Origin of the sequence: Rothia sp. P100 (genome assembly GCF_023712425.1) — a bacterium.
GTDB classification, from domain to species: Bacteria; Actinomycetota; Actinomycetes; order Actinomycetales; family Micrococcaceae; genus Rothia; species Rothia endophytica.
The window spans coordinates 1-115,343 of record NZ_JAMAYG010000002.1; the positions used below are offsets into that span (position 1 = coordinate 1).

A 115,343-nucleotide genomic window follows, 5' to 3' on the forward strand; every position below is an offset into this window, starting at 1 on the left:
TTTCCTAGCGTTTTTTGAACGTGTGAGGATCCCTATAGATGATGGGGTTGATAGGCCAGGTATGGACGCGGGGAATTCCCGTGGAGTTGACTGGTACTAATAGTCCGAAGGCTTACATATTTTTTTTCAGGGTTTGTTGGCTGGTTTGTTTGTGTTTGCGTCCACTGTATGGTTTTGAGATAACAATCTCGCAGGTTTGCGGTGATTATAGCGAGAGGGAGACACCCGGTTCCATTCCGAACCCGGAAGTTAAGGCTCTTTGCGCCGATGGTACTGCACTGGTGACGGTGTGGGAGAGTAGGTCGTTGCCGCAATTATTTTTTCGAGGTAGCTCTTGTCCTTTGTGGGCAGGGGCTATTTTGTTTTAAGGGGGGTGTGTGTTTTTTGGGTGGTTTTTTCTTGGTGGGAACCCCCCTTTTTTTGTATTTAAAGGGGAAACTAAGTAATGAGCGTGTGCCTGAAAACGCATCAACACTAGGTGACCCCACCTCCTTACGAGCACAGACGCCCGATACACTAGGAATCAGTGCATAATAAGAGGTTCTTTAGAAAGAGCCTTACCGCAAAAAGTTTAAAGGAGCATACTTGGCTGACTACTCACGTAACCACTCAGATAACAATCGCGATGGATACAAGAAAAATAACGATCGCCACTCATCTGGTGGAAACCGTTCCCACGGTAATAGCCGTAACGATCGTTCAGATCGTCGTGATGACCGTGGTGGTTTCGGAGGGCGCCGCAACGATCGTGAGCGCTCCTACGGAGGCCGTGATGAACGTGGTGGCTTTGGTAACCGTCGTTCTGATGGTGAGCGTACCTTCCGTGATGACCGCGGCGGTCGCAGCTATGATCGTAATGATCGTGGCGGTTACGGCCAGCGCCGTGAGGATCGCGTAGACGACAGAGACTTCCAGGGCGGTTTCGGTAGACGTCGCAGTTCAAACGACGGAACCCAGCGCAATGACCGTGATAACCGTGGCGGTTTCGGAGGGCGCCGCAACGATGGTGAGCGCTCCTACGGCAGCCGCGATAACCGTGGTGGTTTTGGCGATCGTCGTAATGATCGTTCTGACCGTCGTGATGACCGCGGTGGTTTTGGCGATCGTCGTAATGATCGTTCTGACCGTCGTGATGACCGCGGTGGTTTCGGTAACCGTCGTTCTGATGGTGAGCGCACCTTCCGTGATGACCGCGGCGGTCGCAGCTATGATCGCAATGATCGTGGCGGTTACGGCCAGCGCCGAGATGAGCGAAATGATAACCGCGGTGGTTTTGGCGATCGTCGTAATGATCGTTCTGACCGTCGTGATGACCGCGGCCCTAAGCGTTTTGATGATCGGGGGGACCGCAATAATCACGGCTTTGATAAGCGCCGCAATGACGGTGAACGTTCTTACGGCAACCGTGATGACCGCGGTGGTTTCGGTCCTCGCCGTTCTGACGGTGATCGCCCTCGTGAGGACCGCGGTAACAGGAATTTTGACCGTAATGATCGCGGCGGCAACCGCTCCTACGACAATAACCGTAATGACCGCGGGCCCAAGCGTTTTGACGACCGCGGAGGCCGGGACTCAAACCGTCGTGATGACCGCAGTTTCGACAAGGGCCCTCGCAAAGAATTTAAGCGGGATGACGCCGCGCAGGCACCTGTAGCAGATTACCGCCGCAACTCACCTGAAATTGACACCGATGTAACGGGTCAGGAGCTAGAAAACTGGACCCTGCGTGCGTTGCGCCAGCTCGAAGCTCAAAATGCTGAAGGTGTAGCCAAGCACCTGGTGATGGTAGGGCGCTACATTGATATTGATCCTGAGTTCGCTCTGGAGCACGCTGTTGCAGCTTCAAAGCGAGCTGGTCGTATCGGGCTGGTACGTGAGGTTGTAGGCGTTGCCGCCTACGCTGCTGACGACTACGAGCTGTGCTTACGCGAACTGCGTACTCACCGTCGAATCTCCGGGTCCAATGATCACCTGGCACTGATGGTGGACTGTGAGCGTGCACTGGGCCGTATGGAGAAAGCACTTACCCTGGCCGAAGAGGCTAAGGATGAGGAAGTACCAGCTGCTGTGCGCGCAGAGGTTGCTATCGTGGTTTCCGGTATACACCATGATGCCGGCGAGCTGAAGAAAGCAATTAGCGCCCTAGAGATTCCCGAACTGGATCCTAAGCGCGGCTTTGACTACTCACCCCGCCTGTTTGAGGCCTACGCCGATCTTCTGGAAGAGGACGGCCGTGTTGCTGAAGCACGCCGTTGGGCACGCCTAGCCGTAGTCACCGAGGCTGCCCTGGGCCAGGGAGAATTCGCTGAACCTGAAATCTTCGATATCTTCACTGAGGACGATCTGTTCGAACCCGAAGAAGTGGCCATTGACCTGGAAGACGAAGACCAGGCTGATGACGTGGTGACTGAAGAGCCCAGTGTCGAAGAAGAAATAGCTGAACTGTTGGGCGAAGTAACTGAACCCATTGATGGCGTTGAAGATGATGAAGAGCAGCTAGATGCCGCACTTGCGCAGTCTGCTGTTGAGCAGACCGTGACCGAAGAACAAGCAACTGAAGACTCCCTCTTTGCCGTTGAAGCGGACGATAGCCGTGACTAAGAGCTTGCTTGATGCGCACGATGCAATTCTTTCTGACCTTGACGGCGTAGTCTACGCTGGTCCCTTAGCGATTGAGGGGGCTCCTGATGCGCTCAACCGTGCTCAGGACGCCGGAGTGCAGGTTGCTTTTGTTACCAACAACGCTTCACGGAGCGTTGATGCGGTTGCTGCGCACCTGGTAGAGCTGGGCGTCACGACTGACGCTGAACACGTTATCAGCTCTGCTCAGGCAGCTGCTGAGCTTCTGGCTGCACAGCTACCCGCAGGCGCTAAGGTGCTAATTACAGGGGCCCAGGCGTTAGCGGACTGCGTTCAAGCTGCCGGTCTTACCCCGGTTCGATCGCAGCACGATGAGCCGGTCGCTGTAGCTCAGGGCTTTAACCCCAAGATGGTGTGGGAAGACCTCGCTGAGGCTGCCTACACCTTAGCCGATAAATCTGTGCTCTGGGTTGCCTCCAATACGGATTTCACTATCCCCAAGGAGCGCGGTATCGCTCCGGGGAATGGGACCCTCGTCGGTGCTGTTGCCACAGCTACTGGGCGTCAACCCCAGGTGGCAGGTAAGCCCGAGTCACCGATCTTTACCACCGCTGCGCAGAAGCTGGGCTCTACCAGTCCGGTGGTTGTGGGTGACCGTCTGGATACCGATATTCAAGGTGGAAATAGGGCACAGATAGCAACCGCTATGGTGATGACCGGCGTTGATACCTACCAGTCGGTGCTGGCTGCCATTACCATCGAGCGTCCGACTTACATTATTGAAACCCTGGAGGGCTTTTTTGAGCCCTATCCGCAAATCGATGTGGAGGTTACCCCTACTGGAGCAAGAGCAGAAGCCGCTGGCTTTGTTGCTGAGGTGAAGGGGAACGAACTGACTCTGAACGGAGCCGGTGCAGAGGTCGATAGCTGGCGAGTTGCCTGCGCAGCCTGGTGGGTAGCTCACCCAGACGTGCACGAGGCTCCCAAAGCTCCTGAGGTATTCAACCGTGGCTAAAGAAGAGCCTAGCGTAGAGCTAGACCCTGAATTTGAAGCCGCTTTAGAAGCTGCCCTGGCACTGGACCCCAGCGAACGAATCGACCGTTACGCCAGGTTAGCTGAAGAGCTGCAGGAAAGCCTCAACTAGCTGCTGAGGCTAATACACTACATAAGGAAACGGGCAATATGAGACTTGACCACTACATGGTGCAGGCGGGTATTGCCCGTTCTCGTACCCTGGCTATTAAGATGATTGACGCTGACCTGGTGAATGTCAACGGTCAGCCTGCCACCAAGGCTGGCCAGAAAGTGCGGGAGGGTGATACCGTCAGCATCACCCGCAGCGAGCTGACCGAGTACGTCAGTCGTGCCGGACATAAACTGGCCGGTGCTCTCGATACCTTTACGGGCATTACCGTAGAGGGCAAACGCTGCCTGGACGCTGGTGCATCAACCGGCGGTTTCACCGACGTCCTGCTGCGGCGGGGTGCCACCCTGGTGGCAGCGGTGGACGTTGGGCACAGTCAACTGGTACCTGAGCTGAGGGAACACCCCAAAGTTGATGTGTATGAGGGCATGAACGTGCGCCACATGGACTCAGAAGATATTGGTGGCCAGGTGGACCTGACGGTCACTGACCTATCTTTCATCTCTCTGACCAAGGTGCTTGAACCTCTAGCAGAAGTGACCCGGGCAGGTGGAGATCTCGTGCTGATGGTAAAGCCACAATTCGAGGTCGGAAGTGCTCGTGTAGGCAGGGGCGGCGTGGTCACAGACCCCCAAGCACGCCAGGATGCTGTTAACTCGGTGCGGGCCTGTGCCGAAGAGTACGGATTAGTTATCAGGGGGCAGGAAGAGAGCTCGCTCCCCGGTCAGGACGGTAATGTCGAATTTTTCCTCTGGTGCCACAAACCGGAGTAACCCACCAAAACACCGAATTTTCGAATAAATGTTCGAAAACTTCGGTGTTTTGTGTTTCTAGTGAGGAAAAAAGAGCTACTTTCAGCTAGCCTAAAACTGTGAATGAAACTAGCGCCCCCGTGTTCATAGACGGTAACGATACTCGCAAGATTTTAGTTTTTGCCCACACCGGGCGAAGCGAAGCCCGAGACGCTGCCCGGGCGGCCTGTGCCCAGCTGCATGCGGCGGGTTTGGTGCCGGTGATGAACCGAGCGGACCTTGAAGCGCTGACCCAGAGATGGCAGAACCCTGTGCCCGTGGCGGTCGCACACGAAAGTGTTGCTCTCAACGAGATTGAACTGGGCGTGGTGCTGGGTGGGGATGGTTCTATTCTGCGCGCAGCCGAGATGATCCGGCACACCCAAATCCCCTTGGTGGGCGTCAACTTGGGTCACGTGGGCTTCCTTGCAGAAGCGGAAGAGTTTGACCTTGCTGAAACAGTAGACCGCATTGTCTCCGGCGACTATACCGTTGAAGAGCGCATGGCCATTGACGTTAAGGTCTGGAAAGGCGGGGAAAAAATCCTCGATACCTGGGCGCTGAACGAGGCCAGCGTTGAAAAAGGTAACCGCCAGAAAATGATTGAAGTAGTCATTGAGGTCGATCGCCGCCCGCTCTCAGGCTTTGGCTGTGACGGGGTGGTGCTGGCAACGCCCACCGGCTCAACAGCCTATGCCTTCTCTGGGGGAGGGCCCATTATCTGGCCCAGCGTTGAAGCCATGCTCATGGTTCCCTTATCTGCCCACGCGCTCTTTGCTCGGCCACTGGTGACTGCCCCGACCTCGATGATGGCGGTCGAGCTGCTACCCACCAACGGTGCTGAAGGTGTACTCTGGTGCGACGGGCGCCGAACCCGCGATTTACCGCCCGGGGCCCGTATCGAGGTGACGCGATCGTCCAAACCGGTGCGCCTAGCCCGTATGCACCCGGCTCCCTTCTCTGAGCGTCTGGTCCGAAAGTTTGAGCTACCTACTACCGGTTGGCGAGGCCCCAGTACGGCTAGCCCTGCCACATCGGCCTTGCCCATTAGCCGCCCCAGCCCAGGAGTATAGCCCGTGATTGAAGAGATTCATCTGCGCGATTTAGGGGTCATCACCGATGCCCGCCTTCCCCTAGAACCGGGCTTCTCTGTGCTGACCGGTGAGACTGGTGCTGGTAAGACCATGGTGGTTACCGCGCTGGGGATGCTACTGGGCGCACGTTCTGATGCCTCCAGCGTGCGCAATGGGGCTTCTAGCGCTTTGGCTGAGGCCGTCATTAAACTGCCAGCGGGGCACAGAGCCATTGGGCTAGCCGATGACGCCGGGGGATCAACTGAGGAACTGGAAGATGGTTCTTGTGAACTACTGTTGGCGAGAACCGTTAATGCTTCGGGGCGCTCTCGTGCCCATGTGGGCGGGGTTTCAGCCCCTATTGGGACGCTAGCTGATATCGGGCATACGCTGGTGGCAGTGCACGGTCAGTCAGATCAGTTGCGCCTCAAGTCTTCTGCCGAGCAGCGTCATGCCCTAGATTCTTGTGCCGGTAAAAAACTTGGAAGCCTACTCGCTCAATACGAGAAGAACTACGAACGCTTCAAGCAGGCTGCTGGTGAGCTACGGGATGTGCGAGAAAATACTCGCGCCCGCGCCTTGGAAGCACAGACTTTGCAGGGCGCTCTAGCAGAAATTGACAGCGTCAACCCTCTTGAAGGTGAGGATCAGGCTCTCTACGCAGAGAGCCAAAAACTCACCAATGTTGAGTCTCTACGTCTGGCCGCCACCACTGCCTCAGCTGCTCTGGCCGGTACCGAATACGGGGATGCTGATGCCCCTAACGTGCTGGGGTTGCTGGATTCAGCCCGTACTGCGCTAGCCTCTGAATCGGATGCCGATGAAGACCTTAAAACTCTTTCTGATCGACTTAATGAGGCTTTGATTCACATCACCGATATCGCCGAAGAGGTATCAGCCTACACCTCCGGTCTAGATTCTGAAGGCCCTGAACGCCTGGCAGAAGTAGAACACCGACGCGCCCAACTCAAAGGTCTCACCCGCAAGTACGGGGCGGATATCGCAGAGGTTCTGGCCTGGGCTGAAGAATCACGTGCCCGCCTTGATACTCTCGGTGATGACCCGGCCCGCCAGGAAACCCTGGAAGCTGAATTGCGTGAACTTCGTGAGACTCTAGGGGAGCAGGCACGGGCTCTCATGGAACTACGCCGTACAGCTGCCTCAAAGCTAGCTGCTGCCGTCAGCGAAGAACTAACTGCCCTTGCCATGCCCAATGCTTCACTGGTGGTTAAGGTCGAAGAGACCGAGAAATTCAACCGCTTCGGTAAAGATGCCGTGACTTTTATGCTGGCACCCCATCGCCAGGCCGTTCCGCGGCCCCTGGGCAAAGGCGCATCAGGGGGTGAATTATCCCGCGTCATGTTGGCTCTTGAAGTTGTGCTTTCTGAGGTGGACCCGGTGCCCACCTTTATCTTTGACGAGGTGGACTCCGGCGTCGGCGGTAAAGCAGCCATCGAAATCGGCCGCCGCCTGGCCATGTTGGCCAAGAACGTGCAGGTGCTGGTCGTCACCCACCTGCCGCAGGTGGCAGCTTTCGCTGACCAGCACATCCTGGTGCTTAAGAATGATGATGCTTCACTGTCCAAGGTGAATGTGCTCTCTACCGAAGAACGCGTGGTTGAGCTGGCCCGCATGCTCTCGGGGCACGATCAGTCAGCATCTGCACAAGAACACGCCCGTGAGCTGCTGGAAGCAGCCGGGCAGCTCTAAAGTCTTGGGCTAAAGATATGCCCATCAGACCAGTCGACGTTTGAGAAGGAGAAGCTATGAAGCAGCAGGTAAGCCGTAAGGACGGCACAGCGCCGCGTATTGACGCCCGTCAGGAGGCAGTCGACCAGCAGATGCTAGCCGATGTGGTGAACCCACGTTTCGTGCAGAAATCTGAGACCAAGTTCGAGGGCTTCATCTGGGACGTGGTGCGCGATGACTTCTCCCTTACCGAGGATGGAGAGTCGATGGGGCGGGACTACATCACCCACCCCGGCGCGGTGGCTATCGTGGTGCTCAACGAGAAGAACCAGGTGCTTTTGATTAACCAGTACCGCCAGCCAGTGGGCATGAACCTGTGGGAAATTCCTGCCGGCATGCTCGATATCGCCGGCGAGGAGCCCCTGACCGCAGCTCGGCGTGAGCTAGCTGAGGAAACCTTCCTGCAAGCCGAGCGCTGGGACACTCTCATGGAATACCATAACTCACCGGGTTGCTCGACCGAAGCAAACAGGGTTTTCCTGGCCCGAGGTATTAGCGAAATCCCCCATGAGGAGAAGCAGGAGCGCGAGGGGGAGGAAGCTGAAATTGTGGCCCGCTGGTTCGATATGGACGAGGTCGTAGCCGCGATCCTGGCGGCGAGGTTACATTCGCCCAGCACGATTATGGGTGTGTTGGCAGCCCACGCTGCATCCTTGAGCAACTTTAAAACTCTAACTCCGGCGGATGCACCCTGGCCTGCTCACCCCTACCTGCGAGACCCCGATACCCGCGGTTCGTTGGGGAGCCTGCGCTAGTGCCCCAACCCCGCCCCACGGAACTTGAACGCTCCATCGAAAGCTACCTCCAGTACCTGGGGCTAGAACGAGGACTAGCTAAGAACACCCTCGCCGCCTACGGGCGGGATTTAAACCGTTACCGGGACTACCTGGCAAGTGTAGGTGTAATTGCCCCGCGGTTTATCACTAAAAAACACGTGCGGGACTTTGCTGTAGCCTGTGCTGAGACCCCCTCAGCATCAGGAAAACCGCTGAGCCAGCGCTCTATCGCCCGCATCATCGTGGGGGTGAGAGGCGCCCATAAATTCTGGTTGCGAGAGAACGTTACAACGATTGACCCTGCCGCCGGGGTACAGCCACCGACGCCGGGGGCGCGCCTGCCCAAAGCAGTCCCTGTAGAGCAAGTAACTCGCCTGCTCGAAGCACCTGATATCACCACTGAGGTTGGGCTGAGGGATCGTGCCATTCTAGAGTTTCTCTATTCCACCGGTGCACGTATTTCTGAAGTAATCAATGTTGACTTAGATGACGTGGTTTTTGACAGGGAGAGCGAGAACACCGGTACAGAGAGCACAGCCAGTGTTCCCGCTGTTGCCCGCCTTTTTGGCAAAGGGAACAAAGAGCGGGTAGTCCCCGTTGGATCCTACGCAGCCAGGGCGATTGAGGACTATCGAGTGCGCTCGCGGCCCTCACTAGCTTCCAAAGGTAAGGGCACCCCGGCTCTCTTCCTGAATGCTCGAGGGGGCAGGCTGACCCGTCAGGGAGCCTATCTCATTCTCAAAAAACACGCTGAACGTGCCAAGCTACCGGGTGAGATTTCACCCCACACCCTGCGTCATTCCTTCGCCACTCACCTGCTTGAAGGTGGAGCCGATATTCGCGTGGTCCAGGAACTTTTGGGGCATGCCTCGGTCACCACCACCCAGGTCTACACCAAGGTTACCGCTGATACCCTGCGCGAAGTTTTTGCTGCTCACCACCCCCGGGCACAATAAAACCGCGGTGCCCCATGAACTTTCATATCATGGAGCACCGCGGTTTGAGACTAGAACATCACGCTAGGGCAGCTGCCGCTCTTCCACACCGTTATAGGCAGAAAGCGGGCGAATCAGCGAGTTGTTAGCGCGCTGTTCCAGTATGTGCGCCGTCCAACCGGTGATGCGGGAACAGACGAAGATAGGAGTGAAGGTGGGGGTATCGAAGCCCATCAGATGGTAGGTGGGGCCGGCAGGGTAGTCCAGGTTGGGCTTGATTCCCTTGGCTTCGTCCATTGACTCTGCCAGACCTTTATAGAGACCGATGAGATCGTGGCGGCCATAGTGCTCCACCATATCGAAGAAGGACTTCTGCATGGTAGGAACACGGGAGTCACCCTTCTTGTAGACGCGGTGCCCAAAGCCCATGACCTTCTTTTTTTCAGCTAGTGCGGCGTCCATCCAAGCCTTTGCCCGCGCCTTGGCATCAGCTTCGCTCTCACCCTCATTCACACCGATTTCATCAAAGGTGTGCTGGACTGCTTCATTCGCGCCGCCGTGCAGGGGGCCCTTGAGGGCACCGATGGCACCGGTGACTGCGGAATGAAGGTCAGACAGGGAAGAAGTGATGACGCGGGCGGTGAAGGTCGAGGCGTTGAAGGAATGCTCTGCGTACAAGACCATGGAAACATTGAAAGCGGTCTTGACCTCAGCTACGGGTACCTCACCGAAGGCCATGTAGAGGAAGTTGTCACAGTAGTCCAGCTCCTCGCGAGGCTCGATAACATCCTGGCCCCGGCGGCGGCGTTGGTCGTAGCAGACCACGGCCGGCATGGTGGCAAAAAGTTCCCATGCCTTGCGTAGCTCATTTTCGGGGGAGAGGTCTTCGCTCTGGGGATCGGTAGCACCCAGGAAGGAGGTTGCGGTGCGGCAGACATCCATGGGGTGGCAGTCGGTGGGCAAAGCATCAATCACAGCTTTGAGACCGGGGGAGAGCGCACGGTGGCTACGCTCGAAAGCGGTAAATTCTTCTAGTTGTTCAGCGGTGGGAAGCTCACCGTTCCAGAGTAGGAGGGCTACCTTTTCAAAAGGGACCTCAGCGAGCTGCTGCACCGGGTAGCCGCGGTAGAGCAGGGAATTGGTCTCAGCGTTGACCTTGGAAACAGCGGTGTAGTCGGCAACGACGCCGGCTAGTCCGCGTTTGACGTCCAACTGTTCTGACATGGGTTTCTCCTTTGAATCTGTCAGTGCTCGAAAGTGGAGGCGTCCGCCCGGCCGAGCGTTAATACCGGGCGGACGCTGGGGCGCGGGAACCGCTAGGATGTGAACCGGTCAGGGACCTCAAAGTTGAAGATGCCGGTATCGAACTGATTGTAGGCCTCGTAATCAACGAGGTCGTAGAGACGGGCGCGGGTCAGCATCTTATCGACGTATCCCTCCTGGGTTCCCGTTGAGGCGATGGTGTCCAGGACACCTTCCATTGCTCCCAGGGAGGAGCGCAGCAGGGTGACGGGGTAGATGATCATGTTGATACCTACGGCCGCTAGCTGCTCCTTGGTGAAGAGCTCACTTTTACCAAACTCCGTCATGTTGGCTAGGACCGGCACATCCACCGCGTTGCAGACAGCCTCAAACTCGCTGAGATCTTTCATCGCTTCGGGGAAGATTGCATCGGCCCCAGCGTCCACGAGAGCCTTGATACGGTCGATGGTCTCTTCAAGCGATGAGATACCGCGCAAGTCGGTGCGTGCCATAATGAGGAAGTTGGGATCCCTGCGGGCTTCTGCCGCCGCTCTAATACGCTTCGTAGCGGTTTCAAGATCAACCATGTTCTTGTTGTCAAGGTGGCCGCAGCGCTTGGGGTTGAACTGGTCCTCAATGTGGCAGCCAGCCAGCCCATACTCTTCAAATTCTTGAATAGTGCGGGCAACGTTCATGGGTTCGCCGAAGCCGGTGTCAGCGTCCACAATGGCAGGTAGGTTGGTGACGCGGGCAATCTGCCCGGCGCGCTGGGCAACCTCAGAGAGGGTAGTTAGCCCGACGTCGGGGAAACCCAGCTCGTTAGCCAGTACAGCACCCGAGATGTAGACTCCGTCAAACTTCTTCTCTTCAATCAGGCGAGCAGAGAGGGGGGTGTAAGCACCCGGGAACTGTTTAATGTCACCCGATGCCAGCATTTTGCGGAGCTCTAGGCGCTTCTGAGCAGGGGTTTTCTGAGCGTACAGCATTAGAAGATGCCTCCCTTACCGGTTTCCAGCTCGATGCTGGCGGTGATGTTCAGAGCGTCCAGCTCACCGTCCTTGAGGTGAGCCAGGTTCTCAGCAGCCTCCAGGAAGCGGTTCTGCTCAGCTTCAGAAACCTTACCCTCAGCCAGCTTGCGGAACTTACCGATGTAGTCCTTGCGGGCGAAGGGGCGGGCCCCCAGTGGGTGGGCGTCAGCAACAGCGATTTCTTCGCTGAAAGTCTCGCCATTGGTGAGTTTGATTTCTACGCGGCCACCGAAGGCCTTTTCTGCAACGTCGGTGGAGTGGTAGCGACGGGTCCACTCGGCGTCCTCAGCGGTGGTGACCTTGTGCCAGAGAGCTACAGTGTCCGCCCGTTGAGCCCGCTCGGGGGCGTAGGAGCCAACGTGGTCCCACTCGCCGTCCTGCAGCATGACGGTGAAGATGTAGGGGATGGAATGATCCAGGGTCTCGCGGGTAGCAGTGGGATCGTACTTCTGAGGGTCATTTGCGCCCGAGCCAATGACGTAGTGGGTGTGGTGGCTGGTGTGTAGCACGATGGATTCGATGTTCTCGGGGTGAGCAAACTCGGGGTGTTCGCGGTTAAGCTTACGTGCGAGGTCGATCCAAGCCTGTGCCTGGTACTCCGCCGAGTGTTCCTTGGTGTAGGTGTCTAGGATCGCGCGCTTGGCTTCGCCTGCCTCTGGCAGAGGCACCTCGTAGAGGGCGTCGGGGCCATCCAGCATCCAAGCGATGACGCCGTCCTCACCTTCGTAGATGGGAACGGGGGAAGTCTGGCCGCGCATTGCACGGTCAACAGCTTCAACCGCCATCTTGCCGGCGAAGGCGGGGGCATGTGCCTTCCAGGTTGAAATTTCGCCCTTACGAGACTGGCGGGTAGCGGTGGTGGTATGCAGGCCCTGGCCAATGGCCTGGAAGATGGTCTCCGTGTCCAGACCCAGCAGGGTGCCGATACCGGCTGAAGCTGAGGGACCAATGTGGGCCACATGGTCAATTTTGTGCTTGTGCAGGCAGATCGCCTTAACCAGGTCTACCTGAATCTCGTAACCGGTAGCGATACCGCGGATGAGGTCGCGGCCGTTGCTCCCCACGTGCTGAGCAACTGCCAGAATGGGGGGAATATTATCGCCAGGGTGAGAGTACTCAGCTGCCAGGAAAGTGTCGTGGTAGTCCAGTTCGCGGACCGCAACACCGTTAGCCCAGGCTGCCCATTCGGGAGAGACCTTCTTGCTGGCAGCGTCCACACCGAAAATTCCTGCGCCGCTACCACCGGGGCCAGCCGCGTGGGCCAGTGCCTGGTCGCGAGCAGAAATGATAGGCCCGCGGTTAAGGGAGGCGATAGCAACCGAAGCGTTATCGATGACACGGTTAATCACCATCTCTTCAACTTCGGGGAGCACCTCTACCGGATCGGTAGCAACCAGAGCCATTTTGTAGGCAAGCTGCTCTTCGCGGGGGAGGTTTTCTTCTGAGCGGTAAACACGAACCTTGTGGTTGACTGTCATAGGGTTATCTCTCTTTCATCATGTCGTTTTGTAGAGGTGGACGCCGGTAGCAGCTCCGCTACCAGCGGTAGATTTAGGGGTGGGCAGCTACTTCAAAGAGACCGTGCTGCTCTTGGGAGGCGGCTGCCTCTTCGATAGCGAAGAGTGCGTTGGCCAGGTGCAGCCGTGTAGCGGCTTCAGCCAGTTGCGCGTCCTGAGAGGCAATGCAACGAGCTATCTGGGCATGTTCATCAGCGGCCTGGGCTAACCTGACGGGGTTGGTCTTTGACAGCTTCCTAATGCGGGTTAGCTGGGTACGTAAGGTTAATTGAACCTGGTAGAGATAGCGGTTAGCTGCCGCCGCATCAATGGCAGTATCTAACTCATCGACCAGAGCATAGTACTCAGCAATATTCCCTTGACCCGCAGCTAGAATAGCTGCCGCTTGCTTAAACCGCTCCGCAAGACGCATAAAGCGGGTGGCATCCCCACGGCCGGCAGCTAGAGCGGCGGCGGTGCAATCTAATGAAACCCTTAACTCAAAGAGCGAGTAGACATTTTCAAGAGAAATAGGGGCAACGATGACGCCGCGCCCCGGTGCTGGCTCCGCAAGGCCGTCCGAGAGTAACCGCGAGATTGCTTCGCGGATAGGTGTACGTGAAACTCCCAGTCGTTCAGACTGCTCTACTTCTACAATCACAGAACCAGGTGAGAGCGTTCCCTCCATGATGTCGCTGCGCAGGCTCTGGTAGGCAAGATCGCTAGCTCTCATCAGCTCATCCTCTCGGTGTGATACGGCACATGGTGTTGTGCTGACACCACCATAAAACGCAAACACCCCTTTTGTATACATTGAGCGCCAATATTTCTTCTGGATGGCAGATTTTTACGGAAAAAATGAAAAACCCTGAAATTTTGTATACAAATTATTGCTTATTGTGATGACTAGCACTAAATTTATCTCAACCCCTCCCGCCACACACCACCCAACGCCCCTCAGGAGTAATCCGATGACCACCTACCAAGAAACCTACCGGGCAAGTATTGAGACCCCAGAAAAATTCTGGCTTGAGCAAGCCGAGAACATCACCTGGGTCACCAAACCTCAGACCATCATCGACGATAGCGCTGCACCCATCTACCGCTGGTTCCCAGACGGTGAACTTAATACCTGCTACAACGCAGTAGACCGGCACATTGAGGCAGGGCGAGGCAATCAGACCGCAATTATTTACGATTCAGCCATGCTGGGCACCCGCCAAGAAATCAGCTACGCCGAACTCAAGAAAGATGTTGAGCTTTTCGCCGGCGCGCTCGCCAACGCCGGTGTAGGCAAGGGCGATCGTGTGCTGATTTATATGCCCATGATTCCCCAGGCTCACGTCGCCATGCTGGCAACAGCCCGCCTGGGCGCCGTCCACTCGGTGGTTTTCGGCGGCTTCGCACCTGCTGAACTAGCCTCCCGTATTAATGACTGCTCGCCCACCGTGATTGTGACCGCTTCAGGCGGTGTTGAACCTCGCCGTCGCATTGAGTACATTCCCGCGGTAGAAAAGGCGATGGATCTATCGGCGAGCAAACCCAGTGCAGTGCTGGTGTTCGAGCGGGAAGGCTTCGAGCATACGGTAGAAGAAGCTGAGCAGAAGGCTAAAGACACTGGCGGTGCGGTTACCTGGCAGTCTGCAGGTGATGCCATGGCAGCAGCGCAGCCCCATGAGCCGGTGACCGTCAAGGCAACCGACCCTCTCTACATCCTCTATACCTCGGGTACCACTGGCGCACCAAAAGGCGTCGTGCGAGATAACGGCGGGCACGCAGTCGCCCTCGCCTGGACCATGAAGAACATCTACGATGTTGGCCCCGGTGAGGTGCTCTGGTGTGCCTCGGACGTCGGATGGGTGGTTGGGCATTCTTACATCGTGTACGGCCCCCTCATCGCTGGCGCAACCAGTGTGCTCTATGAAGGCAAGCCGGTAGGCACCCCCGATGCCGGCGCCTTCTGGCGCGTTATTCAGGACTCGAACGCAAAGTCTCTCTTTACCGCCCCCACCGCCCTGCGCGCTATCCGTAAAGCTGACCCTGAGGCTTCACTGCTGGCAGACTATGATACATCTTCACTGAAACTGCTCTTTGTTGCCGGGGAACGCCTAGACCCCGAGACCTACCACTGGGCCACCGAGAAGCTGGGTGTACCTGTAATCGATAACTGGTGGCAGACCGAAACCGGGTGGGCTATCGCAGCTAACCCCCGCGGGCTTGAAGCTCTACCCCTCAAACCTGGCTCACCCTCAGTGCCTAGTCCGGGCTATAATTTGCAGGTGTTAGACCCCTTCGGTGAACCAGTCGGCCCGGGAGAGGAAGGCAACCTTGCCATTAAACTCCCCATGCCTCCGGGTAACCTGCCTACGCTCTGGGGGAACGATGACCGCTTTATCTCCTCCTACCTTGAAGCGTTTGAAGGCTACTACGCCACCGGCGACAGCGGCTACATTGATGAGGACGGCTACGTCTTCGTGATGGGACGCACAGACGACGTCATCAACGTTTCAGGCCACCGCCTTTCAACCGGTGCCATGGAGCAGGTGCTGGCAGCGCACCCGGCAGTTGCTGAGTGCGCGGTCATCGGTCTCGCTGACCAGCTCAAGGGCCAACGTCCCGCTGGTTACGTGGTGCTCAAAACAGGGGCTGACATCAGTGAAGAGCAGTTGGCTAGCGAGCTCATTGCCAGCGTCCGCAATGATATTGGTGCGGTTGCTGACTTCAAGGACGTCAAAATCGTTGAGGGGCTACCCAAAACCCGATCAGGCAAGATTCTGCGCAAAACCATGCGGCAGATTGCTGATGGAGAGGACTACAAGGTGCCTTCAACCATCGAGGATATGGCGGTGCTGGACGATATTGCCAAGGTACTTAAGTCCCAATAGGACCACCACATCAGTGAAGAGATGACCGTGCTTGTTGCGGTCGAGTGTCCAGCTTTCAGCTCCACGCTCGACCGTAACAAACACGGTCATTTTACGTACTGAAGGGATGAGGGTAGAGGGTGCTATATTGGCCTTCAAAAACCGCTGAGGCTCTGATAAATACCCTCGGTTTGCCGCACCCAGTAGACTGATGGGTAAAAGTGTTTAAATAAAACTAAAGGTGAGTACCAGTGACTGAAACCGGAGCAGAGCAGCTCGGCCCCACCGGCCGCCCCCTGCGCGTCTACCCCGACCCCGCACCGCTTGACACCCACGGCCCGGCCCGCATCATTTCGATGGTGAACCAAAAGGGTGGCGTCGGCAAAACAACCTCGACCATCAACCTGGGCGCTGCACTGGCTGAAGTCGGACGTCGCGTTCTCCTGGTGGACTTTGACCCCCAGGGTGCGCTCTCGGCAGGTTTCGGAGCCAACCCCCACGAACTTGAGCTGACTGTCTACAACGTCATGATGGACCGCAAGGTCAATGTGCGTGACGTCATTCTAGAAACGGGCGTGCCCAACGTCGACCTGTTGCCCGCCAACATTGACCTTTCGGCAGCAGAAGTGCAGCTGGTCAACGAGGTCGCCCGTGAGCAGGTTCTTGCTTCTGCCCTGCGCGCCGTTGAAAACGACTACGACGTCATTTTGATCGACTGCCAGCCCTCACTGGGGCTACTGACCGTCAACGCACTGACCGCCAGCCACGGCGTTATCATCCCGCTCATCTGCGAATTCTTTGCCTTGCGTGCCGTTGCCCTGCTGGTGGACTCCATCGAAAAGGTGCAGGACCGCCTCAACCCCAAGCTGGAAATTGACGGCGTGCTGGCCACCATGTTTGATTCCCGCACCCTGCACTCCAAAGAGGTGCTAGCCCGCATTGTTGATGCCTTCGGAGACAAGGTCTTTGACACGGTCATCAAACGAACCGTCAAATTCCCCGACGCCTCGGTGTCCGCAGAGCCCATCCTCTCTTACGCATCGAATCACCCCGGCGCGGATGCCTACCGCCAGCTGGCCCGCGAACTCATTTCACGGGGCGGAGCGCCCTAACATCAGGGCAACCTACCACCACTTGCTTTCAAGACCAGGACGCCTCAGCGGGCGTCCTGGTGTATCTTTAGGGGGTTGCTGTGGGCGAGCTATCGCTCACTAAGCCTTGAAAGCCACTGAGTCGGTTGGCACAATAGAGAAAGATACGTTTCAACCGGTCTCACCCTGAGCCGACTGACACAGAAAGATTCGCTGCCGTGATGGTACCGACACCAGTACAAGAGCTCAACGCACCCCCGCAGACACCGGCGTCCGCCCCCTTTGCCCTTCACCTGAGCAACTTTGAAGGGCCCTTTGACCTGTTGCTCCACCTCATTACCCGCAAGAAACTGGATATCACCGATATCGCACTTGCTGAGGTAACCGATGGATTTCTCAGCTACATCAGCGGTGTCTTTGATGCAGACACCGACCGAGGCCTTAACACCGCCAGCGAATTTCTGGTCACTGCAGCCACCCTGCTGGATCTCAAGGCCGCTCGCCTTTTACCCCGAGGTGCTGCGCACATCACAGCTAATACCGACCTGCTTGAGGCACGCGACCTGCTCTTTGCTCGGCTCTTGCAGTACCGTGCCTACCGCGAAGTGACCGCTGTTCTAGAAGAACGGTACGTTGCCGAAGCCCACCGGTTCCCCCGTACCGTTGCCTTGGACCCCCGCTTTAGCAAGGTGCTGCCGGAGCTTGTTTTTGACCTAAGCCCAGAAGAGTTTGCACGTATTGCGGCTGCAGCGCTTAACCCTGCACGTGATAAAGAAGGCTCCTCGAGGCCAAGCTCCGAAGTTGAGACCGACCACCTACATATACCCCTAACGACTATCGCAGCCGAAGAAGCTCATATCATGGCGCAACTAGAAGAGCGGGGCAAAGTGACCTTTACCGAGATCATCACCGATGCTTCTGCGGTAGAGGTGGCGATCGTGCGATTTTTAGCGGTGCTTGAACTCTTCAAGGAGGGAGCGCTGCTCGTGGACCAACCGCAGACACTGGGTCCAATCACCGTCAGCGCGCCGCCCACTGCTGAACACGAGGAAAGGGAGGGCGCATGAACGAGAATAAGGCGCAGAACCCCGACTACACTGACAATGACCTCGATATTCTCAACAGTGGATCGTGGGGCTTTGACAGTGAGGATGAGAGCTCAGACTCTGCTAGTGAAGCTTCACCAGCCTCGGTAAGGGAACACAACCCCTGGGATAAAGAAGCCTCAGAACCTACGGCAGAACAAGAGGTTCAAGCAGAGAACCAGCTATCCCGGGTAGAACTTCAACCCGGCGGGATCAAGGCCGCCATTGAAGCGATTCTAGCTGTGGCGGACGTCCCTGTTTCAGCACGGGAATTTTCGGCAGCTCTGATTGTCTCAGAACATGCTATTGAGACAGCCCTAGATCAGCTCTACCGTGAATACAACGGCTATGACGACGGTGAGACCGTGCATGAACCTCGAGGGTTCGAACTGCGCCGCATCGCCGGAGGCTGGCGACTCTACGCTCGGCAGGGCTTTTCACCCTGGGTGGGACGATTCGTGGTAGGCGCTCAGAGCTCCAAGCTCAGCAGGGCAGCATTAGAAACCCTTGCCGTAATTGCCTACCAGCAACCTGCCACCCGCAGCTACGTGGCGCAGGTGCGCGGAGTGAATGTGGACGCGGCAATCCGCAACCTCAAAGCCCGCGGACTGATTACCGAGACAGTGCCCGATGAAAAGGGCATCACCCAGTACATCACCACTGACACCCTGTTAGAGAAACTCGGGCTAGAATCCCTTGACCAATTACCGGCGCTCGCCCCCTACCTGCCTGATGTGGACCAGGTAGCAAGCGATCCAGAACTCACCACCACCTAAAGATGTACCGGCCAGCCCGGTTAGACAACGAAACGGGCGCACAAAGCGCCCACCCACGAATGAAAGAGGTCATCACAATGGCATATGGAAACAATTCAGGACGAAGCGGTAACACTGGACGTGGCGGCGCAGGACGCGGCTACGGAAAGAGCAACGAATACCGCGGACGTGGCCGCTCTGGCGGTGCCGGTCGCGGAGGTTCCTCGCGCGGTGGATCTTCACGCGGTGGGTCTTCACGCGGTGGGTCTTCACGCGGTGGTTCAGAGCGCGGCTACGGTTCCTTCGGTGAAGGTGGCCGCGACGGTTCATCGGGTGGCGGCTTCAAGAGCAACCGCGGCGCCAAGCCCGGCACTCCCGGCGGACCCCGCAAGGCCGGTAGCGGTAAAGGCCCCAAGTTCCGTTCGGGTCAGCCCTTCGCCGGTGAGATGGGCGAATTCCGCCCTAACAACCGCGCTACCAAAAACTTTGGTCCCCACCGCCCCCGCCGTCCTAAGAACGCACCGGTAGACCACTACGAGTTCTACGACCACGAGGGCGTCCGCCTGCAGAAGCTCATGGCATCAGCCGGCGTTGCCTCGCGCCGCGTCTGCGAGGAAATGATTGAGGAAGGCCGCGTGACCGTCAATGACCAGCTGGTCACCGAACTGGGTGTGCGCGTTGACCCCACCAAGGTCAGCATCCAGGTGGACGGCATGACCATCCAGACCAACGACAAGCTGGTCTACATGGTCTTCAACAAGCCCAAGGGCGTTGTCTCATCTATGGAAGACCCCGATGGCCGCCCCTGCATTAGCAACTTCCTGCGCTCCTCCATGACCGAGCGTGTCTTCCACGTAGGTCGCCTAGACGTCGAAACCGAGGGTCTGCTTCTGCTGACCAACGACGGCGAGCTGGCTAACCGCCTGACCCACCCCTCCTACGAGGTGCCCAAGACCTACCTGGTGCAGGTACCCGGCCCCATGGAGCCCGGTATCGGCGCTGCCATGAAGAAGGGTCTGCGCCTTGAAGACGGCGTAACCCGCGTGGACGAGTTCAAGCTGGTTGACTCTACCCCCGGCCACGTGCTGGTTGAAGTGACCATCCACTCCGGCAAGAACCGCATTATCCGCCGTATGTTTGAGCAGGTAGGCTACCCCGTCGAGAAGCTGGTCCGTGTAGAGATGGGCCCGCTGCACATCGGCTCACAGAAGCAGGGCACCGTGCGTAATCTCTCTAAGGTAGAAATCGGCAAGTTGCTGGCATCGGTGGATATGTAATGAGCGCTTTCTCAGCTACACTGACCGGCCCCGTGCTGGTGATTGGCGCGGGGCTCCTGGGAGCATCTGCCGGGCTGGGGCTGCGCAACCTGGGCTACACGGTTTATATCAGCGATATCTCGCCTACGGTTGAGGCTGTCGCTGAGGATATTGGGGCCGGTACCTCCCTGCGAGCTGTTGCAGAAGAGTGGGGCGCAGAAGCCGGCTTCGTTTTAGAACCGCAACTGGTAGTGGTGGCAGCCCCACCGGATGTCACCGCTGAACTGGTCGTTAAGGCTCTGGGCGAATACCCGCAGGCTTTCGTCATTGATTTGGCATCGGTGAAGTCCGCCATCTTGGCTGATGTGCTGGCTTCCGGTGCTGATGCTACCCGCTACCTGGGCACCCACCCCATGGCCGGCCGCGAGAAATCTGGGCCGGTAGCTGCCCGCGGCGAACTCTTCGCAGCCCGCCCCTGGGTTCTTTGCGAGCACCCACTGGTGCGCCGGGAACTGGTCAAACTAGCCCAGCAGGTAGCCGTTGAGCTGGGCTCAACTGTAACCTTCTTGGACGCCAGCGAGCACGACCGCACCGTGGCACTGATTTCTCACGTGCCCCAGGTGATGTCCTCCCTGCTAGCTTCCCGCTTGCAGGACACTCCGCTCTACGCACTCGGGCTGGCAGGGCAGGGGCTGCGCGATACCACCCGCATCGCGGCGTCCGACCCCAACCTCTGGGTGCAGATTTTGGCGGCCAACGCGCAGCCTGTCGTTCAAACTCTCTACGGGGTACGCGAAGACCTAGAGCGTCTTATTTCAACGCTTGAGGCTCCTACAGACTCAGGATCCCGGCTCGATATTGCCCAGCTGATGAGTGAAGGCAACCACGGTGTAGCCCGCATTCCGGGTAAGCACGGCGGGGCACCACGCGCCTTTGCCCAGCTCACCGTGCTGGTGGATGACACCCCCGGCACGCTATCTCGGCTACTACACGAGATTGGCGAGCTGGGCGTGAACCTCGAAGATCTACGGTTGGAACACTCGCCGGGTGCCCCCGTGGGTATGGCAGAAATTTCTGTTAACCCTAGTGAACACGAAAAACTAGTTGATGACCTCACCAGCCGCGGCTGGAAGGTTGTCACGTAAGGTAAAACTATGACTGACACACTTGTTATTGCAATCGACGGCCCCTCCGGCTCGGGTAAAAGCTCGGTTTCTAAGGCAGTTGCACGCCACTTCAACCTGGAATACCTCGACACGGGTGCTATGTACCGTGCCCTGACCTGGTACTGCCTGAACGAAAAAGTAGACGTAGAGGACGCCACAGCGCTGGTTACTGCCGCTCGCACTTTCCCTTACGTGCAGGGCACCAGCCCCGATGAAGAGGTCATTGAGGTGGGGGGAGTGGACGTACGAGAAGCGATCCGCGAGCCCCGTATCTCTGAAGCCGTCTCATCGGTTGCTTCCAACCTGGAAGTACGTCAGATTTTGATTGACTTGCAACGCCGCTTTATTGCTGAGGCACAGAATGGCATGGTAGCCGAAGGGCGCGATATCACCACCGTGGTAGCCCCCGATGCGGATGCTCGTGTGTTGCTCACCGCTCGTGAAGAGGTGCGTCTGGCTCGCCGCGGCCTTCAGCTGGGGGGTACCCAGAACAAGGATCAGCTGGTTCATCAGGTATCAGAGCGTGATAAGAAGGATTCAAAGACCACTAGCTTCACCGAAGCAGCGCCAGGTGTCACCCTGGTGGATTCCAGCGACCTAAACTTTGAAGAAACCATCGATGCAGTGATTGCGGCAGTTAATACTGCTTTGGGCCGCTAACGGCGAGCCCGTACGCACCATCGATTAGACTACACAAGAACGAAGAATCTGCTGCGGCACGTGCCGCGGCAGGGATAGAAGGAGAGGCACATGGCAGAAGAACAAGCACCCCATGATGACTACGAAGTAAAATTTCTGGGCGGCGGTGAGGATGACGTCTCAGAACGCCTAGCTGAGATTGATGATGAAACTGCTGACCAGCGCGCTGAAGCCCTGCTAGCAGGCCTGCAGGATTACGACCTTAACGAAGAAGACCGCGCCATGCTGAGCGCCTGGGGCTTCGACGTGGATGAGGACGATGACCAAGAAGCTGACCCCGTGGTGGCGATTGTTGGTCGCCCCAACGTCGGTAAATCCACCATCATCAACCGTATTCTGGGCCGACGCGAAGCAGTAGTTGAAGATAAACCTGGCGTTACCCGTGACCGCGTTTCTTACAAAGCCGAATGGTCTGGCAAAGATTTCACCCTGGTCGATACCGGTGGTTGGGAAGCCGATGCTAAGGGTATTGATGCTCAGGTCGCTGCACAGGCAGAAATTGCTGTGGCACACGCCGATGTTGTGCTGCTGGTGGTTGACGCCCTGGTCGGCATTTCGGCAACTGATGAGTCCATTGTGCGCATGCTACGCCGCGTGGATAAGCCCATCTTGCTGATTGCCAACAAGATCGATGACACCCACCAGGAGCCCGACGTGCACGCTCTCTGGGCACTAGGTATGGGCCAGCCCTACCCGGTGTCTGGTCTGCACGGTCGCGGTCTGGCTGACCTGCTGGACGCCGTGCTGGAGGTTATGCCCGAGCACTCCCAGTACGCTGAGCCCGAAGCTCTAGGTGGCCCCCGCCGCGTCGCCCTGATCGGTCGCCCCAACGTTGGTAAGTCCTCACTGCTCAACAAGCTGGCAAGCGAAGAGCGCGCTGTGGTGAACGAACTTGCGGGCACCACGCGCGACCCGGTGGACGAGATCGTGGAGCTGGGCGGACGTCCCTGGCGTTTCGTGGACACCGCCGGTATCCGCCGCCGCGTTCACATGGCCAAGGGCGCAGACTTCTACGCCTCGTTGCGCACCCAGACTGCCATCGAGCGCGCTGAGGTAGCCGTGGTACTGCTGGATGTTTCAGAGCCGATCTCTGAGCAGGACGTTCGCATCATCCAGATGGGTATCGATTCTGGCCGTGCCATGGTGCTGGCCTTCAACAAGTGGGACACCCTCGATGAAGACCGCCGTGAGCTGCTAGAGCGCGAAATTGACCGCGATTTGGCCCATATCAAGTGGGCACCTCGCGTCAATATTTCGGCAAAAACTGGCTGGCACAAGGACAAGCTGGTCCCCGCTCTGGAACACTCACTGGATAGCTGGGATTCCCGCATCCCCACCGGTCGCCTCAATGCCTTCCTGGGTGAAATCGTTGCTGCCCACCCGCACCCCCTGCGTGGCGGTAAGCAGCCCCGCATCCTCTTTGGCACCCAGGTTTCATCCCGCCCGCCTAAGTTCGTTCTCTTCACCACCGGCTTCCTGGACCCCGGCTACCGCCGCTTCATCCAGCGCCGTCTGCGTGAGACCTTCGACTTCACCGGCACTCCCATTGAAATCACTATGCGCGTGCGCGAGCGCCGCACTCTCGGTGAGCGTCAGGCTGGCAAGAGTTCTAAGGGTGGACGCCGCTAGGGCAGAAGACTGTAACCTGTAGTGATTGTCCGGGGGAGGGCTCGCCATGAGCTCTACCCCGGCTTTCCTTTCTGCAGAATATTTCACTGTTCAAGGCAGGTTGATGTGTGATGGAGAACGCGTTGTAAAACTCCTAAAAAGGGCCTTGCAGAATTTGGCACAGTCAGAAAAAACTGTGTATAGTAATACGAGTGCTCAGGGAAGCCGCAAGGCTAAACAGAGACAATCGGGTTGTGGCGCAGCTTGGTAGCGCACTTGACTGGGGGTCAAGGGGTCGCAGGTTCAAATCCTGTCAACCCGACACAATAAAACTAGCTTTGACTAGGTGAAACAATAAAATCCCACTTCGTTATGAGGTGGGATTTTTGTTTAAGGACACAGGACGAGACACAAAGCGCCGAGAGGCAGGATGCTCTCACCGAGCGCCGGGAGCTCATTGAGCAACGTGCTAACGAGATACTCGACCGCGCTGTCAGCGAGAAGCAGGACTGGGCGCTTGGACTCGGAGAGTCACCTGCCGAACAGCGAGCAACGGCGACGTGGCGCCGCGAAGCGCGCACGGTAGCGGCGTACCGCGATCGTTACGGGATCACTGCGAAATCGCCACTAGGTCGAGCCCCGGATAGTGATGCTCAGAAGATCGGTCTCGCACGGGCAGCTGTTGCGCTGACACGGCTTCGCGACATTGCCGCGCAGGCGTCAGCGGCAAACACGCACCGGACACAGGGGCGTGACCGGCTCGGACTCATGCGTTGAACTTAATCGGCCTGACTCTCGTTCCAATCGTGACGGAGAAAGAGTCAGGCCGATTCAAGTCGCGGCGATCGTCTTTGCGATCACACAGGTCGTAAAGGCTTCCGTACCCTCCGAAGACGTCTCCGCATACCAGCTAGAGGGGCGACAGGAAATGGGCATCTAGGGCCCCGGGGCCACCGAGTTCGCCTGAGGTAGCTCGCCGCTGGTGTCCAAGCCGACCGCGATGCAGAGCGCGAGCTGGAAGGCGCACTCCGCGGGCTCTGACCGAAAGCGGTGCGAGGCGCGTCCAGCTCTACTAACGCCACCGACCCCTTCGACATGTTCTCGAACATACCCCGCATGTCGGGATTTCCGACCGGGTACAGATGCGGCTCAGCTAACAAAGTTCGACTCCGCAGTCGCGTTGATCCGCGTAGAAGGCAGCCGCGAGGCGAGGTGGGCCGTTACCAACAAGCTCGGCGGCGATTGTGTGTCCATTTGGGATAGGTGGATGGCGAGTAGTCGATTAACTGGGCTCATGCGACGCTGCGCCGCGGGGCTGATCGCGATCTGCTGCCCAGGAATGGCAGGCTGGGAGTGACACGTTCCTGGAACTCGTCAAACGCTTAGTTTGACCAGGTACCCGCCTGGCAGGCGAGGCTGTTTTTCAGTCGAGTGAATGGGAAGGCGTGCAGGTAGTCCTTCTCAATCGATCTGAGATCCTACTGCGGTCGACATTTCGGCGATTGCTCGCCCTTCGCAGATATGGATTGCGGGCGGGGAGAGACGATACACGGCATCGTTCCCTGTGTTCGGAGGCTCTCACGAATCCGGAGCTGCCTCTGTGCTATCAGGAAAGGTTGACGCAGAGTCAGATCGAACGTCTATGCGGTGTGTCGCGCCCACTCCGATCCGCTGGCGAGGATTGGACCCGAATTGGGTCGCGTCCCGCACGCCATCCCATGGCTCCGCCGGTTGCGGGCCTCGCAGGCGCAGCTGGCCAGTGACAGGTGCGGTGAACGCGAGCCCGCGCCAGGTTTCCACTCCGCCGGATCATTGCCTCTGGACGAGGCCGCCGTCGACGTGAACGACGAGGCTGTCGTCGTTCACGCGTCCGCCTCGCTCTCGCTCTCGGTGTCGGCGGGGATACGGACGAGCATCTTGCCGGTGTTGGCGCCGCGCATCATGTCCAGGAACGCGTCGACGGTGTGGTCGATGCCATCGACGATGGTCTCGTCGTAGGCGATCTTCCCTGCGGCGAACCACGGGTTGATCTTCTCCTGGAACTCCGCACCCAGGTGCAGGTACGCGGCCAGGGTGAAGCCCTTCAGGGTGAGGGCGCGGGTGATGATGTTGGCGAGGTTGTCCGGTCCGGGGGCGCGTTCGGTGGTGTTGTATCCGGCGATCGCCCCACAGAGGGCTGCTCGTCCGCCGTCGTTGAAGGCGTCGAGGGCGGCTTCGAGGTGGTCGCCGCCGACGTTATCGAAGAACACGTCGATGCCCTCGGGCGTGGCCTGCGCGAGTTGGCCGCGCACGTCACCGTTCTTGTAGTTAAACGCCGCGTCGTAGCCGTACTTCTCGGTCAGCAGAGCGACCTTCTCGTCGCTGCCGGCGGAACCGATGACCCGGCCCGCGCCGAGGAGCTTCGCGATCTGCCCGACCGCGGTGCCCACCGCACCGGCCGCACCGGAGACGAACACCGTCTCACCCGGGTGGAGGTTCGCGATCGCGGTCAACCCGACATACGCGGTTAGCCCCGTCATCCCGAGGATGTGCAGGCGCAGCGAGGAGGGCACGCCGGGCAGATCCGGCACGGCACGGAACGTCGCGGCGGTATCCTGCACGACGTCGCTCCACCCGTGCTGGTGTAGCACGAGGGTGCCCACCGGCAGCTCCGACGCCTCCGAGGCGATGACGCGGCCGATCGCACCGCCAGTGATCGTCTCACCGAGCTGATACGGGGCGACATAGCTGCGGACATCGTTCATTCGGCCCCGCATGTATGGGTCGACCGACACGAACTCGTTGCGCACCCGCACCTGCCCGGCCTCAAGCTGCCCCAACGGCACCGTCACGGTGCGGAAATCGTCGTGGGTAGGCCAGCCCTCCGGGCGGGCAGCGAGCTGTATCTGGGTACTGATAGTCGTGGACATGTGCGGTGTACTCCTGCGTGTTTGTGACGTGTAGATGGATACGTTGGGGGATCGAACCGTGATCCCGAACGGAGCGTGAGGATCAGAAAACAAGCCCGATAATCAAGGCGATGACACCGAGCAGCGGCAGGACACCCTGCTTGAGGGCCGCGCCCCGCTTGTCAGGGCTGGAGGCAAAAAGTACGAGTGCTGCGGCAGCCATCGACCCGGCACCGGTGAGCACAAGGGTTGTGCCGACCGCGGTCGCGCCTGAGGCGAAGAAGGTGATGCCGACGGCGACGGCGATTGCGAGGAACAGGTTATAGAAGCCCTGGTTGAACGCGAGGCTCTTGGTCGCCTCGGCCTCCTCTATCGTGGTGCCGAACGTAGCGCGTGCCTTCGCGCCCGTCCAGGCGATGGACTCCATGTAGAAGATATAGACGTGGATCAGCACCGCCAACCCGGCAAGCACGAGACCTGCGATGACCATGATGCGTTTCCCCTCACTGGGCTCCCGCCCGTTCTGTAATGACTCTTCCAGTATATACTGGACTGACCGTTACGGAAAGAGTGAGGTAGACCATGGCCCGAACGCAGACCTTCGACCGCGACACCGTTGTGCGCGCCGCCCGCGCCGTCTTCTGGGAACACGGTTATGACGGCGCCTCTATCCCTGACCTCGAGGATGCCACCGGTATCCGCCGCTCCAGCCTGTACAACACCTTCGGCTCCAAACGCGGACTCTTTGATGCGGCCGTTCAGTCGTACCTCGACGAGGTCATCCGCCCCCGCCTGCGCCCCCTCCAAGACGACCCGGTCGCACCCGATGCCCTCACGGGCTACCTGACCGGGCTGCGGGACGCGTTCGAGAGTCTCGACTCCATGTCCGCCACCAACGGATGCCTTCTGGTGAACACCGCGCGAGAGTCGATCGCTCGCGACCCTGCCGTGGTTCGGGTCGTCGCCGATTATCGGGCCGAGCTCGCCTCGGCGATCGGGCGGGGCGTGCGCGCCCAGCGCCCCGCATCGTCACCCGCGCAGACGGATGATCTGAGGGAGAACATCGTCGCGCTCGTCATCGCAGCATTCGCGCTCGCCCGTGTTGACGGGGCTCAAGCGCGCCACAACCTGACCCTGGCGATCCGACTCGCCCAGGACTGAGTGGAGCTGCGCTGGGGCGATCGATTAATGGCTTCCCGCAAGCGATGGTGGTGGCGGCAACGTCGTGCCAAAACGGGTCATCGAGTGGTATTTACGCGTGGGGTTTATTCGGGGGTGCTCACGGATCGCCACGGCGCCCCGGGCGTCGTCGCTGGCGTCGCCGTCCGCGGCTGCCACGGACTGATGGGTGAGAAGTGGTTCGGCTGCGAGGGTAGCTGGTTGCTTCGAGGGGTTACGCATATACCCCTACGGGGTATCATTGTAGATGTGTCTCGAGTCATCGATCATTGGTGCTCGACCAATCCTCTGGAGGTATACGTGATGCGGAGTCCTGATGTGCAAGACCTGGGGTGGAGCGCTGCGGGAGGGGGGTGTGCATGCCGCGCCACCACTTTGTCTGCACAGGAAGCTGCCGTGTCAACGCCTGCTGCTGGGGCTGTTGTCGCTGAGTATCTGGTATCGGGCATGACCTGCGCTCATTGTGTGAACGGCGTCAGCGAGAAACTGTCTGCTTTGCCTGGCGTGGCGAGCGTTGTAGTCAATTTGGATTTAGGGCAGAGCTCGAAGGTGAACGTTCGCAGCGTGGCCCCGCTTAATCTCTCGCAGGTCGCTGAAGCTATGGATGCAGCGGGATATCAACTCGTTGGGAAGAGCTGACATGCGCCCGGAGCGCGAAGAGAATCGTCGTCTCCAGGGCACTGACCCAATGAGAGGGATTCTCCATTGAGTAAAGAACATCAAGGACATCACGCACACGAACCAGAGCCCGCGTCTGGCGATGCGCATCACCACAATGGGCAGGCCTCCGAGAATAGTCCTCTCCCATCAAGCGCTGAACATGGCAACCATGTGTCACATGACCGCGATGGGGTGACGTCACACGTCGTTGCCGGAGCTGATTCCGTGCAGCATGACACTCATCATGGGCACGGGGCCAGCCACGATCGGGCGCATGGTGCTCGAGGCGAGCATTCCGAGCATGGTGATGCGCTAGCGGCCCCCGCCAGCCATGCCGGTCGCGCGGGTCATGTGGCGAAGTTTCGCCGCTTGTTCTGGATCATGCTGGTTCTCGCTGTTCCGGCGGTGGGCTTCAATGAGATGTTCGCCCATGTCATTGGCTACCACCTAACGGAAGCGGGCTGGGTGCCCTGGGTATCGACCGTGCTGGGTGCAGTAATCTACTTCTGGGGCGGGTGGCCGTTCCTGACCGGTGCAGTCAGTGAGATCCGTTCCCGTAAGCCCGGGATGATGCTGCTGATCGGGCTTGCGATCACTGTGGCGTTCGTCGACTCCTGGGGGGCGAGCACGGGGCTGCTGAGTCACGAGCTGAACTTCTGGTGGGAATTGGCGCTGCTGGTCGTGATCATGCTGGTCGGGCACTGGATCGAAATGCGTTCCCTTGCGCAGACCACCTCGGCGTTGGATTCGCTGGCGGCGCTGCTGCTGGATGAGGCGGAGAAGGTCGTCGGGGATGAGATCGTGAAGGTCGCCCCCGCTGATCTGGTCGTGGGTGATGTGGTGATCGTGCGTCCGGGTGCGTCGGTGCCTGCGGATGGGCGGATCGTGGACGGGGCCGCGTCGATGGACGAGGCGATGATCACGGGCGAGTCCAAGCCGGTGCGCCGCGAGACCGGGGACACGGTCGTCGCGGGCACGATCGCGACCTCACCTTCAGTCCCGAAGTCCGTGTCCACACTGTGGGTGGTCGCCGACGGCGGGAGCCAAGCGCTGATTGTAAAGGCGCATCATGCCGCAACGAGACCATGAATCCGATCACAGTAGATTTCTTGGAGTAGACGTTCGGAAGAGCAAGCTGACAACAATCAGAACGACGTGTTGATGCGGTGGGAGCTTCGCTAATGCTCCCAACTGCATACAGATATGACCGATGTGTGTAGTCCTAGGAGGTTTATTTAACCTCCAGCTCATCGCTCGCTGTCGCGTCCTGTGAGCAACTCAGCTTAAGCTTCAGTTCGCTGGTATCAACCAGCTCAAGTGAACCTTTCGCAAGGAGGTCTTCGTCCTGAGAGCAATGGACCACTGAAAGGCAGATCGATGCTGTTCCTTGAATAGTGGGGAGCCGATTGCGAAGTCATCCCTCTTGTGAGGGGATGCGCTGCCAGCCCGGTAATACGGAGTTCAGTTTCTGCCCTGGGGTCCACGCTCGTACTTGGGAGCCAACAAGCGCTCCTGGGTAGGATCCGCTCCAACCCATCTCTTTGTAGACATCCTTTCCTGTGTTTTCAACCCAGATTAGTGACTTCCGTTCGGTAGTGAGCCAGGCCTGGAGGAACTCGGTCTCGATCAGGAGCTCGTTCTGGCCAACGTTGACGGAGTGGCGTAGAACGGCGATGAGTCGGCCGCTCGTATCGGTCCATTCGTTGCGACCGTTCCATCGCAGGATGTCTGGTGCGCGACCAAAGAACTCAGGTGCAGGAGCGTCGAAAGAGATTGTTTCGAGGTTGCCTGGCGCGTACTTGTTTTCGCCGAGGAGCTCCCACACAGCTGATCGCGTTGGAACGCTGAGTGGATCCATCCATTCGAAGTCCACTGAGCTTAGGGTCTCGCCGTGGTGATGCCTGAAGGGATATTCGCCAACGTACCCGTGGTAACTCGTGGGGGCCGGGACATCCCAAGGCCGTTGATCAGGTCCTGTCCCTCTAGTTCACTCAAGGCAACGGGAAGATCGTCGGTGCTCTCCATATGGGTACAGAGGTTGGTCCAGACTTGGTGGGTGCGCTTCGCGATCGTGTGCCGCTTCGAGAATGCAGCGGGTGGCATCGCGAACGAGACGATCAGTAGCACTTGTCGTCCATAGCAGCGCTGTAGACCACAAGCGTGTTGTCTCCGCGCCGACTTGGTCGATCGGTCTTTTACTTCCCCAGCGGATTAAGCGGTCGACCGCGTCGCTGGTGCCGTGACTAGTGTGCAGCCACCCGGTGAGAAATTGATCTCGGGTCGCCATGGTGAGTCCGCTGAGGAATTCGTGGAGGAGGTCGGGGTTGAGTGGGTGGCCGGGGCGGGCTGCGAGCCTGAACAGCATCTTGAGGCTTCTGTCGAAGGTGTCACGCTGATGCAAAGCGTTGGTGATGATGCTACCAGTGTCGGAGGTGATGGTAGAGACAGTATCTCTCGAGGGATAAAGTCCGGGTGGATCGTTGCACGATACAGTAATTATTAAGCGCTAGAAGCCGCATTGGAAGGGCAGAGTTCCGTGGGCAGTTCATTGGGATGTTTGGCGCTGTCGATGCGGTTGCACGACATGATCGATCGGCGGAGTCACCCAGTCTCTGACTACCGTCTGGCGTGGATTGAGTGCTGCGGGAGCCGATGGTGCACACCAGCCAGCAATCCGACTTCATTGAAGAGAAGAGCACTATCCGTCGTCACCCATTCGCTCTGCTTCTGCGTCGTTACGGCGTGCTTCATGCTGATAGCTGTCTACAATTCCCTGAAGGGTCCGAGCCGACATCGGGTCTTCACTGCGCAGACACGGATCATCTGGTCGCGCCTCTGCAGACGCTCGTCGAGACAGGTAATACTGTCGTCGCGGCAGAGCAGCACGATATGCGTGTCATCGCAGTGTCCAACCATATGATCAATCTAGGGCCCGGTGCGGGCAACGCTAGCGGGACCGTGGTTGCAGCTGGCACGCGCGAGCACGTCGCGGACAAAGGTGTTGGTGCTTTTCGCGGGCTACTTCGTTTCCGCAATGCAAGCAGCCACCAACGTGACCCCATCGTGACGAGTGTGTCGCTGTGCGATTTGAACATCACACAGCGACACACTCGACGAATTCGTGGTCTTAGGCGGGGAGCTTAGAGGCCAGGACGTCTAACTTCTCGATCTTGGGCTCGCTGAACAGTTTGCCGGTTTGCTCTCCGAGAGCGGTTGCTAATGCGCCCGACAGGTGCGCGTCGCGACCTTGGAAACGATCGTATCACAGAACACAGTAAGGTGCGTCACTGCATACTGCGGACACTGCCACGCTGAACGGGGCTGGAGAAGTGGCGATAAGCTCCAATAAGATCCGAAATGCGTTAGGCAACTCCACCGCTTTGAGGCATCGTTTAGACGCGCCCGATGGCCCTCAGCTGCGCGCTGAAGAGTTCATCCAACGGTGGTGCGAGTATCGCGCGGAGATGAGGGTCGTCGTTTTCGTCCATTACGACCTCGATGCGTTCGAAGAGTATGTGGTTGAATCAGCGGCGGTGAAGGCTCGTTGCAGCGCCCGCCGGCGATAGAACGCCGGCGGGCGCTGGCTGGGTGGTTTAGGCCAGTGCGGAGAGGAGTCCGTCTTTGAGGCTGGTGGTGGGTCGCCCGATGAGCGTAGAAAGCTCGCCAGTCGTGCCCGCGAGGAGACCATCGGCGATGTTCGCATCCAGGGCCGCCATGAACTGCGCGACCTCCTCGGGCATCCCAGTCCCGACGAGCATCTCGACAAGCGTCGGCCCATCCACGCGCTGATAAGTAACAGGTTTCCCGATAATCTGCCCGATTGTGGCCGCAAGCTCATCGTAATCCCACGCCTGGTCTCCGGAGAACTCGTACACCTTGCCACTATGACCCTCACCGACCAGCACGGCGGCGGCACCATCGGCATAGTCGCGACGGGAGGCGCTCGCAACGCGGCCGTCGCCGACCGCCGCGACAACGGCTCCGGTCTGGCGGGCGGTTGCCACCTGCGGCAGATAGTTCTCGGTGTACCAGCCGTTGCGCAGGATCGTGTAGTCCAGTCCTGACGCGGTCAGGTATTCCTCGGTGGCCTTGTGCTCGGGCGCGAGCACGAGATCGCTCGTGGTCGCCTTAGATGCGCTGGTGTAGACGACGCGACCCACTCCCGCGGTCTGAGCGGCGTCGATGACGTTGACGTGCTGCGGTACCCGTTGGTCGACCTCGCTGCCCGAGACCAACAGCAGCGTCTCCACGCCGGTCAGTGCTGACTCCAGGGCGGCGCGGTCTACGTACGAGGCGACGCGCACCTGCACACCCTTCTCTGCTAGGGGCTGCGCTTTCGCCGGGTCACGCACGATCGCGACTAGGCTTGCCGCCGGTCGGGACTCGAGCAGTTTGTCGACGACGAGGCCGCCGAGGTGACCGGTGGCGCCGGTGACGGCGATTAATGAATCCGACATGGGAATCTCCTTAGTTGCTGATGACTTAATAGGTGAGGACGATGAACCCGAGCGCTGCGCTGGCAACGGCCAGCACGCCGAGAATAGTGGGGAACAGCGGGGGCTCCTCGCGACGAATTTGGGTCACGATGGCGCCCAGGACCTCGAGCGCGCCGATGACCGTGCCGGTTCCATTCTGCGAGTGGAAGCGTCGGGACCCTCCCATGACGGGAGTAGGGCCGCCGATTCAGAAGAATACTTGTAGCGTCAAGTATAACACTGGATACTTGTTGCAACAAGCAAAGTTGGTTAGACTGCTCGCATGGATTGCCAGATGCCAAGTATGGACGAGCTCGAGTCCCGGGCATGGCGTGGACTCATCCGAGTGATCGAGTTGCTGCCACCGGCTCTCGACGCTCAGATGCAACGCGACTCGAATCTCACCCACTTCGAGTTCATGGTGCTATCGATGCTACGTTTCGCCCCGGACTCGACGTTGCGGATGACCGCTCTCGCCCAGGGCACCAATGCCTCCCTCGCGCGCCTATCCCATGTCTGTTCGCGCCTAGAAGGACGCGGCCTGGTGGAGCGGTTCGACTGCCCGGCTGATCGGCGTGCCACCAACGTTCGGCTCACGGCCGCGGGAAACGAGTGGGTCATCGCCGCGGCTCCGGGGCACTTCGCGACCGCCCGCGCCCTGGTCATCGACCACCTCACCCCCGAGCAGCTGGCTTCGCTCGCCGAGATTACTGAAGCCCTCGGCCTCCGACTCGACCCCGAGAACCGCACCTTGCCAGCCGTGGAGTCAGGCACACCCACGGAATAGGGAACGAGCGCTACGCATACACGATGAGGCCGGGATGGTCTTGGAGGAGTACGGCGTCATCTGGATGCGGCAGTTGATCGTAGGCAGTGATGGTGTGAGAGGCCGGTATGGCGCCGATAGTGGTGGCCACGGCGGGCAGGGAGCTCGGGTCGTTGATGAGAAGGTGAGCGTCGTCCGACAAGGTGTCCGCACCTGTGGTTCAAGTGCTGGCGCGAGAATCCCTGATCCGGCGCAGGTTCTCAGTTTCTACCCCTGTTGGATATTTACTGGAACAGAGGTCAATAAGGGCGACAGACAAAGCCTCTCTCACTAGATAAACTAGTGAGAGCGCCTTTTTTTTGCGCCTCATTGGTCAAGAAACGGTTTAGCCAAAATTATATGGGCTGGGTTCGCCATTCTCGATACCCGACCAACTTTTCAGGGGGACTCCAATGAAATCTTCAGTACTCGCATTGAAACCCGTGTACGTTGACACTTTCCGCAACGGAATCAACAACAATGTGTGGAATGTCTGGGGGGCGAAGCATGATGATTACGTCAAGTACGATCGAGGCGTAATCCGCGGCACCCAGGTCTCCGTCCGCAATAATGAGCTAGTAGTTGCCATGAGCAAGCGGTCTAGCCCTCGTACCTTTAGCGGTGACCCTGTCACGCAACGCTGGTGGGATACCGGTTGGATTTCAACCAAACCGGCCTACGGTATTACCTATGGAGCCTATGAGGTGGAGGCAATGCTGCCTACAGCTCCTCACATTAGTGCCGGTGTATGGAGCGGCATCTGGTCTCGCCCCTTCGCAGCTGGCATCGGCGGTGAGATCGACCCTGCAGAGGCTTTTGGTCACGAGGGCGCCGAGACCCGCCATTCAAGGGCTGAGGGGTTCACTTCAACGGTTCACTTTACTCAGAACCGCACGCTATCTAGAACTGCTGACTACCGTCACTCCAGCAAACTTAGCCCGGACACTGAAAAGCCCTTGAGCACCACTTTTCACACCTATGGGATGTTCAAGAGCGATCAGGAAATCATCATTTATCTGGATCGTAAAGAAATCCACCGTATCACTCGTGCTGATAGGCCTAAAGCCTGGGGTGCTGCCTACCCAGCTCGTACCCCCTTTGATCTGCGTATCTGTCTGCAGGCAGGAGGCAACTGGGGAGGCTACCCCACGTCTCGCACTGCATTACGGAGCGAGATCAGGGTGCGCAAGGTGACCCTGTGGAACTTTCAAACCACTCCGCTGACTGGAGTAGCCTATCGTGGCTAAACTTCGTACCGTGCTATAACCCAGATGGTGAAGAAGAACTGTTGATAACTCGCTTGGGCTAGTCATCAAGCCATCTTCTTTTCACCAGTCGGCTGGCAACATCAGTACACTCACTGGTAGGGGCAGCATCGCGTAATCCACAGGATAGCGATGCAGCCCCTGTCTTCGCTGAGACTGGCTAATCTTCTGTCATGACTAAGCTCAAAGATATTTCAGACAATATTCTTGATTACACAGACCTTCTCGAGGAGCTGGGTGGTAGGTATTCCTTTGAATCCAGACTGGGGCGGGGCGTTTATCAACGCTTGACGCGGGGCAAATACATGCGTACTCGTTATTGGTCTCAGCTCACCGAAGAAGAGCAGTATCTGGCGCGTATCATCGGGCTAGCCGACACACTTCCGGGAGCAATTTTTTCCCACCAAACAGCTGCTCTTATCCACGGTTTGCCCACGAAAAGCGTCCCTGAGCACGTGCACCTTTATATTGCACACAGAGTGCGGTCCCAGGGGCTAAAAGTTCATCACGGGAGGCTTCATATGCCTACTGATACCACCGTCTTTCTACCCGGCATTAGAGTCACCAGCCTAAAGCGCACACTTGAAGATTTGGCTTCAGCTCATGATAATAAGCCCGGCATGTGGGTCAAACTATGACCTTAATTTTGTTGACCAGGCAAAACTAAGGGGGCAGACCCCAATAGGTCTACCCCCTTAGCACCAAGTTAATTTACGCTAGTCTTTCTTCTCTACCTCGTGTGAGTAGCGGTAGATAAAGGCCGCGGTTGCTTCACGACTGACTGAGGTGTAGGGGCGGTAAGTCTTTGAGCCGTCAGCTTCAACCCATCCATTGGTGATACCTGTTGAGTGGAGCCATGTAATTTCTTTGTAGAAGTAGTGGGAGGGGCTAATATCGGAAAACCCAGAATGAGCTGGAACCTGGTAGTCAGGACTACCTGCGTACCGATAGAAGAATGCCGCGGTTGCTTCACGGGTGATTTCTGATGAGGGGCGGAAGGTTCCATCAGACCAACCGTTAGCGAGACCTTCTGTCTTCATCCACTCGATTTCTTTGTAGAAGGGGTGGGTGGTGGGAACATCGGAGAAAGAAGGCTGCGACGGCAACTGGACATCGGGTGAACCAGCAAGACGGTAGAAGTAGGCTGCCATAGCATCTCGCTGTATACCCTCCTTGGGGCGGAAGGTATGGGTGCCATCTTTTTCAATCCAGCCTGTGGTAATGCCCTGCTGAGCCATCCACTCAATTTCTTGATAGAAAGGATCGCCCTCAGATACGTCGGTGAACATTATGGCATCATGCGGGTAAATGTTCATCTCTACGAGGAGGGGATCGTGGTCCGAGGAGCGGAACTCGTTCTCTTCATAGAGATTGGTGATGTTGTAGTTGTAGCGGCTGTATTCGTGGGCGATTGGCTCCACCGAGTTGATGTTCCACACCTGTGCTGATTCAACCTTCTCGGTGAGCTCTGGTGAAGCCAGGATATGGTCTATGGAGCCTACTCTGCCGTCGAATAGGTAAGTGTTACCAGCATTAAACTTCTTACCCAGGTTGGTGTAACCCGCCTCGTAAAGAACCTGCATAGGATCTTCCTCGGTATAGGAGTTGAAGTCTCCCAGAAGCATTACGTTGTCGGTAGCCACGGCTTCGCGTTGGCCGTGTGCGAAGTCAACCAGCGCAGCAGCCTGAGCCATACGTGAAGCGTTGGAGGCGCCTTGGCCGTCATTCTGATCAGCGTTCTCACCGCTACCTGAGCCTTTTGATTTGAAGTGGTTGACGATAGCTACAAACACCTCGGAGCCGTGGTCCTCTTGAGAATCGACGGGAGCGAAAGCCTGAGCCAGGGGCTGGCGGGCATTGCTGAAGGCGGGATCATCATAAATCACTGATTCACCGACGGTCCTGACCTGAGCTGGCTGGTAGATAAAGGCTGTGCGGATGACGTCCTCTGAAGCTGGGAGCTGGGAGGGGGAGGGCACAGCGGCCCATTTTTCGTAACCCGCATCTTCGTTGAGAGCCGTGACCAGGGCGTTGAGGGCGGCGTCCCTATCGGTGCCGCCGGTGGCTAGACTATTCTCAATCTCTTCCAGGGAGAGCACCGAGGTGTTAATCTTGTTGATTGCCTTAACGATCTTGGATTCTTGCCGTTCAAAGCTGGCAAGAGTGGCAGCGCCGCGCACCGCGCAGCTACCACTCACCGTAATCGGGTTATTCTCTCGGTCCGTATAGAACTTGCAACCAGCTACAGTGTCACCCACGGTGGTGAAGTAGTTCAACACGTTGAAGCTGGATGCTGTTTGACGGCTCCCCAGGATCGGTGCCTCGTAGCGGGTATTGGACCAGGACGCCGGTAGCGATGCCGGGTCAGTATCACCGGTAACGCGGCTGGTGGGCTGAAGGCGCCACATCTGGTGTGAGTAGGAGAGCACAACAGGGTTATTGAAGGTCACCTGCGCACCGACTCGCAAAGGGTCACTGGTGTTGAGGTAGGGCAGGGGGGTGTCCTTATTACTGCGTGTGTAGTCTGTGGTGGCTCCGTCATCTAAAACGAATGCCTTAGCAGCATTCTCGGCTTCATAGGCCAGAGCAGCTTCGCCCGGGGCTACAACATCGGTAGCGGTACGCAGGGGCTGGGTGCCGTTGACCAAGCCAATTTCACCGTAGCGGTTGGTGTTGTAGTTATCGGTGACAGTAATGGGTCCGTTGGGCTGCAAGAGCATACCTTCAAGTGCTTCACGCTGTGTTTCGTCCTCAGGCAGCGGGATAGCCAGCGGAGTAACCGGTGAGAAAGGTTCTGCTAGAACGAGCAACTGAGCTGGGCTGTTTACAGTAATTTGAGTTTGACCAAAATACTCTGAGACGGTGCCGGTGACCTCCACGAACTGGCCGTGGCTGACCTGAGCTACGGTGTTGGGTGAGTAGATGAAAATCGCATCTGAAGCACCTTCCGTGGTGCCTGTCGCTCCGGTACCCTGCGTCTGAATAAAGTAACCTCTCAGGTCACCCTGGTTGTAGACAGCGGTTACTACACCGCGGGTGGTGACAGTTTGGTTGACCAATGGGCTGGCAACCCCGGTACCCTGGATGGCAGCGATACTGGTGGTCTCCGCAGCGAAAGCGGGTATAGCCATCATTGGACTGATGATAAGGGAGGCAGATGCGGCCAGCGCTGGTGCCTTCCAAAGGTGTTTCTTAGAGGGAGAGATCATCAGAGTTTCCTTGATATGTGAGTGAGGTGAGCCCGTGAGGAGGTAGGCTCTAGTAAACGGAAGGATATAAAACTGAGTTTACTGCTTTGGCTGGTCAAGACACGCTTGTATAGCTGAAGCTTAGATGGATATTAGGTTAGAGAAGAATAGCGCGGATATGGTTTTGTGTTGCTTTTGGTCTTCATTACCGACTACCTGAATCTGCTCCTGGAAATGAGACGAAGAACATTGACTTAGGGTGCAAGAGCTCCAAAAGGTGGTCATATTGGTGCGCGCTATCCCTAAAATATGGCTTTGACTTGTGTTAATGAACAATCGTTGGAGTGTCAGTTCAATGGGGGTGGAGGGGGTGCCGAATCTTCATAATTTAAAGCAGTTATCGCAGGACTGTATGTGTTGTTTTATTCGTATTTTATGTTGGAATAAGTGGTAATTTAGGAGATGAAGGTGTCCCAGGCACACACGCTATTACCCAAGAACGACACGTTGCTCCTAGAAAAGGAAACCTACCCACATGTGGCAGCAGGTCTATGACCCACTGAATAATCAGGCTCTCTCAGCTCTCGTAGCCTCCATTCCCATCCTTATTTTCTTGCTCGGTCTTACCGTGCTCAAGATGAAAGGCCTCCACGCAGCATTAGTGTCGCTAGCATCAGCAGTGCTTCTAGCCATTTTCGTTTTTGGCATGCCCGCGGCGTCTTCCCTTTCTGCTATCGGTTACGGATTCCTCTCGGGTATGTGGCCCATTGGATGGATCGTACTCATGGCTGTTTGGCTCTACCGCATCACCGTACGCGCCGGTAACTTTGAGGTTATCCGTAGCTCGGTCTCAGCGATTTCAGCTGATCAGCGTATTCAGGTGCTCCTTATTGCCTTCTGCTTCGGCGGTTTTCTCGAAGGGGCGGCTGGCTTTGGTATCCCCATCGCGATTTGCGCCGCCCTGCTGGTAACTCTAGGCTTTGAGCCAGTCAAGGCTTGCCTGGTCGCTCTGGTCTCTAACGTAGCTTCCGGCGCCTATGGTGCTATCGGTATCCCTGTGCTGACCGGCTCAACCGTTTCAGGGGTGCCCCAGGCCGACCTTAACGGCATGATGGTGTGGGTTTTGCAGATTATTTCTGCCTTTATCCCCGTCCTTTTGGTCATGATGCTGGACGGTTTGCGTGGCCTGAAGCAGACCGGTCTTCTTGCTCTGGGGCTGGGCGTGGTTGTTTCGGCTGTTCAGTCTGGCGTCCTGGTAGCTCTGGGGCCTGAGCTGGCTGATATTATTCCCTACCTCTTGGGCTTGGTCCTTCTTGCTCTCATTATGATGAAGTGGCAGCCTGCCTATATTTACCGTGAGCCCGGCGCCCCCAGCCTCGAAGAGCTGGGGAGTAACCCTGCCGGGTTTAGCTTAACTGGAATCTTCAAGGCCTGGAGCCCCTTCATTATCCTTTCTGCCATGATTCTGCTGTGGAGCACACCCACCATCAAGACTCTCGTACGCCCCGCCACCGATACCACCGCTGCGGGTCTGTTGAACTGGACAACCGTTCCCGTTCAGATGCCCAACCTGCACGGTGCTATCTCCCAGGTCGCCCCAATTGTTGCTCAAGAAACCCCCATGAAGGCTGTCTGGAACTGGAACAGCTTTGCGGCATCGGGTACAGCTATTCTCTTCGCGGCACTGATAACTATTCTGATCTCTAACATCAGCTGGAAGGCCGCCTTCGAAGAACTCGGTGGTGCCTGGAAGCAGCTCTGGAAGCCGATTCTCATGATCTGCCTGGTGATGGCGGTTGCTAATGTCATGAACTTCGGCGGCATGTCCTCTGCTCTGGCGCTAGCGCTGGCAGCTGTTGGTTCCGTTTTCCCGCTGCTCTCACCTGTCATCGGTTGGATTGGTGTGTTTGTGACCGGATCAGTGGTCAATAACAACACTCTTTTTGCAGGTCTTCAGGCGACCACTGCCTCCCAGATTGGCGCCAGCCCCTCGCTGCTGGTGGCTGCTAATACGGCCGGTGGGGTGATGGCGAAGATTGTTTCGCCGCAGTCTATTGCCATTGCGGCAGCTTCAGTGAACATGGCTGGGCAGGAATCAAAGATTACTAACGCAGCTATCAAAGTCTCCTTAGTTCTCCTTGTAATTCTCTGCCTCTGGGTTTTCGTGCTCTCGATGATCATGCCAGCCTAGTACTTCTAAAGAAGAACATGTGAGGACGCCGGTGCCGGCTTCGCTTGGGCGGGGCAGGCGACTGGCGTCCTCTTTTGTATGCCTACTGCGAATTATTCTCAATAGTGGGATGAGCGGGGGTGGCGCGGGATAAGCTAGAACCCGATAGTAAACCCCAGAAAGGAAACCTCGTGCTCGATGTAGACCCCCATGAAAACCCTCTAGAATTTTGGAACGGGCTGTACTCGTCCAAAGAGCAAGTCTGGTCCGGGAAAGTCAATCAGACGCTGGCTGCTGTTGTTTCAGAGCTACCACCTGGCCGGTCTCTTGATCTGGGATGTGGTGAAGGTGGGGATGTCCTCTGGATGGCAGAGCAGGGATGGCAGGCCACCGGGTTTGAAATCTCTAATATAGCGGTTGAGCGCGCCCGGGCAGAAGCTCAAGCTAGGGGACTGGTAGAAAGGGCTCACTTTAGGGCGCACAACGCGCAAGACTGGCAGCCTGCTGAGGAAGAAACCTTTCATCTGGTTACCGCGAGTTTCTTTCAATCCCCGGTCTTTTTGGCTCGGGATGAAATTGTTAAAAAGGCTGCCGGTCAATTAGTGCCCGGCGGTCACCTAGTGCTTATTTCCCACGCGTCGCCACCTAGCTGGTACAAAGGTGAAATCCCCGGTCACTTTATTACCCCAGAGGACGAACGACGCAACCTAGGTTTGGACGCTGAGGGCTGGGAGGTGGTGCGCGCTGAACTCATCACCCGTGACATTTTTAGCGCAGATGGTGCCCCCGCAACCATCGATGACTGTTTAATTGTTGCTCTTCGCACTTCATAAAAAATTGAAGATTAAATTGAACGGCAAAGACAAATTACTCACAAGTAACACGAAGGTGAGGGTGCGCTCTAAACCTACAAAAGAAAGTAGACTTTTTGTATGAGCATCACCATTAAGCAAAACCCCCTCAAAGACCAGCTTCTTACCTTTTTCAAGGACGGCTATCTCTTTGCTTCCCGTCAGCGCAGCAAGGCAGGTCTGCCAGCTGATTCGCACTGCCCAGTTACCATCAATGCCCTGGGCGGCAAGGCAACCATCATTCGCGGTGAGGACGCCGTGGATTTCTTCTATGATGAGAGCATCATTAAACGCGATGGTGCTATGCCCTCCTTAGTGCAGGGCCCTCTCTTTGGTGAAGGCGCCGTGCACACCCTGGATGGCGAAGCCCACAAGGTGCGCAAGGCAGCCATGGTAGCCATGGCCTACGAGGACACCCGAGTAGATGCCTTCCGCGAGTACGTAGAAGAAGAAATGAAGGCCGTCATCGAGCGCTGGAAGACTAAGCCAGGGAACGTCTACGATGATGTTGCCGTAGCCTACGGCCGTGCAGCCTTCCGCTGGGCCGGCGTACCGGCATCCGATGAAGAACTGAATAAGCGCGCCACCCAGATGAGCCACCTGCTAGATACTTTCGGTGAGGTTAAGCAGAACGTTCTGGCCTGGATTGACCGCAAGAAACTGGATAAGTGGGCTGAAGCGCTCATTGAGGGTGTGCGCTCAGGTGCCACCACCGTTGACGCCGACTCCGTTGTGCAACACATGGCTGATTTGCGCGATGAAAACGGCGAGCTGGTTTCCGCTAAGTTAGCCGGTATCGAGCTGCAAAACCTGACCCGCCCCACCGTGGCTGTCTCTCGCTTCGCTGCATTTGCTGCCGTGGCTCTGGTACAGAACCCAGAGTGGGCGCAGAAGGTGAAGGCTGAGGTTGAAGAAAACGGCGGCCGCCTCATCAACCTGCCGATTGCCACTGCCTTTGCCCAGGAAACCCGACGAGTCTACCCCTTCGTGCCCATGCTACCTGGCTTTGTCACTAAGGACGCCGAGGTCTCGGGCTGCCCCGTTCAGAAGGGGCAGCGCGTACTCATGGACATCCTGGGAACCCACACTTCACCCAAGGTCTGGGAGAACCCCAGCGAGTTCAACCCCCAGCGTTTTTTGGATATTGAGGACTACGAGCAGGTCAAGGGCTTTTTACCCCAGGGTGGCGGCAGCGTACAGGACGGACACCGTTGCCCCGGCGAGAAAATCGCCGTGGCGGCTCTGTCCTCTACCATCGCAGCGCTCTCAGCAGACAACGTGATCATCGCCCAGGAAGCCGATGACACCACCTTCAGCATGACCCAGCTACTGACCCGTCCCAGCACCGGCGTGCGCGTCAGCGTCGCGTAGGGGAGTAAACCCTCGGGGAGATAAACCCTTGAACACAGCGGTACCGCCGAGCGTCGTCAATGACCGGGTGCCTAGCAACCCGCTAGGCACCTGGCTTTTTCTCTGCCGGTGCAGCGTCTCGTTCCAGTAGTTTTTGTAAGCTCAGTGGCACACCGGTTTTTGTTGCTTGCTGCATCAGGAGTTTTTGAGGGAACTTAGGTGGGGCGGCTAGCCAGGCCGGTATAGCCCGGCCCTCTTTAATTTGCTGCCTTTCAGCCTTCTTCTGTTCCTTCCACAGCTGCACATAGTCATCCGCTAACCGGCTCACCAGTTCAGCGGTCTCCGGCTCAAGCTCCGCGGTCTTGGCCCGCATGAGCTGGATGAAGGGGAGCACCTTAATCCCAATATCGAGCAGGCTGCCATAGCCTTCACCCATGGCAAGATCGAAACACACATCCACCACCTTTTCGATATCCTCCGGTGCATGTCGGGTGAGCCACTCACCGGTCACCTTCGCCACGCGCTCGCTGGCACTGGTAGTGGCGTCCTTATGTTTGAAGGTGCCCGTCTCATCGACCTGCCAGAAAAAGACGGAATGTTGCATGAGCCCGATGCCGCCGCTTGCTACCACCTCTTGCTGGGTTTTGCGGAACATGAGCCGGCCCACGATGCTGTCCTCGGGTATAAAGTCCCTGATTTTGGGGAGCAGGCGCAGATACCCCGGGTTTTTCAGAAAAGCTTCGGTGAAGCCGGGGGCATCAAAGGCGAGGACGCTTTCCACCCGTCTTTCTAGCTCCTGCGGCTGGGCAGCAGTAGCGAACACGGCAAGATGCCCGCCCTTAGAATGGCCGGTCACATAGATGGGGGTGGAGGCAGCCTGCTTGAGGTTATCTTCCAAATAATTGACCGCTAACAGCTGGGAGGGGATTTCCTTCTGCGCTGCCAGATGGAAGTCCTCTTTCCACCCGACCAGGGAATCATCGGTTCCTCGAAACACGACCTGCCTGAAGACTCCCGGAACAACCAGGGTGAGCGCCGCAAACTGAACCTGTTCTGTGGCGTCTAAATGTGCCCGGTAATGGAAGAAACGTAGGGCAGCAAAACGGGGTGAAGTGGCTACCATCTTGAGCAGTTGCAGACGCTGGTTGGTAGCAAGAAACCAGTTGGTCCGTAGCGTGCTGTCGGTGACGAACTCCTGATAAATCTGGGCTGCTGAGATGCCCCGGGCAAAGCCGCGATGGTCCTCTGCGATATCGTCCAAGGGGAGGTAGGCTAACTCGTTGAGCAGACAAAGATCGGCTTCGGTCAAGGGCAGCTCGTCTAGGGGGATAGCGAAGGTTTTCTGCGCATACTGCAGCAGGTGCATTCTTAGCCTTTCAGTGTTTACACCAGTCTAACGTGCTTGCCCGCCCGGTTCCCACAGCTCTGACGAGCCGCGTCTATGGGAGGTCAGCAGGTGGGTATCGACCAGGCCGATGGCTTCCATGAGGGCAAAAGCACTGGTAGGGCCAATGAATGAGAACCCTTGCTGTTTGAGGATCTTTGCCAGTTGAGTCGAAGTGTTGCTGTGTGTAGGTATGTCAGAAACAGCGTGGGGCTTATACGTGCTGGAGGGCTGAAAAGACCAGATGAGGGCGGGCAAACCTGGCGCTACCTGCAGGCCGTTAGCCAGCACACTGGTCTGTAAGGAAATACTGCTGCCATCCGGTTTTTGAAGAGAAGTTAGGTCGCGTAACCTGAGCGTGGCTCTCGCATTGGATCTAGCTGCCCGAATCTTACCCCGGTGGCGAATGATTCTGGAGTCGCTAGCTAACCGTTCTACGTCCTCATCAGTGAGAGCTGCTACCTGCTCGGGCTCAAAACCGGAAAAAAGTTCCCTGAAGGCATCTCTTTTCGTAAGAATCGTGCGCCAGGAGAGCCCTGCCTGGAAACCCTCTAAACAGAGCCGCTCAAAGACACCGCGCTCATCGGTGACCGGCATGCCCCACTCGGTATCGTAGTAGAGCCGCATCAGCTCATCGGCTTCAGCCCAGTTTGGCCGAACCAGCCCATCGTTACCCGGTGTGCTCATATTTCATTCTCCTTCTGCCCTTTGAAAACTCTAAGCTTGTTTCTCCGATACGTGCAGGCCAGTAACGCGCAGCGTGATGTTGATGCGCCCCTCCGGTAGCAAGCAGCCGGATGGGGTAGTGCCCTCCAGAAGTTTTGGTACCCCGTGATACATGAAACGGCTGGGCCCGCCAAAGACCAGAAGGTCACCGGAAGCAAGCAGAATATCTTGGTAGGGCCTCGTTTTTGTTTCGGTATTGCCCGCTCTGAACAGCGCCGTCTGGCCAATGGAAAGCGAGACGACCGGGGCGCTGGAACGCTCCTCTTTGTCCTGGTGCATGCCCATGGACGTTCCCGGTGCGTAGTAATTGATAAGTGCCATATCTGGGCTGTAGGTACCAGCCCACGTTGCTAATTCAGGCTCGGAAAGCTGGGGCCACGAGCTGGCGTGGGAGCTACTATAGGCGTCCTGTAGTGCCTTTCTGCCAACTCCCACTAGCCAATCTGGCACCGGGGCTGGTGCGCGTCCGCCAAATTCTGGTGCTAACCGGCTGTAGCTGTAGTTGCTCCAGTGCCAGCCGAGGGAGGTGAGCTTAACCGACATTTTCTTGCCGTAAATTTCGGGGTGGTGGGGCGGTATGCTGCCAGCACCCCAGCGGTGGAACTGAGCAACCAGAAAATCCTGCTGCTCAACAGTGAGCCAGCCGGGCAGGTGAATGACGCCGGGTGCCAGCTCCTGCGGCTGGCGGGGCAAGAGGCTGTCGGTGAAGAGAGCATCGACCACTAGAAGAGCTGACCCTTTTCTTCCGCTGAAGGGGATTCTAAATTCAGCAGAAATTCTTTGCGGTCCAGCCCACCGGCGTAACCGGTCAACTTACCATCAGCTGATAGAACGCGGTGGCAGGGTATGAAGATGGAGCACTTATTGCGGCCCACTGCCTGGCCAACCGCCTGCGCAGGTGCATGCGGGCCCACCACCTTGCTAATAGCTCCGTAGGTGGTGGTGTAACCGTAAGCGGTGCCCTTGAGATGTTCCCACACCGCTAGCTGAAAGTCGGTGCCTTCAGGGTGCAAAGTGACCTCAAAGGCGGTGCGGGTGCAAGCGAAGTATTCTGCGAGTTCTCGGGCTGCCTGCTCCAAGACCGGGTGGTCGGTGAGGTCTTTGCGTTTGCCTAAATCACGAGCCATGGGAAAGTGCGCCTGACCTTCAAAGTAAGCACCAGTGATTGCTTCGTTTTCAGCAACCAGATACATGCCTCCAAGAGGTGACTCAAAGATACCGTAGATGCGCCGGGCTAGGTCAGTTTCACTCATAACTCTATTGTGACACGTGACATGGCAGGGCTGGTGACGGCGAAGCCGTTGTTAACGTGATAGTAGGAGCCGCTGAAAACATCAGCGACTTCAAGGATATGGGCTTGAACGTCATCGTTGACTACGCTGACTTCACCCCCATTCACGCGGCCAGTGAGGTTCTTGCTTCACTGGAGCTTTTGAGGCAGGGCGGTCCTGCCTTTTGAGCCAGCAGATTATTCCAGGTCAGGGAGAACCTGGACGGACTGAGTCGATTCGGTGGGCTCCCGCCCTGCTACCCAACCGCGTAGACTAGCCCCTATGGCACATACTCACCCCACCGTACTTTTTGTTTGCAACACCAACGGCGGCAAGTCTCAGATGGCTGCCGCGCTGGCAACCCTGGACGTGCCCCACGTCTTTACCGCTATCTCAGCAGGCCTTACCCCCGCTGATACCGTGAACGGGCAGGCGGCTGCCTCCCTGGCGAAGATTGGAGCGGACATGGCCTCCAAAACACCCACCCAGTTGACCGACGACATGCAGCGTTCAGCTGATGTGGTGGTCACGGTGGGGGACGCGGCTACCCCTGAACTCGAAGGCGTCAAATATGTGCGCTGGAACATCATCGACCCTTCAGTCTTTGGGGCCAAGGGCGATGCCCGCATGGACAAGCTGCGCGATGACCTGCGCGAGCGCGTCAATGACCTGGCGGGGGAATTTGGCACCTGCTGTAGCTAAGCGAAGTATCGATATGGTGAAGAACCTCATAGACGCAGCCGATGAACGCGCTGAAGCTCTGGACCGCCTGATTCTGAGGGAGGCTGACCAGCAGCTCACCGGCGTGGATGCTGGGGATATCGTAGTACTAGAAGACAGTAGCGCGGCACTGACCCTACAAGTCCTGGCAAGGGTTCTCGATGAATCTGGCACTGCACCCAGAGTGCTGGTGCGCTGTCGCTCCTACCAGCAGGCCCACGCTTTGCGCGCCCTGGCTCACCGGTTACTCGAAGGTCAGGGGAAAGATGCCGCAGCTCGGCTGGTGGTTGCCGGCCTGGACACCGAAGCTCTGGACCTTGAAACAGCTCTAGCGGAGTGCTCGCTGAAGCCCACCCTGGCCCTGGGGCGCCTCCCCAAAACCTTGGCAGCCCTAGATGATTGGGGCCGTGCTCTAGCCCGCCACAGCGCGCAGACTACTACCGATTTTTCGCTCTGCTTGGGTGGCAACACCAAGCACATGACCCGCACCATGAACACGGTGCTAGAGCAAAGCTTTAGCGAGGTCTGGGCTGGACGCGGCCAGGGAAAGTTCCGTGCCTTACTAGCAAGGGCACCCCGCCAGAGCGTCCTGGCCCACACTGCCGAAGAGACCCAGATACCGGTGGGCACTCTGCGGGGTCTGGGCGGTGTTTTCTCGGGTGGACGTGAAGACCGTGGGGGTTCTTATCTGGCAGATATTGCCTGCGACCTCCTATCTACTTTAGACCGTCCGGCTGATGGTGCAGCGCTACGCGTCCTCGACCTTGGTTGTGGTAACGGCTCGGTATCTCTGCGACTCCTGCACCGAGCGCAAGAACGTGGCCTGCCTTTGGTGCTCACCGCGACCGATCTGGATGCGGACGCCGTGCGTTCGGCTACGCAGACCCTTGCTCCCTACCGAACAGGGGAGCAGACCGCCACCGTCACCTGGGACGATGCTGCAGCTGGTTCAGCGCCGGGTAGCTTTGACCTGCTGCTACTCAACCCGCCCTTCCACGAGGGCACCCGGCTGGATGCCACCATGGTGCGTCCCCTGCTGGACGCCGCCACCCGGCTCCTTGCCCCGGGCGGGCGGTTGCTTCTGGTGCACAATTCGCACCTGCGCTACCGCGCCCAGCTAGAAGACCGTTTTGAGGAGGTGAAGCAGCTGGGCCGCAATGGCACCTTCACGGTGCTGAGCGCCTGCGGCGCCCTTTAGCCTTCCGACCTGAATAAAAATACCCGCTGTCTGTGCAGACAGCGGGTACTTTTATGGGGATTTCAGCTGGAGACTAGTCCTGCTCAACGTCCTCGTCGACCCATTCGAGGGTGCGGGCTACAGCCTTCTTCCAGAGGCGGTACTGGCGTTCGACTTCGTCCTGGTCCATTGCAGGTTCCCAGCGCTTGTCTTCTGCCCAGTTGTCGATGACGTCCTGTTCGCCGTCCCAGAAACCAACGGCGATACCGGCTGCGTAGGCTGCACCGAGAGCGGTGGTCTCGATGACCTTGGGGCGGATGACGGGTACACCAAGGAGGTCTGCCTGGAACTGCATGAGGAACTCGTTGGCTGTCATGCCGCCGTCCACGCGCACCTCTCCGAGGGAAACCTTGGTGCCAGCTGCCTCTGCGTCAGCGTTCATAGCATCCAGCACCTCGCGAGTCTGGAAGGCAGTTGCCTCCAAGGCTGCGCGGACGATGTGGGCCCGGTTGACGTAGCGGGTGAGGCCAACGATGACACCGCGAGCATCCGAGCGCCAGTGGGGTGCGAAGAGACCAGAGAAGGCAGGAACGACGTAGGCGCCGCCCGTGTTCTCTACGCTGGTTGCCAGTTCTTCTGACTCTGCAGCGTTGTCGATCATGTGGAGGTTATCGCGTAGCCACTGAATCAGGGAGCCGGAGACTGCAACTGAACCCTCGAGGGCGTAGACCGGGTCAGCGTCGCCCAGCTTGTAGGCAACGGTGGTGAGCAGACCGTTTTCTGAAATCACGGGTTCGGTGCCGGTGTTCATGAGCATGAAGTTACCGGTGCCGTAGGTGTTTTTCGCCATGCCCTTTTCGAAGCAGGCCTGACCGAAGGTCGCTGCCTGCTGGTCGCCTAGGATGCCGGCGATGGGCGTGCCATTGAGTAGGCCCTTCTTGCGGCCGTAGCCGTACACCTCTGAGGAGGACTTAATCTCGGGCAGCATGCTCATGGGGATGCTCATGTCAGCAGCGATGGACTCGTCCCACTCCAGAGTCTTGATATTCATGAGCAGGGTGCGGGAGGCGTTGGTCACGTCGGTGACGTGCACGCCGCCATTTACACCGCCGGTGATGTTCCAGAGCACCCAAGTATCGGTGTTGCCGAAGAGTAGGTCGCCGGCTTCTGCCTTTTCGCGGGCGCCCTCCACGTTATCCAGAATCCACTTGATTTTGGGGCCTGAGAAGTAGGTGGCGAGGTTCAGACCTACGATGTCGTGGTATTTACCTGCGCCCTCTTCGCCGCCCAGCTCGTCACAGATTTTCTGGGTGCGGGTGTCCTGCCAGACGATGGCGTTGTAGATGGGTTTGCCGGTGGTCTTGTCCCAGACCACGGCGGTTTCGCGCTGGTTGGTGATACCGACGGCAGCGATTTCGTGGTGGTTGACCTCAGCTTTGGTCAAGCACTCACCGACAGCCTGGCGCACGTTCTTCCAGATTTCGAGGGGGTCATGCTCAACCCAGCCTGCCTTAGGAAAGATCTGTTCGTGCTCTAGCTGGCCCACTGATTTGATTTCGCCCGCCTTGGTGAAGAGGATGGCGCGTGAGCTGGTGGTGCCCTGGTCAATGGAAAGAATGTACTTCTTACGCTCGGGCAGTTCGGTCTTAGTCATGGTGACACTTCCTTGTGAATGGGTAGGTGGGGCAGGACGCCGGGTAGGTAGCTACCGGTGGTGGGGTGAGCCGCGGCGTCCTGCCGCTCTATATATGGGGAGAGGTTATGCGCCTGCGATGGCAAGAACCGCGGGAACGATAAGGGCAGCAGCAGTTGCGCCCAGGAGGGGGCCGACGACGGGTACCCAAGAGTAGGACCAGTCTGAAGCTGACTTGTTCTTGATGGGCATCAGTGCGTGGGCAATACGCGGACCAAGGTCACGGGCAGGGTTGATGGCATAGCCGGTGGGGGTACCCAGGGAGAGACCGATAGCCACAACGATAATGGCAACAGCCAGCGGGCCAAGGCCTGAGGGGGTCTGGCCGGAAGCAACGACGAAACCTACCAGCACGAAGGTACCAATAGCTTCGGTGAGGATGTTCCAACCGTAGGAGCGAATGGCGGGTGCGGTGCAGAAGACGCCGCGGGAGACACCGGGTTCAACAATATCGAAGTGCTTTTTGAAGGCTAGGTAGGCGCCCCAGGCTCCCAAGAAGGCACCGAGGAACTGGCCGGCAAAGTAGACCAGCATGGCGGTGAAACTTGGTGCAATACCGGGTGCAAAATCATTCCCGGCAACCATCTGGCCCACCGTGACGGCGGGGTTGAGGTGAGCACCGGAGGGACCTGAAACGTAGACTGCAGCAAAAACAGCGAAGCCCCAGCCGAAAGCGATGTTGATCCAGTCAGCGCCCTTAGCACCAGACTTGGGTAAACTCACTGCTGCCACAACGCCTGCACCCAGAAGAACCAGGATGAATGTGCCCAGGGTTTCTGATGCGAATGCACCTAGGAGGGTGGCGGTGCCGTCAGCATTGACGAGGGCACTTGCCTGCACGCTGGCTTCAGTGCCAGTTGCTAATAGTGAGCTCATAGAGACCTCTTTCACATCGGTGTGAACAAAACGTCCGGTGGACGTTCCACAAGTTATGGGTGGATTTTTGGTGGGTTGAAGGCGCCAGCGTTGCTGGTTAGCCTACGATCGTGGGGACGTTGATCAGATGATTGGTTGCCCGTTCATCTGACGTTTCAGTTGAAGCTGCCGCAATAGCCTCGACGCGCTTGCGGTAGGTGGCTAGCTCGCGTTGCTGAGTTGCCTCGTCCCAGCCCAGTTCTGGTGCCATGATTGAGATAATCTCTTCGGCAGCAGCCAGGCCACGGTCCTTAGCTTCAAGGTCTAGGCGGACGCGGCGGATGAGCACGTCTTCCAGGTGCAGGGCACCTTCTGCGCGCACAGCCTGCAGGACGTCAGCACGTAGGAACTGGGGTGCGGCAGCCAGAGGAACACCCAGTGAGGGGTCCTTTTCAATCTGAGCGATGATGTCGGTCAGTTCAGCGCCGTAGCGTTCGAGCAGGTGCTCGGTGCGGGCAGTATCCCAACCGTTTTCTGCAGCCAGGGCCTCAGCACGGGATGCAAGAACTTCGTAGCCTTCTGCACCGACCAGCTTGATTCTCTCGGTGACCGAAGGCAGGGTCTTAGCGCGCTCACCTAGGGCGAAGTCCACGGCGTCTTCTGCCATGACACGGTAGGTGGTGAGTTTACCGCCGGCAATGGCGCTCATGCCGGGAGCGATCTGGGTGACGGTGTGCTCGCGGGAGACCTTGGTAGAGGACTTGTCTGAACCGTCCTTGAGCACCGGCTGCAGCAGCGGGCGTAGACCAGCGAAGGTACTGATAACGTCGTCATGGGTTAGCTCATCGGCAATGAGCTTGTTGGCCTGCATGAGCACGTAATCGATGTCCGCGCGGGTTGCCACGGGGTTGAGGCGATCCTGCTGGGTGTAGGGGGTGTCGGTGGTGCCGATGATCCAGTAGCGCTGCCAGGGGATGATGAAGAGAACGGACTTTTCGGTCTTTGTGAAGATGCCGCTGGTTGCTTTAATACGGTCGCGGGGCACGGTGATGTGCACGCCCTTGGAGGCAAGTACCTTGAGCCCGGCGTCCTGGTTGGCTAGAGCTTCGGTTTCTTCGGTCCATACGCCGGTTGCGTTAATGATGTGCTTGGCTTTGACGGTCTTTTCGGTGCCGGTCTCAAGATCTAGAATTTTAGCGCCGATGACCCTACCGCTAGCGTCCTTTTCGACGCCGGTGACCTTGGTGCGAGTGGCTGCCAGTGCGCCGTAGCCGGCGGCGGTGCGGACCAGGTCAATTACCAGGCGGGCGTCGTCCACGCGGGCATCGTAGAACTGGATGGCGCCAGAGAAAGCGGAATCCTTGATGCCGGGGAAGACCTTTTTGGTGCCGGACTTGGTGAAGTGCTGCTGGGTGGGCACAGTCTTGCGGCCGCCTGCACCAGCGAAAGCTAGGGTGTCGTACATGCCGATGCCTACTGCTGAGTAGGCACGCTCAATGAGGGGTAGCTTGAGGGGCCAGAGGAAGGGCTGCGCCTTGACGAGGTGGGGAGCGGTGCGCTCGAGCAGCAGGCCACGTTCTTTAAGCGCCTCAGAAACGAGCTTGAAATCTAGGTTGTAGAGGTAACGCAGACCGCCGTGCACTAGTTTAGATGACCAGGCGGAGGTGCCCATAGCCCAGTCACCAGCATCAACGATAGCGGTGCGCAGGCCACGGGTGGCGGCGTCCAGGGCGATACCTGCACCGGTGACACCCCCGCCGATGACGAGAATGTCGACTCCAGCATCGTCGGTCATGGCCTCAAGGGCGGCGGTGCGGGAGGCGGCGGTGAGATGGGATTTAGCGGTGAATGTTGCGCTCATAATGGCTCTCCAGAAAAAATACGATGGATGTGAAGTCTGTTACCATTTGAACTGCCGAGTGCAAAAAACTGCAAAATGTTTGAGCAAAATTTCACTTAGAATGGGAAAGTGATGAGCAAAAGTAAAAATTTGATGTTTGACGCGGCGCACCTCTACTACGTTGAACACCTAACCATGGCAGCAATCTCTGCCAGGTTGGGGGTTTCCCGGCCTACTGTGTCCAGGCTTCTGCAGAATGCGCGTGAAAGCGGTGTGGTGACTATTCAGCTCAATGAGGAGCTACGACCTAAGGAGCCTTTGGCGAACCGGCTAGCCGACCTGTACCGGGTTCGCGTCCACGTGGCTCAGGTGCCAGCGGGAGCCAGCGAGACGGTGCGCATGCGCAGCGTAGCGGCAGCAGGCGCTAAGCTCTTGGATTCACTGGTGCACCATGGCACCGTGCTGGGCGTTGCCTGGGGCTCTACCGTGACGGAGGTGGCACACTTTTTGCCCAAACGTCCGCTGAACGATGTCACCGTGGTGCAGCTCAACGGGGCGGGCAATGCCCACCACACCGGCATCCCGTATTCGGGGGCAATTTTGGGTCAGGTGGCTTCTGCCTATAACGCCCGCATGGTGCACTTCCCCGTGCCGGCTTTCTTTGACTTTGCCGAGACCAAGGCGGCGATGTGGCGAGAGCGCAGTGTGCGCGGTGTGCTGGCGGTGCAACGGTCTGCTGATGTGGCGCTCTTTGGGGTGGGTGCCTTTGGTGGCTCTATTCCCTCCCACGTCTATGTCGGTGGCTACTTTGATGGGGAGCAACTGGCGTCCATGCGATCGGAGGGTATCGCTGGTGATATTTGCACGGTCATGATTAGGGAAAATGGCACCTGGGCTGACTTGGACGTTAATCGCCGCGCGACCGGTCCAACCCCGGCTGAGCTGGTGAAGGTGGGCAGGCGGGTCTGCGTAGCGGCGGGCACTCACCGCGCCGCTGCCCTGCGCGGGGCACTAAAAACCGGTGTCATCACCGACTTGGTGGTGGGCAGCGACCTGGCTGAGTTGTTGCTCTAGCGCTTAGGTGGGCTGTAAATGGCTTACTTGACAGTAGTACGTAATTAGATCCTCGTACTGCGCAAAAGCTCCAGAAATAACCTCAAGCCAGACTAGAAAGAGCGTTGCTACACCAGCGCACCACCGGGCAAAAAGCCAAGCAATTCACCACGCTACTTACAACCCCATCGGATATAAAGGCGGTCAACACGTTCATCCATTAACGCAGGGCGATAATCGAACGAATGATTGCACAGGGTAAGACGTGGCGTGTTGTGCCCACGGGTTTCCGGCTGCTGCTGGGCCCGTATGCGCGGGTGTTTGGTGTGGTGTGGTGCGGTGGTTGGTGTTTTATGCAGCTGGTGGAACTTTTGAATAAGTCTCCTTGAAATGCAAGTTAGCTCTGGCTCTTCTGAACTGCCATCCCCAGTGGGGGAGCCCTCTGCCAATCGTGAAGGTGTGCATCAGCTAAAAACCGCAGTAAACCAACCCTTGCACCGCTAAAAGGCTAGAGTAGTAACTTACCCCTTGAATCCTGCGTCTAAATAAGCCGCATACGAAAGGACCTTCGTGCCTTTAGCCCCCCAGTTCACCGCAACTCAGCGCGCTGCCGCCTGGTTCGTCCACGCCTTCACCCTCTCAGGGCTAGCCTGGGCAACCCTGGCAACCCTCGCTCTCATTGAAGGTGACTACACCGCCATGTGGCTCTGGCTCGGCGTTGCCCTGGTCGTGGACTCCGTCGATGGAACCATGGCACGAAAAGCCCGCGTCAAAGAAGTGTTGCCCTGGTTCGACGGGGGAATTGTTGACATCGCCGTTGACTATCTGACCTGGACCTTCATCCCAGCCCTCTTCATGTACCTAGCGCTACCTCTGGGGCCAAAGCCTCTGGCCTTAGCGCTGGTCATTCTGATCCTGGTGTCCTCCATGTTCTGCTACGCTAACCAACACTGGAAGTCCAGCGACTACTACTTCGTGGGTTTCCCCGCTGCCTGGAATATTGTGGCGGTCTTCATGTACGTGATGGGTACCGGTACCATCTTCAATGTCATCGCTGTGCTGGTACTCGCGGTGCTTACTCTGACTCCTACCTACTACACCCACCCCTTTAGGGTGAAGAGGTTCATGGCGGTCAATATCGCTGCAATTACCCTCTGGCTTGCTGCCACCGCCTACTTGGTCGCCCTAGCACCCGAGCGTCCGCTCTGGGCTCTGATTGCGTTCTGGGTAACGGGTGGCTGGTTCGCCCTCACCTGCGCTTGGCGCACCATTGCCGGCACTGACCAGCACCAGTAATACCCGAAGGGCATAACCGCTGACGTTGAAGAGATGGTGCTGCTGAAGGGCTAACCACAAGCCTCAGATTTTGTGGTTAGCGGGGAGCGCTATTCACCGCGTGCCGCAAAGCCTCTTTAACTGCTTTAATGGCAGGTTGCTCTGCGCTCTCTGACCGCACGGTCACAAAAATCTTGCGTTTGGGCTCCCCGGGCAGGGGGAGCACTTTCACAGAATCTGCCTCAGCACTTCGAGCCAGGTTCGCCAGGGCAAAGCCCGGCAGGACGGCGGCAGCCCCCGCCGCTGCCAGCTGCAGGTGGGTGCCCAGATCGTCAATCACGTAGCGAACCTGAGGCTCAAACCCTGCTGCCCTACACTGGTCGATGGCCCACACCCGGGAGGTGTTGTGCTCACCTTCAAAAACCCAAGGCAGGTGAGCGGCACCAGCTAGGTCTTCCACCCCAGAATCAGCCGCAACCACCAAATGAAGGGTGTCATGGGTCAGCAGCTCAGAAGTGAGCTCCGCATGCTCGGGGATGAAGCGGTGGGGGTAGGACTCTGAAATCACCATGTCGAACTCGCGGCTACGCGTCAGAATGAGGCCGGTCTCAGGGTTAATCTGCACCGCGTGAAGTTCCACCTGGGGCGCGTCTTCTGCCAGGTAGTTTAGCGCCCCGGGGAGCAGAGCCTGCGCTGCAGACTGAAAGATCGCTAGGCGCACCTGCCCGGCAGGGATGCCCTCCAAAAGGGAAATACGGGTGCGAGCGGCGTCCAACTCTGAGAGCACATTGCGGGTGCTTTCCGCCAAAATCAGCGCCTCAGTGGTCAGCTCAACGTGCCTGCCCACCTTGCGCAGCAGGGGAGCGCCCACCTCTTTTTCAAGAGTGGAGAGCTGTTGCGAGACTGCTGATGAGGTGAGGTGCAGTGCCTTGGCGGCTGCGGCCAGTGTCCCACGCTCGTGAATTTCAAGCAGCATGGCGAGGCGGCGCAAATCATACATGGGAACCCCTCCTTGTAGTGTCATTACAATTTAGCAAATCTAAACCAAATACATCAAGAAGATTCACTTTTTCTAATAGTGTTTTACTGACCTAAACATGGTGAAATGGGTAACAAGTGCCAAGTTGTGCGCACACCGCGCATCCTAGAGGAGGTCCTACCATGGCCCAGCCGTTCGCCGATGAACGCCACCAGAAACTAGCCATCCAAGCAACCGAACTCGTTGCCCAGTGGGTCAAAGAAGCCCAGAATATTCCTGCAGACCCCGCCGCAGAGAAACTGGCTGGCGTCCTCAAAGACCCCAACGGTCTCGACTTCACAGTAGGCTTCGTAGACGGTGTTGTGCGCCCCGAAGACCAGAGCGTTGCCGGTAAGAACCTAGAACGCATTGCCCCGATCGTTCCCTCCTTCCTTCCCGGCTATATGAAGGCAGCCGTAGGCGTCGGCGGCAAGCTAGCTGGTAAGGTCTCTTGGCCTACCGTACCCATCGCCCGCACCGTGCTGCGCCAGATGGTTGGCCACCTGATTGTGGACGCTCGAGATGAGAAGCTCGGCCCCGCCATCAAGCACCTGACCGCCAGCGGCAATAAGCTCAACATCAACCTGCTCGGTGAAGCAGTACTGGGTGACCGCGAAGCAGAACGCCGTCTGAGTGAAACCAAGCGCCTGCTGGCCCGCGATGACGTTGACTACGTATCCATCAAGGTTTCCTCTGTGTCTGGCCCCCACTCTCACTGGGCGTTTGATGAGGTCGTTGAACAAGCCGTCATCCGCCTGACCCCGCTCTATGAGCTGGCGGCTAACTCTGCCCAGAAGAAGTTCATCAACCTGGATATGGAGGAGTACAAGGATCTGGACATGACCATCGCGGTCTTCACCAAGATTCTTGACCAGCCTCAGCTCAAGCATCTTGAAGCCGGTATCGTTCTTCAGGCCTACCTACCCGATACCCTGGCCGCCATGCAGCACCTGCAAGAATGGGCTGCCCAGCGCGTAGCCACCGGTGGAGCCCGCATCAAGGTTCGCCTGGTGAAAGGTGCCAACCTCTCCATGGAAAAGGTGGAGGCAGCGGTTCACGGCTGGCCCCTGACCACCTGCAACTCCAAGCAGGAATCAGACACCAACTACAAGCGCATCCTCGACTATGCTCTCAAGCCTGAGCACACTAAGAACGTTCGCCTGGGCGTCGCTGGCCACAACCTCTTTGATGTTGCCTTCGCCCTGCTCCTGGCAGAAGACCGCGGTGTGGCCCGAGACGTCGAGTTCGAAATGCTGATCGGTATGGCCTCCCAGCAAGCTGAGGTCATTCGCCAGCGCGTCGGTCACCTGCTGCTCTACACCCCCGTGGTGCGCCCCGAAGAATTCGATGTTGCTATCTCCTACCTGGTGCGCCGCCTCGAAGAGAACGCCTCCAGCGAGAACTTCATGAGTGCTGTCTTCGACCTGGACTCATCCCCAGCTCTCTTCGAGCGTGAGAAGCAGCGCTTCTTGGCTTCACTGGCAGACGTCACCGATGAGGTTCAGCCCCCACAACGCACCCAGAACCGCCTGACCGAAACCGAAGACACCGTCTTTAAGCCCGCCGGCGACTTCGAAAACACCCCGGATACCGACTCCGCACTTGCGGCTAACCGCGAGTGGGGCCGGGCTATTCTGGCACGCTCAGCGACCACCCGCATCGGCATCGACACCCTGGCTGATAATGAGCTAGGCTCGGCGGAACAGGCTGATGCTCTAGTCGCAGATACCCTTGCCGCCGGTGCCGAATGGGGCGCCCGTCCCGCTAGCGAACGCGCCGCGATCCTGCGCAAGGTCGCAGTCGGTTTGGCAGTTCGCCGCGGTGACTTTATGGAAATCATGGCGCACGAAGCCGGCAAGACGCTGGACCAGGGCGATGTTGAGGTTTCTGAGGCCGTTGACTTTGCTTACTACTACGCCATGCTGGCAGAACGACTAGATGAGATGGACGGTGCGCGCCCCGTGCCCGCCAAGCTCACCCTAGTGATTCCCCCCTGGAACTTCCCCACAGCTATCCCCGTGGGCGGTGTGATCGCCTCCTTGGCAGCCGGTTCCGGTGTCATCTTCAAGCCCGCCTCTAACACCGCCCGCATCGGCGCTCTCATCGCTGAGGTGCTGTGGGAAGCTGGCGTGCCCCGCGACGTACTGCGCCTGGTCAAGGTCACCGACCGCGATGCTGGCTCCACAATGATTGCAGACCCCCGCGTCGACCGCCTGATTCTGACCGGCGGCTACGAAACCGCTGAGATGTTCCGTTCCTGGCGCAAGGACCTGCCGCTCTTCGGCGAGACCTCGGGCAAGAACTCCATCATCGTTACCCCCAACGCAGACCTCGATTTGGCGGTCAAGGACGTCGTTGCCTCCGCCTTCGGCCACGCAGGCCAGAAGTGTTCAGCCGCCTCCACCGTCATCCTGGTCGGTAGCGTAGGGGAGTCCAAGCGTTTCTACAACCAGCTAGTCGACGCCGTGAAGTCACTGCACGTGGCGCACCCGCAGGACATCGCCTCAGAAATGGGCCCGGTCATCGAGGTGCCCGAGGGCAAGCTCAAGCGCGGCCTCACCACCTTAGGCGACGGTGAAACCTGGATCATCAAGCCCCAGCAGCTCGATGAAACCGGCCGACTCTGGTCACCCGGCGTCCGCGCAGGCGTGAAGCCCGGCAGTGAATACCACCTGACCGAATATTTCGGCCCCATCCTGGGCGTCATGAAGGCAAAGACCCTCGAAGAAGCTATTGAGTTGCAGAACGCCACCGATTACGGCCTGACCGCCGGCCTGCACTCACTGGATTCCAAGGAACTTGCCCTCTGGCTCTCTAAGGTTCAGGCAGGTAACACCTACGTCAACCGCGGCATTACCGGTGCTATCGTTCAGCGTCAGCCTTTCGGCGGCTGGAAGAAGTCAACTGTCGGTTCAGGCACCAAGGCTGGCGGCCCCAACTACCTGGTAGCACTAACTGACTGGGTCAGCGAGCCCTCAACCGCTACCACTTCCCCCCATAAGGCAGAAGTACGCGAGATCCTGGCAGCCCTGCGTGAACCTACCGCCACCAACGATGGCGGCATCGAGTTCCTCACCCGCTCAGCCAGCTCGGACGCCGCAGCATGGGCCACTGAATTCGGTGTAGGGCATGATCCCAGCAACCTGGGCGTTGAGCGTAACATCCTGCGTTACCTGCCCACTGTCGTTCAGGTGCGCCTGGACTCCACGGGCAGTATGGATCACGCCATCCGTGTGCTGCTGGCGGGCGTAGCGGCCGGGGCGAAGATTGAGTTCAGCACCGCTCTTGCTCTGCCCGTGGCAGTGCGTGGTGCCGTAACCTCAGCTGGGATCACAATCATCGAGCAGAGCGATGCAGACTACCGCGCTTCCCTGCAGCGCATCGCTAAGGCAACTACTCAGGATCTGGAAGGTACCTCCTTAGAAGGTGCCCGTATCCGCTACATCGGTGATGATTCCACCTCAATCTACGAGGCTCTGGACGGGCGCCCCGACATTGCGGTTTACTTCCAGCCCGTGACCGAGGCAGGTCGTATCGAGATGCTGCCCTTCCTGCGTGAGCAGGCAGTATCTATCACCGCCCACCGCTTTGGTAACCCCGACAAGTTCTCAGAGAAAGTCATCTAGGGTCCAGGCTGCATAAGGTAAATGCCGCCTTTCGCGCCGCTGCTCAACCAGCAGGGGAGTGAGAGGCGGCTTCTTTATTCTCTTTTCTGGCGGGCAGTAGGCAACACGGTGTCTTGCGTTACGTTCACCTATCGGCTGTGTCATAGAATAAGAGGTAAGAAGCCCTTGTTCCCTCGCGATGGTTTCAACCTTAAACTTTCGAGTTTCACGCGCCTCGATCGGCATCTTTCACAACAGAAAAGGAAATCTCCGATGAGCAACATTCCTGCAGAACTCAAGTACACCAAAGAACACGAGTGGGTGAGCGCACTCACCGCTGATGGTACCGTGCGTATCGGTGTCACCGATCATGCTCAGGACGCCCTGGGCGACGTTGTCTACGTTGACTTACCCGAGGTGGGCGGAACCCTAGAGGCCGACGCTACCTTTGGCGAGATCGAATCCACCAAGAGTGTTTCTGATCTGTTCGCTCCTATTAACGGTGAAGTCGTTGCTGTTAACGAGGAGCTTGAAGCGGCACCCGAGACTGTGAACTCAGACCCCTATGGCGCGGGTTGGCTCATTGAGGTTCGCCCTGCTGACGCAGCCGATCTCGAAAACCTGATGTCTGCAGCTGATTACGAGGCTGAGACCGCCTAGTCAAGGGATATTTCTTCCCCGAGCCACCGCCAAAGGCGGTGGCTCTTTTCTTATCCAGGCGCTAATGGGTTTCCGTTTGTAAAAAACCTGCCCAGAAAGCGGTGTGAATGGGGCAATAATCAGGGGTTCTGGCTAAGATTAAACAAACGGTTCACTGTTTACCATTTTGTGACCTTTGAACCAGCCTGAAACCCCCTCGCTTCGCGTATGTTCCCATACCGAACAGAGATCTACTACATCAAGGACCCCAGCATGTCCCACCACGAAGCGCATCCTGCCACCACCACTATCCCGCTGTCCATTTCTGATATTGCCAGTTCACACAACCCCACTGATGAAGAGCTGTCGGTTATCGCTACTCTGCCCGGCGGTTCAGCCGTACTCATCGGCATTGACGGTCAGTTCAAAGGCGCACGTTTCTTGCTGACCGCCGATTCTGATGAAAGTGGCGCGGTAGAGCCCATTATTGCTGGCCGTAGCCCCGAATCTGATATTTACCTGGACGACGTTACGGTTTCACGCCGCCACGCTCTGTTTATTCCCAACGCAGGTAGCTTCATCCTGACTGACGCTGACTCACTGAACGGCACCTACGTCAACGGTGACCGAGTCGATGAGGCCTACCTTAAGAACGGCGATGAAGTGCACATCGGCAAGTTCCACTTTGCTTTCTACTTGGGCACGGGGCAGTAATGGCCGGCGAATCAGTTCAAACTGAGCCAGCTGATGGGCAGGTCAAGAATAAGACAATTGGCCAGGTTCTCGCTGCTCTTGAACCTGACTTTCCCGGTATCAGCGCCTCAAAAATCCGCTTCCTGGAAGACAAAGGCTTGGTCAGTCCCCAGCGCACCAATACCGGCTACCGCAAGTATTCGGCCCAGGACATCGAGCGACTACGCTACGTTCTAGAGCTGCAGCGCGATCAGTACCTCCCTCTCAAGGTGATTAGGGAGCGCTTGGCTGATCTGGACGCTGGCAAGGTGCAGTTTACTGACCCCGAGGTTGAAGTTGCAGAAGCTCAAACTACTGAGGCCGCTGCGCCTTCCCGAACTTTCACCCTGCGTGAGTTGGGGCAGGAGGCAGAGGTTGATATGCCGTTGCTTCGTGAGCTCATGAAGTATGGCCTACTCTTAGAGAATAAAGATGTCTACGATGAGTATGACCTGGCGGTTACTAAGGTCTGTAATCAGCTGACCGCTCACGGTCTGCACCCTCGCCACCTGCGGGCTTTTAGGGCTGCTGCTGATCGTGAGGTTGATCTGGTGGAAACCGCGGTGGGGCCGCTTGCCCTGCGTAAGGATGAGACCTCCCGTGCTCGAGCAGCTGAACTAGCGGGGGATATCGCTCAGCTTTTACTGCGCCTGCATATGGGTTTGGTTGCTGGCTCAATGCCTACGTACGAGTAGGTTGCTGCCACTGAAGGAAGACTCCTTGGTCGCCTCTCTTGGGGGTGCCGTGGGCACAGTCTTGCTTGATGACGAGAACCACGTTAAAACGCCGTGCTGAGCTAGGGTGCTTTAAACCGGAAAATGCGTGTGCGCCGGGTAGGATAGGTACAGTTCAAATCGTTGTAGAGGAAGGAATCACTGTTATCGTGAAGCATCATGACCCAACAGTAGAGCATAGCGCGCTGCGAGGCGTACCTTCTTCTATGGACCAACCGCTGCTAGGGTTCGATGATGTGCTCCACCGCGCTTCTCCCGTAGGCCAGCAGGGTGTTCTCTTTGATGACCCCGTCTCATTGGTGGATGAAAACCTGGGTTACCGCGGGCCCACTGCTTGCAAGGCTGCTGGTATCACCTATCGTCAGTTGGACTACTGGGCACGCACCCAGCTGGTGGAACCTACCGTCCGGTCGGCTAAGGGCTCGGGCTCTCAGCGTCTTTATTCTTTTCGCGATGTTTTGGTGCTCAAGATTGTTAAGCGCCTACTAGACACCGGTGTTTCCCTTCAGCAGATTCGCACCTCGGTAGAGCACCTGCGGACTCGCGGGGTAGAGGATCTTGCCGGCATTACTCTGATGTCAGACGGTGCCAGCGTTTATGAGTGCACTTCAGCCTCGGAAGTTATCGACCTAGTCCAGGCAGGGCAGGGCGTTTTCGGTATTGCTATTGGCCGGGTCTGGCGTGAGCTTGAAATATCGCTTAGCGAGCTACCGGGTGAGAACACTGCCGTTGAAGAGGCCAGCACCGAGATTCATGATGAACTTTCCGCGCGGCGAGCCCGCAAGGCTGGCACATAAACTTTTCTCAGCTTAACAAGGTCGAGGGCCCCTCTATAAAAAGAGGGGCCCTCGGTGTTGGGTGGGCGCTGAGCCTATTCTGCCGTTATGCTTCATGCTTGCTGAGGGAAGAGCCCCTGCAGAAGGTGTGTAAAAGCGGACGCGAGTGGCTGGGCTTCTGCTTCAGGCCAGTAGTGCACCGGGTAGGCCGCCCCCTGAATTCTTTGCAGTATGGGGGCATCGGGCAGGGTGGTTGAAGCAACCAGGTCCCCAAAGAGGGTTCGCATTTCTTCGGTGCGATAATCGTGCTCGGGGTCTGAGTCGCGCACCTTGTTGACCACAATAGAAGCTGAGTTCACTGCGTATTCGGTGTTGGCTTCAAACCTGGCAATCGCTCGAAGGGTGCGCTCTGAACCGGCAACGGAAAAGAGCGAGGGTTCAGCTACTGAAATAACTCTATCGCTGGCAGCCCATGCCATTTCGGTGAGCCGACCTAGGGTGGGTGGGCAGTCGATGAGGATCAGGTCAAAGCTATCGCTGACGCCCCCTAGCAGGTTGCTGAGCAGGGGAAGCGTTACCTGAGAATCGAGGGATTCCAGTGCTGTTGAGCGGGCGGAACCGCGAATAACCCACACTCCGGCGTCCAAACCAGTGCTCGAGGCGTTACCCAGACTGCCCAGTGAAACCCAGCTAGAGGCTACCAGCTCATCATCGATCCCGGTCTCTCTGGGCTCCAGCAGTAACGAAGCGATATCGCGGCCCTGCTGGCTGCTCACGCCAAGGCCGGTAGAGGCATCACCGTGGGGATCAAGATCAATCACCAGCACCCTAAAACCAGAAGCCTGAGCTGCAGATGCTAGCCCCAGGGTGACGGATGTTTTACCCACCCCGCCCTTGAGGCTACTGATACTGACTATGCTTGCCAAATTGGTGTCTGCCTCTCACAAATGGTTATTAGGTCTTAGCTCTATGCTACCTAATAACCGCATCCTGCCTGAGGACAAGAGCAAAGCTGATGGTCAGACCACAGATGTGTTCTATATTTAATCATGTTATCAGTTTCACAATAAACAGTTTCATTACGCCCAACATGACCAAAAATGAGACAAAACTCGGGTAGAGCTTGCTCTGAGCTATATATTTGAGGTGTTCACACACACAGTCGTGGCTAAAGTTCCGCTGGGACCCCAGGCAACGGAACGGAACGGAAAAATATGTTTTCAAAAGTTTTGGTCGCAAACCGCGGCGAAATCGCAATCCGCGCCTACCGTGCGGCTTACGAGCTCGGCGCTAAGACCGTTGGCGTCTTCCCCTACGAAGACCGCCACTCCATTCACCGCCAGCAGGCAGATGAAGCCTACCCCATTGGCGAAGAAGGGCATCCCGTTCGGGCTTACCTGGATATTGATGAGATTATTCGTGTTGCCAAAGATGCCGGCGCGGATGCTATCTACCCCGGTTACGGTTTTCTCTCGGAGAACCCGGATTTAGCTCGTGCCGCTGCCGCTAACGGCATTACCTTTATCGGCCCGCCCCCGGAGGTGCTGGAACTTGCCGGTAATAAGGTTGAAGCACTCAGGGCTGCTCGCCGCGCCGGCATCCCGGTCCTGAAGTCAACCGAGCCCAGCGCTGATGTTGAAAAGCTGCTAGTTGAAGCTGAAGAAATTGGCTTCCCCATCTTCGTCAAGGCTGTCGCTGGTGGTGGTGGCCGCGGTATGCGCCGCGTAGAAAAGCGTGAAGACTTGCGGGCTTCCATGGAAGCCGCTATGCGCGAGGCTGAAACTGCCTTCGGTGACCCCACCGTCTTCCTTGAGCAGGCTGTGTTGCGCCCTCGCCATATTGAGGTTCAGATCCTGGCTGATGGCGAAGGCAATATCGTGCACCTCTTCGAGCGTGACTGCTCCCTGCAGCGCCGCCACCAGAAGGTCGTTGAGATTGCACCTGCGCCTAACCTGGACGATGAGATCCGACAGGCCCTCTTCCGCGACGCGGTAAAATTTGCTAAGGAGCTGGGCTATGTCAACGCTGGCACCGTGGAGTTCCTGGTGGACACCGCCGGTGAGCGCGCTGGACAGCACGTCTTTATCGAGATGAACCCCCGTATTCAGGTGGAGCACACCGTGACCGAAGAGGTTACCGATGTTGACCTGGTGCAGTCCCAGATGCGTATCGCAGCGGGAGAAACCCTCGAAGATTTGAACATCCACCAGGATGAGCTACGCGTCCGCGGCTTTGCACTACAGTCTCGCATCACCACCGAGGACCCCGCCAACGGCTTCCGCCCGGACGTGGGCAAGGTAACCTACTACCGCTCAGCAGGTGGCTCCGGCATCCGTCTAGACGGCGGTACCATCTACACCGGTGCTGAAATCTCACCCCACTTCGACTCTATGCTGGTGAAGCTCACCTGTCGCGGGCGTACCTTTGAGGCAGCCGTCCAGCGAGCCTCCCGTGCACTGGCAGAGTTCCGTATTCGCGGTATCTCCACCAACATTCCCTTCATCCAGGCAGTGTTGCAGGACCCCACCTTCCGTGCCGGCGATGTCTCGACCCCCTTCATCGATGAGCACCCTGAGCTGTTGACCAAGAAGCCCTCGGCTGACCGCGGCACCAAGGCTCTACAGTACCTAGCCAACATCACCGTCAATAAGCCCCACGGTGAGCGTATTGAGGGTATCGACCCCCGTAAAAAGCTGCCCCGTTTCCCCGGCGATAAGGTTGAAGAGCCCTTCCGCTCACCCTTTGACGCCTCTGATCACCAGCCCCCTGCAGGCTGGCGACAGAAGCTTCTAGAGCTAGGCCCTGAAGGCTTTGCTAAGGCTGTTCGTGACACCCAGGAAGTACTGGTGACCGATACCACCTTCCGTGATGCCCACCAGTCCCTGCTGGCAACCCGTGTGCGTACCCGCGACCTGCTGGCAGCGGCACCCGCGGTAGCCCACACCATCCCGCAACTCTTCTCGGTTGAAGCCTGGGGCGGTGCAACCTATGACGTTGCTCTGCGCTTCCTCTCAGAGGATCCCTGGGAGCGCCTGGCTCACCTGCGTGAGGCTATGCCCAACCTTCCCATCCAGATGTTACTGCGCGGTCGCAATACCGTGGGTTACACCCCGTACCCCACCGAGGTCACCGACGCTTTCGTCAAGGAAGCAGCAGAAACAGGCGTCGATATCTTCCGCATCTTTGACTCGCTCAATGATGTCTCACAGATGACCCCTGCGATTAAGGCTGTGCGTGCTACCGGCACCGCGGTGGCTGAAGTAGCTATCTGCTACACCGGTGATATGCTCTCACCCGATGAGAAGACCTACACCCTGGATTACTACCTCGACCTTGCTGACCAGGTAGTTGAAGCGGGTGCCCACATCCTTGCTATCAAGGACATGGCCGGTCTTCTGCGTCCTGAAGCAGCCCGCCGCCTGGTGACCGCCCTGCGTGAGCGTTTTGACCTGCCGGTTCACCTGCACACCCATGACACCGCCGGTGGCCAGGTGGGCACCCTACTCGCAGCGGTTGAGGCCGGCGTGGACGTCGTGGACGTGGCAAGTGCCTCCATGGCTGGTACCACCTCCCAGCCCTCTTTCTCAGCTCTTGTTGGTGCACTTCAGTACACCGACCGTGACACCGGTATTTCGCTGGAAGCAACCTGCGCTCTGGAACCCTACTGGGAAGCCTTGCGCGCTATCTACAAGCCCTTCGAGATGGGTCTGAGCTCACCAACCGGACGTGTTTACACCCATGAGATTCCCGGCGGGCAGCTCTCTAACTTGCGTGCCCAGGCAACTGCACTGGGGCTGGGGGAGCGCTTCGAAGATATCGAAGATATGTACGCTGCCGCTGACCGCATGCTGGGTCATATCGTCAAGGTAACCCCCTCATCCAAGGTAGTGGGCGACCTTGCCCTGCAGCTGGTAGGTATGGGCGTCTCACCCGAGGACTTTGAGAAGGATCCACAGAAGTTCGATGTGCCTGACTCGGTCATCGGCTTCTTGAACGGCGAGCTGGGCACTCCGCCCGCAGGCTGGCCTGAGCCCTTCCGTACCCGCGCCCTGGAGGGTCGCAAGCTGTCCAAGCCTTCGGTCAACGAGCTTTCAGCTGAAGACCTGGCAGCTCTTGAGGGTGACTCTGAGAGCCGCCGGTCAACCCTTAACCGTCTGCTCTTCCCCGCTCCCACCCGCGAGTTTGAGAAGAGCCGTGAGGAGTTCGGCGATGTGTCTATTCTGCACACCCGCGACTTCCTGTACGGCATGATGCTCAAGCGTGAGCACGTGATTTCGCTGGGCAAGGGCGTTCGTCTGATTGCTACCCTGCAAGCGATTTCTGAGGCTGACGAAAAGGGGATGCGCGAGGTGATGTGCACCCTCAACGGCCAGCAGCGGACCGTCAAGGTGCGTGATACCTCGATTGAGTCTAACGTTAAGGAAGCCGAGAAGGCGGATGCGTCAAACTCCGGCCATATCGCAGCACCCTTCGCCGGTGGCGTCACCATCACCGCTAAGCCAGGGGATGAGATTGCTGTGGGCGACCAGGTCGCAACCATTGAGGCGATGAAGATGGAAGCGTCCATCACCTCACCGGTAGCTGGCACCGTTGAGCGCGTTGTCTACAACGATGTAGCCCAGGTAGCTGGCGGTGACCTGTTGATCGTGGTCAACGTTAAGTAACACCGGCCCTTTGCCAAAGCCCTGCTCCTACCTTCTGATGAAGGTAGGAGCAGGGCTTTTGCTTTAGGTTCCCGTGTTACCAAGACCCACGCCAGGAAGCTGAGATTACCGTGAGGCGGGGGAGGGAAAGGTAGGGTAGTGGCTATGAATCCTACACATTTGATGATCATTGGTTTTGGCGCCCTGCTAATTATTGTGGCAGCCGTATTGCCGCAAGCCGGCTGGAACATCTACGTCATTGGCCTGGGTGTACTGCACGTACTGGTCGGCAACATATTGGTCTTCCGGCAGATGAAGCGTAACTTTGACCAGAACATGGCTGATGCTGACGCCCGCCTAGCAGAACGCAAAGAACAGCTCTAGCCTGCAGCTGACGAAGCTACCATGGTAGAGGGAGCCGGGAATGAAAGCTGCCTCCTGCGCGTTATCTGATACGAACGTCCAGACGCAGGTAAAGCCACTGAAAGGGCACTATGACAGCGGTAAAAGAATACGATCTCATTATTATTGGCTCGGGCTCAGGTAATTCGCTGATCAACGAGGACTGGGACGGCAAAAAGGTCGCCATGATTGACGGCGGGCGCTTTGGTGGAACCTGCCTTAACTTTGGCTGCATCCCCACCAAGATGTATGTTTACCCTGCCTCAGTGATTGCCCGAGCGAAGGACGCCACCAAACTCGGTATCGAGGTTGAGCACAAGAACACTGCCTGGCGGCAAATACGCGACCGTATCTTCTCCCGCATTGACGCTATCAGCGAGGGCGGTTTGGACTGGCGCAAGCGTCAACCCTCCGTCGATGTCTACGAGGAGTACGCCCGCTTTACCGATTCCCACACCCTGATGACCGATAGCGGCGTGCTGCTGACCGCTCCCCAGATTGTAGTCGCCACCGGCTCACGGGTGACCCTGCCCCAGGTGCCAGGTATTAATCTGCCCCAGGTTCATACGTCCGACACCGTGATGCGCATTGATGAGCTACCGGACCGTGTCGTGGTGATTGGCGGCGGGTTTATCGCAGCCGAGTTCGCTCACGTCTTTAGCGGTCTGGGTGCTCAAGTAACTCAGGCTGTACGTTCGGACCGTGTGCTGCGCGCCCATGATGACACCATTGCAGAACGGTTTGCACAGGAGGCCCCCAACCACTGGGACCTGCGACTGAACCACGGCTTACAAAGCATCGAGGAGACCGGGAACGGCGCGGTGACGGTTACCTTTGACCGCCGAGGGCAGCGTGTCGAAGTGGAAGCTGACCTGGTTCTGGTGGCCACCGGCCGCACCCCCAACTCTGATACCGTCAATGCGGCCCCTTTCTTTGATATGGATGACCGCGGCCTGATTACCGTAGACCAGCACCAACGGGTGCTCTCGGGCGGCAGCCCCGTCAAGGGTGTCTGGGCGCTGGGCGATGTAGCGTCACCCTACCAGCTCAAGCACGTGGCGAATGCCGAGATGCGTACGGTCCAGCACAACCTGTTAAACCCAGATCACTTGAAATCTACCGACCACCGCTACGTCCCGTCGGCCGTTTTCACCCACCCCCAGATCGCCACCGTAGGGCTAACCGAAACCCAGGCTCGACAGCAGGCTGACTCTGAAGGGTTCGAGATCACCGTCAAGGCGCAGAACATGGGAGATGTCGCCTACGGCTGGGCGATGGATGACGCTGTGGGGCTCTGCAAGATCATCGCCCGCAAGGACACCGGCGATATCTTGGGCGCTCACCTAATCGGTGAGGATTCCGCGAACCTGATTCAGCCCCTGATTCAGGCCATGAGTTTTGGGCTAAGCGCCCAGGACATGGCGCGCGGTCAATACTGGATTCACCCTGCACTTACTGAGGTCGTTGAAAACGCCCTCCTCGGTTTGGAACTCGACTAAAATCGATCACACCTAACACGGCCCCACTAGCCCACATCCGTTGAGGCTAGTGGGGCCGTGTTTAATGTTCTATAACCTTCTGTTAACTATGGTGCTTCCTCAGCGTCACCTTGCTTTGACATAGTCAGTGAGACTGTTACCACCAGCCACATCCCACACACTGTTTGAAGGAAGAACGTTTTGTCTGAAAAAACTTTGCTGCCCAACCCCACCCGCCGTTTCTTACCCATGTGGAATCATGTCAAGGGCAAACGTTCAGCTGTTACCTGTGCCCTCAAATGCAACAATGCCTGCCTTGAGCCGGATGCCAACTGCTCAAGTAACAGCTACTTCAAAGACATTCTTGAGAGCACCATCTCGCGCCGAGCCGCCCTAGGCGTCACCGCTGGAGCCGCTATCGTCATCGGCACGGAGGGTCTATCTCCCCAGTCTGCTGAAGCCGCTTCGCAGAACCCCAACTCCTGGGGGCGCGGTACCTCCGGTGCCCATTTCAACTTCAAGCCCATCGCCCCCGTCTCCTCAGACGTCGATGAGTTCACCGTGCCCAAGGGTTTCAAGTGGGAACCCGTTATTCGCTGGGGTGACCCACTTTTCTCTCACGCACCCGCTTTTGACCCCTACCACCAAACCGAAGAGGCCCAAGCCTTACAGTTTGGCTACAACAACGACTATCTGGCCATTATCCCTGATGCTCACAACCCCCTTCATGGTGTTCTGGTCTGCAACCACGAGTACATCAACGAACAAGCTATGTACCCGGCTGATCTTTTCTCGGTTGATCCTTACGCCATCGCCCGCATTTCCATGATGGCGCAGGGTCTGTCTGTGGTTGAATTGACCCGCAAGAAGGTAGGCTCACCCTGGACCTACGTGGTGGACGGCGCTCGCAACCGCCGCATCACCACCGACACCCCCTTCACCCTGGTTGGTCCCGCTGCCGGTTCTGACCTGCTCAAAACGGTGGATGACCCCACCGGTACCGTTGTCTTGGGCACCAACAATAACTGCTCCGGCGGCTACACCCCCTGGGGTACCGTACTGTCAGGTGAAGAGAATTTCGATAGCTACTTCGTGGGCCAGAACACCGAGCGTTTCAAGCGCTACACCATCAAGAACCAGCGCTCATCTCACGGTTGGGAAGAGGTTGACCCCCGCTTCAATACCAACAATCCCGGTTACGAAAATGAAGCTCACCGCTTTGGTTACATCGTTGAGCTAGACCCGCAGGATCCCACGGCGGCTCCCCGCAAGCACACTGCCCTGGGCCGCTTCAAGCACGAGGGCGCCAACATCCACGTTGACCCCGTCACCGGCCGCGTCGCCGCCTACATGGGTGATGACGCTCGGTTTGAGTATATCTACAAGTTCGTCTCCCGCGACCGCTACATCGAGGGCAATAAGGCGCACAACATGACCCTGCTAGAAAACGGTTCACTCTATGTGGCTGTTTTCACCGGTAATTCAGAAGCAGAGATTGACGGTAACGGCACGGTTCCCGCTGATGGTAACTATGACGGGGCAGGGCGCTGGGTGCAGCTTACCGACGGTAACCGCTCACTGGTGCCCGGCATGAGTATCGAAGAGGTTCTGGTCTTCACCCGCCAGGCAGCTGACCTCATGGGCGCCACCAAGATGGACCGCCCCGAGGACGTGGAGCCTTCTCCCATCACCGGTAAAATCTATGCAGCTCTCACTAACAACAACCAGCGCGGGGTATCTGGCTCGGCAGCAGCTGACGAAGCTAACCCCCGCAACAATAACCGTTCAGGCCACGTCATTGAAATGATTGAAGACGGCAACGATGTGGAAGCCACCAGCTTCACCTGGAACCTCTTGCTCCTCTGCGGTGACCCCCAGGGCGATGAGCCGGTCTACTTCTCGGGCTTTGACCCCGCTAAGGTTTCTCCGATTTCCTGCCCCGATAACGTTGCCTTTGATTCCAAGGGCAACCTCTGGATTTCAACCGATGGGGCACCTGACAAAATCCAGAAGAACGACGGCCTTTTCCGCGTCGGTCTGGACGGCACCAACCGCGGTAACGTGGAGCAGTTTCTATCAGTGCCAATTGAGGCTGAAACCTGCGGTCCTGTTATCGCTGACCACGAAAATATGGTCTACGTGGCGGTTCAGCACCCCGGTGAGGACGGCAGCTTTGATCAGCCGCACTCCTACTTCCCGGACTACGTGCCCAGCGGCAACCGAGGCAAGAAGAGCACCGTGGCTCGTCACCACGGCACGGTAGCTTTGCCCCGACCCTCCATTGTTCAGGTCTACAAGCACGGCTAAGTCGACGAGTTCCACATAGCGAAGAACTCTCTCTAGCTCAGCAGTAGCTAGGCAGCCCTGAAACCTTCCTGGAGCCACCGATGGGCCCCACTCACGAGAGTGGGGCCCATCGGTAGTTTGGGTCAGTTAAGGTTGCTCTAAAGGACGCTACTGGGAGGTTTCCCCGTCGCTCCCCGGCTTTAGTTCGTTATCTGGAGCCTCCGCTGGGTTCTGGGGATCCAGAGCATTTTCATCGGTCTTCGGGCCACGGGCTTGCTGCAGTTTATCGGCCAGCTCGTGTAGCTTCTGCCCCTGGGACTCGGTGAACTCCTGGATCTTCTGCCCCTGGTCTGCCTTGAACTCATCCCATTTCTCGCTCTGCTCAGCACGCAACTCCTGCATGCGTTCAGCGGTCTGTGAGGCGGTTTCGGTGACAGTGCTCTTGGTGCGGTTATAGATGTCCTCCACATAGGAGCTGAAATCAGCCAAAATCTGCTTGCGGCGTACCTTCATGGAAGGTGTCAGATGACCTTCTGCTTCGGTGAAGTCCTTGTCGATAATGCGGAATTCACGGATCGATTCAGCCTTAGAAACCAAAGCGTTGGCTTCATCAATGAACTTTTGGATGGACTCGCGAACGCGGGGGTGGATGGATGCTTCTTTTGGGGTCAGCGTTCGCGGCAGACCAATACGTTCTAGCTCATCGGGCAGCACATCAGGGTCAAGAGTGATAAGAGCCGCGATGAAGGGTTTTTCGTCGCCGACCAGCATGGCCTGTGATACGAAAGGTGCCAGCCTTAGCCTGTCCTCGGCTGGGACCGGCATGACGTTCTTGCCACCGGCAGTCACAATAATTTCCTTCTTACGCCCGGTGATGGTGATCTTACCGTCCTGTGAAATTTGAGCAAGATCGCCGGTGCGGAACCAGCCGTCCTCGGTAAAGGCGAGGGCGTTTTCCTCAGGGTTATCCAGGTAGCCAGAAATCAGGCCGACGCCTTTGAATTCCAGTTCTCCATCATCTGCCAGGCGTGCCGAACCACCGGGAATGAGGGTACCCACGTTACCCACCTCGAAATCTCGGATTCGTCCTACAGCCAAAGGGGCGGTGGTCTCGGTGAGACCGTAGCCCTCCACTACTTCAATGCCAACAGCATGGTAAAAATGGCCGTAGTGAGGTGCTAGCCGGCTGCCGCCTGATACGGCAAACCTAACTTTTCCTCCCATGGCAGCGCGCAGTTTGGAGTAAACCAGCTTGTCGTAGAAGCGGTGTTGTAGCGCCAGCTTTTTAGTCATTTCACCGGCAATTTTTGCCTGGGACCACTTAACGGCTACATCAACTGAACGGTGGAAGAGCTTAGCGTTGACCGTTCCGCCCTTCTCAGCCTTCTTGACCGCGCCCTCATAGACCTTCTCAAAAACACGCGGGACCACCAGCAACATGGTGGGCTGGAAGGACGCCAAATCAGTGGAAAGGTTCTTAATATCAGGCGCATGGCCTACCACCATGCCCGCATCAAAAGCGAGCACCTGGATAATACGGCCCAGTACGTGTGCTAGCGGCAGGAAGAGGAGAGTCGAATTGGTCTCGTTAGCGATTTCAGGAATGGTGGCTTTGCAATTGGCACTCAGCCGAACAAAGTTACCGTGGGTGATAGGGCAGGCTTTGGGGCGCCCCGTCGTGCCTGAGGTGTAGACAATTGTGGCAATGTCTTCACAGCTAGCGATGGAACGGCATTGCTCAATTTCATCATCGCTAATCGAAGCTCCCTGACGTACCAGATCAGCAATGGCTTGACGGTCGATGACCCACACATGGCTCAGCGCTGAGAGCTCAAGCTCTTGATCGGTGAGGTTCCTGGCCTGGTCAATAACCCCTGCAAGTTTATCGCTTTCGACAAACACTGCCTTTGCCTTCGAGTGCGACAGCGCCCATGCGGCCTGTGCCGGTGAAGACGTTTCATAGACGGGAACCACCACAGCGCCGGCATACCAGCAGGCGAAGTCAATCAGCGTCCACTCATAGCGGGTACGGCTCATAATGCCCACGACATCCCCTGCACCGATGCCTGCAGCAACTAGGCCCTTGGCAAGCTCAAGGACCTGTGCCCTGAACTGCTGGGCAGTGACATTCACCCAGTTACCCGTAGACTTCTGTACGCGGTAGACCACGGGGTTGCGGGTGTCTTGGGCACGCCGCTCAACCATATCGGTGAGGTTAACCGAAGGGTCAATCACAACAGCTGGAGGTGAGTGAATTTCTTTCACAATGGAGCCCTGCCTTAAAAGATAGCACCCGCAACTGCGGGCTGAGGTTGTGCCCGAGCGTTGCCCGGGGTGTGAGTAGGATGATACTTCAATAAATTTTACCTTTACCAGCAAGGAGCTGATGAACTCATTACGCGTGCCGACAGCTGAAAATAGCTGGCTCTCAATAGATGAGTAACAGTCTTAGAATAGACAGCAAATACAACTGACCCCTTCGAGGAAACTCCATGTACAACCAGCTACATACCGTGCTCAAACCCCTGCTGACCAAGCTCTACCATCACGAGGTAGTGGGAGCTCATAACATCCCTGCTGATTCCGGGGCCATTCTAGCCAGTAATCACGTCTCCTTCATCGACTCCATTTTCCTTCCGCTGGCTGCACCTCGTCAGGTTTTCTTTCTCGCTAAAAACGACTACTTCACCACCCCCGGCCTCAAAGGTCGTATGATGAAGTGGTTCTTTACGGAAGTGGGTCAGCTACCCATGGACCGAACCGGAGGAGCGGCGTCCACCGCGTCCTTGCAGCGCGCTATCGATGCGCTGAAGGAGGGCAAACTGGTGGGAATCTACCCCGAAGGCACTCGAAGCCCTGATGCCCGTCTCTACCGCGCCAAGGTGGGTGTTGCGCGGCTTGCCATCGCAGCAGGCGTACCCATTGTTCCCGTTGCCCAGTTCGGTAACGAAGAGGTGCAGGCGCCAGGTTCCAATAAATTGCGCCTCAAAAACACTAAAGGTCAGCCCATTCGTATCAAGACCATCATCGGTGAACCCATCGATACCTCTACATACTTAGGCAAGGAAGACGACTGGGCGGCCGCTAGGGAGCTGGCAGACATTGTCATGCAGCGTATCAGCGAAATGACCGGGCGAGCCATCGTGCCGGTGTATGCAGGTGATGTTAAGAAACTGATGGAAAGCCAGGGACTGACGGCCCTTCAAGCGTCAGATCAGCTAGTGAGCCGGTAACAGCCCGGGGAATAGTCCTCTTAGGATGAACGCAACATGTCCTACATAACGGACGATTCTTGGTTCGCACCTCAGACCGCCTAAACTTAGAGACACCCTTATATCCGCGGGCAGACGCCCTCTCAGCTGACAAGGAGCGCACCGTGACCCTACCCGGCGCTGTACCCACCACCAACGACTTCCCAGAGCTCGAAGAGTGGCGCTCACTCACTATTCATCAGCACCCGCAGTGGGCTGAGCACAAAGACTTTACTTCCGTAATAAATGAACTCAGTGCTGTTCCACCGCTCGTCTTCGCTGGTGAAGTGGATCAGATGCGCTCTGACCTAGCTCGTGTGGCTAACGGTGAAGCCTTCTTGTTGCAGGGTGGTGACTGCGCTGAAACTTTCGCTGGTGCCACTGCAGATAAGATTTCTGGGCGCGTCAAAACTCTGCTGCAGATGGCTGTAGTTCTTACCTACGGTGCTTCTATGCCGGTCGTCAAGATGGGGCGTATGGCTGGCCAGTTCTCCAAGCCACGTTCATCCAACGATGAGACGCGTGAGGGCATCACCCTGCCGTCTTTCCGCGGCGAAATGGTGAACGGGTTTGACTTCGATGAGAACTCGCGCATCCATGACCCCAACCGTATGCTCACTGGCTACCACACCAGCGCCTCAACCCTGAATCTGATTAGGGCTTTCACCAAGGGTGGCTTTGCCGATTTGCGTTCGGTGAACTCCTGGAACAAAGGCTTTACAGCTAACCCGGCTCACGCTCGCTACGAATCGTTGGCTGCTGAAATCGACCGTGCCATCAAATTCATGGAAGCCTGCGGCGCTGACTTTGCACCCTTCAAAGACACCGATGTGTACACCGGGCACGAGGCCCTGCTTCTTGACTTTGAGCGTGCACTGACCCGCATTGACTCCCGCACCTACCAGCCCTACGACACCTCCGCCCACTTCTTGTGGATCGGTGAACGCACCCGCGGCCTGGAGGATGCCCACGTCAACTTCCTCTCCAAGGTGCGCAACCCCATCGGTGTGAAGCTTGGCCCCACCACCACCGCTGATGACGCCTTGGCGCTGATTGACAAGCTTGACCCCAACCGCGAACCCGGCCGTCTGACCTTCATCACCCGCATGGGTGCGGATAAGATTCGCGAGAACCTGCCCGCTATCGTTGAGGGAGTTCAGCGCGAAGGGGCCAAGGTGGTGTGGGTAGCCGATCCCATGCACGGCAACACCATCTCTGTTCCTTCAGGCTTCAAAACCCGCCGCTACGACGACGTCATCGACGAGATCCGCGGCTTCTTTGAGGTGCACGAGGCACTGGGAACCTTCCCCGGCGGCATCCACGTCGAAATGACCGGTGATGACGTTGCAGAGTGCTTGGGCGGCTCTGATCCCATCGAGGAATCTTCCTTCGCTGACCGCTACGAAACTCTCTGTGACCCGCGCCTGAACCACCAGCAGTCCCTGGAAATTGCGTTCCAGGTCGCAGAGTACCTGGCTAAACGCTAGTATCCAAGTGCTAGTAAAGAAGACCTGCTAGCCACCAGCCGGCAAAACCAGCCACTGTAAACCCCACCAGCCCGGTGACCATGATGATAATGAGTGCAATCGGGCTGAGTGGGGTTCTCCATGGGGTCTGCGCACGGCGCCGTTCAGCTTCATTGATGATCGGCGGCTGCACCCGCGAAGCGTCCGAGTGCTGGTGCTGAGGTTGCGGTGCAGGGTGTCTGCGCGGGTTATAGCTACCACTGATAGGGCTAAAACCCTCTCGCTGCTGCTGAGCCCTCTCTTCTGCCTCCTTCTCTGCTCGCGCTCGTGCAGCAGAAAAAGTCGTCGTGGCATCAGGGTCTTGAGCAACGTCCCAGAAGAGAGTCTCATCAGGGGAGTGAGAGGCGTCATCATACTCAGTTGCCTCACCGGCAGCTTGGCTTTGAGTCAGTGGCCCCACGCCGGAGATCCGGGTGGGCTTATAGACCTGGCTTTCTTCCTGAGCAGCAGCTATTACCCCCTGTTCATGTTCTGAAAGATGGCCCTCGATATCGTCATGGAGCAAATCATCGGCGTTACCAAACCCTGTAATAGGGGTTGACCTGTAGGCCTTGGTCATTCCCGATTTCTCGGCAATATCGGTGACGTCCTGCCACAGCTCGGTGATGGGAGGTTCTACCAGCTCGGCGCGGTAGCTTCTCTCGGCTGCACCCATGCGGGCGGAAATATCGCGCAGCGCGCGGAAGAGCTCCGCGGCGTCCTGAGGGCGGTCTTTAACAGCTCTGCGGGTGCACCAGCTCACCACCCCCGTAATATCTGAACTAATACCCGGCGCTATCACCGAGACTGAAGGGATCTCAGAATTAATGTTGTGATAGAGAACCTGCTGATCGTTGCCCAGACCGGGGAAGGGGAGTCTGCCGGTCAGCATACGGTACATCATGACTCCCACCGCGAAAATATCGGCAGGAGCACCCACAGCAGCCACCGGGTCCATAATCTCGGGAGCAACATAGGCTGGGGTACCCATGAGCTCACCGGTCCACTGCTGGTCGGTGCGCCGTGTCAGCCCAAAGTCAGATAACTTGATGCCCCTGTTGCTATCTTCAAGAAGTACGTTGGCAGGTTTGATATCACGGTGGATCAGGCGGTGTGCGTGAACTTCTGACAGCCCTTCAACGGTAGGCATCATAATCTCAAGCATCTCACCTACGCTCAGCACAGGGCGCAGGGTGAGTAGTTGGGCGAGGGTGCAGCCGTGCACATACTCTAAGACCAGGAACATGATCTCTTGACCGTGGACCTGCTGGGTGCCGTCCTGAACCACCCCCACCACGTGCTCATGGTGAATCTTGCCGAGGGCATTACCCTCTCTAAAGAATTTTTGCCGCTGTGCAGTGTCGGAGGATAGGTGTGGCAGCAGTACCTTAACGGCTACCGGGTTGTTGGACCATAAATCTACCGCATGGTAAACCTCAGCCATCCCGCCGCGGGCAATGAGCTGGCCGACTTCATATCGACCGGCAAAGACGGTGCCGGTCAACCAGGGGGCACTGTTAGAGTTCTCAGATATCACCCACTCATTTTACGGGTGAATTCTGGGTACTGGCGGGGAATCTGGATCAGAGCTGTCTCGCTTTGTGCGCAGCTTTGGTGCAAAATGGAGGGGTGAGTGAAGAAAAGACAACACCTGAAGTAATGGCTCTCGTGGGGGACTGGCTAACCATCCCCGATATCGCCGAGATGCTCGATCTTAAAGTGACCCGAGTGCACACCCTGATTTCTGAGCGCAGCCTCCTCGCTGTGCGCGACCCGGAAACCAGCGTACGTAAGGTTCCTGCCCTGTTCATGCGAGAGAACAGCATGCTTGAGTCCCTCAAGGGCACCCTGACTGTCCTTGATGATTCTGGCTTCACCGATGAAGAAGCCATCGTCTGGCTTTACACCGAGGACGATTCGTTGCCCGGTCGCCCCATCGACGCTCTGATTAATGGACGCAAAACCGAAATTAGACGCCGCGCATCAGCCCTCGCCTGGTAAATAGATCACATCCCGCTTGCACGAACGTGCAAGCGGGATTCTTAATGGCTGGGCTACCTTAGGCTGAGCGCTTCAGCGCTTTAGCAGCGATGGCCTCCAGGGCTGTTCGCACATGCTCACTGACCTGCAAGGTCGCCAGTGCCCCCAACGCCTGTTGGCTTTTTTCTTCAATCAGTTGTTCCACGGCGTCCAGAGCGCCAGAAACTCGGATAAGCTCCTGTAGCCGGGCTATATCTGTGAGCGTCAGCTGCTGATTGCCCAAAGAGGATTCTAAGAAATCGTGGTCAGCACTGTTGGCTAGCATGGCTGTGTAAGCGGTGAGAACCGTGCGCTTACCCTCTCGAAGATCATCGCCAGCGGGCTTACCCGTCACTTCAGGTTCCCCGAACACTCCCAACTCATCATCACGCATCTGGAATCCTTCACCCAGTGGCAAGGCGAAGGTTCGGTAATGGTCAATCAGGGGGGAGGGCTCTCCGTGGGCGGTACCTAAACCAAGGGCGCCGCCTAAGGCCAGGGGGTGCTCACAGGTGTACTTAGCAGCCTTATAGCGGATGACATTGAGAGCGCGCTCCAGCGCCACCTGCGGGCTCTCAACATGAACCACTTCACTCACAATATCCAGGTACTGCCCTGCCATAACTTCAGTGCGCATCAGGTTAAAAATATGGCGAGCCTCAGAATGAGCGCCGGCCTGGGGGATAGATGAGAAGGCCATCTCAGACCAAGAAAGACACATATCCCCGGTCAGAATAGCGCTTGAGACGCCGTAAGCTTCAGGTGATGTTTTGAAGCCCTGCTGCCGGTGCGTAGCCTCAAATTGCCGGTGGACGCTGGGAGCACCGCGGCGTGTATCGGAAGCATCAATGATGTCATCGTGAATAAGAGCAGCTGACTGGAAAAGCTCAATGGCCAGACCCGCCTTGATAATGATGGGGTCATCAGCTTGCCCACCGGCACCTCGGAAGCCCCAGTAAGCGAGGAGCGCTCGCAGTCTTTTGCCGCCGGTCGATAGCTTCTTAATGGCGTCAAGAATGGGCAGAGTCTCTGCCGAAACCTCAGCCATTAGCTCACCCTGTTCGTCAAAGAACAATTGCATTTCGGCTTCAAGAGCCTCAAGATAGGCGCGCTGTTCTTGCTCAATGGTGGATAGGGAGGTGTGGGTGGTCATTACAATCCCTTGCTTTGGAATACGGGGTTTGACACCCAGTTTATTAGATAGCGCACCAACCTCCTACCGCATAGCGGAAGGGCGCCAGTGAGAAGAAATGTAAGAGGTTTACAGGGGTGAAGGAGATGTGATTGAATAGAATATATATTCGAATGAAGTGAGGGGAGTTAGTGGCAGTACACCATCGTGGCGATACCACCGCACGCCCCCCTCACCCCATCATCATGCATCTTGATATGGATGCCTTTTTCGTCAACGTCGAGCTTCTGAGTAGACCGGAATTGCGGGGACAGAAAATCATTGTGGCTCACGATTCCCCGCGGTCGGTCGTGCTTTCGGCTTCCTATGAGGCAAGACGCTACGGGGTAGGCTCAGCCATGCCTCTAGCGCGAGCTAAACAGATGTGCCCCGGCGCCACCATTGTTGAGCCGTCAGCCCACTACAGGGACTACTCAGCCAGGGTCATGGATATTCTGCGGGACATCACAGACCGTGTGGAGCAGGTGAGTGTCGATGAAGCCTTTGTTGATTTGACCGGCGTCGTCCGCACGCAGGGGAGCCCTGCCTTCATTGCGCAAAAAGCCAGGGATCGAATAGCTGGGGAACTTAACTTACCCAGCTCAGTGGGTATTTCTTCCACTAAATTTATTGCCAAAATGGCGTCAACCGGTAGCAAGCCTAACGGTCTCTGGGTGGTTCCACCGTCCAGGGTGCAAGAGTTCTTAGATCCCCTCCCCGTGGGCAATCTATGGGGCGTGGGCAAGAAAAGTGAAGCAGCACTGGAGAGTCTTGGCATTCACACCGTACAGCAACTCAGGGAATACGAACTTCCCTGGTTGCAGTTAAAATTTGGCCAATCGGCAGGGGCACATCTGTACGCCATGGCACGTGGCGTGGACCCCCGCCCGGTGGTGACACACCGGGAAGAAAAATCCATGGGCGCTGAGCACACCTTCTCCGTCGATGTCACCGAGTCTGAACATATCTCTCAAGCGGTCTATCACCTATGCCTTAAGGTGGCTCGCAGACTGCGAACGGCTCACCGGCAAACCCGCACCCTCAGTTTGAAAATCAGGTTCTCTGATTTTGAAACCCTGGCACGAGCCTGCCCGCTCGACGCCCCAACGTCCTCCGGCAAAGCGATGTACGAGGCGGTGATGAAGCAGCTTCACCAACTAGATTTCCTTGATCCAGCAGGTGATGCCCCCAGGGCATTTAGGCTCTTAGGAGTCCGTGCCGAGAAATTAGAAGATAGCGGTGCGGGAGTGCAACTTGCGCTCCTTGAAACAAGCCTCACGCAGTCGGTGCCTGAAGCGAGTGCACACTGGCTTGAAGCTGAAGAAACTATGGATCGGATTCATGCTAAGTTTGGCTCTAGGGGGCTATTGCCTGCCCGCTTGTTGCACCCACCCCCAGAGCAATGACCGTCGGTTACGTAACTTAGCCTGTTTCCTAGTGTCTACTCAGGCTCACCCGCTAAAATAAAGTCACACTCAGCAAATCCGGTATTGACCTTATGCTTCTTGCATACTTGGTTTAACGGCTAGTTGCCCGCAAACAAGGAGACCCTCATGGCGCTTTCAGAACGTGAACAGGAACTGCTTTCTCAGCTTGAGAAGCAACTCAGCGATGACCCCGCTTTCACCTCATCAATTCCTGTTGAATCTGAGCCGCAGGTCTTTGGGGCTGGTCCGCAGGTTTCCTCGCCTCGGAACCTAGCCTTGGGTGCTCTCATTGCGGTAATCGGGCTAGGGGTCATCATTGCAGGTGTGGCGACCAAACTCATTATTGTTGGGGTACTAGGTTTTCTGATGGCCGCTGGTGGGGTTTATTTCGCAACGCTCAAACCAAAGACACCTGCTGCCGCTGGACAGAAAAGCCCTTCGTCACAGAAATCTCCTAAGAGCGGTTTTATGCAAAACCTTGAAAATAAATGGGATGAACGCCAGGAAGGGCCCCGTATCTAAAAAGGGGCGGGAAATAGCAGCTGACGCCTGTTCGTGAGCAATTTTTCTCAGCGGTGGCGATCTAACTTAGGTTAGATCGCCACCGTTCTTTTACGTCTTCCTTGTGAAAACTCTCAAAATGCTCACGAAATTGCCCTTTTAGGCATATGTGTGGAGTGGAGTGGAGTAAAGTGGAGGGAATAGAACAACATGAGTGTAGTTTCGTGTGGGCTGTAGTAACTGAACTCGGCAAGTAAAGGTGGTGGTGTATGTGTTTCTTGGGACGCACACGCCGCGCTTGGACGTTAAGGGCAGGGTCATTTTGCCGGCGAAATTCCGTGAACAACTTGAGCCGGGGGTCATTTTGACTCGTGGGCAAGAACGTTGCATCTATGTTTTTACCGTTGCTGAATTTGAGCGTATTCATGAGCAATTACGCAGCGCACCGCTGTCTTCTAAGCAGGCCAGGGATTATATTCGTGTCTTTCTTTCCGGAGCTTCTGATGAAGCGCTGGACAAGCAAGGCCGCGTTACAATCCCTCAGAATCTTAGAGAGTACGCGGGTTTGACTCGCGAGCTGACCGTTATCGGCGCAGGATCGCGAGCTGAAATTTGGGATTCAGCTGCCTGGGCAGCATACCTAGAAGCACAGGAACAGTCCTTCTCGGAAACAGATGATGACCTGCTACCTGGCATTTTGCTGTAGCAAAAAAACTATGAACCTAGAAACAGCTAAGGAGTGAGACAGTGACCGAGGCGCATTACCCTCAGACTGGCAAAGATGCCAAGGACAGGCACGTACCGGTCATGCTGGACCGATGCCTTGATTTGTTGGCGCCGGCTATTTCTCGCCCTCAGGCTGTGGTGATTGATGGAACCCTGGGTATGGGGGGCCACTCTGAAGCTATGTTAGATCGCTTCCCCGACCTGACCCTCATCGGTATTGACCGTGATTTGATGGCACATCAGCTGGCAGGCGAGCGCCTCCAGCGTTTTGGTGACCGTTTTATCCCGGTCCACGCTGTCTATGATGAGATCCCTCGGGCGATGGCAGAAGCCGGTGTGACCGAGGTAGACGGCGTTTTGTTTGACCTAGGGGTGTCCTCCATGCAATTGGACGAGCGTGAAAGAGGCTTCGCCTACTCTTACGATGCCCCCCTTGATATGCGTATGGACAGCACTGAAGAACTCACTGCGGCTGCTGTAGTTAACGAGTACGAAGAATTTGAGCTTCGCCGCATCATTCGCCAGTGGGGTGAAGAAAAATTCGCTTCTCGCATTGCGCAGAAAATTGTGGCCGCGCGAGTAACTAAGCCCTTTGAGACGACCGGTGAACTGGTCAAAGTGATACAGCAGGCTGTTCCTGTGGCTGCCCAGCGTAAGGGTGGGCACCCGGCTAAGCGCACCTTTCAGGCTCTGCGTATCGAGGTAAACCATGAGCTGGATGCCCTCGAACGGGCTATTCCCGAAGCTATTTTGGCCCTCAACCTGGGCGGGCGGTGTGTGGCTATGAGCTACCACAGCCTCGAAGATAAAATCGTTAAGAGAGCCTTTACCGCAAGAGCCACCTCAAGTGCTCCTAAGGGTTTCCCGGTAGAACTTGAAGAGCACAAGCCGGAGCTCAAAATTATTACTCGCGGTGCTGAACCACCTACAGAGAGCGAAATTGAAGAGAACTCGCGTGCAGCTTCTGCCAAGCTACGTGCAGTTGAGAAAATTAAAGTGACAAAGGCACCCCGATGAGCGCCGAACCCAGATTCCCCACCACAGCAGACGATGCTAGGGCTAGCAGACCACACCTGTCCGTCGTCCCTGATCAGCGACCTGAGCCAGGCAAAGAACAGCGCAGGCCGCTTTCGCGTGCTCTGGCTACCCGTAGCCAGTCCAACCGATGGAGGGTTTTTCTGGGCTTGGGAGCTATGCTCTTAGCTTTGCTGATTGTATTGGGGTTGAGCATCACCATGGCCTCTCGCCAGTATGACCTCGTTGAATTGCGTGCTACCGAGCAGGCTCTTTCACAGCAGAATGAAGCCTTAGCTCAAGAAATTGAGTTTCATCAGGCACCCCAGGACCTGGCCATTCGCGCAAGTCAGCTGGGCATGGTCACTTCACCTAGCAGAGCAACTATTAACCTTTCAACCGGTGAGATTTCCGGTGTTCCTATGGCTGCGCAGGAGCCTTCAGAGGCAACCGATAACCTTATTGCACCTCCGGCACTTGCTGACACGCAGGCTTACGAAGAAGCCAGTATTCGTGCTGAGGAAGAGCGTAAAAAGAAGGAAGCAGAAGCTAAGGAGGTAGAAGCTAAGGAGACTGAAGCTAAGGCTTCAGCGAGTGCCACGGCTAGCGCCTCTGCAGCTCCTACATCATCGGCTCAGCCAACACAGGCACCCGCCGACCGCTAAGAAGGTAAGGCACTTTTTTGCCTTAAGTCTGCTTGGAGCGTTCCGTTCCAGCGCTTCAACCACCGCACGAGCATGAAGGGGAACCTATGAGCGGTAAGAACAGCCAAGACCCCATCGGGTCTATCAAGCGTACCGTGGGTAGACGTGGGTTTCTCACCGGGACTGTGGCAACCGGAGGTCTTGCTCTTTTAGGAGTGAGGTTGGCTTATCTGCAGGGGCTTGATCCGAATGGCTTGGCTGATGAGGCTCGCGAGAAGCGCATGCGTGAGCTCACGGTCCCCGCTCTACGCGGTGAGATTCTTGATATCAACGGGCATGTTATGGCCCGCAGCGTACAGCGCTATAACATCACGGTTGACCAAAGTGCCGTCGGCCCTTTTCGTCGCTACCAAGAGGGTAGCGACGAAGCAGTGGAGATGAGCCCCACCGAGCTAGTGTACGAGCTTGCCGACATCCTTCAAATGAGCGATACCGACGTTAAGAACGCTCTCGATGGTGATCTTAAGTACCGGATTATCAAGCAAAACGTAACTCCGGCTGTCTACAACAAGGTCCAGGCTCTGGGCGCGCCCTTTATCTACGGTGAGATTCTCTCTGACCGTAAGTACCCCAATGGTGAGGTCGCGGGGTCGGTCGTTGGCCGATTCAGCATCATTGAAGAGCCGGTTGCCCCCGATAGCACAGAAACCCGCACCCGTAACAACTCGGTGGGTATCGAACGCACCATGCACGAGCACCTGGCGGGTAGCGATGGTAAGCGTATCTATGAGATTTCAGCCGACGGTGTTCGCATCCCTATCGGTGATGAGCAGATGACCCCAGCGGTAGACGGCAAGAACGTTCGACTGACGATTAATCAGGACATTCAGTATTTTGCCCAGCAGGTTGTCAAAGCGCGTGCCAAAGAGCTGAAGGCTGAGTGGGGAACAGCTATCGTCATGGACGTGCGCGATGGCTCCTTGCTGGCTCTAGCAGATTCCTCAACCATGGACCCAGGTGCCGAGCGTTTTGAGTTGGCTGATATGAATTCCCGCGCTCTGAGCCAGGTCTTTGAACCCGGTTCCACTGAGAAAATTCTGACCACCGCCGCGGTCTTCGAAGAGGGGCTAGCTGAGCCTGAAACGGTTTATGACGTGCCAGCTCAGCTAGAAATCGAAGGGCAGACCATCACTGACGCCTTTACCCACCCCGCCCAGAAGCGCACCGTTGCAGGTATCATCGCTAACTCGATGAATACCGGAACAGTCATGATGGGTAGCGAACTCAGCCGCGAGCAGCGGTACAACTGGCTCAAAAAATTTGGTATGGGTGAGTACACCGGCGTTGAACTAACCGGTGAGTCGCAGGGGCTCGTTGCTGACTGGCGAGAATGGGATATCCGCCAGCAGTACACGGTTCTCTTTGGTCAGGGCTTGGCACAAAGTGCGCTTCAAACCTCCCTTATTTTCCAGACGGTCGCTAACAAAGGGATCAAACTTAAGCCCCGAATTATTGATGCCATCATTGATACCGACGGCACCGAAGAAGTGCTTCCTGTAGCTGAAGGGCAGCGGGTAATTAGTGAAGAGACGGCGCGCAAGACCCTACAGGTCATGGAAGCTGTGGTCTATCAGGGCGGTGCTGAAGCAGCCCAGGTTGAAGGCTACAGGGTGGCAGGTAAGACCGGTACCGCTGAAAACGTAGGGGAAGGCTCTGCAGTCTATGACGGGTGGACCACATCCTTTGTTGGTGTTGCCCCCACCGAAAACCCTCGCTTCTTGGTGTCTGTTACCATGCATCGACCTAAAACTACGGCTTCTGCAGTTGGTCTTGCCGGCACAACGGCACAGTTCTCCCAAATCATGGAGAAAGTGCTGCATACCTATAAGGTGCCTCGATCGACCAGTGAACCTACTGAAACTCCCAAGTTTGCTGAGGGTCACGATGAAACCGGCTAAAGTAGACCGTGTTGAAGAACAGTTTTGAACGCCAGGCGGGCACTTCCGCTCTTACTGCTAACGGAGGGTGAACCAATGACCGAGAAGAAGAACCTCGTAGGTAATGCTCAAACCCTGCGCCCTGCGCAGGTCGCTGGTTGCACCCCTGCACAGGTGGTGCAGTGGTTGGCAGAGCAAGATCTCACCGCCCGTGAACTACAAGGCACTCGCGTCATAACCGGCCTCACTATGGACTCCCGAGAAGTTCAAGAGGGCGATCTCTACGTTGCACTGGGTGGGGCGAAAGCACACGGAGCTTCCTTTGTTGAAGCTGCCCTGAAGCTGGACGCCTCGGCGCTGCTGACGGATGCTGAAGGGCTAGAAATCGCGCAAGCCAGCACTGATATACCCGATAACTTCGGCATTATCATCTGTGAAGGCCTGCGCCGGGCAGTGGGGCCTCTGTCAGCGCGCATCTATAATTCTCAGCCTGATGACGGTAGCGCGCCCCGGCTCTTTGCCATGACAGGTACCAACGGTAAAACAACCTCCACCTACATGATTAATTCCATCATGAAGGCGCTGGACCACACGACCGGTCTGATCGGTACCATCGAGATTCTCGCCGGTGGGCAAGCTATTCCCTCAAAACTCACCACCCCCGAATCGCCCCACGTCCACTCCCTGATTGCACTCATGCGTGAGCAAAACATCACCGCAGCCGCGATGGAGGTTTCCTCGCATGCGCTGGATTACCGCAGGGTTGATGGGATCCGCTATGACATTTCAGGCTTTACCAATTTGACGCAGGATCACCTTGATCAGCACGGAACCATGCAGAGCTACTTTGAGTCTAAGGCAGAGCTCTTCACTCCTCAGCGCTCCCGCCGCGCCGTCATTACCGTTGACGATGAATGGGGCGAAAAAATGGCGCGGGGCGCCGCTGATGCGATGGGGGCAGAAAACGTTGTCCGCCTGACAACAGCTCACGGAGCCGGTCTGACTGCTCTGCCTGCTCATTGCGGGGCAGGGGACTGGGCACTGGTGGACGTCGCCCGGCATGGTATCGGGCATACCTTCACGGTGCAGCGCGGTGATGGCACTATGCTGACCACATCAACCCAGCTACCTGCTGACTTCAACGTCTCCAACGCTGCCCTGGCAGCAGTCATGGTTTATGAGAGTGCCAGTGATGGTGCAGAGCGCGAACTCATCAAAAAAGTTTTGGCTGACCCAGCAACACTCACTCCCGTAGTCCCCGGTCGCATGCAGCTAATTTCCACGGCGCCCACTGCTCTGGTCGATTTCGCCCATAATCCCGACGCTCTCAAGCGGGCTTTGGAGGCCATTGAACCTGCTAGCTCTGAGGGCAAAATTATTATCGTCTTTGGAGCCACCGGTGAAAGGGATCAGACCAAGCGCCCCATCATGGGTGAGATTGCAGCCAGCTACGCAGATATTGTGGTGGTTACCGATGATGACCCACACGGTGAGGCGGCAGCCCCCATCCGCGAAGCTATAGTGGCCGGCGCCCTAGCAGCAGTTGAAGGCGGGGCTAGGGCTCGCCAGGTTCTTAACCTTGAGCCTCGCTCTCATGCAATTGCCGAAGCAATCAACCTGGCAGGCCCTGCCGATTCCATTCTGATTGCAGGGCGAGGGCACGAAGTGGCCCAGGATGTAGCAGGCACCGATATTGAACTTGATGACAGGGTTGAGACTGCAAAAGCACTAGAAGAAGCCGGTTTTGTCGTGCTTGAAGCCTACTCAACCGAGCGAAAGTAAAGCTAAAGGTAAACCTATGATTGAACTTTCAGCCCAAGAGATTTCTGAGGCAGTTGCAGGTACCCTACTCGGTGCTGCTACTGTAGCTGCGGACACCATTACCTGCACCTCGGCCACGACCGACTCGCGAGAGGCGAGCGCCAAGACTCTCTTCATGGCCAAGCCCGGTGAAGTAACCGACGGGCACCACTACCTGCATCAAGCTTTCACCGCTGGAGCTACGCTGGCTCTAGTTGAACGTGAAGTGACCGCTGACAGCGGGGAGCTTTACCCCTCGGTCTTAGTAGACGACGTAGTCTTAGCCATGGGACGCCTCGCTGCTTACATCGTGAAGCGGCTGCGCGCTCGCGGAGAAATCACCGTGGTGGGTATTACCGGTTCAGCCGGTAAAACCACAACCAAAGATCTACTAGCCAGCATTTTTGGCGCCAAAGGTAAGACCGTCGCTCCCGTGGGGTCCTTCAACGGAGAAGTGGGCGTGCCCCTAACCGTCTTCAGGGCTGAGGAAGATACCCGTTACCTAGTCATCGAGATGGGGGCCGATCATGTGGGGAACATCAAATACCTCACCGATATGATCCAACCTGACTACGGCGTAGTGCTTAAAGTGGGCACAGCCCACGCTGGGGAGTTTGGCGGCGTCGATAATATCGAAGCAACTAAGGGCGAAATGGCAGAAGGTGTCCTTTCTGGCCTAGGACTTAATATCGACGACTACCGCGTGCGCCGCATGATTAACCGCGCGTCCGTACCCGTGACCTACTTCGGTGTAGAGGGGCAGGAAGCCGAGGTGACTACCAGCGTCAACCCGGGTGTCGAAGAAAAACGCATTGTGGCTGAAAATCTCACTACCGATGATGCCGGCTGCCCGCTCTTTACCCTGGTCTTTCCCTACGGTGAACGTGCCGAGATTCAGTCAAAGCTGATCGGTGAGCACCATGTCTACAACCTCCTTGCTGCAGCAACCGTGGCCTATAACTGCGGCGTTTTACCCGAGGAGATTGCTAAGGCAATGAACAGTGCGCAAGCTACCTCCAAATGGCGCATGCAGCGTACTGACCGTTCAGACGGCGTTACCATCATCAACGATGCCTATAACGCAAACCCGGAGTCCATGACCGCTGCTCTGCAAACTCTAGCCCAACTAGGGCGACTGCCCTCGACCAACCGCACCTGGGCTGTTTTGGGTGCCATGCTAGAGCTGGGGGAGCGTTCCCTCTTTGAGCATGATCGTATTGGTCAGCTCGCGGTTCGTATGAATATCTCAAAGCTTATCGCTGTAGGTGATGTTGCTAAACCCATCTACAACACGGCCCACCTTGAAGGTTCATGGGGTAATGAGGCAACCTGGGTAGCTACCCCCGAAGAGGCTTTCTCACTGCTTCACGGTGAGGTTCAGCCTGGGGATATCGTCCTCTTCAAGTCATCCAACGGTGCTGGCTTAGGGGCGCTGGGCCAGCGTGTCGCTGACTTCGAAGGCGACCTAACCCTCACCGATGAGACAACCGCCGCATCTTGGTTGAGCGCAGGTGACTTTGTGGGCACGCTAGACTCATTCAATGGTGAAGAAACTGACTCATCACCTTCAACTTCTACACACTCATAACCGGGAAGAAACAGACTCCGTATGATTTCCATTCTGTTGGCTGCAGCTTTCGGCTTGATCATCTCGATCGTCGGAACACCGATTTACACCAAATGGCTGGTGAAACAGCAGTTTGGCCAGTTCATCCGCGAAGATGGCCCTACCTCCCATCAGACCAAGCGAGGCACCCCCACCATGGGTGGTGTCATGATGATGCTGGCAACGGTGCTAGGTTTCTTCTTTTCCCTCTGGTTATCAGCAGCGATTTTTGGTACTTCCTGGGCAGCGTCCGCTTCAGTTTTGCTCGCCATGTTCCTCATGCTGGGCATGGCCGGTGTTGGCTTCATCGATGATTTTAAGAAAATCTGGAAGAAGCAGAGCGAAGGTCTGACCCCCAAGGGCAAGATTGTCTTACAGGGGCTGATCGGCACCCTCTTCGCGGCCGGCGCTCTCTTCTTCAAGGACGACCGCGGCTGGGCTCCTGCCTCCAGCAAAATTTCATTCACCAGGGATATCTCCTGGTTAGATCTAAGTTTTGCCGGCCCCATTGTTCTACTGCTTCTCTTCATTATTTGGGCTAACCTCATTGCCACCGCAACCACCAACGCTGTAAACCTCACTGACGGCCTCGACGGCTTGGCTACGGGAGCTGCGATTCTGGTCTTTAGCGGCTACCTGCTGATCTCTATGTGGCAGCAGCAGCACCTCTGCACCCCTACCCCCATGGACACCGTCTGCTACGAGGTTCCTGCCTCCGGACAGATGGCCATGCTAGCGGCATCCCTCATCGGTGCTCTCATCGGCTTCCTCTGGTGGAACACCTCACCAGCAACCATCTTCATGGGGGACACCGGTTCGCTGGGCCTCGGCGGCGCCCTAGCTGCTTTTGCCATCATCACCCGCACCCAACTGCTTCTGCCCATTATCGCAGGGCTTTTCGTCATCATCGCTATCTCGGTCATCCTGCAGGTTGGCTACTTCAAAATAAGCGGCGGCAAGCGAATCTTCCGCATGGCGCCCCTGCAACACCACTTCGAACTAAAGGGCTGGGCAGAAGTTAACGTGGTCGTTCGCTTCTGGATTCTTGCCGGTCTTTTTGTTGCCGTATCCCTGGGCATCTTCTACGGTGACTGGCTCATGAGTAATGGAGGCTCCTTCTAATGAAGGCTAATAACGAAAACCCGGTCTATGCCTATGACCGCCTTGAGCATTTGACCAGCTGGGATTCAGACTGGGCCGGGCTACGCGTCGTTGTAGCTGGTCTAGGCGTATCAGGTTTCGCTGCTGCTGATACCCTCATCGAACTGGGCGCTCGCGTTGTGGTGGTGGACGGTAACGACACCGAAGCCAACCAGACCAAAGCCACCACCTTGAGCATTGTGGGTGCAGCAAAGACCCTGCTGGGTGCAGGTTCCATGGACTCTCTGCCTCTGGTTGAAGGTCAGCCCGCCGAGCTAGTGGTGACCTCCCCAGGCCTACCACCGGCGCTGGGCATCCTGGCCGACGCCCGGGACCAAAAGATTCAAATTTGGGGCGACGTTGAGCTGGCCTGGCGCGTACGCGAACGCGAAGGACGCAAGACTGCCCAGTGGCTCTGCATCACCGGAACCAATGGCAAAACCACCACCGTGGGGATGACTGAATCCATCCTCCAGACCGCTGGCCACAAGGCCATCGCCGTGGGTAATGTAGGCACTCCCATTCTTGATGCCCTCCGTGACCCGGTGGAATATGACTTCTTTGCCGTTGAACTCTCCAGCTTTCAGCTGCACTGGACCTACTCTCTCTCACCCCTTGCCTCGGTGGTGCTGAATGTAGCTGAGGATCATGTGGACTGGCACGAGGGCTACACAAACTACCTGGCCGACAAAGCCCGCGTGTACGAGAACACACAGGTTGCCTGCATCTTCAACGCCAACCAGGACGAAATCGTGCGCATGGTTGAAGAAGCTGATGTGGTTGAGGGCTGCCGAGCTATCGGTTTTTGGGCCGACACCCCCGCGTTATCAATGTTCGGTGTGGTTGATCGCCTGCTGGTCGACCGGGCTTTTTTGGATGACCGCCGCCATCAGGCCCTTGAAATCGCAGCTGTTTCTGATACCGGTCAGCTACCCACCAAGCACACCGTTGAGAATGCTCTGGCTGCTGCCGCGCTCACTCGAGCCGCCGGCATCAGCCCTGAACAGGTAAAAGCCGGCCTGCAAAACTATGAGCCCGGAGCTCACCGCATTCAGCTGGTTGCTAACACTCACGGGGTGCTGTGGGTCAATGACTCCAAAGCGACCAACCCCCACGCTGCCAACGCCTCACTGTCGTCCTTTAGCCCGGTCATCTGGGTTGCCGGAGGCCTATCAAAAGGCGTGACTTACGATGAGCTAGTTCAAAACCATAAGGACCGCCTCAAAGCGGTAGTGATGATAGGCACCGATACCGATGCCCTGCAGTCCGCACTGGACCGCCACGCACCCGAGGTGCCCGTCCACAACATGACGCAGAGCGTCCTGCTATCCAACCAGACAGACGGTGTAGCCGTTATGCAGTTGGCGGTCGCCAAAGCCCACGAGATTTCTGAACAGAACGATACCGTGCTGATGGCTCCTGCCGCGGCTTCTATGGATCAGTTTGCATCCTACGCTGATCGCGGTAACGCTTTCATCGATGCAGTGACAGACCTGGTCAATCAGATCAACTCATAGCTTGTGCTCACGGGGAGGGCTTCACACCTTGAGGCCCGCCCCCTGCATTTTAAGACCGCAACCAGAGAGCCTCTTCCTGAAAGAAGTGATGACACCGTGAGCCCCACTGCTACACCTACGCCGGGACCATCGTACGGTGGGCGGGTACGCCGCACAGCCCACTGGCTCAAAGAGCAGTGGGAGCAAGTTCAGCTGCGCCTGAGCTCAATGGTTCTGAGCGATGTGCCCCTGGTCCTTATCGGAACGGTGGTAGTGCTCACCGCATTCGGCATCATCATGGTGCTCTCGGCATCGAGCGTGGAGCAGATTTCAGCAGGTCTGCAGCCCTACGCTCAGGCGCGTTCTCAGGGCTTCTACGCCGTGCTGGGTCTGCTGGTTATGGTGGTGATAGGCTACTTCATTCCCGTGCGTCTTTACCGTAACCGTTTGACGCTGAACTTAGCCCTCGGGGCATGCGCTGTGCTGCTGCTGGCGGTTATCTTTGTGGGCGTCGAGGTCGGTGGTAATAAGAACTGGATTTCCCTGGGGGGTATTAGAATTCAGCCTTCAGAAATTGCCAAGCCGGTGATGATCCTATGGCTGGCGCTGGTCTTTTCACGGCAGGGACAGATTGACCGAGGGCGCCCTGCTCAAACCATCTTTAAGGCGCTCTTCCCTGCCGCCTTAGGGCTCATTACTATCGGGGGTCTGATTCTGGCAGGCCATGATTTGGGGACAGCGCTGATTTACGGTCTGTTCTTTTCCACCATGCTATTGGCGGCTAAACCTTCGCGTATTACGGTCGTATCGGCCTTCAGCATTCTAGGGTTCGCAGCTCTGGCTCTGGTAGCGATAAGCCCTAACCGTATCGAACGAATTCTCAATACCTTCGCTTTCTGGAGAGAGTGTGTGGAGGCATCCTGTGACCAGGCGAATTCTGGTTTAGCGGCTTTAGCCACCGGTGGCTTCTGGGGAGTCGGGCTGGGGCAGTCACGTCAGAAATACAACTACCTGCCCGAAGCTCATAATGACTACATTTTCGCCGTCATTGGTGAAGAGCTAGGGCTGCTGGGCAGTCTGTCGGTTCTGGTGCTCTACGGAGCGCTGATCTACTGTGCCATGCGCATTATTCTTCGATCCTCAGACCTGTTCATTCGCTTTGCCACCATTGGGCTAATAACCTGGCTGGTAGGGCAGGCCATTATGAACATCGCTATGGTCGTCGGGATAATGCCGGTGATCGGTGTGCCACTTCCCTTCGTTTCCTATGGTGGGTCTTCACTAATCTCCTCCTTGATAGGTGCGGGTATTTTGATTGCTTTCGCGCGCCAAACCCCGCTTCAACCCATCATGGGGGAAGAGTCTAGAGTTGGTAACGGAAGCTCCGTGCAAAAGGACGCCGCTCGCCGGGTAAAACTTGGGCGGTTAGTGGCAGCTGAACAGGAGAAAATCTCAGCTGACCCCTACAACTCGGGCTGGACTCTTGAAAAGTTCATACAGCGGTTCAACCTTGATAGGTTCGCCTCAGCCCTCGCCGGTAGTACTACGCCATCTGGGGCAAATGAGCACCAGTCTCGGCAGGTCAACTCGCGTCAGCAACACGGCGGTTCAGTCGACGCCGGTGCACGCCTGTCACCGAAGACTGCGCACCGCTCTGATGAACGTCTACCACCCGAAAGCATGAAAAACTCACGCGCTCCACGGCCAGCCGGTACTGCACCAGCCCACCCCTCTGCTCGTATCCAGCACGCTAAGCAGGGTAGTGAAGGGGAGCAGAACACTCGGGTCTCGAATGTAACCCCCTCAGCGCCTAACCCGCCTAAGGCGCAGCGAGAATCAGAACCCAAAATTCCTGCTGGTTTGCGCACTATCAAAAAAGCTCGTGAGGTTCCAGCAAGGGATTCTGAGGGCGGTCTATCGGGCGGTAAGACACCCCGCGAATAGTGCGCCGGGCGCTGAATGCGTAAACTGTAAGGCGTAAACAACCTTTTTCAGGGAGCGAATGAATGACCAAGGCACCAACCGTAGTGCTTGCAGGGGGCGGAACCGCCGGGCACATTAACCCGATGCTTGCTATAGCACGTGCGCTCAAGGACCAAGAACCCAGCGTCAGCATCATGACAGTAGGTACCGAAGGAAGCATGGAAGCAACCATGGTCCCTGCTGCTGGCTTTGAGATAAGCTTCATCCCCAAGGTTCCCTTTCCACGACGTCCAACCTTGGATGCGCTCAAATTTCCCCTCAAGTTTAAGCAATCACTGAATGTGGCGGAGAAGATACTGACCGACAATTCAGCATCCGTTGTGGTTGGAGTCGGCGGTTACGTATGCACCCCTATGTACTTGGCTGCACACAAGCTTGGCCTACCGGTGGTGATCCACGAAGCCAACGCTAAGCCGGGTTTGGCTAATAAGGTTGGTGCCAAAAAAGCTGCTGTAGTAGCCACTGCCTTTCCTGATACCCCCATTAAGAACGCTCAGCTGGTGGGCATGCCAATGCGCCAGAACATTGCAGAGCTAGATCGAGTCACCGAAGCAACTGCGGCTCGCGAGCGGCTGGGGCTAGACCCTCACCTGCCCACCCTGGTGGTGACCGGTGGCTCGCTCGGCGCGCTCAGCCTTAATAAAACGATTGAAGAGATCGTCGATGATATCGCCGGGTGGGGCTTTCAGGTTCTCCACATCACGGGCCGAGATAAAGCACTGCGCACCCCGCAGGGTGAGATTCGTGAAGCGCCCGCCTACCATCAGGTTGAATTCATTACTTCCATGGAAGATGTCTATGCCGCTGCTGATCTGTTGATTGTGCGCTCAGGAGCTGCCACCGTCAGCGAAGTAGCTGCTGTGGGCGTTCCTGCTATCTTTGTGCCCCTACCCATCGGCAACGGAGAGCAGGCGTTGAACGCTAAGAGCCTGGTCGATGCCGGGGGAGGGCTGCTCGTTGCCGACGCTGACTTCACCGTAGACTGGTTCCGCCAGCATGTACCGGCTTTGCTCACCGACCACAAGAAACTTAAAGACATGGCTAGCACCTCGTACCAGCACGGTATTCGTGATGCTGCTGCTGTGATGGCCCGTAAAATACTGGAGGTAGCTCACTAATGAATGGCTCACTCATCAATCTTTCTATTGACCTTCCCGCTCCGCTGACCCCTCCCTTCCCCGAGCGTCCTGTGATGGAACAGCTGGGACACGTTCACTTCATCGGCATCGGTGGTGCCGGCATGAGTGCTGTTGCCCGGCTGATGCTGCAGGCGGGCATGACGGTCAGCGGTTCAGATAGGGTAGAGGGAGCAGCCCTTGAATCCCTGAGGCAGCTAGGCGCCACCATTTACACCCCGCAGGCAGCCCAGAACATTACCGGTGCTCAGACGGTGGTCATCTCTACTGCTATTCGTGAAGATAACCCAGAGCTAGCTGCCGCGCGCGCTTCCGGTCTGCTGGTGCTCCACCGGTCAGAGGCGCTTGCGGCTACGATGCGGGACTCAAAGGTCATCGCTGTTGCTGGCACCCACGGTAAAACCACCACCAGTTCTATGATTTCGGTGATGATGTCAAGTCTTGAGCTTTCACCCTCATTTGCGGTTGGCTCAACTATCGCTGGCTTCGGTAGCAACGCCCACCTGGGGGCTGCAGGGCCTGAGAGTTGGTTTGTGGCTGAGGCAGATGAGTCTGACGGCTCCTTCGTGCGTTACCGCCCAGAAATTGCGGTGGTTACTAACGCTGAACCAGACCACCTGGATTTCTACGGTACCGCCGAACGGGTAACAGAAGCCTTCAACCGGTTCATTGGCTCAATGGCACCGGGTGGTGTGCTTGTCACCTGCGCCGATGACGCCGGTGCCTCCCAGTTAGCACAGCGTGCACGCTCAGCAGGAGTAGACGTCGTCACCTACGGCGAAGCCTCCGAGGCCCAGGTACAGCTCACTGGAATCACCTCACATGGTACTGAATGCTCATCAAATCTGGTCTGGGACTTCACTGTGGGGCAGCAGAATTTCACCGGGCATATCACCCTCACCCTGCCGGTTCCGGGCGTCCACAACCAGCTCAACGCTACCGCAGGATTTATCTGCGCACTCATTGCGGGAGCCTCGCCTTCGGATGCGGTTCAAGCGCTCGGCACCTTTACCGGAACTGACCGCCGGTTTACTTTGCGCGGGGAAGCAGCCGGTGTGAAGGTCTTTGATGATTATGCTCACCATCCCACTGAAGTTCAGCGTGCTCTGGAGACGGGCAGGACCGTTGCAGCCGGGCACAACCTTTACGTGCTGTTCCAGCCCCACCTCTTCTCCCGTACCAAAGAGTTTTCAACTGAGTTTGCCCGCTCTCTTTCACAGGCAGACCGGTCCTATGTGCTAGATATATATCCAGCTCGTGAGCAACCCATAGAGGGCGTCACCAGCCACCTCATTACAGATTCCGGGTACTCAGAGGTGCACTATGCACCAGATGCCCACGAGGCTGTCCGGTCAATGGTTGCCGTTGCTCTACCCGGTGACATCATAATGACGGTTGGCGCCGGTGATATTACCGCCTATGGCCAAGAGCTAGTCAACCAACTGCGTGCACGGGAAAGTTCTGTAGCCCAGTGAGCCACCCAAAAAAAAGCTCACCGGATCAGCACACCGACTCAAAGAAAAGTGGACGCCAGCGGACGCCATGGGTCCGTCTCAACTCTTCAAAGGTTGAGCAGCTGAACAGTGAGACAGACAATCTCGTTGATATCTCCACCAATAGCCGGTTTGCGCAGTGGAGGCGTGATTACGCCGAACAGGCCCACCTGGAAGATGCTGGTAAAGAGAGCCAACTTACCGATCAGCAAAGCCAACCTCAACCGGCAAAAACCTCTCGCACTATTCGCCGATGGAAAGGTTGGGTCTACGGACTTGCAACGGTGATAGCTGTAGCTGCCCTGTTCGTAGGCGTGGTTTTTTTCTCCCCCCTCCTCGCTACTCGCACCATCACGGTGCAGGGGGCGTCCTTGCTTGACTCCTCCTATGTTAAGGATCAGCTGGTGCCCTTAGAGGGCGTACCGTTGACCAGAGTTACTGAAGATCAAGTCGCTGATTTAGTGGGCAACCAGGAGGTGCTCCGCGGTGTCAGCCTTGAAGCGAGACCACCTCACGAGCTGGTCGTCAAGCTTCATGAGCGCGTACCGGTTGCCGTGGTCAAAAGTGATGATGCTTATGTGCTCGTTGATGACGAAGGTAAGCAGCTGCAAACTACCGAAACCGTAGAGAGCGCTGGGGTTCCTCTAGTTGATGGAGGAACGGACATCCTGGGTACGCCGGAATTTGCAACAGTAACGGGGGTTCTGGCAGCTTTACCAACGTCTATTTTGTCTCAGGTTTCTGAAGCGACTGCTGATTCAACGTCAACCATCAATTTGCAGATGGCTGATGGCACCCAAGTTATTTGGGGGGCACCCGATGAAAGTGAACTTAAGGCTAAGGTTTTGATGACTCTGATGGAATCGGTGGGTGCTGAGAGCGCCGTGACCGTCTATGACGTTTCAAGCCCGCTTGTTCCCACCGTCAAATAGTTAAACCTAAAGCTTAGATTAGATTTCAACCTTCGTATTTTCTGAAAAAGTAATGCTTGGGTCGACACTGAGGCGACAACCTGCCCATGAAGTTGATAATCTTTCATTGATTGAGTAAATAAAATGTTCCAATCTAACCTTTAAAGTAAAGGTTTAGATTTGTGTCTTAGAGTAAAAACAGTAGGGAATCCATGGATACATCAGCTCCCCAGAACTACCTGGCAGTTATCAAAGTAGTCGGTATCGGTGGCGGTGGCGTAAACGCCGTTAACCGTATGATTGAGGTCGGTCTGCGCGGTGTTGAGTTCATCGCTATCAACACTGATGCTCAGGCACTGCTTATGTCAGATGCGGATGTAAAGCTCGACGTGGGCCGTGAACTGACCCGCGGCCTTGGCGCTGGTGCTAACCCCGATGTTGGACGACAGGCCGCTGAAGACCACGAGCAGGAAATTGAAGAGGTGCTTAAGGGCGCCGATATGGTATTTGTAACCGCTGGTGAAGGTGGTGGCACCGGTACCGGTGGCGCACCCGTCGTCGCCCGCATTGCCCGCTCACTGGGCGCACTGACCATTGGTGTTGTGACCCGCCCCTTCACCTTTGAAGGCCGCCGTCGTTCAAACCAGGCAGAGACCGGTATCGCTGCTCTACGCGATGAAGTTGATACCCTCATCGTCATCCCCAACGACCGTCTGCTCTCCATCTCGGATCGCAACGTTTCCATGCTCGACGCCTTCAAGTCAGCTGACCAGGTTCTTCTCTCGGGCGTTCAGGGCATTACCGACCTGATCACCACCCCCGGTCTGATTAACCTTGACTTTGCAGACGTTAAGTCAGTCATGCAGGGTGCTGGTTCAGCTCTCATGGGCATTGGCTCAGCTTCCGGTGAGGACCGTGCCGTCAAGGCAGCCGAACTGGCGATTGCATCCCCTCTGCTCGAGGCATCTATCGACGGCGCTCACGGCGTTCTGCTGTCCATTCAGGGCGGTTCAGACCTGGGTCTCTTCGAAATCAACGAGGCAGCACGCTTGGTTCAAGAAGTTGCCCACCCCGACGCCAACATCATCTTCGGCGCCGTCATCGACGATGCTCTGGGCGATGAAGCACGCGTTACCGTGATTGCCGCTGGTTTTGATTCGGTCAACCCCGAAACCAACTCCAATAACACTAACGCAGCAGCCAACCAGGCAGCACGCACTCAGCAGAGCTTCGGAGGCGCATCCGCTCCCTCTTCAGCTTCACGCGGTTTCAGCGCCCCCGCTGCTAACACCTGGGAATCAAACAACAATGATGTTCCCACCAACGCTGGCTTTGACGTTGATTTACCCCCCGTTGTTGAAGAGACGCCCGCTAACCGACGCGACACTCTGGATGTTCCCGACTTCCTGAAGTAGGGCATCGACCATCACAATTTGATGCGGTGGGGGTGAAGGCAAGATGTGCCTTCACCCCCACTTTTGCACGGTAGAGTTTTTAGCACACACCCTTGGTCTCAGAAAGCAAGTCAATGCACGATGTTTTGTACTCCCGCCACGCCGTTAGCACAGCTGATGGCAGTACAGTCCACCTGGGATTTACCTCCCGCGCGGCCGGTAATCTAGGCCTCCACGTGGGCGATAGCCCCGCTGAGGCAGTAGAACACAGAGCGGATCTTGAAGATGCTTTGCTGGGGTCCAGCACTGCCGTTGGCTTTATCTATCTAGAGCAGGTTCATGGAACGGTGGTGTGCGATGCTGATCAGGTGGTAGCAGAGCGACACACCAGAACCGGGGGTGAAGATGCAGCCCGTCAGCTGAGGTCCGCTGCGCCGGTGGCCGATGCCGCTGTCTCGTGTGACTCCCGTGCGCTGTCCGTTATGGTGGCAGACTGTATCCCTCTGGTTTTTGTAGGGGAGCATCGGGTAACCGGCTCACCGATTCTGGGGGTAGCGCACGCGGGGCGTCGGGGATTACTAGATGGCGTGATTGAAGCCACCGTTCAGGAGCTCCTTGCGCGGAGTGCAGAGAATATTCGAGTGTGGATTGGCCCTTCAATCTGCGGACGCTGTTATGAAGTGCCCGCCGATATGCACCGAGAATCAAGCCGCTTGCTACCGGAGGTTGCTTCTACCACCAGTTGGGGAACACCGGCTCTTGACCTCCCTGCGGGTGCCCACGCCGTCCTGCAGAAACTGCCTGCTATCACTGAAGTGTCAGATGAGTTCAGCGCTTGTACGCTTGAAACAGAGCAACTGTTTTCCCACCGAGCCGTAGCACACGGCAGGGAAGCAGGCAGAATAGCTGGACTTGTATGGGTTGAGAAAAGGATAGATCGGGGTCATCATGTTGATGTATTCAGAGGCACGTGCCAAGGAGTTATCACATCATCTTCAGGAGGTGCAGGCACAAATTGCTGCAGCCTCTCAGGATTTGAGCGCGGTGCGTGCTCGAACTTCTGCGCTGCCAGAACTTACGGTGGTCACTAAATTTTTTCCAGCGGAGGATGTGGCTGCCCTTTACGACATGGGTGTACGGTCGGTAGGGGAGAACCGTGACCAGGAGGCCAGCGGTAAGGCTACCCAGCTATCACTGCACGCTCATTCCGATGACCCCCTGCGCTGGTCTTTTATCGGACAACTGCAAACCAATAAAGCCAAGTCTGTTGTCAAATATGCGCATGAGGTTCAGTCGGTTGATCGCCTATCGTTAGCGGAGTCTTTGTCCAAGGCTTACCTTAACCAACTCAAGCGATATGAGGCAGGGGAAGGACCGGCACCTGCCTCCCTGGCAAACGGTGGGCTAAAGTGTCTTATCCAGGTGGGTCTGAACCCCCAGGCTCCCTCGACTGCGGGCCAAGCCTCTTTGGGCGCCAGAGGTGGAGCATCTCCAGAAGATACCCTGGAACTGGCCCATCAGATCTCTCGTTTACCCGGACTCGTTTTAGGCGGAGTGATGGCGGTAGCGCCACTGGATCAGAGCGCAGATGTAGCTTTTGAGCGTTTGTATAAAACCGCTGAAAATCTATGGGGCGATTTTCCCGAGGCAAGAACTATTTCAGCGGGCATGAGTAGCGACCTTGAGGCAGCTATTCGGTGGGGGTCCACCAATGTGAGAGTAGGTTCTCACATCATGGGGAAAAGACCAATGCTGTGAAGTGAGGGCTAACCCGGTAAACTTAAACTGCTGGCCTCCCCTGAAACGGGGGTGCGTTTTGATAGCGTAAAAACCTAAGGATTGAAGAGGTAACGGTGTAACTACCCAGTGGTGGTTGCCTGTTGAAGGAGATAAATATGGCTCGTACCTTGCATCAGGCAATGGCTTACCTAGGGCTAGCAGAGAATGAGACCGAACGGTCTCAACAGGCTTCTAGAAGGTTAGAACCTGTCTATGAAGAGACCGTATTCGAAGCAGATGATACCTACCAGCCCTTCGACGACGAGGTTGCCTACGAGGAGCCCCAGGCAGAAACCTCGGTGACAGATGACCGCGATGTTTTGCTGGGAACCCTCGGTAACTCTCGATCGGGGAGGCCCTCAGAGTCAGATGACCTGCATGCGCCGTTCCAAAGCTCTGCCGCGTCCTCACTCTCCGCGGATAACTACCGCGACCAAGACCAGTCCTCTGCTCATTCTGCTCCTGTCGAGCGACCTGCCAACCGTTATACCCCCAACGAAAGCGACGAAGAATTGCGCCGTATCACCACCATCCACCCTCGTTCTTACAACGATGCCAAAATCATCGGTGAATCCTTCCGCGAGAACATTCCTGTCATTATGAATGTGACCGATATGGGAGATACCGACGCTAAGCGTCTGGTTGATTTTTCAGCTGGCTTGGCTTTCGCCTTGCACGGTTCAATTGAGAGGGTTACCGATAAGGTCTTCTTGCTGACTCCGGCGAACCTAGAGGTCCTGGGTGCCGAAGGTACTGAGATTCCGGTTGCTTTGGACAGTGATGATAGCAACCTCTTCAATCAGGTTTAATTGAAGTAGTTTTTCGTGGGTTATATTTTTGCTTTTCTAACAATCGCAGTTTATTTGCTGATTGTGGTATTTATGGCACGCTTAGTGCTTGACTGGATTCAGATGTTTGCAAGATACTGGCGCCCTCAAGGGGTTATGCTGATTCTTGTGTCCTTTGTCTACGGTGTGACGGACCCTCCTATGAACCTTGCGAGGCGCTATATCAAGCCACTTCGTTTGGGTGGTGTATCACTTGACTTAGGTTTTATGATTTTGCTTATCGGTCTGTTTGTTGTGCAAACCGTACTCATGTCTTTGACTATTCGCACCTCATAAGGCACAGCGCTTTGTTGCCCTTTTGAAAGATGATAAGGACACGTAATCTCTTTCAAAGTCAAGGTTCTAAGCGTGATGATTAGCTCATGGGGGGTGCCAGTCTCTATTCTTGCAACCGTTCCACACAGCATGTAGTTTATTGTTGTAGTAAGGGGAACTACCAGCTTTACTGACTCGTACCAAGTAAAGCTAGCTTCGCTTTCATCTATATTCATGGTTCAAAAATTTATAAAAATTTGAGAATTCAATGAAGTTCACCTACCAATAGTTTGGTGGTGAGATGAATGAGAAGTGCGAAAACATAGAATTAGAGGTGAACTACCGTGGCACTTACGCCTGAGGAAGTTATCAACAAAAGGTTTCAGCCAACCAAGTTTAAAGAGGGATACAACCCCGAAGAGGTTGACGATTTTCTCGATGAAATTGTAATCGAGTTACGCCGTTTGAACGCTGAAAATAGTAGCCTTAAGGATCAGCTTGAAGAAGCAGAATCTCCAGCCTCCACAGCTCCTGCATCAAGTGATGTTCCTGAAACTGCCCCCGAGGCAGAGGCATCGCACGCTACTTCTTCCGACGCTGCTGGTCTTTTAGCCCTGGCTCAGAAGGTTCACGATGATTATGTCATCGAAGGTAAGCGAGAGCGCGAACGTCTGATCGTAGAGGGCCGCGAAGAGGCTAACCTTTTGGTATCTACCGCTCGCGATGAGTCAGACCAGGTTCTGGGCGAGCTCGAGCAGGCTAGGGTTGAACTTGAGCAGTCTGTAGATCAGCTGCGTAGCTTTGAAAGCACCTACCGCTCTTCACTGCGCACCTATATTACTGAGCAGCTGTCGGCCTTGGAACAAACCCCTCACCTTGAACCCCTGGAGACTCCTTCTCTTCTCACAGGCCAGCAGGCTTTGGATCTGAAATCAGACCAAGAAAAATAAGGCTTTCCCGGCTCAAGAGTCAGTTGTGAATTGGTACTGTTCTCAATTCCTGCTCAGGCGGCAACCAATTAAGGTTGCCGCCTGAGATGTTTAAGATACTGCATCTCGTGCGACCTGCGAGAGATAAGCGATAAGCTAGAGGCTGATTAAGAATCAAAGGATGACGAAAGGGTGCCGTGACAGAGGTCCAGCAAAAAGATACCGCTTTGACTCCGGTTCGACGAGTGAGCGGGGTTAAAAAGTTAGTGCTCGCTGCTTTTCTCTTCCTTCTGGTCTATGGCGCTGATCAAATCATTAAATATATTGTTGAAACCACTATGTATGTGGGCCAGTCCATCCCTGTGATTGATGGTTTGCTGTGGTGGCGCTACTATCTCAACCCCGGCGCAGCCTTCTCCATGGGGGAGAACACCACCTGGATTTTCACCATTATTTCTACCCTGGGCGCTCTCGTCTGCATGGTACTGATTGCGCGTGCGCGTTCTTTGGCGTGGACGGTATGGTTGGCAGTTTTGATGGGCGGCATCGTGGGCAACCTCCATGACCGTCTCTTCCGCGAACCTGGCTTTGGAATTGGGCACGTAGTGGACTACATCTCAGTTCCCAACTTTGCCATCTTTAATTTAGCTGATTCAGCTATTTGCGTTTCTATGGGCGTCATTGTCCTACTGACCTTTTGGGGAATCAGAATGGACGGCAACCGTGAAGTGAGTGCCAAGAAAATTGCTGTACAAGAGGAGAAGTAAGTCGTGAGTGAACGCATCATTATCGAACATACCGTTGAGGCCACTCAGGGAGCCATGCGACTGGATGCCCTGCTGGCCGAAATATCTGGCCATGCCCGCACCACGGTGAGCGGCTGGATCAAGAACGGTGAGGTCACCGCTGTTGCTGCTACCGGGCGTCCCCTCAAAGCAAAAGCTTCATCTAAGGTTTCCGAGGGCGATAAGATTTCGGTGGACGGCACCCCGCCCAGGGACTTGACCCAGATTGAGGCCGAACAGGTAGACGGTTTTAGCATCGTCTATGAGGATGATGACATTGTGGTGGTCGATAAGCCAACCGGTGTAGCAGCCCACCCCTCTATGGGCTGGCACGGCCCTACTGTGGTCGGAGCACTCAAACATGCCGGGGTTGAAATTGCCACCAGCGGTGCTGCCGAACGTAAGGGCATTGTGCATCGCTTGGACGTAGGCACCTCCGGTCTTATGGTGGTGACCAAGAACGAAAAGGCTTACACGGTCATGAAGAATGCCTTCAAGGACCGCACCGTCACCAAGGTTTATCACACCCTGGTTCAGGGGCTACCAGACCCGGTCAAGGGCACCATTGATGCTCCCATCGGCCGCCACCCCGGCAGCGAATGGAAGTTCGCGGTGAACGAGGAGGGCAAGCCCGCCGTGACCCACTACGAGCTGATTGAGGCCTTTGGCCCGGCATCCCTGGTCGAAGTGCACCTTGAAACCGGGCGCACCCACCAGATCCGTGTTCACTTCTCGGCCCTGCGTCACCCCTGCGCCGGTGACCTGACCTACGGGGCTGACCCCATGATTTCAGCCAACCTGGGTCTGACTCGACAGTGGCTACACGCCCACAAGCTGGGCTTTGCCCACCCCAGCACCGGCGACTACGTTGAATTTGAGAGCCCCTACCCAGCTGATCTGCAGTTCGCTCTGGACTCTCTGGCAGACGGCAACTTCTAAAGCACCCCCAACCGGCACCTTGCACCGAACAGGAAACCCTCGTGGCTCATAACGACTTCACCCACCTGCACGTTCATACCGAGTACTCCATGCTAGATGGTGCTGCCCGCCTAGGGGACCTCTTTAGCCACTCCAAAGAGCTGGGCATGAACGCCCTGGCAACTACCGACCACGGCTTCCTCTTTGGTGCCTTTGACTTCTGGAACAAGGCCACCCAGGCTGGGGTCAAGCCCATTATCGGAGTTGAGGCCTACCTGACCCCCGGTACCGCGCGTCAGGACCGCACCCGCGTCAAGTTTGCAGATGGCGGACGCGATGATGTCTCCGGTGGCGGTGCTTATACCCATATGACGATGTGGGCAGAGACCACCGAGGGCATGCACAATATGTTCCGTGCATCCTCTCTGGCCTCCTTGGAAGGTCAGCTCTATAAGCCTCGTATGGACCGTGACCTGTTGCAGACCTACGGCAAGGGCATTATTGCAACCACCGGTTGCCCCTCGGGTGAAGTGCAGACCCGCCTGCGTCTGGGGCAGTACAAGGAGGCCGTGCAGGCTGCCAGCGACTTCCGGGATATCTTTGGCAAAGAGAACTTCTACTGCGAAATTATGGACCACGGGCTGTCCATCGAAAAGCAGGTCATGACCGATCTCATCAAGCTCTCCAAGGAGCTAGAGCTACCCCTGGTTGCTACCAACGATTTGCACTACACTCATGCAGAGGACGCCAAGGCCCACGCCGCCTTGCTCTGCGTCCAGTCCGGTTCAACCCTGCAGGACCCCAAGCGCTTCAAATTCGATGCCGATGACTTCTACCTCAAATCCCCGGCTGAGATGCGCGAGCTCTTCCGCGACTTCCCTGATGCCTGCGATAACACCATGGAAATCGCTGAGCGCTGCCACGTTGAATTCAATACCAAAGCCAACTACATGCCCAACTTCCCCGTCCCCTCAGGAGAGAACGAGGAATCCTGGTTCGTCAAAGAAGTTGAACGGGGCCTGCACTACCGCTTCCCCAAAGGCATCCCCGATGACGTCCGCAAACAGGCTGAATACGAAGTCGGCATCATCTCGCAGATGGGCTTTCCCGGCTACTTCCTGGTGGTTGCCGACTTCATCAACTGGGCGAAAGAACAGGGCATCCGCGTAGGCCCGGGTCGAGGCTCGGGTGCAGGTTCGATGGTTGCTTACGCCATGCGTATCACCGACCTCAACCCCCTGGAACATGATCTAATCTTCGAACGATTCCTCAACCCCGACCGCGTTTCCATGCCCGACTTCGATGTGGACTTCGATGATCGCCGCCGCTCCGAGGTGATTCACTACGTGACCGAGAAGTACGGTGAAGACAAGGTGGCAATGATCGTCACCTACGGCACCATCAAGGCGAAACAGGCGCTGAAAGACTCTTCCCGCGTCCTGGGCTACCCCTTCTCTACCGGTGAGCGCCTGACTAAGGCCATGCCGGATGACGTCATGGGTAAGAACATCGCTCTCGCCAATGTGTACAACCCCGAGGATAAGCGCTACCAGGATGCCGGAGATCTGCGTGAACTCATCGAAACCGACCCCGACTCAGCCAAGGTCTTTGAAACCGCTAAGGGCCTTGAGGGGCTAAAGCGCCAGTGGGGCGTGCACGCGGCGGGCGTCATTATGTCCAGCCACAACCTCATCGACGTTATCCCCATTATGCGCCGTGAGCAGGACGGGCAGGTTATCACTCAGTTTGATTACCCCACCTGTGAGGGCCTGGGGCTGATTAAGATGGACTTCTTGGGTCTGCGTAACCTGACTATCATTTCTGATGCCCTTGAGAACATCAAAATGAACCGCGATCAAGAGATTGATCTGGAAACCTTGGAAATCGACGACGCGGAATCCTACAAGCTGCTGGCACGAGGGGACACCCTGGGTGTCTTCCAGCTCGATGGCGGGCCTATGCGCCAGCTACTCAAGCTCATGCAGCCGGATCACTTCGAGCACATTTCCGCAGTGCTCGCACTCTACCGCCCCGGCCCTATGGGCGCTAACTCCCACACCAACTACGCCCTGCGTAAGAACGGTTTGCAGGACGTTACCCCCATTCACCCTGAGCTCGAAGAGCCCCTGGCTGAAATCTTGGATACCACCTACGGCCTGATTGTTTACCAGGAGCAGGTTATGGCGATCGCACAGAAGGTAGCGGGCTACTCGCTGGGCGAGGCGGATATTCTGCGCCGAGCCATGGGTAAGAAGAAAAAGGAAGAGCTGGATAAGCAGTACGCTACCTTCCATCAGGGCATGCTGGATAACGGCTATTCCGAAGGCGCTGTGAAAGCTCTCTGGGATATTCTGCTGCCCTTCTCTGACTACGCGTTTAACAAGGCGCACACCGCAGCTTACGGTCTGGTCTCCTACTGGACTGCCTACCTCAAAGCTCACTTCCCGCAGGAATACATGGCAGCACTGCTGACCAGCGTGGGCGATGATAAAGACAAACTAGCGCTCTACCTCAACGAGTGCCGTCACATGAAAATCACGGTGCTTCCGCCCGATGTCAACGAATCAGCCTTGAACTTCACCCCTGTTGGGAAGGACATCCGTTTCGGTATGGGCGCTATTCGCAACGTGGGTGCCAACGTGGTCTCAGCTATGGTATCCACTCGCGAAGAGAAGGGCCGTTATGAGTCCTTCCACGACTTCCTCAGCAAGGTGCCCGTGGTGGTCTGCAACAAGCGCACCGTGGACTCCCTCATTAAAGCTGGTGCCTTCGACTCGCTGGGGCATGACCGCCGCCCGCTGTCCATGATTCACGAAGAAGCCATTGACGCCACCGTTTCGGTCAAGCGTCAGGAGGCAGCCGGCCAGTTTGACCTCTTCGGGGGTCTGGGCGGTGAAGACGATAACCCGGTAGGCGACTTCACCGTCGCCATCCCGGACGTACCCGAATGGGAAAAGCGCGACAAACTCAACTTTGAACGCGAAATGCTGGGCCTCTACGTTTCAGATCACCCCCTGCGCGGGCTAGAAGAGGCGCTCGATGCTCTCTCAGACTCGACAATCCAAGGACTACTCTCAGAGGATTCGGTCAAGCCCGATGGGGCTATCGTGACCGTTGCCGGCATGATTACTTCGGTCTCTCGCCGCATCGCCAAGCAGTCCGGTAACCCCTATGCCCGATTGGAGCTAGAAGATCGCACCGGCTCCATTGAGGTCATGTTCTTTGGCCGCGCCTATGAGCCGATTGCCGGCGTCCTCTCTGAGGATCTCATCTGTACCATTAAGGGGCGTCTGCAGCGCCGCGATGACGGTTCGGTGACGCTCAGCGCTCAGGAGTTACACATCCCCGAAATTTCGGCAGATGGCACGGGTGGGCCGGTCACCATTGTTATTCCCGAGTACAAGGCCACCGAGGAAACCTTGGGGCAGCTACGCGATATTCTGAAGAATCACCGCGGTGAATCAGAGGTACGCATTGCCATGACCACCCGCACCAAGAAACTGCTGCTGCGCCTGGCACCTGACCTGCGCGTCACCCCCAACCCCGCACTTTTTGGGGACCTCAAGGTGCTACTGGGCCCGGCCTGTTTAGACAGCTAGAAATATCAAAACAGGGTAGATCTTCGGTTGTAAAGCCATAAAGGGCTTTACAACCCAAGACTAAAAATCAGCCGGATTATATAGGTCAAACGATGATTCAGTGTGATGTTGTCTTGATGGGGTCAAGATAAAACAGGCAGGAATTTTGATCAAAGGATTCAATTTCTGCTTCAAAATGTAAATTTTGCCCAACATAAATGCTCTCTGCAGGGTCATCCGCTGGAAAATGCATAGAGACAGCGGGTTGAACTCCTTCGAACTTAAAATGCGGTCCTTTTTGTGATGTTTCACTAAAGTTGCCAGGCGAGATAAGCACGTCCACAACCGTCCTGTATCCCTCAATTTCTAAGAAGTTCACGATGGATCCATCAAAGCTAACTGTTTCCCCATCATATGTTGATGCAAAATCCCTGATGCTTTCACTACAGGGATCATTTTCATTAATAATTAATTCAAATTCAGGATTATTTGAAGAGGTAATAATTCCTACAGGGGTTGGCGATGGAGTGGGGGAGGCACTAGCTTCTGAATGCTCGGAAGGAATGGTACTGGCTGGAGCCATCGAATCTGGAGCGGTGGAAGCGCGTGTATTGGAAGGTGAAGGTGTGGTGCTTTGGGACTGTGATGCCGCAACGGACGCTTCTTGGTCGGGTTCTTCTTCTAGTGCTGATTGGATTCCGACCGTAACGATTAAAGCTACTGTGGCTATCGTCGCTGGAATGGCAATCTTCATGTTGATGGGTTTTACAGGTTTACGGAAGCGCAACGTTGTTTGAAGTTTCCCGTCAACGACCTCTGTTAGCTCCCAGCCGTCTGCCTCCATCTTTCTGATAATAGACTCTTTTTTGATTTTTAGGGTTGTTAGCTTCTGACTACGGTATTTAGTTGTAGCGTTATTTTTCCATATTTTTCCTTTATTAAGGAGACCAGACTTCAAAGGATTAGGAGCATTGCCTAGTATTGGATTCTAGGTTCAGGCTGACACTCTGCAACTACATCATTCCTCATAATAATAAATCGGCATTTACTATAATTTTTATAAAAATATCAAACCATCTTTATAAGGTAATTTCTGAAATAGTGATGACAAAGCGTTTCTTTGCATTCTGATAGATTAACGCTGTTCACAGTAATCTAGACAAAACCGAAGTTGAGTTGATATCCAATAGCCAGTGAGCCGACTGCGCCCAGCAAAGAACAGCGGGGTTCCCTTTCAACTGCTTTGTTTCTGTCGCAGTAGAAAGCAAACCCCACACAAGGTAAGGTGGCGGCAGGTCCTAAGACGGGTCGAGAAAGTTACCTGCCGAGGCCTGCGTAGCTCCAGCCGGCGCCCTGCCAGATGCAGGGGTCAAGAGCATTACGCCCGTCAATAATACGAGCGGTGCCCACCAGCTCGGTCGCCTGCACAGGGTCAATGTTGACGAACTCGGCCCATTCCGTCAGTAAAAGCACCAGATCACTGCCCGTCAGTGCGGTCAACACATCTGCCTCGGTGATGAGCTGGGGGTAGCGGGTAGCAACACCCGGTAGTGCCTCGGGGTCGGTAATGGTTACCTGAGCGCCGGCGTCCGCCAAACGCAGCGCCACCTCAAGAGCAGGGGAGTCACGGATGTCGTCGCTGTTGGGCTTGAACGCGGCACCCAGAACCGTAATTTTTGCGTTCTCAATCTTTCTGTCAAAAATCTTGATTGCTTGTGCGACCACGCGGTCGCGACGGCGCTGATTAATAGCGTCCACATCGCGCAGGAAGCTGACCGCGCTTTCAACGCCCAGCTCCTCAGCCCGGGCCTGGAAGGCTCGGATGTCCTTGGGCAGGCAACCTCCACCGAAACCGATACCGGCCTTCAAGAACTTGTTGCCAATACGCTCGTCATAACCGATAGCGGTGGCAAGCTCGGTGACATCCCCACCGGTAGCCTCGCAGAGCTCAGCCATCGCGTTGATAAAACTGATCTTGGTAGCGAGGAAGGAATTAGCGGCGACTTTAACCAGCTCGGCGGTAGGGTAGCTGGTCTTGATGAGGGGGATACCCTCTGCCAGCAGGGGAGCATAGACCTTCTCCAGTGCAGCAGCACCGGTCTTAGCCCGTTCAGCATCCTGGGGTAGACCATAGACCAGTCGGTCCGGGTGCAGAGTGTCTGCAACCGCAAAGCCTTCACGCAGGAACTCGGGGTTCCACAGCAGGGTGGCGCCAGCGGCTTCGATGCGAGGGGCTAGGGCAGAGGCAGTGCCCACGGGAACGGTGGACTTACCCACAATGACGGGGCGGCCAGCTTCAGCGGCGGTATCAGAGCTGGGCAGAGCCTTCAGCACCATGTCCACGGCGGAGTTCACGTAGGTGAGATTAGCTGCCTTGCCGTCCTCAGACTGCGGGGTTCCCACAGCGATGAAGTGGACGTCAACGTCAGCGAGTTCTTCTGACGCGGGAGCCAGAGCAAAGCGGAGTTTGCCCGAATCTAAGGCGGCGCGCAGAATCTCGGGGAAGCCCGGTTCAAAGAAGGGAGCTTGGCCCGCAGCCAGCGCCTCGATGCGGGAGGCATCGACGTCAACACCGATGACCTCGTGACCAAGCTGAGCCATAGCCGCTGCGTGGACGGCACCGAGGTAGCCGCAACCGATGACTGAGATTTTCATGAAATGTTCCTTTGAGATAGTGATGTTTAAAAAACTGAGGGGGTGTGGGCTAGTGCCCAATCAAGCCAGGTAGCAAGCCAAGGGGCGGAGCGGGGGCGGAAAGCGTAAACGCAGGTGATCCGAATGCGGGAACCCTGGGTGTAGGCCCTGAGTCTCTGAGGGCTGATTCCGGCCTCTTGGGCGAGATCCCACAAAATTACGGTGATTTCGGCGGCTTTTTCAGCGGTGAGATGCCCCTGGATTCGGCGCAGCTCGATGTGAGCCAGAAGGTTGCCTACATCCAGGGCAGCTTCGCCGATTGCCGCGGTATCAATGTCAAGAATTCCCAGCTGCGAACCGTCCCAGAGCAGCTGCTTATCGTGGAGATCACGGTGAAGCAGGACGAGCTGATCCGGCTTTTCTGCCAGAGCGGTTGCAACGGCTTCTGCTGCCCCCTCGAGGTCGTTGATGCGGTCGAGGGCGGCGTAGTTGCGAGCAGACTCAATCCATTGGGCTAGCACCCTTTTTTCCTCCACTGAGCTGTGGAGTGAGTAGTGAGTCACATCAGCCAGATCTTTCCCCAGGGTCAAAAACCGTTTCCAGGAGTCTGCAAAGACCTCCCATGCCGGCAGGGAGTCATCGCCCAGCTCTAGCAAGGTCTGGCCGGGCAGAAGTGAAAAATCAAGAGATTGCTCGCGCACCGCAAGGACGCTGGCCGAGCTAAAACCTGCCTCTTCAAAAACCTCACCCAAACTGCTGGATAGAGCTGCTACCTTTTCTGCCTTACCGGGGCGCAGGTGCTTAGTAACTGCGTGGTGTTCCCTGGTGACGGCGCGCTTGCTGGCCCGGTGCACCATAAGCTGTGCACCACCGTCCACAGCCGCTTCTAACCAGGGTAGCTTCTTATCAGCCCCATATGTGAGCAGGGAAATATTCCCTTCAGCGGTGACCTTCCCCGCGCGCAGGAGCCCCTGGGCGTCGAATGTTTCAAAAATGAGGGCACCGTCTTTGGCCGGCCACGCTCTGCGCACCGGGTTAGTGCGGTGGTAGCGTCGCAGGGCTTCTAAAGCCGTGGTATTAGCACTCATAGCATCTGCTCAATTCTGCTCAGGCCCGCCTCAACCTCGTCCTTCCAACCGGGTTGAGCACTGCGGAGCGGGTCGGCCAGACGCAGGGCAAGAGCTCCAGCCAAGGCATGTTGAAGATCTAGAACCGGCAGCCCGTGCCCCGCCGTGCTGCTGTAGCCCTCGAAGAAGGCGGCACTGACCTCGGTGGGTGAGGTTGCCATAAAAGAACCAATATCAACGGGGGCTGGTCCCAGATAAGCCCGGTCAAAATCAGTAAGCCAGAGCGCCCCGGTGGCCTCATCGGTCAGAACCTGGTCCGGTGAGGCATCCCCGTGCAGCAATACCGGCGGTCCTGATAGGGGCTTGAACGCTGCGGCCAGTGCGCGGGTGCGGCCAGCAAGTTCTGGGGCCAACACATCAAAGAGGGAAGCATGCGCTTCTAACTGGACAGCAGGAGAAATATTCTTAGCCGCCAGATGACGATTGAGGTAGTTGGGCAAAGAAGAAACCGAAGCATGCAGATCAGCGAAGAGCGCACCGACGGACGTAGCTTGAGCGGTAGAGATACTTGAGCTGAGATCTCTGGTGCCCACGAAACGCAGCACGTCCATACCGGTGCCCGTATCGGGGTCCAGCACTTCAGGTACAGGCACATGTAAACCCACAAAACGGTAGAGGTCAGTGCTGTGGGGGTCTGCGGAGGTGACGATGCGGGAGACTCGGTAACCGTTGCGGACCACCAGACGGCGCAAGGGGTTATAGCGCAGAATTTCACCGTCATCCATACCCTCAAAGGAAACGAGATGCATCATTAGCTTAGGGTCGGTTTTAACCCCACCCCACTGGAGAATAAAACCATCGGGCAACTCACTCTGCTGCACACTTAAGCCCAGCTTGGCTGCTTTGCTTCTATGCTTTTCAGCCTTACCTGCTCCGGCCGGCCACATCAGACGCACCCAGCCTGAGGCGTCCTGACCTTCTGCACCGGCAGGGGTGAAGGAGGCTGTCAGCGAGGTTCCCGGCTTAGCACGAAGTGAAGTCGCTGTTACCTGCGCCCCTAGAGCATCGGAGAGCCAGCTGGCGTCCAGCATCTGCTCGGTATACATCACCGTAGCGTTCATGGTGTATCTCCAATTCGAATGTCATCAAGGTTTTGTTGGCCGGCATTGACCCACTGGCGGAACTCCTTGGAGTTAGCCAGCAGAGCGGTGGGGGAGTCATCGAGCAGAACCCGACCGTCCTGTAACCACACCACGCGGTCAGCTCGTAGGGCGACCTCAGTGTCGTGGGTCACTGCCAGGGTGGTTCGCCCCGCAACGAGCTTCTCGATAGCGTCCATCACCAGTGATGCCGATTCCGGGTCAAGACCGGTTGTTGCCTCATCGAGAATCACAATGGGGGTGTTGCGCAGCAGCGCGCGGGCAATGGCGATTCGCTGACGCTGGCCACCTGAGAGCGTGCCACCGCGTTCACCCACCACCGTGTTATAGCCGTCGGGCAGGGTCTCAATGAAAGCGTGGGCATGGGCTGCCCGTGCCGCCTGCTCAACCTCCTCATCCGTGGCATCGAACCTGCCGTAGCGAATGTTCTCTCGAACCGTGCCGGTAAAGAGCACCGCCTCTTGGTGGAGCAGAGAAACGCTGGAACGAAGCTCATCAAGATCGGCGCTAGCCACCGAGACACCATCGATAGTCACGGTGCCCCAGTTGGGGTCCTGAGCTCGCACCAAAAGAGATACCAGCGTAGATTTGCCGGCTCCTGAAGGCCCGATGATCGCTACCAACTCACCGGGGCGAGCTGTGAGACTGAGACCCCGTAAGACCGAGTGCCCCCCATAGTCGGTGTGTACATCGTTGAAGGACACCTCGCCCTTGACGGCACCGAGGTCATCGGGGGTAGCGAGAACCGCCAGTTCACTTTCGACGTCCATGAGATCGGCAACGCGCTCGCCGCTTGCGGTGGCTCGGGCTATACGTCCAGTATATTTTGCCATGTCACGCAGGGGTTTCATGGTGGTTTTCAGGTAGGTGGTGAAGAGTACAAGGTCGCCCACCGTCATCGCTCCCTGCAGGACACGCAGAGCGCCGCCCACGAGTACTGCGGCTGTTGCTAGACCCACGATGACGTCGGTCCCGCGTTCCAAACGGGCAGCCAGACGTCTAGCCTGCACGCCGTCTTTGAGCGACTTTTTATTAGCCGAGGTAAAACGGGCGCCAATGTGCTCTTCGAGCCCGTAGGCCTGTACCACCTTGATGGAGGACAGTGATTCTTGAGCTGTATTGGCTAGCTGGCCCTCTGCCTTGCGGGTCTTCCGTGAGGCAGTGGTAATTTTCTTGGCTGTGCCGCGCGATAGGAGCGGGAAGGCTACCAGCGCCAGTACCACCACGAGTGAGAGCGCCGGGTCAATAATGAGCATGACCACCAGCATGATGACCAGGGTCAGCATATTAGCCATCAGAGGCAGACCAGCGGTAACGGCTACCTCCTGGAGCTTACCCACGTCGCCCACAATGCGCTGAACGGTATCGGCGCTGCGGTTGCGGGCGTGGAAGCCCAGGTGCAGGCCCTGAACGTGGGAGAAGACGCGGGCGCGTAGCAGAGTGGACGCACGCGACCCAACCAACGCAAAGGCGACGGTTGCCATGTAGTTGGAGAGCGCGCGCAGGCTCACAATAAGAATCAGGGCAACTCCGCACCAGATGAGCAGGGAGACTGAAGCTGCAGGGCCTGCCTGGTTTGCACCCAGAGAAACCGAAACCGCGTCAATCACGAACTTCATGGGCCAGGGCTCTAGCACGCGGAAGGCCACCTCAAAGAGTAGGGCGACGACGCCACCGGCTGCCAGGGTTCTCTGCGGCTTAATATTTGGGGCAAGGAGCTCCAAGGTACGCCGCAACGCGCGTTTTTTTATGCGTTTAGACTTAGCCACAGGCAGGCACCTGCGCTAGGTCAAAGATTCGGGCGACGACGCTGCTCCAGCTATGCTTTTGTACGGCTAATGTGCGGGCAGTAGCGCCCAACCGGGCACGGATTGAGGGATCAGCTACCAACCGGTCGATAGCTGCCGCTAGGGCCGCTGGGTCCGAACCTGGCACCAGTAAACCTGCTCCGTCAATGAGCTCGGGAATCTGGCCGATGTCGGTGGCTACCACGGGTAACCCAGCAGCTAGGTACTCGTAGACTTTCAGCGGGGAGAAGTAGTGCTCTGAGCTATTGCTGGCAGCGGGGTAGGGGGCGACGCCCAGAGCGCTGCCGGCAATTTCAGCTGGCATGTTTTCGGGCACGACGGCACCGCGGAAGTCCACCTGTACCCCTAGCTTCGCGGCCTGTGTTTCTAGAGACACGCGTTCTGGACCATCACCGACGATGCGGAGTAGCCAGTCGTGCTGGGCACAAGCAGCTGCCTCAATGAGGTCAGATACCCCGTGCCAGGGCTTTAGGGTACCCACGAAGGTGACAACGGGGGTGCCGGTTGCCTCAGGCGAGGGCTGGATACGGTTAATGCTGACGCCATTGGGCACGGTGTGTGCCTGAGCAGCGGGAACATGAGTCAGTACCCAATCGCGGACCGGGTCAGAGACGCAGACGACGGCACTGGCTGCCTGAGCTTGACGGGTGAGGGCGGTGAAAGCCTGGTCTTCGTTCACTAGAACGCGGTGGGTTTTCTGTTCATCAATCAGAGGGGCGTTGACTTCAAGAATCCCGGGCAGGGTGGTGTCTGCAAGAACCGTGCTGAAGAGGGAGTAGCGCTCATAGACAAAATTCGCACCCCATTCAGCGATGTCGGCGACCATTGCCGCTGTGATCTGTTGCTGGGCAAGTTCGCGCTCGGCGGCGTCCTTAGCGCCGATTTTGTACTCGCGCAGCGGCAGATTGGCAAGGTCAGCGGGCACTTCTTTGCCCTTGCGGGTCGTGAAAACGCTGACCTCGTGGCCCAGCGCCAGAAATTCCCGCACTACTTCTTGGACGTGCACGGAGGCACCCTTGCTACCAAAGATGGGGATGCCGGGGTCAAGGCTGAGGTAGGCGATACGCATTAGGGTGCCTCCGTGGTTTCTAGGGTGTTCAGGCGCTGTGCCTGAAAGTTGCTATCGAAGTTCTGTTCAATGAGTTGACGGGCGGCCTCTGCCAGTGCCGGGGTGTCAACATCCCCGTCTGCGATGCTTGCCAGCGCATCAGCAAGAGCCGGCACGTCGCCCGGTTCTAGCAGCAGACCGGTTTCACCGTTTCGGATCACCTCGGGTAGGCCGGTAACAGACGTGGTAACTACCGGGGCGCCGCAGGCCATGGCTTCGAGAACAACCGTGGGCAGTCCGTCCATGTTGCCGTCGCCCGCTGGCACGCAGGGGGCTACAAAAACGTCGCTGCTGCGCAGCAGCTGGCGTACTTCTGCTTGGGTGAGGGGCCCGGGCATGGTGACCTGCTGGGTCAGCCCCAACTGTTCAACTTTTTGGCGAAGCTGCTCATCAAGCTCGCCGTCCCCGCCCAGGGTCAGAGAGAAATCTACGCCTCGCTCAGCCAAGATGGCGACAGCGCCCAAGAGTTCGCTAAAACCCTTCTTGGGTACAAAACGGCCCACAGCCGCGATACGCAACGTACCTGTGGGTAGGGAGGGCTTGACGTACTCGAAACGTGAAAGCTCCAGTGCGTTGTAGAGCAAGACTAGGTTGGCGCCGGTGTCCGTGAGAACCTTCTGCAGATAGCCCTCGTTGAACCTACTGATGGCTAAAACTTGGGCGGCGTCCCCACAAATCCTGCGTAGCCAGATGGGATTAACCGATTCGTGGAAGATATCTTTAGCGTGGGTGGTCACGGTATAGGGAATGCCAGTTAGCTTGGAAGCAACCCAGGCCATGCGCCCGGCCAGCGATGCGAAGTGGGCGTGCAGGTGGGTGATACCGTCAGCTTTGACCCGTTGC

At 56.9% G+C, this 115,343-nt stretch carries 94 protein-coding genes, 1 tRNA gene, 2 rRNA genes and 1 pseudogene (1 of these 98 running past the window's edge); 69 read left to right on the forward strand and 29 right to left on the reverse strand.

Annotated features, from left to right (window positions below; all coding sequences use genetic code 11):
* The 10 genes from M3668_RS04950 to M3668_RS04995 all read left to right on the forward strand — a co-directional run.
* Positions 1-120, forward strand: a 23S ribosomal RNA gene (locus M3668_RS04950); the annotation flags it as partial.
* Between the two features lie 77 nt (positions 121-197).
* Positions 198-314: ribosomal RNA gene (gene rrf, locus M3668_RS04955) — 5S ribosomal RNA — on the forward strand.
* Positions 315-585: 271 nt separating this feature from the next.
* Positions 586-2,601 carry a hypothetical protein gene (locus M3668_RS04960; protein ID WP_251379720.1) on the forward strand — a complete coding sequence of 672 codons (2,016 nt, stop codon included), beginning with the start codon at positions 586-588 and terminating at the stop codon, positions 2,599-2,601.
* The gene (locus M3668_RS04965; protein ID WP_251379721.1) at positions 2,594-3,595 is read left to right on the forward strand and encodes an HAD-IIA family hydrolase; all 1,002 of its coding nucleotides are present in this window, start codon (positions 2,594-2,596) and stop codon (positions 3,593-3,595) included. Before M3668_RS04960 ends, M3668_RS04965 begins: the two co-directional genes overlap by 8 nt.
* Positions 3,588-3,725, forward strand: a complete 138-nt coding sequence (locus M3668_RS04970; protein WP_251379722.1) for a GTPase — start codon at positions 3,588-3,590, stop codon at positions 3,723-3,725. The genes M3668_RS04965 and M3668_RS04970 overlap by 8 nt, the downstream gene beginning before the upstream one ends.
* Before the next feature lie 38 nt (positions 3,726-3,763).
* Positions 3,764-4,498 (forward strand): TlyA family RNA methyltransferase, encoded by a 735-nt coding sequence (locus M3668_RS04975; protein ID WP_251379723.1) that lies wholly within the window; start codon positions 3,764-3,766, stop codon positions 4,496-4,498.
* A 98-nt stretch (positions 4,499-4,596) separates the two neighbouring features.
* Positions 4,597-5,589 carry an NAD kinase gene (locus M3668_RS04980; RefSeq protein WP_251379724.1) on the forward strand — a complete coding sequence of 331 codons (993 nt, stop codon included), beginning with the start codon at positions 4,597-4,599 and terminating at the stop codon, positions 5,587-5,589.
* Positions 5,590-5,592: 3 nt separating this feature from the next.
* A complete protein-coding gene (gene recN, locus M3668_RS04985) occupies positions 5,593-7,299 on the forward strand; it encodes a DNA repair protein RecN (protein ID WP_251379725.1) in 1,707 nt (568 codons plus the stop codon).
* 56 nt (positions 7,300-7,355) lie between these two features.
* Complete coding sequence (locus M3668_RS04990; protein ID WP_353055966.1) at positions 7,356-8,093, forward strand: NUDIX domain-containing protein; 738 nt, start codon at positions 7,356-7,358, stop codon at positions 8,091-8,093.
* Complete coding sequence (locus M3668_RS04995) at positions 8,093-9,070, forward strand: site-specific tyrosine recombinase XerD (RefSeq protein WP_251379726.1); 978 nt, start codon at positions 8,093-8,095, stop codon at positions 9,068-9,070. The genes M3668_RS04990 and M3668_RS04995 overlap by 1 nt, the downstream gene beginning before the upstream one ends.
* Before the next feature lie 63 nt (positions 9,071-9,133).
* Here the strand turns inward: M3668_RS04995 and M3668_RS05000 are convergent, their stop codons facing one another.
* The 4 genes from M3668_RS05000 to M3668_RS05015 all read right to left on the reverse strand — a co-directional run bounded on the left by M3668_RS05000 (position 9,134) and on the right by M3668_RS05015 (position 13,548).
* Positions 9,134-10,273 (reverse strand): bifunctional 2-methylcitrate synthase/citrate synthase, encoded by a 1,140-nt coding sequence (locus tag M3668_RS05000; RefSeq protein ID WP_251379727.1) that lies wholly within the window; start codon positions 10,271-10,273, stop codon positions 9,134-9,136.
* A 92-nt stretch (positions 10,274-10,365) separates the two neighbouring features.
* Positions 10,366-11,277, reverse strand: coding sequence for a methylisocitrate lyase (prpB, locus tag M3668_RS05005; protein WP_251379728.1), 912 nt, complete (start codon positions 11,275-11,277; stop codon positions 10,366-10,368).
* A complete protein-coding gene (locus M3668_RS05010) occupies positions 11,277-12,797 on the reverse strand; it encodes an MmgE/PrpD family protein (RefSeq protein ID WP_251379729.1) in 1,521 nt (506 codons plus the stop codon). Before M3668_RS05010 ends, prpB begins: the two co-directional genes overlap by 1 nt.
* A 73-nt stretch (positions 12,798-12,870) precedes the next feature.
* Complete coding sequence (locus M3668_RS05015) at positions 12,871-13,548, reverse strand: GntR family transcriptional regulator (RefSeq protein WP_251379730.1); 678 nt, start codon at positions 13,546-13,548, stop codon at positions 12,871-12,873.
* Between the two features lie 238 nt (positions 13,549-13,786).
* Here M3668_RS05015 and M3668_RS05020 point away from each other — a divergent pair, with 238 nt between their 5' ends.
* The 9 genes from M3668_RS05020 to M3668_RS05060 all read left to right on the forward strand — a co-directional run bounded on the left by M3668_RS05020 (position 13,787) and on the right by M3668_RS05060 (position 23,661).
* A complete protein-coding gene (locus M3668_RS05020) occupies positions 13,787-15,700 on the forward strand; it encodes a propionyl-CoA synthetase (protein ID WP_251379731.1) in 1,914 nt (637 codons plus the stop codon).
* 230 nt (positions 15,701-15,930) lie between these two features.
* Complete coding sequence (locus M3668_RS05025; RefSeq protein ID WP_237202449.1) at positions 15,931-16,791, forward strand: ParA family protein; 861 nt, start codon at positions 15,931-15,933, stop codon at positions 16,789-16,791.
* 200 nt (positions 16,792-16,991) lie between these two features.
* A complete protein-coding gene (locus tag M3668_RS05030; RefSeq protein ID WP_251380151.1) occupies positions 16,992-17,837 on the forward strand; it encodes a segregation and condensation protein A in 846 nt (281 codons plus the stop codon).
* Positions 17,834-18,631 carry an SMC-Scp complex subunit ScpB gene (gene scpB, locus M3668_RS05035; RefSeq protein WP_251379732.1) on the forward strand — a complete coding sequence of 266 codons (798 nt, stop codon included), beginning with the start codon at positions 17,834-17,836 and terminating at the stop codon, positions 18,629-18,631. Before M3668_RS05030 ends, scpB begins: the two co-directional genes overlap by 4 nt.
* A 77-nt stretch (positions 18,632-18,708) precedes the next feature.
* Positions 18,709-19,887 carry a pseudouridine synthase gene (locus tag M3668_RS05040; protein WP_251379733.1) on the forward strand — a complete coding sequence of 393 codons (1,179 nt, stop codon included), beginning with the start codon at positions 18,709-18,711 and terminating at the stop codon, positions 19,885-19,887.
* Positions 19,887-21,011, forward strand: coding sequence for a prephenate dehydrogenase (locus M3668_RS05045; protein WP_251379734.1), 1,125 nt, complete (start codon positions 19,887-19,889; stop codon positions 21,009-21,011). The genes M3668_RS05040 and M3668_RS05045 overlap by 1 nt, the downstream gene beginning before the upstream one ends.
* 9 nt (positions 21,012-21,020) lie before the next feature.
* A complete protein-coding gene (gene cmk, locus M3668_RS05050; protein ID WP_251379735.1) occupies positions 21,021-21,692 on the forward strand; it encodes a (d)CMP kinase in 672 nt (223 codons plus the stop codon).
* A gap of 90 nt (positions 21,693-21,782) precedes the next feature.
* On the forward strand, positions 21,783-23,360 hold the full coding sequence (gene der, locus M3668_RS05055; RefSeq protein ID WP_251379736.1) for a ribosome biogenesis GTPase Der: 1,578 nt from the start codon (positions 21,783-21,785) through the stop codon (positions 23,358-23,360).
* Positions 23,361-23,587: 227 nt separating this feature from the next.
* Positions 23,588-23,661 (forward strand) — tRNA-Pro (locus M3668_RS05060).
* 1,256 nt (positions 23,662-24,917) lie between these two features.
* Here the strand turns inward: M3668_RS05060 and M3668_RS11120 are convergent.
* The 3 genes from M3668_RS11120 to M3668_RS05070 form a co-directional block, all read right to left on the reverse strand.
* Positions 24,918-25,139 (reverse strand): carboxylesterase family protein, encoded by a 222-nt coding sequence (locus M3668_RS11120; RefSeq protein ID WP_353055967.1) that lies wholly within the window; start codon positions 25,137-25,139, stop codon positions 24,918-24,920.
* A 62-nt stretch (positions 25,140-25,201) separates the two neighbouring features.
* Entirely contained in the window at positions 25,202-26,248 is a 1,047-nt protein-coding gene (locus M3668_RS05065) for an NADP-dependent oxidoreductase (protein ID WP_251379737.1), read from the reverse strand.
* Positions 26,249-26,330: 82 nt separating this feature from the next.
* On the reverse strand, positions 26,331-26,717 hold the full coding sequence (locus M3668_RS05070) for a DUF1304 domain-containing protein (protein WP_251379738.1): 387 nt from the start codon (positions 26,715-26,717) through the stop codon (positions 26,331-26,333).
* A 92-nt stretch (positions 26,718-26,809) separates the two neighbouring features.
* Here M3668_RS05070 and M3668_RS05075 point away from each other — a divergent pair, with 92 nt between their 5' ends.
* The 3 genes and pseudogenes from M3668_RS05075 to M3668_RS05085 all read left to right on the forward strand — a co-directional run.
* Positions 26,810-27,388, forward strand: coding sequence for a TetR/AcrR family transcriptional regulator (locus tag M3668_RS05075; protein ID WP_251379739.1), 579 nt, complete (start codon positions 26,810-26,812; stop codon positions 27,386-27,388).
* A gap of 321 nt (positions 27,389-27,709) precedes the next feature.
* Positions 27,710-28,045 (forward strand): heavy-metal-associated domain-containing protein, encoded by a 336-nt coding sequence (locus tag M3668_RS11220; RefSeq protein WP_502948953.1) that lies wholly within the window; start codon positions 27,710-27,712, stop codon positions 28,043-28,045.
* Positions 28,046-28,237: 192 nt separating this feature from the next.
* Positions 28,238-29,149: pseudogene (locus M3668_RS05085) on the forward strand (P-type ATPase actuator domain-containing protein); the annotation flags it as partial.
* A gap of 331 nt (positions 29,150-29,480) precedes the next feature.
* Here M3668_RS05085 and M3668_RS05090 read toward each other — a convergent pair.
* On the reverse strand, positions 29,481-29,924 hold the full coding sequence (locus M3668_RS05090) for a hypothetical protein (protein WP_251379740.1): 444 nt from the start codon (positions 29,922-29,924) through the stop codon (positions 29,481-29,483).
* A gap of 1,735 nt (positions 29,925-31,659) precedes the next feature.
* On the reverse strand, positions 31,660-32,523 hold the full coding sequence (locus M3668_RS05095) for an SDR family oxidoreductase (RefSeq protein ID WP_251379741.1): 864 nt from the start codon (positions 32,521-32,523) through the stop codon (positions 31,660-31,662).
* Between M3668_RS05095 and M3668_RS05100 the strand changes: the two genes are divergently transcribed.
* The 4 genes from M3668_RS05100 (at position 32,522) to M3668_RS05115 (ending at position 35,249) form a co-directional block, all read left to right on the forward strand.
* Positions 32,522-32,767: a hypothetical protein gene (locus M3668_RS05100; RefSeq protein ID WP_251379742.1), complete on the forward strand. Its 246-nt coding sequence runs from the start codon at positions 32,522-32,524 to the stop codon at positions 32,765-32,767. The genes M3668_RS05095 and M3668_RS05100 overlap by 2 nt on opposite strands.
* Positions 32,768-32,845: 78 nt before the next feature.
* Positions 32,846-33,328, forward strand: coding sequence for a MarR family winged helix-turn-helix transcriptional regulator (locus tag M3668_RS05105; RefSeq protein WP_251379743.1), 483 nt, complete (start codon positions 32,846-32,848; stop codon positions 33,326-33,328).
* Positions 33,329-33,759: 431 nt separating this feature from the next.
* A complete protein-coding gene (locus M3668_RS05110; protein ID WP_251379744.1) occupies positions 33,760-34,593 on the forward strand; it encodes a glycoside hydrolase family 16 protein in 834 nt (277 codons plus the stop codon).
* 191 nt (positions 34,594-34,784) lie between these two features.
* On the forward strand, positions 34,785-35,249 hold the full coding sequence (locus M3668_RS05115; protein ID WP_251379745.1) for a hypothetical protein: 465 nt from the start codon (positions 34,785-34,787) through the stop codon (positions 35,247-35,249).
* 78 nt (positions 35,250-35,327) lie between these two features.
* Here the strand turns inward: M3668_RS05115 and M3668_RS05120 are convergent, their stop codons facing one another.
* Complete coding sequence (locus tag M3668_RS05120; RefSeq protein ID WP_251379746.1) at positions 35,328-37,820, reverse strand: ExeM/NucH family extracellular endonuclease; 2,493 nt, start codon at positions 37,818-37,820, stop codon at positions 35,328-35,330.
* A 514-nt stretch (positions 37,821-38,334) separates the two neighbouring features.
* Here M3668_RS05120 and M3668_RS05125 point away from each other — a divergent pair.
* The 3 genes from M3668_RS05125 to M3668_RS05135 all read left to right on the forward strand — a co-directional run bounded on the left by M3668_RS05125 (position 38,335) and on the right by M3668_RS05135 (position 42,191).
* Entirely contained in the window at positions 38,335-39,990 is a 1,656-nt protein-coding gene (locus M3668_RS05125) for an L-lactate permease (protein ID WP_251379747.1), read from the forward strand.
* 170 nt (positions 39,991-40,160) lie between these two features.
* Positions 40,161-40,802 (forward strand): class I SAM-dependent methyltransferase, encoded by a 642-nt coding sequence (locus M3668_RS05130; RefSeq protein ID WP_251379748.1) that lies wholly within the window; start codon positions 40,161-40,163, stop codon positions 40,800-40,802.
* Positions 40,803-40,901: 99 nt separating this feature from the next.
* The gene (locus M3668_RS05135; protein WP_251379749.1) at positions 40,902-42,191 is read left to right on the forward strand and encodes a cytochrome P450; all 1,290 of its coding nucleotides are present in this window, start codon (positions 40,902-40,904) and stop codon (positions 42,189-42,191) included.
* An 82-nt stretch (positions 42,192-42,273) separates the two neighbouring features.
* Here the strand turns inward: M3668_RS05135 and M3668_RS05140 are convergent, their stop codons facing one another.
* The 4 genes from M3668_RS05140 to M3668_RS05155 are packed head-to-tail and all read right to left on the reverse strand — an operon-like array spanning position 42,274 to position 45,533.
* Positions 42,274-43,536 carry an Mbeg1-like protein gene (locus M3668_RS05140; RefSeq protein WP_251379750.1) on the reverse strand — a complete coding sequence of 421 codons (1,263 nt, stop codon included), beginning with the start codon at positions 43,534-43,536 and terminating at the stop codon, positions 42,274-42,276.
* Between the two features lie 27 nt (positions 43,537-43,563).
* On the reverse strand, positions 43,564-44,241 hold the full coding sequence (locus tag M3668_RS05145) for a DNA-3-methyladenine glycosylase I (protein ID WP_251379751.1): 678 nt from the start codon (positions 44,239-44,241) through the stop codon (positions 43,564-43,566).
* A 30-nt stretch (positions 44,242-44,271) separates the two neighbouring features.
* Complete coding sequence (locus M3668_RS05150) at positions 44,272-45,003, reverse strand: alpha-ketoglutarate-dependent dioxygenase AlkB family protein (RefSeq protein ID WP_251379752.1); 732 nt, start codon at positions 45,001-45,003, stop codon at positions 44,272-44,274.
* Positions 45,003-45,533 carry a methylated-DNA--[protein]-cysteine S-methyltransferase gene (locus M3668_RS05155; RefSeq protein ID WP_251379753.1) on the reverse strand — a complete coding sequence of 177 codons (531 nt, stop codon included), beginning with the start codon at positions 45,531-45,533 and terminating at the stop codon, positions 45,003-45,005. Before M3668_RS05155 ends, M3668_RS05150 begins: the two co-directional genes overlap by 1 nt.
* A 56-nt stretch (positions 45,534-45,589) precedes the next feature.
* Between M3668_RS05155 and M3668_RS05160 the strand changes: the two genes are divergently transcribed.
* The 3 genes from M3668_RS05160 (at position 45,590) to M3668_RS05170 (ending at position 47,469) form a co-directional block, all read left to right on the forward strand.
* Positions 45,590-45,739: a hypothetical protein gene (locus tag M3668_RS05160; RefSeq protein ID WP_251379754.1), complete on the forward strand. Its 150-nt coding sequence runs from the start codon at positions 45,590-45,592 to the stop codon at positions 45,737-45,739.
* 94 nt (positions 45,740-45,833) lie between these two features.
* Positions 45,834-46,253, forward strand: coding sequence for an arsenate-mycothiol transferase ArsC (locus M3668_RS05165; RefSeq protein ID WP_251379755.1), 420 nt, complete (start codon positions 45,834-45,836; stop codon positions 46,251-46,253).
* Positions 46,254-46,266: 13 nt separating this feature from the next.
* Positions 46,267-47,469 carry a class I SAM-dependent methyltransferase gene (locus M3668_RS05170; protein WP_251379756.1) on the forward strand — a complete coding sequence of 401 codons (1,203 nt, stop codon included), beginning with the start codon at positions 46,267-46,269 and terminating at the stop codon, positions 47,467-47,469.
* A gap of 73 nt (positions 47,470-47,542) precedes the next feature.
* Here the strand turns inward: M3668_RS05170 and glpK are convergent, their stop codons facing one another.
* The 3 genes from glpK to M3668_RS05185 form a co-directional block, all read right to left on the reverse strand.
* Entirely contained in the window at positions 47,543-49,102 is a 1,560-nt protein-coding gene (gene glpK, locus M3668_RS05175) for a glycerol kinase GlpK (RefSeq protein ID WP_237202467.1), read from the reverse strand.
* A 105-nt stretch (positions 49,103-49,207) separates the two neighbouring features.
* Positions 49,208-50,017 (reverse strand): MIP/aquaporin family protein, encoded by an 810-nt coding sequence (locus M3668_RS05180; RefSeq protein WP_251379757.1) that lies wholly within the window; start codon positions 50,015-50,017, stop codon positions 49,208-49,210.
* A gap of 97 nt (positions 50,018-50,114) precedes the next feature.
* Entirely contained in the window at positions 50,115-51,857 is a 1,743-nt protein-coding gene (locus M3668_RS05185) for a glycerol-3-phosphate dehydrogenase/oxidase (protein ID WP_251379758.1), read from the reverse strand.
* Positions 51,858-51,968: 111 nt separating this feature from the next.
* Between M3668_RS05185 and M3668_RS05190 the strand changes: the two genes are divergently transcribed.
* Positions 51,969-52,910: a sugar-binding transcriptional regulator gene (locus M3668_RS05190; RefSeq protein ID WP_251379759.1), complete on the forward strand. Its 942-nt coding sequence runs from the start codon at positions 51,969-51,971 to the stop codon at positions 52,908-52,910.
* Between the two features lie 549 nt (positions 52,911-53,459).
* Positions 53,460-54,185: a CDP-alcohol phosphatidyltransferase family protein gene (locus M3668_RS05195; RefSeq protein ID WP_251379760.1), complete on the forward strand. Its 726-nt coding sequence runs from the start codon at positions 53,460-53,462 to the stop codon at positions 54,183-54,185.
* 76 nt (positions 54,186-54,261) lie between these two features.
* On the opposite strand, the gene M3668_RS05200 is transcribed toward M3668_RS05195, so the two are convergent.
* Positions 54,262-55,188: a LysR substrate-binding domain-containing protein gene (locus M3668_RS05200; RefSeq protein WP_251379761.1), complete on the reverse strand. Its 927-nt coding sequence runs from the start codon at positions 55,186-55,188 to the stop codon at positions 54,262-54,264.
* A gap of 137 nt (positions 55,189-55,325) precedes the next feature.
* On the opposite strand from M3668_RS05200, the gene M3668_RS05205 reads away from it, so the two are divergent.
* The 5 genes from M3668_RS05205 to M3668_RS05225 all read left to right on the forward strand — a co-directional run bounded on the left by M3668_RS05205 (position 55,326) and on the right by M3668_RS05225 (position 61,689).
* A complete protein-coding gene (locus M3668_RS05205; RefSeq protein WP_251379762.1) occupies positions 55,326-58,808 on the forward strand; it encodes a bifunctional proline dehydrogenase/L-glutamate gamma-semialdehyde dehydrogenase in 3,483 nt (1,160 codons plus the stop codon).
* A 252-nt stretch (positions 58,809-59,060) separates the two neighbouring features.
* A complete protein-coding gene (gcvH, locus tag M3668_RS05210) occupies positions 59,061-59,447 on the forward strand; it encodes a glycine cleavage system protein GcvH (protein ID WP_251379763.1) in 387 nt (128 codons plus the stop codon).
* 252 nt (positions 59,448-59,699) lie between these two features.
* On the forward strand, positions 59,700-60,140 hold the full coding sequence (locus M3668_RS05215; RefSeq protein WP_251379764.1) for an FHA domain-containing protein: 441 nt from the start codon (positions 59,700-59,702) through the stop codon (positions 60,138-60,140).
* Positions 60,140-60,853, forward strand: a complete 714-nt coding sequence (gene ftsR, locus M3668_RS05220) for a transcriptional regulator FtsR (protein WP_251379765.1) — start codon at positions 60,140-60,142, stop codon at positions 60,851-60,853. The genes M3668_RS05215 and ftsR overlap by 1 nt, the downstream gene beginning before the upstream one ends.
* Before the next feature lie 245 nt (positions 60,854-61,098).
* On the forward strand, positions 61,099-61,689 hold the full coding sequence (locus M3668_RS05225) for a MerR family transcriptional regulator (protein WP_251379766.1): 591 nt from the start codon (positions 61,099-61,101) through the stop codon (positions 61,687-61,689).
* Positions 61,690-61,781: 92 nt separating this feature from the next.
* Here the strand turns inward: M3668_RS05225 and M3668_RS05230 are convergent, their stop codons facing one another.
* Positions 61,782-62,594 carry a ParA family protein gene (locus M3668_RS05230; RefSeq protein WP_251379767.1) on the reverse strand — a complete coding sequence of 271 codons (813 nt, stop codon included), beginning with the start codon at positions 62,592-62,594 and terminating at the stop codon, positions 61,782-61,784.
* Between the two features lie 288 nt (positions 62,595-62,882).
* Between M3668_RS05230 and M3668_RS05235 the strand changes: the two genes are divergently transcribed.
* The 4 genes from M3668_RS05235 (at position 62,883) to M3668_RS05250 (ending at position 70,498) form a co-directional block, all read left to right on the forward strand.
* Positions 62,883-66,332: a pyruvate carboxylase gene (locus tag M3668_RS05235; protein WP_251379768.1), complete on the forward strand. Its 3,450-nt coding sequence runs from the start codon at positions 62,883-62,885 to the stop codon at positions 66,330-66,332.
* A gap of 144 nt (positions 66,333-66,476) precedes the next feature.
* The gene (locus M3668_RS05240) at positions 66,477-66,695 is read left to right on the forward strand and encodes a hypothetical protein (RefSeq protein ID WP_251379769.1); all 219 of its coding nucleotides are present in this window, start codon (positions 66,477-66,479) and stop codon (positions 66,693-66,695) included.
* Between the two features lie 110 nt (positions 66,696-66,805).
* On the forward strand, positions 66,806-68,212 hold the full coding sequence (locus tag M3668_RS05245; protein WP_251379770.1) for a mycothione reductase: 1,407 nt from the start codon (positions 66,806-66,808) through the stop codon (positions 68,210-68,212).
* Positions 68,213-68,392: 180 nt separating this feature from the next.
* Positions 68,393-70,498, forward strand: a complete 2,106-nt coding sequence (locus M3668_RS05250) for a PhoX family protein (protein WP_251379771.1) — start codon at positions 68,393-68,395, stop codon at positions 70,496-70,498.
* Between the two features lie 147 nt (positions 70,499-70,645).
* Here the strand turns inward: M3668_RS05250 and M3668_RS05255 are convergent, their stop codons facing one another.
* Entirely contained in the window at positions 70,646-72,742 is a 2,097-nt protein-coding gene (locus M3668_RS05255) for an AMP-dependent synthetase/ligase (RefSeq protein ID WP_251379772.1), read from the reverse strand.
* Between the two features lie 227 nt (positions 72,743-72,969).
* Between M3668_RS05255 and M3668_RS05260 the strand changes: the two genes are divergently transcribed.
* The gene (locus M3668_RS05260; protein ID WP_251379773.1) at positions 72,970-73,710 is read left to right on the forward strand and encodes a lysophospholipid acyltransferase family protein; all 741 of its coding nucleotides are present in this window, start codon (positions 72,970-72,972) and stop codon (positions 73,708-73,710) included.
* 143 nt (positions 73,711-73,853) lie between these two features.
* Positions 73,854-75,215 carry a class II 3-deoxy-7-phosphoheptulonate synthase gene (locus tag M3668_RS05265; RefSeq protein WP_251379774.1) on the forward strand — a complete coding sequence of 454 codons (1,362 nt, stop codon included), beginning with the start codon at positions 73,854-73,856 and terminating at the stop codon, positions 75,213-75,215.
* Positions 75,216-75,225: 10 nt separating this feature from the next.
* Here the strand turns inward: M3668_RS05265 and M3668_RS05270 are convergent, their stop codons facing one another.
* Positions 75,226-76,770, reverse strand: a complete 1,545-nt coding sequence (locus M3668_RS05270; RefSeq protein WP_251379775.1) for a serine/threonine protein kinase — start codon at positions 76,768-76,770, stop codon at positions 75,226-75,228.
* 122 nt (positions 76,771-76,892) lie between these two features.
* Here M3668_RS05270 and M3668_RS05275 point away from each other — a divergent pair, with 122 nt between their 5' ends.
* Entirely contained in the window at positions 76,893-77,234 is a 342-nt protein-coding gene (locus M3668_RS05275; RefSeq protein WP_251380153.1) for an Rv2175c family DNA-binding protein, read from the forward strand.
* Positions 77,235-77,292: 58 nt separating this feature from the next.
* Here M3668_RS05275 and M3668_RS05280 read toward each other — a convergent pair whose 3' ends face one another.
* Positions 77,293-78,405, reverse strand: a complete 1,113-nt coding sequence (locus M3668_RS05280) for a polyprenyl synthetase family protein (protein ID WP_251379776.1) — start codon at positions 78,403-78,405, stop codon at positions 77,293-77,295.
* Between the two features lie 170 nt (positions 78,406-78,575).
* On the opposite strand from M3668_RS05280, the gene dinB reads away from it, so the two are divergent.
* From dinB to dnaE, 23 genes are all read left to right on the forward strand, one after another.
* Positions 78,576-79,829, forward strand: coding sequence for a DNA polymerase IV (dinB, locus tag M3668_RS05285; RefSeq protein ID WP_251379777.1), 1,254 nt, complete (start codon positions 78,576-78,578; stop codon positions 79,827-79,829).
* A gap of 147 nt (positions 79,830-79,976) precedes the next feature.
* Positions 79,977-80,372 (forward strand): DUF3040 domain-containing protein, encoded by a 396-nt coding sequence (locus tag M3668_RS05290; protein ID WP_251379778.1) that lies wholly within the window; start codon positions 79,977-79,979, stop codon positions 80,370-80,372.
* 250 nt (positions 80,373-80,622) lie between these two features.
* Positions 80,623-81,057, forward strand: coding sequence for a division/cell wall cluster transcriptional repressor MraZ (gene mraZ / locus M3668_RS05295; protein WP_251379779.1), 435 nt, complete (start codon positions 80,623-80,625; stop codon positions 81,055-81,057).
* Positions 81,058-81,098: 41 nt separating this feature from the next.
* Entirely contained in the window at positions 81,099-82,094 is a 996-nt protein-coding gene (gene rsmH / locus M3668_RS05300; protein WP_345447245.1) for a 16S rRNA (cytosine(1402)-N(4))-methyltransferase RsmH, read from the forward strand.
* A complete protein-coding gene (ftsL, locus tag M3668_RS05305; protein WP_251379780.1) occupies positions 82,091-82,756 on the forward strand; it encodes a cell division protein FtsL in 666 nt (221 codons plus the stop codon). Before rsmH ends, ftsL begins: the two co-directional genes overlap by 4 nt.
* An 86-nt stretch (positions 82,757-82,842) precedes the next feature.
* Positions 82,843-84,693, forward strand: coding sequence for a peptidoglycan D,D-transpeptidase FtsI family protein (locus tag M3668_RS05310; RefSeq protein ID WP_251379781.1), 1,851 nt, complete (start codon positions 82,843-82,845; stop codon positions 84,691-84,693).
* Between the two features lie 75 nt (positions 84,694-84,768).
* Entirely contained in the window at positions 84,769-86,454 is a 1,686-nt protein-coding gene (locus M3668_RS05315) for a Mur ligase family protein (RefSeq protein WP_251379782.1), read from the forward strand.
* 16 nt (positions 86,455-86,470) lie between these two features.
* Positions 86,471-88,060: a UDP-N-acetylmuramoyl-tripeptide--D-alanyl-D-alanine ligase gene (locus tag M3668_RS05320; protein WP_251379783.1), complete on the forward strand. Its 1,590-nt coding sequence runs from the start codon at positions 86,471-86,473 to the stop codon at positions 88,058-88,060.
* Positions 88,061-88,081: 21 nt separating this feature from the next.
* On the forward strand, positions 88,082-89,200 hold the full coding sequence (gene mraY / locus M3668_RS05325; RefSeq protein ID WP_251379784.1) for a phospho-N-acetylmuramoyl-pentapeptide-transferase: 1,119 nt from the start codon (positions 88,082-88,084) through the stop codon (positions 89,198-89,200).
* Positions 89,200-90,735: a UDP-N-acetylmuramoyl-L-alanine--D-glutamate ligase gene (murD, locus tag M3668_RS05330; protein WP_251379785.1), complete on the forward strand. Its 1,536-nt coding sequence runs from the start codon at positions 89,200-89,202 to the stop codon at positions 90,733-90,735. The genes mraY and murD overlap by 1 nt, the downstream gene beginning before the upstream one ends.
* Before the next feature lie 96 nt (positions 90,736-90,831).
* Positions 90,832-92,658 carry an FtsW/RodA/SpoVE family cell cycle protein gene (locus tag M3668_RS05335; protein ID WP_251379786.1) on the forward strand — a complete coding sequence of 609 codons (1,827 nt, stop codon included), beginning with the start codon at positions 90,832-90,834 and terminating at the stop codon, positions 92,656-92,658.
* Positions 92,659-92,720: 62 nt separating this feature from the next.
* Positions 92,721-93,815 carry an undecaprenyldiphospho-muramoylpentapeptide beta-N-acetylglucosaminyltransferase gene (gene murG, locus M3668_RS05340; RefSeq protein ID WP_251379787.1) on the forward strand — a complete coding sequence of 365 codons (1,095 nt, stop codon included), beginning with the start codon at positions 92,721-92,723 and terminating at the stop codon, positions 93,813-93,815.
* On the forward strand, positions 93,815-95,308 hold the full coding sequence (murC, locus tag M3668_RS05345) for a UDP-N-acetylmuramate--L-alanine ligase (RefSeq protein WP_251379788.1): 1,494 nt from the start codon (positions 93,815-93,817) through the stop codon (positions 95,306-95,308). The genes murG and murC overlap by 1 nt, the downstream gene beginning before the upstream one ends.
* On the forward strand, positions 95,305-96,258 hold the full coding sequence (locus M3668_RS11130) for a cell division protein FtsQ/DivIB (RefSeq protein WP_251379789.1): 954 nt from the start codon (positions 95,305-95,307) through the stop codon (positions 96,256-96,258). Before murC ends, M3668_RS11130 begins: the two co-directional genes overlap by 4 nt.
* A gap of 191 nt (positions 96,259-96,449) precedes the next feature.
* A complete protein-coding gene (gene ftsZ, locus M3668_RS05355; protein ID WP_251379790.1) occupies positions 96,450-97,652 on the forward strand; it encodes a cell division protein FtsZ in 1,203 nt (400 codons plus the stop codon).
* 113 nt (positions 97,653-97,765) lie between these two features.
* Positions 97,766-98,722, forward strand: coding sequence for a purine nucleoside phosphorylase YfiH/LACC1 family protein (locus tag M3668_RS05360; RefSeq protein WP_251379791.1), 957 nt, complete (start codon positions 97,766-97,768; stop codon positions 98,720-98,722).
* Positions 98,634-99,389, forward strand: coding sequence for a YggS family pyridoxal phosphate-dependent enzyme (locus M3668_RS05365; RefSeq protein WP_251379792.1), 756 nt, complete (start codon positions 98,634-98,636; stop codon positions 99,387-99,389). Before M3668_RS05360 ends, M3668_RS05365 begins: the two co-directional genes overlap by 89 nt.
* Positions 99,390-99,526: 137 nt before the next feature.
* Positions 99,527-100,219, forward strand: coding sequence for a cell division protein SepF (locus M3668_RS05370; protein WP_251379793.1), 693 nt, complete (start codon positions 99,527-99,529; stop codon positions 100,217-100,219).
* Positions 100,220-100,234: 15 nt separating this feature from the next.
* Positions 100,235-100,534, forward strand: coding sequence for a YggT family protein (locus M3668_RS05375; protein WP_251379794.1), 300 nt, complete (start codon positions 100,235-100,237; stop codon positions 100,532-100,534).
* A 323-nt stretch (positions 100,535-100,857) separates the two neighbouring features.
* Positions 100,858-101,463, forward strand: a complete 606-nt coding sequence (locus tag M3668_RS05380; protein ID WP_251379795.1) for a DivIVA domain-containing protein — start codon at positions 100,858-100,860, stop codon at positions 101,461-101,463.
* A 176-nt stretch (positions 101,464-101,639) separates the two neighbouring features.
* Complete coding sequence (gene lspA / locus M3668_RS05385) at positions 101,640-102,209, forward strand: signal peptidase II (protein WP_251379796.1); 570 nt, start codon at positions 101,640-101,642, stop codon at positions 102,207-102,209.
* Positions 102,210-102,263: 54 nt separating this feature from the next.
* Positions 102,264-103,166 (forward strand): RluA family pseudouridine synthase, encoded by a 903-nt coding sequence (locus M3668_RS05390; protein ID WP_251380155.1) that lies wholly within the window; start codon positions 102,264-102,266, stop codon positions 103,164-103,166.
* 41 nt (positions 103,167-103,207) lie between these two features.
* A complete protein-coding gene (gene dnaE, locus M3668_RS05395; RefSeq protein ID WP_353055968.1) occupies positions 103,208-106,744 on the forward strand; it encodes a DNA polymerase III subunit alpha in 3,537 nt (1,178 codons plus the stop codon).
* Between the two features lie 97 nt (positions 106,745-106,841).
* On the opposite strand, the gene M3668_RS05400 is transcribed toward dnaE, so the two are convergent.
* From M3668_RS05400 to M3668_RS05430, 7 genes are all read right to left on the reverse strand, one after another.
* Positions 106,842-107,681 carry a DUF4839 domain-containing protein gene (locus M3668_RS05400; protein ID WP_251379797.1) on the reverse strand — a complete coding sequence of 280 codons (840 nt, stop codon included), beginning with the start codon at positions 107,679-107,681 and terminating at the stop codon, positions 106,842-106,844.
* A gap of 359 nt (positions 107,682-108,040) precedes the next feature.
* Entirely contained in the window at positions 108,041-109,378 is a 1,338-nt protein-coding gene (locus M3668_RS05405; RefSeq protein WP_251379798.1) for a UDP-glucose dehydrogenase family protein, read from the reverse strand.
* A gap of 26 nt (positions 109,379-109,404) precedes the next feature.
* The gene (locus M3668_RS05410; RefSeq protein ID WP_251379799.1) at positions 109,405-110,445 is read right to left on the reverse strand and encodes a phosphotransferase; all 1,041 of its coding nucleotides are present in this window, start codon (positions 110,443-110,445) and stop codon (positions 109,405-109,407) included.
* Complete coding sequence (locus M3668_RS05415; RefSeq protein WP_251379800.1) at positions 110,442-111,545, reverse strand: aminoglycoside phosphotransferase family protein; 1,104 nt, start codon at positions 111,543-111,545, stop codon at positions 110,442-110,444. Before M3668_RS05415 ends, M3668_RS05410 begins: the two co-directional genes overlap by 4 nt.
* Entirely contained in the window at positions 111,542-113,353 is a 1,812-nt protein-coding gene (locus M3668_RS05420) for an ABC transporter ATP-binding protein (RefSeq protein WP_251379801.1), read from the reverse strand. Before M3668_RS05420 ends, M3668_RS05415 begins: the two co-directional genes overlap by 4 nt.
* Positions 113,346-114,461 (reverse strand): glycosyltransferase family 4 protein, encoded by a 1,116-nt coding sequence (locus M3668_RS05425; RefSeq protein ID WP_251379802.1) that lies wholly within the window; start codon positions 114,459-114,461, stop codon positions 113,346-113,348. The genes M3668_RS05420 and M3668_RS05425 overlap by 8 nt, the downstream gene beginning before the upstream one ends.
* Positions 114,461-115,343, reverse strand: the 3' portion of a protein-coding gene (locus tag M3668_RS05430) for a glycosyltransferase (protein ID WP_251379803.1). It continues 323 nt past the right edge of the window; the window shows 883 of its 1,206 coding nt (coding positions 324-1,206); its start codon lies beyond the right edge, outside the window; the stop codon is at positions 114,461-114,463. Before M3668_RS05430 ends, M3668_RS05425 begins: the two co-directional genes overlap by 1 nt.

Bases quoted from the DNA above. Each gene is read 5' to 3' on its own strand.
- M3668_RS04975 (WP_251379723.1), top strand. From the start codon at position 3,764: ATGAGACTTGACCACTACATGGTGCAGGCGGGTATTGCCCGTTCTCGT.
- M3668_RS04990 (WP_353055966.1), top strand. From the start codon at position 7,356: ATGAAGCAGCAGGTAAGCCGTAAGGACGGCACAGCGCCGCGTATTGAC.
- M3668_RS05000 (WP_251379727.1), bottom strand. From the start codon at position 10,273: ATGTCAGAACAGTTGGACGTCAAACGCGGACTAGCCGGCGTCGTTGCC.
- prpB (WP_251379728.1), bottom strand. From the start codon at position 11,277: ATGCTGTACGCTCAGAAAACCCCTGCTCAGAAGCGCCTAGAGCTCCGC.
- M3668_RS05010 (WP_251379729.1), bottom strand. From the start codon at position 12,797: ATGACAGTCAACCACAAGGTTCGTGTTTACCGCTCAGAAGAAAACCTC.
- M3668_RS05015 (WP_251379730.1), bottom strand. From the start codon at position 13,548: ATGAGAGCTAGCGATCTTGCCTACCAGAGCCTGCGCAGCGACATCATG.
- M3668_RS05020 (WP_251379731.1), top strand. From the start codon at position 13,787: ATGACCACCTACCAAGAAACCTACCGGGCAAGTATTGAGACCCCAGAA.
- M3668_RS05030 (WP_251380151.1), top strand. From the start codon at position 16,992: ATGGTACCGACACCAGTACAAGAGCTCAACGCACCCCCGCAGACACCG.
- scpB (WP_251379732.1), top strand. From the start codon at position 17,834: ATGAACGAGAATAAGGCGCAGAACCCCGACTACACTGACAATGACCTC.
- M3668_RS05040 (WP_251379733.1), top strand. From the start codon at position 18,709: ATGGCATATGGAAACAATTCAGGACGAAGCGGTAACACTGGACGTGGC.
- M3668_RS05045 (WP_251379734.1), top strand. From the start codon at position 19,887: ATGAGCGCTTTCTCAGCTACACTGACCGGCCCCGTGCTGGTGATTGGC.
- cmk (WP_251379735.1), top strand. From the start codon at position 21,021: ATGACTGACACACTTGTTATTGCAATCGACGGCCCCTCCGGCTCGGGT.
- der (WP_251379736.1), top strand. From the start codon at position 21,783: ATGGCAGAAGAACAAGCACCCCATGATGACTACGAAGTAAAATTTCTG.
- M3668_RS05065 (WP_251379737.1), bottom strand. From the start codon at position 26,248: ATGTCCACGACTATCAGTACCCAGATACAGCTCGCTGCCCGCCCGGAG.
- M3668_RS05070 (WP_251379738.1), bottom strand. From the start codon at position 26,717: ATGGTCATCGCAGGTCTCGTGCTTGCCGGGTTGGCGGTGCTGATCCAC.
- M3668_RS05075 (WP_251379739.1), top strand. From the start codon at position 26,810: ATGGCCCGAACGCAGACCTTCGACCGCGACACCGTTGTGCGCGCCGCC.
- M3668_RS11220 (WP_502948953.1), top strand. From the start codon at position 27,710: ATGCGGAGTCCTGATGTGCAAGACCTGGGGTGGAGCGCTGCGGGAGGG.
- M3668_RS05090 (WP_251379740.1), bottom strand. From the start codon at position 29,924: ATGGATCCACTCAGCGTTCCAACGCGATCAGCTGTGTGGGAGCTCCTC.
- M3668_RS05100 (WP_251379742.1), top strand. From the start codon at position 32,522: ATGGGAATCTCCTTAGTTGCTGATGACTTAATAGGTGAGGACGATGAA.
- M3668_RS05095 (WP_251379741.1), bottom strand. From the start codon at position 32,523: ATGTCGGATTCATTAATCGCCGTCACCGGCGCCACCGGTCACCTCGGC.
- M3668_RS05105 (WP_251379743.1), top strand. From the start codon at position 32,846: ATGGACGAGCTCGAGTCCCGGGCATGGCGTGGACTCATCCGAGTGATC.
- M3668_RS05110 (WP_251379744.1), top strand. From the start codon at position 33,760: ATGAAATCTTCAGTACTCGCATTGAAACCCGTGTACGTTGACACTTTC.
- M3668_RS05115 (WP_251379745.1), top strand. From the start codon at position 34,785: ATGACTAAGCTCAAAGATATTTCAGACAATATTCTTGATTACACAGAC.
- M3668_RS05120 (WP_251379746.1), bottom strand. From the start codon at position 37,820: ATGATCTCTCCCTCTAAGAAACACCTTTGGAAGGCACCAGCGCTGGCC.
- M3668_RS05125 (WP_251379747.1), top strand. From the start codon at position 38,335: ATGTGGCAGCAGGTCTATGACCCACTGAATAATCAGGCTCTCTCAGCT.
- M3668_RS05135 (WP_251379749.1), top strand. From the start codon at position 40,902: ATGAGCATCACCATTAAGCAAAACCCCCTCAAAGACCAGCTTCTTACC.
- M3668_RS05140 (WP_251379750.1), bottom strand. From the start codon at position 43,536: ATGCACCTGCTGCAGTATGCGCAGAAAACCTTCGCTATCCCCCTAGAC.
- M3668_RS05145 (WP_251379751.1), bottom strand. From the start codon at position 44,241: ATGAGCACACCGGGTAACGATGGGCTGGTTCGGCCAAACTGGGCTGAA.
- M3668_RS05155 (WP_251379753.1), bottom strand. From the start codon at position 45,533: ATGAGTGAAACTGACCTAGCCCGGCGCATCTACGGTATCTTTGAGTCA.
- M3668_RS05165 (WP_251379755.1), top strand. From the start codon at position 45,834: ATGGCACATACTCACCCCACCGTACTTTTTGTTTGCAACACCAACGGC.
- M3668_RS05170 (WP_251379756.1), top strand. From the start codon at position 46,267: ATGGTGAAGAACCTCATAGACGCAGCCGATGAACGCGCTGAAGCTCTG.
- glpK (WP_237202467.1), bottom strand. From the start codon at position 49,102: ATGACTAAGACCGAACTGCCCGAGCGTAAGAAGTACATTCTTTCCATT.
- M3668_RS05180 (WP_251379757.1), bottom strand. From the start codon at position 50,017: ATGAGCTCACTATTAGCAACTGGCACTGAAGCCAGCGTGCAGGCAAGT.
- M3668_RS05185 (WP_251379758.1), bottom strand. From the start codon at position 51,857: ATGAGCGCAACATTCACCGCTAAATCCCATCTCACCGCCGCCTCCCGC.
- M3668_RS05190 (WP_251379759.1), top strand. From the start codon at position 51,969: ATGAGCAAAAGTAAAAATTTGATGTTTGACGCGGCGCACCTCTACTAC.
- M3668_RS05200 (WP_251379761.1), bottom strand. From the start codon at position 55,188: ATGACACTACAAGGAGGGGTTCCCATGTATGATTTGCGCCGCCTCGCC.
- M3668_RS05205 (WP_251379762.1), top strand. From the start codon at position 55,326: ATGGCCCAGCCGTTCGCCGATGAACGCCACCAGAAACTAGCCATCCAA.
- gcvH (WP_251379763.1), top strand. From the start codon at position 59,061: ATGAGCAACATTCCTGCAGAACTCAAGTACACCAAAGAACACGAGTGG.
- M3668_RS05215 (WP_251379764.1), top strand. From the start codon at position 59,700: ATGTCCCACCACGAAGCGCATCCTGCCACCACCACTATCCCGCTGTCC.
- ftsR (WP_251379765.1), top strand. From the start codon at position 60,140: ATGGCCGGCGAATCAGTTCAAACTGAGCCAGCTGATGGGCAGGTCAAG.
- M3668_RS05225 (WP_251379766.1), top strand. From the start codon at position 61,099: ATGGACCAACCGCTGCTAGGGTTCGATGATGTGCTCCACCGCGCTTCT.
- M3668_RS05235 (WP_251379768.1), top strand. From the start codon at position 62,883: ATGTTTTCAAAAGTTTTGGTCGCAAACCGCGGCGAAATCGCAATCCGC.
- M3668_RS05240 (WP_251379769.1), top strand. From the start codon at position 66,477: ATGAATCCTACACATTTGATGATCATTGGTTTTGGCGCCCTGCTAATT.
- M3668_RS05245 (WP_251379770.1), top strand. From the start codon at position 66,806: ATGACAGCGGTAAAAGAATACGATCTCATTATTATTGGCTCGGGCTCA.
- M3668_RS05260 (WP_251379773.1), top strand. From the start codon at position 72,970: ATGTACAACCAGCTACATACCGTGCTCAAACCCCTGCTGACCAAGCTC.
- M3668_RS05275 (WP_251380153.1), top strand. From the start codon at position 76,893: ATGGCTCTCGTGGGGGACTGGCTAACCATCCCCGATATCGCCGAGATG.
- M3668_RS05280 (WP_251379776.1), bottom strand. From the start codon at position 78,405: ATGACCACCCACACCTCCCTATCCACCATTGAGCAAGAACAGCGCGCC.
- M3668_RS05290 (WP_251379778.1), top strand. From the start codon at position 79,977: ATGGCGCTTTCAGAACGTGAACAGGAACTGCTTTCTCAGCTTGAGAAG.
- ftsL (WP_251379780.1), top strand. From the start codon at position 82,091: ATGAGCGCCGAACCCAGATTCCCCACCACAGCAGACGATGCTAGGGCT.
- M3668_RS05310 (WP_251379781.1), top strand. From the start codon at position 82,843: ATGAGCGGTAAGAACAGCCAAGACCCCATCGGGTCTATCAAGCGTACC.
- M3668_RS05315 (WP_251379782.1), top strand. From the start codon at position 84,769: ATGACCGAGAAGAAGAACCTCGTAGGTAATGCTCAAACCCTGCGCCCT.
- M3668_RS05320 (WP_251379783.1), top strand. From the start codon at position 86,471: ATGATTGAACTTTCAGCCCAAGAGATTTCTGAGGCAGTTGCAGGTACC.
- mraY (WP_251379784.1), top strand. From the start codon at position 88,082: ATGATTTCCATTCTGTTGGCTGCAGCTTTCGGCTTGATCATCTCGATC.
- murD (WP_251379785.1), top strand. From the start codon at position 89,200: ATGAAGGCTAATAACGAAAACCCGGTCTATGCCTATGACCGCCTTGAG.
- murG (WP_251379787.1), top strand. From the start codon at position 92,721: ATGACCAAGGCACCAACCGTAGTGCTTGCAGGGGGCGGAACCGCCGGG.
- murC (WP_251379788.1), top strand. From the start codon at position 93,815: ATGAATGGCTCACTCATCAATCTTTCTATTGACCTTCCCGCTCCGCTG.
- ftsZ (WP_251379790.1), top strand. From the start codon at position 96,450: ATGGATACATCAGCTCCCCAGAACTACCTGGCAGTTATCAAAGTAGTC.
- M3668_RS05360 (WP_251379791.1), top strand. From the start codon at position 97,766: ATGCACGATGTTTTGTACTCCCGCCACGCCGTTAGCACAGCTGATGGC.
- M3668_RS05370 (WP_251379793.1), top strand. From the start codon at position 99,527: ATGGCTCGTACCTTGCATCAGGCAATGGCTTACCTAGGGCTAGCAGAG.
- M3668_RS05390 (WP_251380155.1), top strand. From the start codon at position 102,264: ATGCGACTGGATGCCCTGCTGGCCGAAATATCTGGCCATGCCCGCACC.
- M3668_RS05405 (WP_251379798.1), bottom strand. From the start codon at position 109,378: ATGAAAATCTCAGTCATCGGTTGCGGCTACCTCGGTGCCGTCCACGCA.
- M3668_RS05410 (WP_251379799.1), bottom strand. From the start codon at position 110,445: ATGAGTGCTAATACCACGGCTTTAGAAGCCCTGCGACGCTACCACCGC.
- M3668_RS05415 (WP_251379800.1), bottom strand. From the start codon at position 111,545: ATGAACGCTACGGTGATGTATACCGAGCAGATGCTGGACGCCAGCTGG.
- M3668_RS05425 (WP_251379802.1), bottom strand. From the start codon at position 114,461: ATGCGTATCGCCTACCTCAGCCTTGACCCCGGCATCCCCATCTTTGGT.